Raw genomic sequence first — 90,710 nt, forward strand, 5'->3', positions numbered from 1 at the left:
GCCCGGATATTCCCAGTCTAAATCTACGCCATCAAATCCATATGCGCGAAGAAAAGCTACTGTAGATTCGGCAAATACTTTTCTTGTCTTTTCATCAGCGGCCATATCAGAAAAGCGGTTAGACCAAGTCCAGCCACCAACGGAAATTATTGTTTTTAAATGAGGATATTTAGCTTTTAATCGTTTTAGTTCTCCGAAATTTCCGCAACGGGCATATTTATCGCAATCTTCCCAAGTTGTACCTGAGCCAGGATACGATTTGGTAACATCAGCCCATGGTTCACCGAGTACGAGAGTACCATTAGGAACCTCTTTATTTTGCAATGGTACACCAGATTCTTTACAGTTCCACGTTTGTTTATTTGGATTATCCGGATGGGTAGAAGGATTTCCATGTTTTCCCTTCCAACAAATATCCGCGAAAGCATAGTTAAGGTGAGTAAGTTTTGATGCATCAATGTCAGCAACTTGATAATTACGTCCGTAAACGCCCCACGAAGGAAAGTACCCAACAATTTTTTGACTTTGCTTTGGTGAATCTGCTAATGCGAGATTTGGAGTAATAAAATTTGTGAGAAAAAGAGGTAAGAAAAGTAGTAGAGATAGTAATAGCAGTGTGAATTTTTGAGACCTCATAGCCATTTCTCCTTTCAAAATAAAAGATATATTTAAAGGCATACGCCAATAAATCAAAATGAATCTAGACGTATGAAACGTCTAGATAAAATGATCAGACATCACGAAGTCTATACAAGGGAGCTGGGGGTGATTAAATCGTAACAAATGTAAGATTTAGTGTAAACGCTTTATTAAGTTGAAAAAGACTTTCTCAATACAAAAAGGCTTGAATACAAACTATATATGAAAACGAAAGGTCGGTATGGGAGGAAATAGCTCATTATAAATAAATTTGAGAAAAAATTGTATGGAGCCAATTATTAAAGACGTAGAAAGATAAGGAAATATCATGTAAAATAATAGTAAAAATATGTAAAGGAGGGAATAGTGTGGATGTGTTTTTGAACATTGCTGAAGAAAAAATTCGCCAAGCAATACGGAATGGTGATCTTGATTATCTTCCGGGAAAAGGAAAACCACTACAATTAGAAGATTTTTCAATGGTACCTCCAGAACTTAGAATGAGTTATAAAATTTTAAAAAATGCGGGAATGATTCCACCAGAGATGGAACTACAAAAAGATATATTAAAAATAGAGGATCTAATTGCCTGCTGTTATGATGAAGAAGAGAGAAAGAAATTACGAGAAGAGTTAACAATAAAAACGTTACGTTTTCAGCAGGTAATGGAAAAGAGAAAGATTAAAGATAGTTCAGCTTTTCGTATGTATCAAGACAAAGTATTTCGTAAATTACGCTAAGAGGGATAAGATGACTACATTTAAAACGATAGAAGAAATAGCGACCTATATCGAAGAACAACAATTGGTACTTCTGTTTATTAAAACGGAAAATTGTGGTGTTTGTGATGTTATGCTAAGAAAAGTAAATTGCGTATTAGAGAATTATGATTACGTAGAGAAAATAGAGATATTACTACAAGACATGCAAGAGATTGCGGGGCGATATGCCGTATTTACAGGACCGACAATTTTATTATTTTATAATGGAAAAGAGATCCTTCGAGAATCGCGCTTCATTTCACTTGAAAATCTAGAGAGAACCATTCAATTATTCGAGGAATAAGGGAGGCTTTTATATGGAATTTATTATCGTCATACTATTATTTGTTGTAGTTGGAATAATCGTAACAGCAGTTCGATCGAACAAAAAGAAGGTAAATCTTACAAAACAAAATAACATTCATAATTCATCTAACAGCTCATCACCATTATTTTTCTTTGCTGGATCTGATAATGATAGCTCGCATGATGGCGGTTCACATGATTGTGGAGGGTCTTTTGGGGGAGATAGCGGGGGAAGCTGCGGTGGTGGTGATTGATGAAAATGCGCCTTATATAGGCGTATTTCTTTTTAAACAAACGTTTGATTAGTTGGCTTACATATGCATAAACACAGTTAAACAAACGTTTGATTAATATTTTTAACATACTAAGGGGAATGGAAATGAAAAGGGAACCGAGAGTGAAAAATAAGGGGAAAGTAGTGTTATTTTTATTAGCTGCGGGAGGCGTATTTCTTGTTAAATTAACATTTAAATTTGGAACAATACATATGATTCGAACTTGGTTTGAAAGTACATTTTCTTAAATAAGGAATATAGCCTCTTGCGATAGAGGTTTTTGATTTGTTATTATTAGACTGAACGGTCGGTTTAAAGAGGTGTGAATATGAGAAGAAGCGCAGAAGAGATAAAGAAAGAAATTGCATATAAAGCAGAAAGTCTATTTTCACAGAAGGGCTACGCAGCTACATCTATGGAAGAGATTTGTGAAATTACAGAGCGAAGTAAAGGAAGTATTTATTATCACTTTAAAAGTAAAGAAGAATTATTTTTATTTGTAGTGAAACAGCATACGTATGATTGGGTTGAAAAATGGAATGAAAAAGAGAAGTTGTATAGTACTAGTACTGAAAAACTATATGGTCTCGCGGAATATCATGTAGAGGACATACAGCAACCAATTTCAAATGCAATAGAGGAATTCTCTATGAGCCAAGTTGTAAGTAAAGAGATTCTGGATGAACTGTTAGCTTTAACTAGAGAATCATATGTTATGTTTGAGAAATTAATTGAAGCAGGTATACAGTCTGGAGAGTTCCGTGAAGATAATACTCGTGATCTTATGTATATTGTGAACGGATTATTATCAGGGCTTGGAGTACTTTACTACGAGTTAGATTATAAAGAGCTGAAACGTATTTATAAAAAGGCAATAGATGTATTGTTAAAAGGAATGGCAGCTGAATAATAAGTCAGTTGCTTTTCTTACAAAACAAATTAGACCGAACGGTCGGTTTATGGAAGGGGAATGAAAGTGAAAGCTTTATTTAAAAACCGAGCATTTATGCTCGTTATGGCATCTGATATTTTACAACAATTTGCAATTTGGATCAGAAATATGGCTCTTTTATATTTCATAATGGAGCGGACAAATAATGATCCAGTTTCAGTGTCTCTATTATCTGTCATGGAGTATGCACCTATCTTTATTTTCTCGTTCATTGGTGGTGCATTAGCAGATCGCTGGAATCCGAAAAGAACAATGGTCGCTGGAGATGTGTTGAGTGTACTGTCTATTATAGGAATTGTCCTGTTGTTAAAGCTGGATTATTGGCAGGCTATATTTTTTGCAACACTCATTTCCGCGATTGTAGGTCAGTTTTCTCAGCCCTCATCTTCGCGTATATTTAAGCGCTATGTAAAAGAAGAAGAGGTAGCAAATGCGATTGCATTTAACCAAACATTACAGTCATTATTTCTAATTTTTGGGCCAGTGGTAGGATCGCTTGTGTATACACAACTTGGTTTATTTACGTCACTATATAGCTTAATCATTTTATTTTTGTTATCTGCTATCGCCCTTTCATTTTTACCAAAATGGGTTGAAAAAGAGAAAGTGGCAAGAGATTCATTAAAAAATGATATAAAAGAAGGATGGAAATACGTTCTTCACACGAAAAATTTACGTATGATTACGATCACTTTTACTATTATGGGTTTAGCTGTTGGATTAACGAATCCATTAGAAGTATTCCTTGTAATTGAACGTTTAGGCATGGAAAAAGAAGCTGTTCAATATTTAGCAGCAGCTGATGGAATAGGTATGTTAATCGGTGGTATTGTTGCTGCAGTTTTCGCTTCAAAAGTGAATCCGAAAAAGATGTTCGTATTCGGTATGAGCATATTAGCGATGTCATTTTTAGTAGAAGGGCTATCTACATCATTTTGGATTACTAGTTTCATGAGATTTGGAACAGGTATTTGTTTAGCTTGTGTTAATATCGTTGTCGGTACGCTTATGATTCAACTTGTACCAGAAAATATGGTTGGAAGAGTAAACGGGACGATTTTACCACTGTTTATGGGGGCAATGCTAATTGGAACTTCACTAGCTGGAGGATTAAAGGAACTAACTTCACTAGTTATTGTGTTTTGTATAGCAATGGCACTTGTTTTATTAGCGATAGGGCCAGTTCTACGCATGCAAATAAAGAAAGAAGATGTCGTTAATAAAGAGAAACTAACAAATTCGTTAGCTTCGAAATAACTATTTTAAGGGAGCAAAATTGCTCCCTTTTTCTTTGAGGAACTTTTGACAACTATATGAGCCAATTATATACTGATGTTGTAAAAACGATTTTACAGGTTAGGAGCAATGGTGTGAAAAATCAAATCTATGAATTACGCACTGAAAATAATATTTCACAAGGCGCATTAGCTGATAAATGCAAGGTTTCTAGACAGACGATAAATGCAATTGAGAATAATAAATATGATCCAAGCTTAGCGTTAGCATTCCGTTTAGCTGAAGTATTAGGAACAACTGTTGATAAATTATTTTTGTACAAGCAGTAGAGTCGTTTATTATAAGGCGCACCGTTAAAAATAAAAAAGATCCTCTTCTCATGAGAAGAGGATCTTTTCTTATAGTGTTTTAGTCTTTGGACTAGTTGGTGTAACGGATGTATTATTTTCTGGAACTCTAGTTAATAAGAATCCACCGATAATAAACAGAACAATAATACTAAGAACACCAGCGTTTGTTTTTCCTGTTAATTGCGTTGTAACACCGACTAATACCGGGCCCATAATTGCGGCGAACTTACCAAAGATATTATAAAATCCGAAGAATTCATTAGCAGATTCTTTTGGTACTAGTTTTGCAAAGTATGAACGACTTAGTGCTTGAATACCACCTTGAGATGTAGCAACTAACATTGCTAAAATCCAAAAATCAAGTGTCGTTTTTAAGAAATAAGCATATATGCAAATGATGATATAAATAATGATACCGACATATAGCATTTTTTTACCTGTAAATGTTGCTGATAATTTTCCATATAATAAAGCAAATGGACAAGCGACAATTTGTGTTACAAATAATATGATTAATAGATTCGTTGCACTGATACCGAGATCTGTTCCGTAAGCGGTGGACATGGTAATAATTGTATCGACCCCATCAATATAGAAAAAGTAAGCGATTAGGAACATGAATACAGTTTTATATTCTTTAATATTTTTAAAAGTAGCAGCAAGGCGTTTGAAGCTCATTGTAATTGGTCTAGGGTGACGTTCAATATAGTGCTTTTGCTCTACGTTTTTTAGCATTGGAATCGTAAATAACCCCCACCAAAGAGCTGTTATCGCAAATGAAATTTGACTAGCAATACCAACAGATAAAGGGATAGTTCCTTTTTGAGAAAGAATAATAAGAGCGATACAACCGATGAAAGGAATAGTACTCCCAATATAGCCTAATGCGAAACCTCGCGTAGAAATTCGATCCATTCTATCTTCAGAAGTGACATCTACTAAAAATGCATCATAAAAAATGTTTGCTCCAGCAAAACCGACTAAGGCGAGCATATAGCATCCTAATAATAAGTACCACTGAGATGTTGGAACGACTGCTAACATACTTGTAAATACGATACCGAGTCCAAAGAAGAATGTGAAAAATCGTTTTTTAAATCCTTTATAATCAGCAACTGTGCCGAGAATAGGAGCAAGTATAGAAATTAAAAGTGTAGCGAACGAGTTTGCATATCCCCAATATGCTGTTGAAGTTGCCCCGGATAGTCCAGCTTCTTTTGCAGCTGCTTTAAAGTAAATTGGAAATAATGCAGTTGTAATGACGAGCGAATATACCGAGTTCGCCCAATCGTATAATATCCAGCTTTTTTCTTGTCTGGACATTTTTTTCATATAATGTTCCCCCTTAAATTTGTTTTACTAACAGTGTACAAAAATAAAAATTATAAAAAGAGAAACAGTGATGAATTTTACATAACTTTTACATATATACACAGTTCTTTACAATTGGAGTAAATCCTCTACAATTGCTCCGTCTGTTTCGCCTAAGTGTAAACCGAGTAGTCTAGCGATAGTTGGACCTTCATCAATAAGTCTCATATACGGGACGGTAACGCCGGTTTTTATTCCTTTTCCAGCAGCGATAAAAATTGTTTCATAGTTAGGTTTTGTTGGAGAGTATCCATGCGTACCAAATGTATATTTTTTACTAGGCGTAACATCTTTTTCAGTAATTTCTTTTATAAAATCTCCTGTATAGTTTTCAGTGAAATAATACCCCTCTTGCGCTTCTAACATAAATAAACAATTACCATCTGCACCGCAGTCTTTCGCAGCTTCATCATGAAGTATAAATTCAATTCCATTCTGTTTATTTTGCAGCAGTTCTTCAAGGAGTAGTTGTACTTCTCGAATTGTATCCGTATCATTTTTGTCTTTCACATATACATAGGCAGAGCCATCACAACTTTGGCAATAGGCTTTCCAGTCTACTAATTTGCCTTTTTTATTAAGAGATATAAGTCCTCTTTGATGGAATAGCACATTTAATTGGATGGATTTGTTTTCACTTAAAGCGCTATGATCACCAAGGGCAATAATTGTACTTTCTTCGTATAGATCACTGTCTTTTAAAGTTTGAATAATTTTCCCTAGCCGCTCATCATGTCTATGAATTGCAGCTATTGTTTCGTTAGATTCAAAGCCATGATAATGTCTTTGCGTGTCTAAATCAGTGAAATGTACGAACATAACATTAGGCTTTTTCGTCTGAATGGTGTGTACAGCAGAGGCGAGGACGAAATCATCCAGCTCTGGTTGTGATAAACCATTTCTTATATGGCCGAAACGACGATTTAAATCTAATTGGTATAGTGGGCTACCGCTAAATAAGGAAACTAACACTTGATTTTGCCACGGTCTATTGGGGAAAATTTCTGGTAAATTGTAATCAATGTTTGCTCTCCCAGTAACAGGCCATAGAAGGGCAGCTGTCGTTAAATTTGCTTTACGCGCTTCATCATACAATGTTGTTCCTTTTATCGATTTTCGGTACCAATGCCAATCAGGTGATTCACGTCCTGGTTGAAGTAACGTATTACTAACAACACCGTGCTTGTTAGGATAATTACCGGTTACGATTGTTGAGTGGCTTGGATATGTTACAGAAGGATAAATTGGTTCTACTTTTTCGACAACCGTGCCCTTTTTTATTAGAGATTGGAAATGAGGTAGTTTTTGTAGTATAGGAAAATCTAAAGCTGATAAACAGTCGAATGATAAAATAATGACACGATTCGTTAATGCTTTATCCATAAAGTAATCCTCCTAATTATATAAAACCTATTCTTATATATTACTATTAATACCTAGTAATAAAAATATGTTTTCGAATAAAATTTATTGTTTATTTTCAGAAAAATTAAACATATAATAAGTATAAGGGAATCTACGGACGGAGGGAATAGTATGGACTGGTTAGATGGATTCGGTATATTTTACATCATTGGTGGCATCACAATTCTCCTTGTATTTGCTATTTCATATTTACTAAAGAAACGTTTTCCAGACAAACAGTTTGATATTATATTTGCACTGATTGTAATACTTCTTTGCTTAGCATCATTTCCTGTTACCATGATGGTTATTGGTGGGTGGGAAGGAATGGGATATGGATTTATTGGTTTCTTCGTTCTACTAGGTACACTTATTGGTATGATTGCACATCAACTTGTAAAAATCTCTCGAAAAAGCTACATATAAAACTGTAAAAAACGAAAAGAATATATAATAATAAGAAAATTAGCTATTGTTTTAAAAAAGAATTTGTATTATGATAATCAACAAATTTATTTCATTATAACGATGAAAAAGGACTAGTACATGTTCAACCTTTTTAGCAGAGAGAGAATCCGCCAGGCTGAAAGATTCTTAAAAAGGCAATATGGAACCTGTCTTTGAGTTCTGCATATGCAGCGGGAATTTCCCGTTATCAAGAAGAGAGCATATACAATTTTTGTGTATGAATCAGGGTGGTAACGCCGGCAAAGCTCGGTCCCTATTTAGGGACGCGGGCTTTTTTGTATTTTCTGGAAGAAGGAGGAAGACTGACTATGGCAAAAGAACAAGTGCAAGCCATTACGAAGATGGAAGAGGACTTTGCGCAGTGGTATACCGATATTGTAAAAAAAGCCGAACTGGTTGATTATTCAAGTGTAAAAGGGTGCATGATTTTACGTCCATATGGTTATGCCTTATGGGAGAATATGCAGAAGGTGATGGATGAGAAGCTAAAAGAAACTGGCCATGAAAATGTATATATGCCAATGTTTATCCCAGAGAGTTTATTGCAAAAAGAGAAGGATCATGTTGAAGGGTTTGCTCCTGAAGTAGCATGGGTTACGCATGGCGGAGATGAAAAGTTAGCGGAAAGACTTTGTGTACGTCCTACATCTGAAACTTTATTCTGTGAGCATTTTTCAAAAATTGTGCAATCCTATAATGATTTGCCAAAATTATACAACCAGTGGTGTTCAGTAGTTCGTTGGGAGAAGACAACTAGGCCATTCCTTCGTACGACAGAATTTTTATGGCAAGAGGGTCATACAATCCATGAAACAGCAGAAGAATCGCAGGCTGAAACATTAAATATTTTAAACTTATATGCTTCTTTCTGTGAGGATTATTTAGCGATACCAGTTATTAAAGGACAAAAAACAGAAAAAGAGAAGTTTGCTGGAGCAAAGGCAACTTATACAATTGAAAGCTTAATGCATGATGGGAAAGCACTTCAAACAGGAACATCCCATAACTTTGGAACGAATTTCTCTGAAGCATTTGATATTAAATTTTTAGATCGTAACGGTAAGTGGCAATATGTACACCAAACATCTTGGGGTGTATCAACAAGAATGATAGGTGGGCTAATTATGGTTCATAGCGATAATAATGGACTTGTAATGCCACCAAAAGTTGCTCCAGTGCAAGTTGTTATCGTACCAATTGCTCAGCATAAAGAAGGAGTTTTAGCGAAAGCAACAGAGTTACAAGGACATATTCAAAAAGTTGCACGCGTGAAAATAGATGCTAGTAATAAAACACCGGGCTGGAAATTTAATGAGTATGAAATGAAGGGCATTCCAATTCGATTAGAAGTTGGGCCTAAAGATATTGAAAAGAATCAAGTTGTACTTGTAAGAAGAGATACGAAAGAAAAAGAATTTATATCAATGGATCAATTAGAAGAACGTATTCCAGCACTACTTGAGGAAATTCATGACTCTTTATTTAATAAGGCAAAAGTATTTCGCGATGAGAATACGTATAGTGCGACGAATTTTGAAGAGATGAAACAAGTAGCTGATGAAAAGCAAGGATTTATTAAGGCAATGTGGTGCGGAGAATTAGCTTGTGAAGAGAAACTAAAAGAAGAAGTTGGAGTATCTTCACGTTGTATGCCTTTTGAGCAAGAGCATTTAGCTGACGAATGTATTTGTTGTGGTAAAGAAGCTAAACAAATGGTGTATTGGGGAAAAGCGTATTAATAATCCTTCTGATAGGTGATAAAAAGGACTTTAGGCTGCATAATAAAATGCAACCTAAAGTCCTTTTAGTTTTTACAATTTATTTCATGTATTTTTTAGATGGAAGGATGTGTTTTATTTTGCGTTTTTACGGCGAATAAATAGTAACATACCAATTAGGAATGTTGAAAGCCCCATTAAAATAGATGCAGGATAATGTGTTGCCGTATTCGGTAACTTATCGCCTTGTTTTTTCGCATTATCTTTTACATTGCCACCTTGAGAGCCGTTTCCACTGCTATCGCCTTTAACACGGTTACCGCCCTGAGAGCCATTACCACCTTGAGAACTGCTATCGTCTTTAACACGATTACCGCCTTTAGAGCCATTGCCACCAGAGCCATTGCCACCAGAGCCATTGCCACCAGAACCATTGCCACCAGAGCCATTGCCACCAGAGCCATTGCCACCAGAACCATTGCCACCAGAACCGTTACCGCCGGAACCATTGCCGCCAGAGCCACTGCCACCAGAACCGTTACCGCCGGAACCATTGCCGCCAGAGCCGTTACCGCCGGAACCATTGTCGCCAGAGCCACTGCCACCAGAACCATTGCCGCCAGAACCGTTGTCACCAGAACCACTATCGTTCTGAGAACCGTTATTTCCTGGAGGTTTATTATTATCCTTTGAGTTTCCTTCTGCAAAATGATCACTATTTTGTACAATAGCGTTTGTTAATGGGCGGAAGTTTTCAGTTGCAGCATTACCAATATTTAAACCGCTAAAAAAAGATAAAGAGAGTGTTGATGCTAAAATGAAGATTTTCGTCATGGTTTTCCTCCTAAGAAATTAATATTCCATCTAAAATACATCCCTTTGTAATATTTCTTAGGAAAAAGAGTTTTATGCAAAAAAAACTATATATAGAAAAAGGTGGTGTATTTCTCAAAGCAGAAAAGAGTTAATGTAGATTTCCTACAAATAGTAGAGGCGGAGAATTTACATTCAGAACGGTAGAGGAAGTGGCAGTGGCAGTAGCAGTAGATGAAAGAGTATATAGCGTTTGATATTGGCGGTACGCAAATTAAGTATGGCATTGTTTCAGAAATAGGGAGAGTATTAAAGCGTAAAACAGTTGCAACAGAAATTCATTTAGGCGGAGAACAAACTATTCAAAAACTTATATATGTATCAAAAAAAATAATGAATGAACATACTATTGCAGGAATTGGTATTAGCACCACGGGGATTGTTGATATTAATAAAGGAATTGTGACGGGAGGTGCGGATCATATTCCGGGATATCGTACTATTCCTATTATTGATAGATTGCAAGAGATATTAAAAGTTCCAGTATCGATTGACAATGATGTGAATTGTGCAGCGTTTGGAGAAAAATGGAATGGTAGTGGAAGAGAGAAAGAGAACTTTATTATGCTCACCCTTGGAACAGGGATTGGGGGAGCGATTTTTATAGACGGAGAATTGTACCGAGGGCATTCATTTAGTGCTGGTGAATGGGGGAATATGTTAATAGAAGGAAAACCGTTTGAAGAGGTTGCCTCGATTTCAGGATTAATTCGTCTTGTCAGAAAATATAAAGGCAAAGGTGAGTGGAATGGGAGATTAATTTTCGAGTTGTATGATAAAGGAGATCGGGAAGTTGCTCAAGTAGTTAGGATCTTCTTTAAACATTTGGCAATCGGAATTAGTAATCTTGCTTATATTTTCAATCCAGAAAAGATTATTATTGGTGGAGGAATTACCGATAGAGGAAATGAGTTTTTAAAAGAAGTAAAAGAAGAGGTCAGTAAATACTTAAATCAAGAGATTTATAATAATTGTGAGATTGAACTTGCACAAAACGGTAATTGTGCAGGAATGATTGGTGCTATTTACCACTTCTTACATCATCATAAATAAATTATATGAATGTTTTCATATAACTGAGAATTTATCCTTTTTATCGCTAGGTAAATAATGCTACAATATAAGAGAAGAATACAATATTTTCCGATTTGGAAAATGCTTTGTAGAAAGGGAGAAACTTCATGCCTATTATTTTAGAAAAAGGTCAAAAGATCGATTTAACGAAAGGACAACCAAAAGTAGCAAAACTACAGGTTGGCTTAGGCTGGGATCCAATTGGGCAATCAGGTGGATTTCTGTCTTCATTATTTGGAAGTAAACCAAATGTAGATTGTGATGCATCTGTTGTTATGTTAGAAGGAGATCGTTTTTTAAACAAAAATGATTTAGTTTACTTCGGAAATAAACTTTCTACTTGTGGTAGTATTATTCATTCAGGAGATAATTTAACAGGTGAAGGCGCTGGTGATGACGAAACAATTTTCGTAGAATTACATAAAGTTCCGAGCCGTATTAATCGTTTAGTATTCGTTGTAAATATTTATGACTGTGTAAATCGTCGTCAAGATTTCGGGATGATTCGTAATGCATATATTCGTATTCAAAACCCGCAAACTGGTGAAGAATTAGCACGCTATAATTTATCGGATAATTATGCTGGCAAAACGACTCTAATTGCAGGTGAAATGTATCGTCACGGAAGTGAATGGAAGTTTTCAGCTGTTGGAGAAGGCACACAAGATAAAAACTTAAGTGAGATTGTATCACGTTATCAATAAAATAAACCGAGGAGGAATTGAATATGGCATCAATTTCATTGAAAAAAGGACAAAAGGTAGACTTAACAAAAACGAATCCGGGTCTTTCAAAAGTTCTTGTAGGACTAGGTTGGGATACGAATCGTTATGACGGACAAAACGATTTCGATTTAGATGTTAGTATTTTCTTAGTAGGCGCTAACGGTAAAGTTTCAGGTGCAGAGGATTTCGTCTTCTATAATAACCCAAAAGGTGCGAATGGTGCTGTCGAGCATTTAGGAGATAACCGAACTGGCGAAGGTGAAGGCGATGACGAATCGATCAAAGTAGATTTGAAAAATGTACCTGCACATATCGAACGTATTTGTTTCACAATTACAATCTATGATGGAGAAGGTCGTAGCCAAAACTTCGGACAAGTTTCTAACTCTTTCGTACGTATTTTAGATGAAGAAAAGAATGCAGAATTAATTCGTTACGATTTAGGAGAAGATTTCTCTATTGAAACAGCCGTAGTAGTAGGTGAATTATACCGTCATGCAGGTGACTGGAAATTCAATGCAATCGGAAGTGGATTCCAAGGTGGATTAGCGTCTCTATGTAATAACTTTGGTTTAGACGTAGAGTAATAGATTTAATTTATATATCCATCGGTGAAATGTATGTTTACCGATGGATATATTTTTAAAGATAAAAATATAGAGGTGAATATAGATGGTTATTCAATTACAAAAAGGACAGAAAATTGATTTGGGTAAGACAAGCCCTGGTTTAACAAAAGCAGTAATTGGTCTTGGATGGGATATTAAATCTTATGACGGTGGATCAGATTTCGATTTAGATGCATCTGCCTTTTTATTAGATGCAAACGGAAAATGTACGAAGGAAACTGATTTTATCTTCTATAATAATTTACAGTCTCCTTGTGGATCTGTTTTACATACAGGAGATAACCGTACAGGTGAAGGTGAAGGTGACGATGAGCAACTTGTTGTGGACTTAAAGAAAGTTCCAGCAGATGTGCACAGAATTGCTATTACAGTTACGATTTATGATGCAGAAGGCCGTAGTCAAAACTTTGGACAAGTAGGAAATGCGTTTGTTCGTTTAGCAAATGAAGAGACGAATGAAGAAGTTCTTCGTTTTGATTTAGGGGAAGATTTCTCCATTGAAACAGCAGTTGTCTTTTGTGAATTATACCGTCATAATGGACAGTGGAAGTTTAATGCAGTAGGAAGTGGATTCCAAGGTGGTTTAGGTGCGCTTGTAAGAGCGTATGGCTTGGATGCATAGAAAGGAAACGATATTCGTTTCCTTTTTTTGACCTTTCTATAAATCTAGCAAAGAATAGGGGATAAAGGTAAGATGAGTATTTTGCAAGGAATCCTTGATACGTATGCTCAGTTTTTCGACTTGGACATGTGGATTAAAGTGTTGCAAGATCCAGTATCTTGGGGATTAATAGGTACACTTGTTGTACTTGAAGGTTTGTTATCTGCCGATAACGCACTTGTGTTAGCAGTAATGGTAAAACACCTTCCGGAAGAAAAACGTAAAAAAGCATTATTCTATGGACTTATTGGAGCTTATGTGTTCCGCTTTATTGCGATTGGAATTGGAATGTTCTTAATTAAATTATGGTGGGTAAAACTTCTTGGTGCACTTTACCTTGCTTGGTTATCAGTAAAATACTTTATTGATAAGCGTAAAGGTGCAAGTGAAGAAGACGAAGCTCACGGTATGAATCAAAACAGTATTTTCTTTAGAATGTTCGGTGTCTTCTGGGGAACAGTTGCGATGGTTGAATTAATGGATATCGCGTTCTCTGTAGATAGCGTACTTGCTGCATTTGGTGTATCTAATGAAGTTTGGATTTTATTATTAGGCGGAATGCTAGGTATTTTAATGATGCGTGGTATCGCTGGTGTATTCTTAAAATTGTTAGAGCGTATTCCAGAGCTTGAAACGACAGCATATATTTTAATCTTAATTATCGCATCGAAGATGCTATTGTCTCTAATTGATATTCATATTAGTCATACACTGTTCTTCATTATTTTAGTTGTAGCATTTGGAGCAACATTTATAATTCACTACATGAAGAATTCTGGACAAGCTAAAGAAGAAGTTGCAGCTACTAAAGAAGACAATAAATAATTGAAATGGGTTTGCTCGTTTTACGAGCGCCCATTTTTTATAACCAAAAATAGTTTATAATAGAAGAAAGATTTAGAAAAAACGTAAATGTTTTTGGAGGTGAACTGTTGTGTTTTCACGTTTTACACTTCAACCATATGCATTAAAAGATGAATCAGATTTAAAGCAATTTGAAACACTTTTAGAAAAACGCCCACAATATGAGCTGACAGAGAATGAAATGAAATTTAGTTATATAGCATGTCGAATCCTTGGCGTTCCTAATGATGTAGATGAATATTTTAATGAACTGTTTGATTATAGTGAAGCGAAAGGAATCGAAGTTTTACACGAACAAAATTTAAACAAAGTGATTGATTCGGAAAAGCTTCGTCATATTCAAGAAGTGTTCGGATTACATCAAGAAGCACCAAATGGTCTGACAGTAAATAGGCTAGTTGCACATTTATCTGGGAAACAACTTTTACCGAAAGTAGACAATCCTGATTTACAGCATTACATACATGCGACGTTCATTTCAGTATTGAAATTATATGAGAAACAACATAATCAGTCGTTAAAGACAGAAGGTTTCCGTCGTTTCTTAATCGACATAATTAAACTAAGCGAAAATTACGTAGCGAAGTGGTTCTCTACGATTAATTATAAGAAACAAATGCCGCGTATCGTTTGGTATGGTGATGCACAGGAAAGCCGTATATATTTCTTATATTTTCTTATTATGCTCGGTTGTGATGTGCTTTATTATCACCCCGAAGGAAAAGATGGATTTGAAAATATTGATGAAGAGGGAAGAACTTTTGTTGTATCTCATCCGGGTCGCATTTCGCTTGAACCATTCCCTGATCGTCGACGTGAGCGTGTTGCAACAGTAGCGTATCAAGCTTCGAAAGAAATTGAACAAGTACTTCACCACGATAATTCACTATTATATAAACCGTGGCAATTTCGTTCGTATACACCTGTAGCACGTACGTTAAAAACGACATATGATGAACTCTTTTTAATTACGAAAGAAAAGGCATTTGTACGTCCAACATTCTTTGTTGAAAATAAACATATTTATATTCCTTCTTTATTTGCGAAAATATCAGGCGTTTCAAAGAATGATAAAGAATATTTTCAACGATTAAAGGTTGTTACATCATTTGATAACAGTTTATTAATTAATACATTCCCATTTACGAAAGAGCAAAAAGCAAATTTCCAATATCATTATCGAGATGCATTGGACCGAGCTGGGAAATTACATCCTGATCTAATTATGAATAGCCATTGGTGGCCGCATAAGCGTTTACCGGAAGGTTTACAACATGGGATTGCAGAGGCGATTATCCATACGTGCGAAAGTGAAATATGCAAACCAATTGCGAAAGAAACGAAACAAGATGTAGCACTGTATGTTTTCGCACAACTTTCTCAAATACCACCTAATATTTTAGAACAGCTTGAGAAATTTGATTATTCACAAGATGTACCGAAAATTGTTATATTTAATAATGAGAAGAGTGGAGAATTAACTCGTTCTGACGCTGTTTTATTACTATTTTTGAATCAAATTGGAGTAGATGTATTCCATTTCAATCCCACGGGCAGAAACGATATTGAACCGTATGTTGAAGCAGGAGCATTCGATTCCCATTGGCTTGAAGAAGTTAATTTCGATCTTGAGTTTCATGGCTCATCAGCCTATAAAAATTTATCACAAACAATAAAAGGACTATTTCGTCCATTTTTATAAGGAAAGGGAGAATACCATATGAATAACCCAGTCGTACTAGATTCGAAAACTGAATTGAATGAGCAAACCGCACAAGATGTTCGCTTGCAACTTAGACAAGATGCAGATGTGCAACGTATTTATAACGCAGTAGATATTAAAGATCAACTGGAATTAATTGAACTTGGAAAAGAACCTTCTATGGAAATTTCACGTTTCGCTGATCAAATTTTACATACAATGTCTCTATCAAAGATAGAAGATTCTGGTGAATTGTTAAAGCAACTTGGTAAAATTATGGACAGATTTGATAGTAAAGACTTTGCGGAAGAAAAAAGTGGTTTCTTCTCGCGCATGTTCAAAAAAGCGGATAAAATGATAGAACAAATCTTTAGTAAATATCAAACGATGGGCCGCGAAATTGATAAAGTTTATGTGGAAATTACGAAGTACCAAGATGAGATGAAAAAATCAATTGGTACGTTAGATGGCTTGTATGAGCAAAACTTAAAATATTATTTAGACTTAGAGAAGTATGTAGTAGCAGGAGAAATGTTATTAGAGCGTTTAAATACAGAATTAGTTCCGATGTATGAAGAGCGCGTGCGTAATAATGATCAATTAGCAGGTATTGAATTAGAGTCGCTTAAAAACTCGGTTGAAATTTTAGAGCAACGTATTGATGATTTAGAAAAAGCTCGTATGGTTGCGCTACTTACAGCACCACAAATTCGCATGATTCAACGTGGTAATAATAAATTAATTGGTAAAATCAATACAGCATTTATTACGACGATTCCTATCTTTAAAAATGGTATCATTCAAGCAGTAAATGCGAAACGTCAAAAGCTTGTTGCAGATTCTATGGCTGAACTTGATCGCCGTACAAATGAATTACTTAAGAAAAATGCACAAAATATCGCAACGCAAAGTGTAGAAGTAGCGAGATTATCAGGTTCTTCTAGTATTAAAATGGAAACACTTGAGGAAACTTGGAACATTATTTCAAGAGGTATGCAAGAAACACAACAAATTGAAGAACAAAATAAACGTGAGCGTGAAGAAAGTCGCAAGCGTATGGCTACATTAACAGAGAATATCAAAAAAGAATTACAAGGATAAATGAAAAGGCAATGAGGAATAGTCCTCATTGCCTTTTAGTTTCTCTTCACTAATTTAATAATTTCATTCACAACAAGTGGAATGATACTTAATAAGAGAACAAATCCCCAATCTCGCATCGTTAATGCATGTACACCGAATATATTTGCAAGGGGCGGGATGGAGATGATACAAACTTGCATAAGAACACCGATAAGAAGGGAGAAGACTAAATATTTATTTGTAAAGATCCCAATTGAAAAAATCGATTTCGTTCTTGAACGCAAGTTAAATGAATGAACAAGCTGAGAAAAACTAAGAACGACAAATGCCATCGTTTGGGCATGTAATAGAGCATCCTCATCAATTCGCTCTGGGAAAAGAGGGAATAAATTTGTATCTCCAGTATAGAATTTTGCTCCGGCGATAAAGGCTATTAACGTTAAAATCCCAATGACAGCCCCATTGAAAATAAGAAAAGGAACGCTACCACTAAATAGGCTTTCTTTCGCATGTCGTGGTTTTTCCTTCATCACATCTGGATCTTCAGGATCAACCCCAAGTGATAATGCAGGCAGTGTATCTGTAATTAAATTTACCCACAAAATATGAATAGGTCGTAGGGGTGTTGCCCAGCCAAGTAAAATCGCTAAAAATAAAGCGATAATTTCTCCAAAGTTACAAGAGAGTAGGAAGAGAATTGATTTTTTTATGTTACGATAAATATTTCTACCTTCCTCAACAGCTTTCACGATAGATGAGAAATTATCATCTGTTAACACGACATCAGCTGCTCCTTTTGCGACATCTGTTCCTGTAATGCCCATCGCTACGCCAACATCAGCTTGCTTTAAAGATGGTGCATCATTGACACCATCACCAGTCATAGAAACGATATTTCCTTTTGCGCGTAATGCCTTTACAAATTTCACTTTATGCTCTGGAGAGACTCTAGCGAATACATTTAAATGATTAATTTTGCTAGCTAGTTCTGTATCTGAAATGTTATCTAATTCAGTTCCAATCATAATTTCAGATATTTCTTCAGCAATGCCAAGTTCTTTGGCAATTGCAAAGGCGGTATCTTTATGGTCACCGGTAATCATAACTGTGCGAATACCGGCTTTTTTACATTCTGTAATTGAATCTTTCACTTCAGTTCGCGGTGGATCAATCATACCGACAAGACCGATAAAGATAAGATTTTCTTCAAGATGATTTATATCCACATCGTTTGAATTGTATTTTTTAAATGCGAATGAAAGTACTCTTAAAGCTTCTTGAGACATTGCTCCGGCAGATTCTAATATTTGATTTTTATCAGAATCAGTTAAAATCTCGATTTTCCCGTTTTTAAAAATATGGTTACATCGAGGTAAGAGCTTATCGATAGCACCTTTCGTCATGCTATAGCAGTTTTCATCGTATGTATGCACGGTTGACATCATTTTACGATCTGAGTCGAAAGGTAGCTCGTTAACACGTTCATGTATTTTTTCTAAATGATCTTTTTGCATGTTAAAAGTGCTTCCGGCCACCAGAAGGGCAATTTCAGTCGGGTCACCGGTTTGTGATTCGTTATTGTAAGACGCATCATTACATAGCACCATATTCTCTAACAATAGACGTTGCGTATCATTATTTACATTCAAATGTTCTAAGTGATCGTATGTGTTATCACTATAAAAGTGAGTAACAGTCATTTTGTTTTGCGTTAATGTGCCTGTTTTATCTGAACAAATAATTGTGACAGACCCGAGAGCTTCAACAGCAGGAAGTTTACGGATGATGACGTTTTGTTTAATCATACGCTGCACACCAATTGCAAGAACGATGGAAACGATAGCTGGCAAGCCTTCTGGGATAGCTGCAACGGCTAAACTAATAGCAGTCATAAACATTTCTAGTGTATCTCGTCCTTGTAAAAAGCCGATGAGAAACATCACGATACAAATAGCTACAGCAACAAAGCCTAAATACTTTCCGACTTGTGCTAAGCTTTTTTGAAGTGGTGTCATATCATCGTCTGCTTCATGTAACAGGGTAGCAATCTTACCAATTTGTGAGTTCATTCCAGTTTCAACAGCAACACCGACGCCTCTTCCGTATGTTACAAGAGTAGACATAAAGGCCATGTTTTTTTGGTCGCCGAGTGGTACTTGCTCATCACTTTGCATGGAAGGGTGGTAGATTGCATCTTTATCAACAGGGACAGATTCACCAGTTAGAGCAGATTCTTCAACTTTTAAATTTGCGGTTTCGATAAGGCGTAAATCGCATGGGATATATCGTCCGGCGTCGAGCATAACGATATCCCCTGGAACGACGTGCTCAGATGGAATTTCTTTTAGTTCACCATTTCTCTTGACGATAGCTTTAGGCGTCGCCATCTTTTTCAATGCCTCTAAAGCTTGTTCTGCTTTCGATTCTTGGACAACACCGATAACAGCATTTAAAACTACAACGAGCGCGATAATACTGGCATCCGCCCATTCACCTACAAAGGCAGAAATAAGGGCAGCAATAATAAGGACATATACGAGGACGTCATTAATTTGGGCGAAAATACGCTGCCATAAAGTGCGTTTTTGTTTTGTAGCTAATTCATTAGAACCGTATTGCTTTAAACGGTCACTTACAATCTCATCTGTTAAACCGTGTTGTTCGTTTGTTTCTAGGTCAATTAATGTTTGATCTTTCGTCTTACTGTACCAATTGCTCATAAGTAAGCACCTCCAGTAAAAACAGTTAGCAATGGTAGTGTTGCTATTATTTGTGAGTAGTATGTATGGAGAAAAAATCTAAGATGAGGTTCTACTTCTATTGTACAATATTTTACAGTTGGTTGAGGGAAAGAGAAGAGTTGTCATGAATTTGTTGGAAATAAAAAAGAGCCTCATATAAGAGAGGCTTTTTTACTTTTTAATTAATGTACCTAATTCTTCTGTAATAGCTTGCATTTCACTAATGCTGAAAGTTTCACGTTTCATAACATGATCATAAATGTCACGTAAATCTTCGTACATTTCTTCGTTAAAACTAGCAGCTCTCATCGCTCCAGCATTAACCATACGTAATTTTTCTTTAATAGCTTCGACCATATATTCAACGTTTTCTTCTGACTTTACGGATAAATCCACCGAAGTGTCCCCCTTTAAAATAACATAAGGCTATCTTAACATTTTTTATCATTTTCGTTAATGAATCTTTTCAATCCTATTAAATTAGTAGGGATTTCCTTTATATTTAATAATTGGTTGTTTATACTATAAGTATATATGAAGAAATGCACCAAGAAGGGAAGAAACAAAAACATGGTTCAAGTATTGTTTGTTTGTCTTGGGAACATTTGCCGTTCTCCAATGGCAGAAGCGATTTTTCGAGATCTTGTCGTAAAAGAGGGACTCGAAGAGAAAATTGTCATTGATTCTGCAGGAACTGGAGATTGGCATGTTGGCCATCCGCCACATAAAGGAACACAAAAAATTTTAAAAGAAAATGCAGTCACTTTTGAAGGAATTAAAGCAAGGCAAGTAGAAAAAGAAGACTTAACAAAGTTTGATTATATTATTGCCATGGACAACAAGAATATAGCAGATTTAAAAAGTTTAGGTAAAACTGGAGGCTATATTGGTAGACTGTCCGACTTTGTTCCAGACGGTGGCTGGACAGACGTTCCTGACCCTTACTATACAGGGAATTTCCAAGAAGTATATGACCTTGTAACAGAAGGGTGTGCAAAGCTATTAGCTTTCATTCGAAATGAACAAGGAATATGAGGAAGCTTAGAAAGAAATACTTTCTAACATAAGAAATGAAAGGGTGAAGGAATATGGCAAAGAAAAATAATATTGCTCGAAACATTGCGATTGGTGTAGCGGCAGGTGTAGCTGTATCCATGTTAAAGAAAGAAAACCGTGAAAAAGTAAAAAATACAGCAGAAAAAGCAAAAACAAAGATGATTGAAATTGGTGAAAATGCAAAGATCAAAGAAAAAGTGCAAACTGTTACAGATAAAGGACGCGAACTTGCTGATTTCAATGTGGTAAAAGCGAAAGTAGCAGAAATTAAAAAATTAACGCCATCTGTTGTAGAGACGTTAAAAGAAACGAAAGAAATTTTTAGTAAGAAAAAAGTTGAGCCAGAAGAAAAGCCAGAAACGATTGAAATTCAAGCTGTATCTCCAAAGGTAGATGAGCTGAAAGCAGAAGAAGAGCCAGTAGTTGCTGAAGATGGTGGTATGAAAGAAGCGCGTGAATTATTTATAAAAGACTCAAATGCAGTGGAAAAAAAAACTGAAGCGTACATTGAGTTAAAGCAAGATAAAGAAGAGAAGAAAAGCGTTTAAACATATATGAGAAAAATTTTAGAAAAGGTGAGAAGAAATCGTACTTATTCGTTTGGTAAAGATTTATATGACCGGACGATGCGCGATGATGTAGCGGGCTTGGCAGCACAGCTCGCTTATTTCTTCTTGCTTGCAATTTTTCCTGGGCTCGTTTTCTTAATTACGCTTCTTGGATTTATTCCCATTCAAACAGAGGATGTGCTTAGTTTATTAGAGGTTTATGTACCAGATGATGCAATGAACTTAATTGAGGTAAATGTAGATAAAGTTGTAAACCAGCAAAATGGTGGTTTATTATCATTTGGTTTATTATCCATGTTATGGTTTGCCTCAAATGGTGTTAATGCGGTTATGAATGCTTTTAACCGAGCTTATGACGTGAAGGAAACACGTTCTTTTATTACAACAAGAGCGTTATCAATTGTGTTTACATTAGCTATTATTTTTATGATTGTCTTTGCGTTAATTGTTCCGGTATTCGGACAAGTTATTGGAGCAGCAGTGTTTAAAGCACTCGGTTTATCAGATAGTTTTTCTTTCGTATGGAGCATTACACGATTAGTAGCGAGTTTCTTCGTACTATTTGCTTTGTTTAGTTTCTTATATACATTTGCACCAGATCGAAAGTTAAAAAGAAGAGAAGTTATTTCAGGGGCGTTATTTGCTACTGTAGGATGGATTGTGGTGTCTTACTCATTTGCTTATTATGTAGATAAGTTTGCGAATTACGCCAATACATATGGTGGTCTCGGTGGTATCATTATTTTAATGTTATGGTTTTATTTAACTGGATGGGTAATTTTACTTGGCGGTGAAATTAATGGTTTACTCCACCATTATAGAACCGGTGACAATAATTCCCGTAATGAATAATGAGCTCTTGTTCCATAATAAAAAGGAACAGGGGGGATATTTCATGAGTAATAATAAAAAGAACCATAATAATAAAAGTAATAATAAACAAAAGAGCAGTTCGCATCCAAAGCATAAAACGAGTAGCAGTGCGAACGGTCATAATAGCTATCATTAAAAAAAAACGGGTCCTCTATGAGGGACCCGTTTTATTTGCTTCCTTTTAGTAATCGTAAGCCATTCAAAATGACAAGAATCGTACTTCCTTCATGGCCAATAACACCGAATGGAAGAGCTAAAAATTGCAAGAAGTTTGAACAAATTAGCATGGCAATAACGGCTAGCGAAAAGATTACGTTTTGCTTCACAATACGGTTCATTCGTTTTGATAAACGAATTGCTTGGGAAAGGCGAGATAGTTCGTTCTTCATCAGTACAACATCTGCAGTTTCTAAAGCTACATCTGTTCCTTCTCCCATTGCGACACCAATGCTAGCAGTAGCTAGTGCAGGGGCATCATTTATACCGTCTCCGACCATTGCTACTGTACCGTATTTTTCTTTTAACTTTTTAATCGTTTCAACTTTTGTTTCTGGTAAGCATGATGCGTAATATTCCTTTATATTACTTTCAGAGGCAATTGCTTTTGCCGTTTCTTCATTATCTCCAGTAATCATAATTGCTTCGACACCAATGCTTTGTAAATCACGAATAGCAGCTATTGTTTCTTGGCGAAGCGTATCTTTTAAAGCGATAAGTCCAAGAATGCCTCCCTCATCACTAATATAAACGACAGTTTTACCTTCTTTTTCAAGTGAGGCAGAAATACCATTATGAAATGTCTTTGTTTCTTCACCGATAAAGTCAGCTTTACCTATTTTATAAGCGATGTTTTCCAATCTTCCTTTTAGACCAAAACCAGTTACATCTTCAACCTTTTCTGGTTTTTTTAATGTAATGTCGTACGCATGTTGTGCATATTTAACAATGGATTCAGCTAAAGGATGTGTAGAGTGACTTTCAATTGATGCTGTAATAGAAAGTACTTCTTTTTCTGTTATATTTTCTCGAACATATACATCTGTTACGGTAGGTTTACCTTCTGTTAATGTTCCTGTTTTATCAAACGCGATTGCTTTCACAGAAGCAAGGCGTTCTAAATGTATACCGCCTTTAAAGAGAATACCGTTTCTCGCTCCGTTAGAAATGGCTGATAACGTAGCTGGTGTAATGGCAGCTACGAGCGCACAAGGAGATGCGACTACAAGTAAGATCATAGCGCGATAAAACGTTTCATTCCAGCTCCAGTCAAGTAAGAAATGAGGAACGAACATCATAAGCGCAACAACGAGTAGTACACCTTTTACGTATGTTCCTTCAAACTTTTCGATGAATAGTTGTGATGGTGATTTTTCACTTTGTGCACTTTGGACGAGACGGATAATTTTTTGGAATAATGTTTGATCGCTCGGCTTCGTAATTTTAACTTCGATAGCACCACGTAAATTTACAGTACCGGCAAATACTTCATCGCCATGTCTTTTCTCATTTGGAATAGGTTCTCCTGTGATTGCTGCCTCATCGATATTTGTTTCACCGTTATGAATCGTACCGTCAGCAGGAACACGTTCACCAGGTTTAATTAAAATAATGTCGTTAATTTGTAACTCTCCAACAGGAACACGTTCTTCAGTTCCGTTGGAAATACGTAATGCTTCTTCAGGTTGTAAGTCAAGAAGAGCGGAAATTTCTTTTTGGCTTTTACTTAACGTATAAGATTCCATAGCACCGCTGAGCGCAAAGATAAAGATTAAGATAGCCCCTTCTGCCCAGTAGCCAATAATTGCAGCACCAATAGCTGCAAAGAGCATTAGCATTTCAACATTTAGCTCTTTTTCTTCAATCGTATCTTCAATGCCTTCTTTCGCTTTTGCATATCCACCAACTATATAAGCAAGGATATAGCAAGTAATACCTACATTCATTGCATCGTTCTTTGTGAATAACCAGCCAACTAAAATAAAAATACCAGATGCTACTGCAAATACAAGTTCATAATGTTTTTTTAATGTGTCCCATAAAGAGGGATGGGAAATTGCTTCTTTTGCCTGTAACGTTTTTACTTCTGAGTTCATTACTACTCGCTCCTTCCGAATTCTTATTGAGAAAAATAATCAAAATCGAAACCCCTATAAAACGACGAAAGCTGCCATCCATAATGGATAGCAGCATTTCTGTTGAATCTGTTTTTAATCGTTATTATATTGTAATTATTCTATAGTATATCATATGTTTTTATGAGATGGTACGGTTTTGTTTCAAGTATAAACGGAAAACTTGTGTTTTCGCAATTCCTCTGGTATATATGAATATTGTTCATAAAAGATCGGAAAGGAAGACAACAAGTGAAGACAGAGAAATTTTTTACCCATCCGATTGGCGTATTTATTGCTGCAATAGTAGCAACTTTTTTATGGGGAAGCGCATTTCCTTTTATTAAATTAAGTTATGTTGAACTTGGAATTCAACCACAAGAAGTTGGAGAGCAAATATTATTTGCTGGTTATCGTTTCTTGTTATCTGGGGTAATGCTTTTATTCTTTTTTAAAGTGTTAGGGAAAAATATGAGCTTCAAAAAAGGAACGGGGAAACAGTTAATACAAATTGGTTTATTCCAAACGTTTCTTCAATATATCTGTTTTTATATTGGAATGAGTTATAGTTCGGGGATTGAAGGAGCTATCATTTCAGGGACATCATCATTCTTTCAAATTTTACTCGCCCATTTTGTATATAAAGATGATGCTCTCAATATGAGAAAATTAATTGGGGTATCGATTGGTTTTTGTGGCGTCATTTTAGTAAATGTGCCGAGTGATGGTAGCTTATCATTTCATTTTGGAATCGGAAGCTTATTACTTCTTAGTGCAGCAATGCTGTATTCATATGGAAACATATTAGCAAAAGAAGGTAGTAAAACATTAGATGTTGGCTATATGACAGCATACCAAATGATTTTTGGTTCTATAGGATTATTATGTATAGGGGCTTTACAAGTTGGAGTAATGCCATTTACATTTAGTCTACACGCACTACTTATGCTGATTTATTTATCTTTCTTATCTGCAGCTGGTTTTTGCATTTGGAATACAATTATGAAATACAACAAGGTTGGAAAAGTATCTATGTATATGTTCTTTATACCCGTATTTAGTGTGTTATTATCGAGCATGATTTTAGGTGAAGCAATTCATTCATTTGTGCTACTTGGTTTAGCATGTGTAGCCGCGGGAATTATTGTGGTAAATCGGACGCCAGCTAAGCAAAAAATAGAGCAAGAAAAACAAGTGGCATAGAGAGCAGAAAAGCGATTACAATGGAAGAACAGTGCTGTTCTTCTTTTTTAGAAAAAGGATAATAGACTAAGTGTAACGAAAAAAGATACAAAAAGCATTTATTGAGGAGAACATATTATGAATCTACTTTACGTGGTGTTAATTGGGCAAATACTTCTTTTTTTTATTGGTGCAATTTATGCAATAGGGCAGACAAAAAGAACGAAAGTTAATATGCCGTTACCTTTAGCAATCCGTCTTATTCTTAGTTTTTCTTTAACAGGTAGTGCAATTTGGATATGGTTACAAGATCCATCTGTAGAGTATAGTACGTGGGTTGCACTTGGTATGACTTTATCGACTGTGGGAGATTTGTTTATGGCTGGGTTGATTCCAATTGGTCATCGATTAATTGGTGGGATGGTTACTTTCGCCCTTGCTCATTGTTTTTATGTAAAAGCATTTTTGCAAACAGGAATTTCATGGAATGGTTTTTGGATTGGCTTACTTGTATATGGGCTCTTTCTAATTGTAGGATGGTTCTTCTTTATCCGAAATGATAAACAGGATAAATTGTTTACGATAGGAGCTCTAATTTATGGATTGTGGGTTGGGGGAATGGCGTGCTTTGCATTCGCCTTATATTATGAAAATACAGGAATATGGTGGATACCAGCGTTTGGTGGTTTACTGTTTGTGATTTCTGATTTTATTATTGGCGTGACAGATATCGGAGGGCGCAAATTGAAGTATGAGCCACTTTGGATTTGGTTTACATATGTAGCTGCTCAAATGTGTATTGTATATGTGGGATTATAAAAAGATACTCTCAAAAATAGTGGATAGACTATTTTGAGAGTATCTTTTTTGCTTGTTTAATTTGATCAGTATTGTTATTTTGAAATTTCTAATATTATAATTTAATAATTCAGAATTTTGTAGAAGAATATCAGTCGTATTATTTATAATAAAAGTAAAAAGATGATGAGATGGTGAAATGATGCAAAGGAAAAAATGTTGGCGTGAATTTTTTGGAACGATTGCAATTGCATGTTTATTGGTGTTTTTGGCGAAAATTTTTGTGTTTTTCCCTACGACTGTAAAAGGAGCATCCATGAGGCCGACGTTGCAAGATGGAGATAAGGTGATTGTTAATAAGTTAGCAAAACAATTTGAAAGCTATGGGAGAGAAGACATTATTGTTGTGAAAACAGATAATTTTTATGTCAAAAGAGTGATTGGATTGCCAGGAGATATTATTGAGATGAGAAATGATCAATTATATGTAAATTCTGAAGTGAAAGATGAAGAGTATTTGGATAGTAATAAAAAACAAGCAGAAAAAAAACTTATGAATTTAACAGAGGACTTTGGACCGATTACAATTCCTAAAAATAAGATTTTTGTTATGGGAGATAATCGCCTAATAAGTAAAGATAGTAGAAATGGTTTAGGTTTTATTGATAGAGAAGATGTGTTAGGAAAGTTAGCAGGCATTTATTATCCGTTTGAACATATGAAAATAATAAAGTAAAAAAACCAAGCAAATTTTAGTTTGCTTGGTTTTTCTGTTAAACAGTAGGAGATTCGTTAGATACAAAGATATCTTCATGTTTCTTTGTAGTACTTAAAACGAATTTATGTTGTAGCAATTGTAGTTTAAATAACGCTAAAGGATCATGATATGTTTCTGGATTGCTTCTTAGCGTTGCTAATGTTTGTTCATCTTCCTGTATCTCAAGTTGAGCTGCATCCACATTTTGTTTCAATATGCTAAGTGGATCTTTAAAGAACATCATGATATCGCGTTCTAATGCCCCTTCAAATACTTCAAATTGTAGGAAGAATTGTTTTGAAATTGTGTGAGCAATTTCTGTATAGTCTTCTGTTTCAATATATTGTTTATATTTGTTGGCGAGCATAGATTGGTTTTTTTGCATATTACCAAATAATTTTCCGGCACTTTTTAAGAAAAACTGTGTCGGTGTAAAGCGTAATAAAATATTGATGTTTGTTACTGTAATTCGATTTGTCATTCGTACAACATCTCGATTCCAATCATCTAATAATTTGAAATCGCAAGGAAGTTTCATACGTTCTTCTTTATATAATTTATTAAATGTTTCACTCATTTCATCTAAATAAGCTTGAGCTTGAATAAATTCATTATGTGCTGTTTCAATCCATTCTTGAATAGACCCAGTAAATTTAGGAAGAAGTACCTGTTGTACATGCTTTTGAACTCGTTCATTCATTGCAGCATTTAATTCTTCATGAACTAGTTTGAAATCACTATCTTCTTGAACAAGATCAGAGCAGCTCTGTAATAATTCAGGAATTTGAGAATGTATATCTCGTGTAATTTCTTCTTTCGTTAAAAGATAGGATTCGGTAATAGAGCGAATTTTATCTTTTTCAAGAGCAGTAAGGTTATTAATAAATCCAGTAAGTTTCACTGAGATGTGTTTATTCCAGCGTACGGATTTTACTAATGTATTTTCTAATTCCACACGTTCGTTTATGAGATAAGCAATCGTCTTTTGCGTAAACCATATTAGCTTTTCTATACGTTCTTTTTCTATATCGCGTTTTGCAAGATTAGAGAGAATAGATTCTGTTACATCTCCAAGTTGCTGGCTACTCTCTTGCGAAGGAGAGTATGGGAAGAATTGTGCATCTGGAAAATGCACTTTAAGTTTACTAATTAGTTTTTCATTAGTAGTCGTATTATTTGTGTGTAATACGAAGTGAATTTGTAAGTTTGATACTTGTTCACGTAAATAAATTAACGTATCAATTTCTTCACTATGCAATGGTGAAGAAGAATTTAATACGTAAACAAGACTATCTGCTGCTTGTAAGTATTCAAAGTATGCATTGTTTTTATCCAATTGTCCTTGAATGGATGGTGTAATAAGAAATGTAAACTTATTTTTTCTTAAAAACCTACTTGGTAGCTTAATTTCTATACATCTTTTCTCAAGTTCCGACTGAGCAGATGTAGCCGTTATTTGATGGAATTCATTAAGGTTAGGGATACTTCGTATATCTAACGCGGTAAATTCTGTTATTTCAGTTTGACTAGCGTCTTTAAATAGAATAGGAGTTGTTAAAGTTTCATTTAAGATGTTCTCTCCTAATATTGAATTAACAAATGATGTTTTATCATGGTCACTAGTTCCAGCTATTAGTAGTGGCGTGACATTTAAATCGCATAGTTCATGGACGAGTAGCGTAAATTGATGACTTAAATCTACATCATTTTTCTCAGCCCACACAGCGATTGTTTCGAATAAATGAGAAACTGTTTCCATATTTACATCTGCTTCAGCAGATGTATTAGAAAGTAAGGATCCAGCACTTTTTACGAGTAATGATTCTAAAGTTGTAGGTGAGACTTCATTCCATGCTAACACTGCTGCAGAGACAACTAGAGAATCTTTTGCTTTCGTTAAACTGAACCAATTTGTTAATAAATTTGGTACAAGTCCGTTTAATTCATGCATAAAATGATTTCCGGTAATTAATGCAAAGTATGTTTCTTGATAGCGAGTAGAAATTTCATTCCAATCGTCATTATTGTCTGTTTCAATATGCAAGAATAAATGATTAATACTTTGAATCCAAGGAAGGTATAAGGATTCATGTTGATAGCTATTCCAAAGAGCAATAACAAGTTCTTTAAATTGAGCTTGATCAACAGCATATAGAGCTTTTAAAGACTCATAGAAATATTCAGGCTTAATATTTTTTGTAAATCCTTTATTTATGTAATTTATTAACGTATCAAACCAGTGTAAAGATTGTGTTCGAATACCTTCTTGAACAGCTAGTTCGATAGCGTTGTTCCAATCTTCTTGTTTTTCATAGAAAGAACGTGCAATTGCAGTAATATTTGGGTAATCCGGTTGGAATGCAACAGCTTCACTAATCGTCTTAAAAGCAAGTCCTAAACGATCTTGTTCGATATAAAGAGAAAGAAGTTGTAAGGAAACCTCCATCGTAAGAGTTGTATCTTCTGTTTGAATGGATTGATAAATTTCTTCTGCCTTTGGTAAAAATCCTAGTTCAAAATAAGCATCTGCAATATTTTTTGTTGCCCAAAGTGCAAGAGCATTATTTACTTTTTCCCATTTAAATATAGCTGCTTCAAAATCTTTATTTTGATAATAAAATTCACCTTGAGCAAATCGAATATTAGAAATGTTGGAGAATTCATTTTTAGATTCATTTATATATGCTTCACCGAGTACTTCCGATGCAGGAGTAGAAGTTTCTTCTGTTAAAAATGTTTTATAGTAAACTTTTTGAATAAATTGATTTTCAATGGTCATGTTCGTTCCCCCCTGTATAATTTAGAAAAATGATGTTGTATGTAAAAGGGTTCATGTTCTTTTAATAGGTAGAAGTTGCATTATATAGACCAAACTATGTTTTTGCTAGATATATCATTTTTCTTGAGAGTTAAACCGTTGCGAAAAGTAACTTTCCTTTATTGTAACAAAAAAACACGCATATGAATTTTTATTTTTTATCGGGTCATTTGCGGGCAGTAAGAATCTACTCTCAAAATTGGTGAATGTAAGTGAGTTATGTGGGAGTCGGGATGTCTGTAGAAGCAAGATTGGCGTAGATTAATAATTAGTAGAGGATGAAGAAAAGCCCCACTGATTAAAGTTTCACTTTATCTCTGTTAAAGGAAAGAATAGAAGTAGAGTTCATTATAAAAACAATGTATAGTGAATATGTATACCATGTTTGCCTTAAAGATAGAAAGGGTACAATGTGGAATAACGATCGTGCATAGGATGTGTCTTCCGAATGGAACAACATATTGGCGAGTTAATCGCGCATTATGGCTATTTTGGAATTGTTATAGCTTTGGCTGGTGGGATTGTCGGATTACCGATACCAGACGAGTTTTTATTGACCTTTATTGGTTATAATGTTTCAAAAGGAGTTATGTCAGGAACTGCTGCTTTTTTAAGTGGGATGGCTGGTGCGATGTTAGGGATTACGTTAAGCTACATATTAGGTTTAAAACTTGGGCTCCCTGTTTTAAAGAAATATGGGCCGAAAATTAGAATTAAAGAACATCACATTGAAAAAACACATATTTTATTTGAAAAATATGGGCCATTTCTTTTAATGATTGGTTATTTTATACCGGGAGTACGTCATTTAACGGCATATTTTGCTGGGGTATCAAATTTGACACTTTGGCGTTTTTGTTTGTACGCTTACGGTGGTGCGCTCATTTGGATAAGTGTTTTTATTGGGCTTGGCTGGAAGTTAGGCGAGAAGTGGCGCTTCGTTGAGTATAGTTTACATCATTATGGAATATGGATTTTATTAATTTCAGCAGTTGTTACATGTGTTGTATGGTTTTACATAAAGAAAAAGAAAAACCGCTAATAGCGTTTTTTTTAGCTGAAAGCAATAAATAATACACCAGCTGTAATAAAGACTACACCAACACCGGTCATAAAGTTTAACTTTTCACCGAGGATAATCATAGCGAGAATGATAGAAAATACGACGCTTAATTTATCGACAGGAGCTACTTGTGAAACCTTTCCTGTTTTGAGGGCAAGAAAATAAAATAGCCATGAAGAAGCACCTGCAATCCCACTTAATGTGATAAATAGCAGTGCTTTTTTATTTAGCAGTACGTCGCCGATATTTTGAAATTTACCTTGTATGATAATAACGCCTATCATAAATAATGCCATAATAATAGATCGAATTGTTGTTGCAACGTTTGCATCGATTCCGTCTAAACCAAACTTTCCAAAAATCGATACAAGGGCAGCAGCAATTGCTGATAATAGTGCAAATAAGAGCCACGAACTCATAGTAAAATCCCTCCAATCTTACAGTATTATACATGAAAATGATTCTCATGTATAAAGTTGAAGTAATTAAGGTTTATAGGAAGCATGACTCCAACTTAACTTCTTGCTCCACTTGAATTTTAAGGTGGGAGTTTTACTGCCCGCAAATAGTGGGCTAAATAACGAAATAATCCCCACCTTATATTTTTAATAAGGTGGGGATTATTATGCTACTCTGCAATTTCCTCATATAAAAAGTACGTTACATTATAAATATGCTCTACTTCATCGTCTGTCATAAACAGTAATTCGTCACGCTCAATCCCTTTCTTCTTTTCAATAAACTCAATCATATTTTTGCGTTCTTCTCTCTTCATCAATTTTATTTCTCCTCTCAATCTGTTTTAATACAGTTTATTTAAGTTACTGCTATTATATAACAGAATCTTTAGAAAGTTCCACCTATTTTATTGTTTTTTTCAAAAGAACTTTTCGACAAAACAAGCCCACCTAAAGGGGGCTTGTTTTATTTTATAGTCGTAAAAACTCAGGCTCCGTCGTACCGGCACCATCGATGTAATAAATTGTGTCGGGATTGATTTTTATCAATACGTAATTAGGGTCTTCAGGACCGAGTAACCAACGTTTTAAGCTATTATTCCAAAACTTGTTTTTTAATGTTGAGTCTTCCTCGATTGAAGCTAATCCTTCAACTTCAATATAATCTTCATCTAATTTTTTTCCTTCTCGTCCGAGTAGTACATGGACATTAGGATTTTGTTCAATATCTGTTATCTTTTTTGATTGTCGATCTGTTGCAACATATAGTACAAAATCTTCATGGAAAAACATCATAAAGGCACTATGCGGTTTCTCGTTACGTACTGTGGATAATACACCGGTACGTTGTCCTTGGATAATAGTTGCAATTTTCTCTTTTAAGTGCATATTCTTTACCTCTTTTCCTAATTTATATTTTCTCTGTTTAAACAAGATAATTTAAATATCTTTCATACTGTTTTCTTCAAGTCGATTTTTTAAACGTAATTGTGATGAAATCGGACAAGTTAGGAGAAGAATAATAATAATATTGAGGAGAAATACATACGATGGAAGGGTGAAAAGCATGTTTAATAAAATATTTCTTATAGTAGCACTTATAGGTGTACCACTATCTGTACTTGGAAAAACACTTCATTGGCCAGAAACAATTATGTTCGCTGTGTATTGTATTACGATTATCGCGTTAGCTGGTTTTATGGGGAGAGCAACAGAGAGTTTAGCAATTGTATCTGGTCCTAGAATAGGCGGATTATTAAATGCTACTTTCGGTAATGCTGTTGAACTTATCATTTCAATTTTTGCACTTCAAGCAGGGTTAATTGAAGTGGTGTTAGCTTCTTTAACGGGTTCTGTACTTGGAAATTTATTATTAGTAGGAGGACTATCCTTCTTTGTAGGTGGACTTAAATATAAAAGGCAAAGCTTTAACGTTTACGATGCAAGGCATAATTCAGCTTTATTAATATTTGCTGTTGTCGTGGCCTTTGTTATTCCAGAGATTTTTTCAATGAAGATGGACGCTGGCAAGACGTATCAATTAAGTATAGGTGTTTCTATTATTATGATTATCATGTACATTGCTGCATTACTATTTAAGTTAGTTACGCACCGTGGTGTATATCAACATAAAAGTGACGAAGTAGCGCATGAAGAAGAGCCAGAGTGGTCGAAAGGGAAGGCACTCCTTATTTTAGCGATAGCAACACTGGCGGTAGCTTATGTATCAGAGGCGCTCGTGCATACTTTTGAAACTGTTGCAAAATCATTTGGTTGGTCAGAATTATTTATAGGGGTTATTATCGTTGCAATTGTTGGAAATGCAGCGGAACATGCATCTGCAATTATTATGGCTTATAAAAATAAAGTAAATATTGCAGTCGAAATTGCAATAGGTTCTACATTACAAATCGCCATGTTTGTTGCTCCTGTACTAGTATTGCTATCTATGTTCTTCGCGCAGAGGATGCCTTTAGTATTTACCATACCAGAACTTGTATCTATGATTACAGCCGTTTTCTTAACGATTGCGATTTCAAATGATGGAGATACAAACTGGTTTGAAGGCGGCACTTTACTAGCGGCGTATGTCATTATGGGAATTGGTTTTTATTTATTATGAAAAATAGGCATAACAATTGTGCTCAGAGAAAACAATAAACAAAGTAGTATATATACCTTTACATAGGAAGGAGCCAGACAGGTGAAACGAGTATACAGCATATGTCTTTCAACTATGGTCTCGTTTATTTTATTATTTCCTAACATGAGTTTTGCAAAGACAACAGTAGGAACAAAAATGCCTTCATCTGTTTTAAATATTTCAAAAGACAATACATTTCCAAATGATGCGCAAGATTTGCCACGTTTACAGCCAAGTAAGTTTGCTCAAGAACTATTGAAAACAGCTAATATTAAAATTGAAAATCCAGACTTAATTCGGATGTTTAATGAAACGACAATTTCAAATGCGCCGCTTGCAGTAGGGTACCGGGCAAAAATTTATTTAGGTCAATGGGCTTTACATTATGAATCAGTAGACACATCGATTAATTGGGAATATAAACAAGTGAATCGAAATGTGTATGATAATCGCGGAGGAGACCGTTTATATCCACTTCGCTATAAGCAAGAAACACAAAAGACGGTTGAAGGCGATTTAACAGCAGATATGAAAGATGCTGCAGATGTGAAAAAAATGATGCTTCTCAAAGCGCTTGAAAAAGTACAATTGCCCCTTTCGTTTAAAACAACTATTGGTTATGGTACTGGACATGAGCGTGTGTATAATATTAGTCCGAGTCAACTCGGATATTTATACGCTTATACACCAGCAGTAAATGAAAAGGGAAAAGTAACATTTGGAGAAGTGTATCTTGTATTAAAGGGAAATCAAAAAAGACTTGTTGTGAAAAATATTACTTCTCAAGGAATTGGAGCGGCGATTCCAATTCATGATCATTTATTTTTTAAATTCATTTCTTCTTCCCACTCGCAATAACATAAAAAAACGTCAGCTTATAAGCTGACGTTTTTTTATAATGTAATGTTTGCTGTTTTTGATAAGAAATCTTCTGTCGGATAGTAGCTGTTTTTTACAAGAACATTTGGTCCAAGACATTTTACTGCAGGACAGTGACAGCTTAATGATTTTGCTGTTTTTGAAGCACTCCATTTGTCATATGCTTCTTGTAATGTGTTTGTTTGTATGTTTCCTAGAAGTGGAACATCACCAAAGTCCGTCACAATAATATTTCCATCGAAAATATTTACATTTAAACGAGAACGGCCATCTGGATCGTTACGAACGGTTACATTTTTGCTCTCTTGTAATTTTTTAAATGTGGCAATGTCTCGCTCGTCATCGCTACAAGCATAGAAAGGTAAAGTTCCAAATAACATCCATACATTTTCATCGCGAATTTCTAGTAAATGCTCAATCGCATCACGAATTTCAGCTTTTGTTAAAATCTCTAGATTACTCGCGAAGTCACTTGGATACATTGGGTGAACTTCATGACGTTTACAGCCCATCTCTTCGACGATTTGGCGGTGAATATGTTCAATATGTGGTAGAGTTCTTTTGTTTAACATTGTTTCGGCAGATACAAGTACACCTGCATCTGATAGAGCCTTACTATTTGTAATCATTCTTTCGAATAATTTTGCACGTTGTTCGTAAGTAGGTTTACGCTCCATCATTGCAAATCCGCCTTCAACGAAGTCATCAATTGTTCCCCAGTTATGAGAGATATGCAACACGTCTAAATAAGGAATAATTTGTTCGTAACGTGCTAAATCTATAGTTAAGTTAGAGTTGATTTGAGTGCGAACGCCTCGTTCATGGGCGTATTTTAAGAGTGGTGTTACATAGTTGTCGACGGATTTTTTTGAAAGCATAGGTTCTCCGCCAGTAATACTTAAAGAACGTAAATGAGGAATCTCATCTAATCGTTTTAATAAAAGATCCATCGGAAGCGGATTTGGGTCTTTCGGCTGTAACGTGTAACCAACAGCGCAATGCTCACAGCGCATATTGCATAACGTCGTCGTTGTAAATTCAACATTTGTTAATAGTAGTTTGCCGTACTCTTCAAGGTCCATATACGCTTCCCATGGATCGTAAGAAGGAGTAATCGGCTTCATTTTTTGTGATATCGTCATATGAAATACTCCTTTGACTATTGAAATAACAATTTGTCCATTCTCTATAATAGAAGAATATGTGCTTTTTATAAAGTGAAACTTTTTAGCATGAAAAGAGAGAGGGCTTACATTATAGTGGATGACTGTGACAAAATTGGTGAAATTTCATGCCCATAGTAATCATTTTTGCGGTATAATAAAAGCAACTCGAATTAAAAGGAGAGTGCCTTCATGGGAAAAGCAATTCAAGATAAAGATACACAATTAGTATATTTAAAAGAGCGTTTAAATATGTTCATTGAAGTAATTGATACAATTGAACCTGAAGAAGTAGAATTAGAAGATGTAGATCGTCTTCTTGCAATGTTAGATGAATTAGAATTAAAATGTGAGCAATTTAAAAAAGACGAATAATATATTAAAAAGGCTGCCAATTCCAATTTGGTAGCCTTTTTCTGTGCGGATAATAGAAGGACGATAGAAAAAGAGGTATAATCAAGTTGTGAAAAATTTCATTTATGCTTTAATAGCGTGAAACAAATAAAAAGCTAAAGAGCATAACAATGGAATTTTCAGCTCATAACGTTTTGGTAGCGTTCACAATTGAGGGGGAAGTAACAATGGAAAAGCTTCAAGAAAGCATGTATCAACTAATTGTTGAAACGTCAACGAACTTACCGAAAGATGTTCGTCGTGCGATTCAACAAGCGAAAGAGCGAGAAAATGTAGGGACTCGTTCTGCGATGGCACTTGGCACAATTACAAATAATATTAAAATGGCTGATGATAACATCTCACCGATTTGCCAAGATACAGGGATGCCAACGTTTAAAATTTATACACCAGTTGGTGTGAATCAATTAAAGTTGAAGGAAGCTATCTATAATGCGCTTGAGCGGGCGACAAAAGATGGTAAACTTCGTCCAAATTCTGTTGACTCTCTTTTTGGAGACAATAGTGGAAATAATTTAGGACCAGGTACACCGGTTATTAAGTTTGAACAATGGGAAAAAGATTATATTGATGCACGTTTAATCCTAAAAGGTGGTGGCTGTGAGAATAAAAATATTCAATATAGCTTACCGTGTGAACTAGAAGGACTTGGACGAGCTGGCCGTGATTTAGAAGGAATTCGTAAATGCCTTCTTCATGCAGTATACCAAGCACAAGGTCAAGGATGTAGTGCTGGTGTAATTGGTGTTGGTATCGGGGGAGACCGCACATCAGGTTATGAATTAGCAAAAAATCAATTATTCCGTACATTAGATGATGTCAATCCAGTACCAGAGTTACAACAACTTGAAGAGTACGTATTAGAAAATGCGAATAAGCTTGGCATTGGTACGATGGGATTTGGTGGAGAAACAACTTTACTGGGCTGTAAAATTGGCGTGTATAACCGCCTGCCAGCTAGCTTCTACGTATCTGTGGCGTATAATTGCTGGGCATATCGCCGCCTAGGTGTAACAATCCATCCTGAAACAGGTGAAATTATGGATTGGTTATATCAAGAAGGTGAAGATACACTTCAGCATGAAGCACAAGAAAAAACAGAGCAACGTGAGATTGTATTACAAGCACCAATTACAGAAGAGCAAATTCGTGGACTTCGCGTTGGTGATGTTGTAACAATTAATGGCATGATGTATACAGGTCGTGACGCAATCCATAAGCATTTAATGGATAATGATTGTCCAGTAGATTTAAACGGACAAATTATTTACCACTGTGGTCCAGTTGTTGTGAAAGATGACAATGACAATTGGCAAATTAAAGCGGCAGGTCCAACGACAAGTATTCGTGAAGAACCGTACCAAGGCGATATTATGAAGAAATTTGGTATTCGCGCTGTTATTGGAAAAGGCGGTATGGGTGCGAAAACATTAGCGGCTTTAGAAGAACACGGTGGCGTGTACTTAAACGCAATCGGCGGTGCCGCGCAATATTATGCTGAATGTATTAAAGAAGTGGAAGATGTTGATTTCTTACAATTTGGTATTCCAGAAGCAATGTGGCATTTACGCATTGAAGGTTTTAAAGCAGTTGTAACGATGGACTCTCATGGTAATAGTTTACATGCAGATGTTGATAAAACATCACTTGAAAAATTAGCGAGCTTTAAAGAGCCGGTATTTAAATAAACAAAAATGCATCTCGAATCTTTCGAGATGCATTTTTTGGTATATATAGAAAAACATGCAAAGCATGAAAGTAAGTAAGGAAACAGAAACTACAGGTACGATTATATATGGAAAGGAGACTATTTATGAAATATAAATGGTTATATATCGGTCTCATTTTTTCAATTATGATGGCACTTGTTCCAGTTTCAACATTGGCTTATACAAATACTCCACATAACTGGGGAATCCCGCGTCCTAAAAATGAAACAGTACCAGATGCAGGAAAGTTATATACGGATTTACTGCAAAAAAATGGCGGGTTTTATTTAGGAGATACGAAGAAAAAAGATATTTATTTAACATTTGATAATGGATATGAGAATGGATACACAGAGAAAATCTTAGATGTATTAAAAGAGAAAAAAGTACCAGCAACTTTCTTTGTAACGGGGCATTACATTAAAACACAAAAAGATTTATTGTTAAGAATGAAGGATGAAGGACACATTATTGGAAATCATTCTTGGAGTCATCCTGATTTTACAGCGGTAAATGATGAGAAGCTTCGTGAAGAATTAACGAGTGTAACGGAAGAAATTAAAAAAGTAACTGGGCAAAAAGAAGTGAAATATGTACGTCCTCCGCGCGGCGTATTTAGTGAAAGAACGTTAGCTCTTACGAAAGAAATGGGCTACTATAATGTATTTTGGTCACTTGCATTTTTGGATTGGAAAGTGGATCAGCAAAGAGGATGGCAATATGCGCATAATAATGTTATGACGATGATTCACCCAGGATCTATTTTATTACTTCATGCAATATCAAAAGATAATGCAGAAGCACTTGCGAAAATCATTGATGATTTGCGCGAGAAAGGGTATCATTTTAAAAGTCTAGATGACTTAGTAAAAAGCAATCAACCGTAAGCATGTATGCTTACGGTTTTCTCATGCTATAATGATGTGTAAAAAGGATGGGGAAACGTATGTGGAGCGAACATGTTACGTTAGAGTATCCGTATCATTTTGAAGAAGTATTAAAACGTTTATCTTTTGATCCTCTTAACGTCATTCAATTAGATGAGAAAGTCATTTATATCCCGCTTTGCATAGAAGAGGAACAGGTTGTTGTTCGCTTACAAGGGATTGGTACTGTTCAAAATCCACAGTTTTGGATTTCTAGTCAGACAGGAGATCCGGAGAAAGTCATGAAACGAATGAGGGCCATTTTTCATTGGAATGAACCGTTTCAAGATATACAAAATCATTTTTTAAACACATCATTACGTCCACTATTTGAAACATATGCTTATACTCCAATTATTTTAGAATTTGATTATTTTGCTTGTCTTCTTCGCTGTATCATTCACCAACAAATAAATTTGAAATTTGCTACTGTGTTAACAGAACAATTTGTGAAACGGTATGGAACAGAGAAGAACGGTGTATTCTTTTTCCCCACTCCGGAAATAGTAGCAAATATTTCAATAGAAGAATTGAGAGAGCAGAAGTTTAGTCAGCGAAAGGCTGAATATATAGTAGGATTAGGTCGAAGTATTGTCAGTGGTACATTAAATTTAGCGAGTATAGAAACTGGGACGGAAGAAGAAGTTTCAGCACAATTGTTGCCAATTAGGGGAATTGGTGCATGGACAGTGCAAAACTTTTTAATGTTTGGGATTGGACGGAAAAATATGTTTCCGAAAGCGGACATTGGGATTCAGCGTGCAGTGCAAGGTATATTTCAATTAGATGATAAACCTGATGATGCATTTTTAGAAAAAGTGAAACAAGAGTGTGAACCATACTGCAGTTATGCAGCGTTATATTTATGGAAAAGTATAGAGTAGAGGTGTAATAATGATACAAAAGCAACATGAGAGTAAGTTGGAAGTTGGTCAAACGTTTCCTGTGACAATTAAACGTCTTGGGATTAACGGAGAAGGCGTTGGTTATTTTAAGAGACAAGTTGTTTTCATTCCAGGGGCATTACCAGGAGAAGAAGTTGTTGCAGAAACAACGAAAATTCAGCGTGGCTTCGCTGAAGCGAAAGTGAAAAAAGTTCGTAAAGCTTCACCGCATCGTGTGAAAGCACCGTGTCCAGTATATGAGGAGTGTGGCGGTTGTCAGCTGCAACATTTAGATTATAAAGAACAATTGAATCAAAAGCGTGATATCGTTGTACAAGCATTTGAGAAGTACATGAAAAACAGTATGGAAGAGAAAATTCGTCCAACGCTTGGCATGGAAAATCCATGGCATTACCGTAATAAGAGTCAATTACAAGTGGGGCGTAAAGACGAAAAGGTTATTACAGGGCTATATAAACAAAACTCACATCAGTTAATTGATATTGCTCACTGTATGATTCAACATAAAGCAACGAATGAAGCGACAAAAGTTGTAAGACGTATTTTAGAAAAATTAAATGTTTCTATTTACAATGAGAAAAAACAAAAAGGTTTAGTACGCACAATTGTAACACGTACTGCAGTTCAAACAGGGGAAGTACAAGTTACACTTATTACAACAAAAGAAGAATTACCAAATAAAGAACAATTTGTTGCAGAAGTACAAAAACAGATACCAGCGGTTAAATCAATTATGCAAAATGTAAACTGGCGTAAAACATCTGTTATTTTTGGAGATAAAACATTTAAATTAGCTGGAAAAGAAGTAATTCAAGAAACACTTGGCGATTTATCATTTGAATTATCAGCACGTGCATTCTTCCAGTTAAATCCAGAACAAACAATTGTTTTATATGATGAAGCGAAAAAAGCAGCTGCGTTAACAGGCGATGAGAAAATTGTAGATGCGTATTGTGGTGTTGGTACAATCGGACTTTGGCTTGCGAACGATGCAGCGGAAGTACGTGGTATGGATGTAATTCCAGAAGCGATTGCAGATGCAAGAAAAAATGCGAAGCGTCACGGATTTACAAATACGAAATATGAAGCAGGTAAAGCTGAACAATGGTTACCGAAATGGGTAAAAGAAGGATGGCGTCCAGATGTAATTGTTGTCGATCCACCACGTACAGGTTGCGATGATAAATTACTGGAAACGATTTTAAAGGTGAAACCGAAACAAGTTGTGTACGTGTCTTGTAATCCTTCTTCATTAGCACGTGATGTACAAGCATTAATGAAGAGTTATGAAGTGGAGTATGTGCAACCAGTTGATATGTTCCCGCATACTGCGCATGTAGAAAATGTAGTTAGATTAAAGTTGAAATAAGAAGGATTAAAAATGTTGATGTAGTTAACTACATCAACATTTTTTGTTATGCTGGCAGCTAAATCACGTTACGTAATCAATATACATACTTTCTGTATGAAGTATATGAAATTATTTTCTGCATTTGAAAAGAATTTGTAAAAATATACAGTATTCAGATTGTATAGACCACTTTGTATTAATAAATTACAATATGGATGTAACATAGCAATTTTGCTATAGAAAATAAGCTGAAAGGGAGAAGATTTATGAAAAAATGGTTGGCATTGTTTGTTTTTGGGATGGTTTCTTTATTTGCAACTTCTGCACATGCGGAATCATATGAAACAACAAAAACATTAAAAGTATATGAAAGTCGTAGTTTTAATTCGCCTGTGAAAAAAGAACTGCAGCCAGGAGAAAGGGTTTATGTTACAAATCAACATCCTAGTGGATGGTGGAAGATAAGTGGTGGATTTATCGCACCAGAGGGCGCTAAAGTAGAAATTAATCGAACTTTTGAAGCTTTTGATTGGATTAATATGGACAGTGCGAAGTACGTATTTGGTCCTCAAACTGTTATTGCACGTGATGGTACACTAAGAGGTGAAATTTTGATTGATACATATTTGGGGCAGAAGTGGACAAGTGTAAATGGAATGCCACAAATAATGAAGCAGAATTTTGCAGCATACAGTAGCCCTGAAGCTAAAAATCCAGATGCTTGGTTCGCTCCACAAACGGTTAATATTTTGCAGACAAAAGAAAACGGTTGGTCTTTAATTAACACGTATTTAGGGCCAAAGTGGATTGTTCGTTATCCACACGTGGAACATATTAATCGTGATTTTTATGCATACAATGAACCTAAGTACATGCATCACGGTGTGAAATTCTCAGCCCAATCTGTAAGAGTACTTCAACAAGGAGAAAATGGTTGGAAGAAAATTAAGGTTGAGGTTGGAGAAAAATGGATTGCACCACAAGGATCTTATTACCATGTCCCAAATGTATTTACGGCATTTGATCAACCTTTCGGTAGAGCAATCGGTACTTTTGCACCACAAACTGTATTTGTAGTTGAAGAATCTACAACATCATTTGGTTGGTTAAAAATTAGAACATACTTAGGAGATTCCTGGATTCGAACGAATCGTAATTAGTAAATAGATTACTTTATTCCTTTTAGAATGAAGTAACAATATGTTATAGTTCCCTCATATGGAAAAGCTGTATGAGGGATTATATTTTTAGCCCATTAAGACAAGGAGAATACGATGAATAATTATAAATTAACGATTCAGTACGATGGTGCACGTTTTAAAGGATGGCAACGTCTTGGTAATAACGATAATACGATTCAAGGAAAAATCGAAAGTGTCATATCTGAAATGATCGGAAAAGAAATTGAAATTATCGGTTGTAGTAGAACAGACGCTGGTGTACATGCTTTGAATCAAGTTGCTAACTTTCAAAGTGATGAGAAGTTAGTGGAACATAAAGTGAAAAAATATTTAAATCAATATTTACCTAATGATATTAGCATTACGAATGTGGAAGAAGTACATGATCGTTTCCATGCTCGTTACAATTCTAAAGCAAAAACATATCTGTATAAAATTTGGAATGAAGAGCATACAAATCCATTTATGCGTAAATACAGCATGCATGTGAATAAAAAATTAAATGTGAAAAGCATGAAAGCAGCTGCAAAACATTTAGTTGGTTCACATGACTTTACTGCTTTTTCAAATGCGAAATCAAAGAAAAAATCTATGGTTCGAGAAGTATATACACTTGATGTGATGGAAGAGGCAGGATTTGTACAAATTAGAGTAAGTGGGAACGGATTCCTTCATAACATGGTAAGAAAAATTGTTGGGGCATTAATTGAAGTTGGATTAGGACAATTAGATGCTGAAGCAATTCCAAACATTTTAGAAGAAAAGCAGCGCAATCAAATTAATTGTCTTGCTGAGGCAAGTGGGTTGTATTTAGAGAATGTTGAGTTTTAATGGCAAATAAAAAAATCGGGCTAAGTAGCTCGATTTTTTTAGTATTACGAAGATTTCTCGTTTTTTATATGTAGCTTCAAATTCCAAAAAGCAGCAAGCATAATAGCTGCAAAGGAGCCCGAAATTGTTCCTAATAGCTTTGCATAAGGAGAGCTGCTTACATCGGAATTAATGAATAACATCATACAGAGCATGGCAGGGAAAAAGTATAAGTATTGTAATAACTTTAATTTTTTATCATTACTCATATATATAACCCCTTTCTAGCATGTTATATGTTCATTGTAACATGTTTTACCAAATTATTTTTTGCATTTGGAGAAATGTTCATTTCATATGTGTAAATGCAGTTTTTTAATTCGATATTGTAAATTTTGTCTACTTAATCCTAAAAATTTTGCAGCTTGTGAGATGTTACCGTGATTCTCTTTAAGAATTTGATTGATGTAGTTTTTTTCCATTTTTTCTATTGTGTGTTTTAAAGTTTTAGGTGCATCAGTATTGTGATTAGTTAGTGTATGCTGCATGTTGAATTCTTTTTTTATTTGTTCGCGAAAGCGAGTAGGAAGATGAAAAGCTGTAATGATGGTTTCATCTTCTATCAAGTTCATGGAACCTTCAATTATATGTTCCAATTCCCGTACGTTTCCAGGCCAATCGTATGCATAGAAAAATTCACTTACATTTACATCTACATCGGTTACGTTGAGCACGAATTGAGTATTATATTTTTTAATAAAGTGCTGAACAAGAGCTGGAATATCTTCTTTTCTTTCCCGTAAAGGCGGAAGACATAAAGTAACGACGCTTAATCGGTAATATAAGTCTTCTCTTAATCGATCATGTGCGATGGCTTCGAAGGGATCTTCATTAATAGTTGCTATAATACGAACATCAATTTCTTTTTCGTGTGTACCTCCGATTCTTCTTATTGTTTTTTCTTGTATAGCCCGTAGCAACTTAGCTTGAAGAATTGGGCTTAATGAATTGATTTCATCTAATAACAAAGTTCCTCCGTTTGATTCTTCGAATAAACCTGGTTTATCTATTGCTCCTGTAAAGGCACCTCGATTTGTACCAAATAATAGGCTTTCCATTAAGGTATCAGGTATAGCGGCACAGTTTTGTGAAATAAAAGGTTTTGTTGAACGCTGACTTTCATTATGGATGCTTTGTGCAAATAGTTCCTTACCAGTACCTGTTTCTCCTACGAGAAGTATGGAGGAAGATGTACGAATTACTCTTTTTCCTTCTGTAATGATGGATTGAATTGCTTCAGAATCACCAATTATGTGATCAAAGGTAAATTTAGTGCTTTGTTTTCGAGAAGGGCCTATTCTTATTGTTTGCTTTAAGTGACTGATCTCTTTTGATATTTCAATGGCACCTTTAATTTTTCCATTTTCTATTATAGGGAAAGTATCGTTAATCGTTGTAATTTCTTGTCCTTTATTGTTAAAATACGTTTGTTTTATATTTTTCTTTGTTTTTCCAAATTTTAATGCCTCTATAAGAGTACTATTTTTATTTTCTTCAAATGCAAATACCTCTAAAGGACTTTTATATAGCACATCTAAGCGATCCATTGATTCAATTTCCATCATTTTGCGGTTATAGACAATCGTTTTACTTTCCTCATTAATAATATGAATCCCGATATCGAGTTCATTGAGTAAAGTTTCATATAGCATATTCATTTCAATGATCTGTTTAAAATTAATGTCTTCTGTACGCATAGATTATCTTCTCCTCATTTCACCCTATGAAGACTGACTTTTTATAATTTTATTAAAATTCTTATAAAACCGCAAAATTTTTTTGCTATTTTCCTTTTAAAACTTCTCAAATGATAGAAAAATTTTGCGGTTGTGCACGCTTTTTTGTGTGAAACTCTCATTTAATATATGAATCAGAGACTTGGTACGTATTTTGCATAAATAATATTCGAAATCTCTAGAGGGGAGAATATGAATTTTTATAGGATATACAACGTTGCGGTGTCAATTAATAAGAGGGGGAATTTATAAAGTGAAGACAGTTATAGAAGGTGTGTATAGTCCTTGTTATGGAAAAGTAGAGAAGTTATTTGTTACGGAAAGTTCTTACGTATACGAGTGGGAGAAATTAGCGTTAATTGAAACAATAGATAAACAGAAAGTAGAAATTAAGATAGGGATCAGTGGTTATATTGAATCATTAGAAGTAGTAGAAGGACAAGCTATTGCTGATCAAAAGTTATTAATAACAGTAAGGGATGACCTTTTAGTAACAGGCAGTGATTAATGTAAGTGACGTGTAATTTTGCTCTTTTAACTCATTATTTTTACGGTGAATAATTTTAAAAACGCTTACATTAAATGGGTTGGCAAAGTGAAAAGGGGGATTTATATGATGGATCAAAACCAAGGATTAAAAAGAGAATTGAAAAGCAGGCACATATTTATGATTGCACTCGGTGGAGTTATTGGTACAGGACTTTTTTTAGGGTCAGGTTATACGATTCATGAAGCTGGACCTGGAGGAGCAATTGTAGCGTATCTTGTCGGTGGATTTGTAATGTATTTAACGATGCTCTGTTTAGGAGAATTAGCTGTTGCGATGCCTGACGCAGGGTCTTATCAAACGTATGCGACAAAGCACATTTCCCCTGCAGCGGGTTATGTAGTGGGATGGATGTCGTGGTTAAACTGGTCTGCTACGATAGGCATTGAATTAATTGCAGTTAGTATTTTGATGAAACGCTGGTTTCCCGATGTACCGTCATGGATTTGGTGTGTAGTGTTCGCAGTACTGCTCTTTGCTATTAATGCGTTATCTTCAAGAAGTTTTGCGGAAGTGGAATTTTGGTTTGCAAGTATTAAAGTAATTACAATTATTGCATTTATTATTTTGGGCGGGGCAGCAATGTTTGGTTTTCTAGATATGAAAGGAAATGAACCAGCGCCAATGTTCTCTAGCTTTACTGATTATGGTGGATTGTTTCCAAATGGATTATCAGCCATTTTAATTACAATGATTGCAGTTAATTTTTCTTTCCAAGGAACAGAATTAGTTGGTATTGCAGCAGGTGAGAGTGAAAATCCAGAGAAAACGATCCCGAAGGCAATTAACAATACAGTTTGGCGTATACTTGTTTTCTTTGTACTATCTATTTTTATTCTTGCTGGACTATTCCCTTGGCAGCAAGCAGGAGTAATAGAAAGTCCATTCGTAGTTGTATTTGATAAAATTGGTATTCCTTATGCAGCAGATATTATAAATTTCGTTATTATTACAGCAGTACTATCCGTTGCGAATTCAGGATTATATGCAACTTCGCGTATGCTATGGTCTATGTCTAATCAAGGAATGATTAGTCCAATTTTTGGCAAGTTATCTAAAAACGGTGTTCCTATTTATGCATTAATCGTAAGCACAATTGTAGGGTGTCTCTCACTACTATCAGGTATTTATGCGGAAGATACAGTTTATTTATGGCTGCTTTCTATCGCTGGGTTCGGAGCGATACTAGTTTGGGCATCTATTGCTTTATCAAATTTATTAGCTAGAAGGTCATACATGAAGCGGGGCGGGGATGTTAAGGACTTGAAATTTAAAACACCATTGTATCCATTTGTACCACTTCTTGCGTTAGTATTAAATTTAACAGTAATCGTTGGCATGGCCTTTATTCCAGAACAAAGAATGGCATTGTATTGTGGTATTCCATTTATGATTGTTTGTTTACTGTTTTATCGTGCTACAAGAAATAAGGGAAGTAATGTGGAGCATATTGAAAAGACAAATACAACGGAAGTAGAGAATTTATAATAGTGATTAATTAGGAGACTGTAAAATTGTAAACAGTCTCTTTTTTTGTGAAAATAAAGCTGGAAACATACTATGTATGCAAAGGGGAATTAGCGATGAATCCAGAAGTTTTGCAGTTGTTAAAACAAATAGATTCAAGGAAAGAGGAATTACTAGAACTTACAAAAACTTTAATTCGTTTTGAAACACCAGCACCACCAGCGAGAAATACAAATGAAGCGCAAGAATTTATTGCAGAGTTTTTAAGAAAACGAAATTTTAGTATTGATAAATGGGATGTATATCGGAATGATCCGAACGTTGTTGGAGTAAAAAAAGGAATAAAAAGTGACTCATATAAAAGTCTTATTATTAATGGGCATATGGATGTAGCTGAAGTTTCAGCAGATGAGGCGTGGGAAACAAATCCATTTAATCCATTTATAAAAGATGGCTGGTTAGTTGGACGTGGCGCAGCAGATATGAAAGGTGGGTTGGCTGGAGCGCTATTTGCCATTCAACTTTTACAAGAAGCTGGTATTGAATTACCTGGAGATTTAACTTTTCAATCAGTAATTGGAGAAGAAGTTGGAGAAGCAGGTACACTTCAATGCTGCAAAAGGGGTTACGATGCTGATTTTGCAGTCGTAGTGGATACGAGTGATTTACATATGCAAGGGCAAGGCGGTGTCATTACTGGATGGATTACAGTGAAAAGTCCGCAAACGTTTCATGATGCAACGCGTAGACAAATGATCCATGCTGGAGGACGTTTATTTGGAGCGAGTGCGATTGAAAAAATGATGAAAATTGTGCAAAGCTTACAAGAATTAGAGCGCCACTGGGCAGTCATGAAAACATATGAAGGCTATCCATCTGGAACAACAACAATTAATCCAGCTGTTATTGAGGGAGGAAGGCATGCGGCGTTCATTGCGGATGAGTGCCGATTGTGGATAACAGTGCACTTCTATCCGAATGAAACACATGAACAAATAATAAACGAAATTGAAGAGTATATTGGAAAGGTGGCAGCTGCCGATCCATGGTTAAGTGAAAATCCGCCACAATTTAAGTGGGGCGGAGAATCAATGATTGTAGATCGTGGTGAAATTTTTCCTTCTTTAGAAATAGATAGTGAACATACAGCTGTAAAAACGCTTAGCTCAGTACATGAATCAATTCTTTCTAAAAACGCAATTTTAGATATGTCTGCAACGGTAACGGATGGTGGTTGGTTTAGTGAATTTCATATTCCGGCTGTTATTTACGGACCAGGCACATTAGAGGAAGCTCATTCAATAAATGAGAAAGTAGAAGTAGAGCAGTTAATTGAATTTACAAAAGTAATAACAGCATTTATATATGAATGGTGTCATATGAAAAAATAGATTAGTATGTTGAAATAGTACAGGTATGTATACTTGTACTATTTTTTAGTGAACTATTTCAGAGTTAAATAGAAACAACTGAAATAGTTCTTTATTTTGCTATGTCTTTCGTTTCATTTCAAGTAATTTCTCTTTTGCTAATTCAACGGCAATCGCATCATCTAAATAGCCAATTGGAAAGAGATAGTCGGGAATAATATCTGTCGATAAAATGAAATAAAGTAATGCGCTCCCAAGAACTGCACGTTCTTCTTTTGAAATGGTTTCATTGCAAAATTGTTGATACATATCTGTTAATTGTTCAATAAAAGGACCAGCACTATCAATTTGCTCTAATTTGCTTGCGAAACTGTCACGAATACGATTTTCGCCTTCTGTTGTCTGGGCATAGCGTTCGTAATTTTCGAGTTCTTGTTTTACGCGAGTTGTAGTGTAATCGAAATCGAATAAGTTAGAGGATTGTAAAGTTTGCTGAATGGTATCAAGAGATGTGTACATATCCGTTTTTTCTTTATTTATGTGAGGAGAATCAGGGTACATTTCATCAAATAACAATTGGGGTGGAACTTGAAGACATTCTGCAAATTTTTGTAGATGTTTTTGTTTCGGCGGTTGTTTGCCATTAATAATTCTTGAGACCGTTGCAGGATCAATATTTGTAAGTATTCCTAGTTGGCGCATAGATAGGGCGCGTTCTTTTAAAAGTTTTTTTATTAATTTACCAAGCCGATCATTCGGGTTTTCATTAGCCATAGTGTAGGCACTCCTTTTTTAGTGTTGAAAAAATGTTGAGCATTTATTACAAGTATATGAAACAGACAGGCACAGTTGCTCAACATTTTCATAATATGCATTGAAAAGTGAGAAAAAGGGGTGACTATTTATGAGTACGGCAGGCTTATTTTCAATTTTTTTAATCGGGATCGCTTCTAATTTAGATAATGCAGGTGTTGGAATTGCGTATGGCATTCGTAAAATTCGTATTTCGTGGTTTAACAATTTTATCATCGCATTCTTTGGATTTTTATTTACTTTATTAGCGGGATTTTTTGGGAACTGGATTGCGTTATTTATTTCAGAGTTTACAGCAAACTTGATTGGAGCAATCGTTTTAGGGATAATCGGGGTGTTTATTTTATGCCAGCCTTTCTTGAGTCAAAAAAATACAGCAGGTTCTAAAGATGATAATGTACTTATGGGAATTTTACGTGATCCAGAAAAAGCAGATTTCGATGGATCTAAAACAATTAGTTTTTCTGAAGCACTTGTTTTAGGGGTTGCATTGTCTATTAATAATATCGCAGGTGGGTTCGATGCTGGAGTAACAAATTTAAACCTTTGGCTTACAGCGACTATTTCTGGGGTGTTTAGTTTTATTTGCATAAGTGGTTTTGGGTATGTAGGAAAACGATATTTAGCAGAATACTTAGGGAAATGGGCGACGGTTATTGCAGGAGTGTTATTAATTCTTATTGGGATCGATCAGTTGTTGTAAGGAGAGTAGAAAACAAGGTTCGAGTATTTCCTTGGAAATACAGCAAGGGATTGCATATATCGACGTACTTTTCTCCATACTAATACGGATTTCTTTTAAGAAAGGGGGATTTGTATGGGACGCGGGAAAGCATTTGATCATAAGAAAAAAGGGCATGATCATCAACCACCTAAAGGTGCGTTCATTCATAAAGATGTAAATGAACATACTTTGGAAGAGGAAGAGCTACCAGTAAATATTGAGGCGTATAAAAATAGTTTAAAAAAACATTAAAAGCACCTACATAGGTGCTTTTTTTACCGTATATCTTCAATTAATTGTTCGGATTCTTCATGCATACTGTACTCACTTAATACTTGAATGCAAAGCCACTTTAATTCTTCGATCGTATGCTCAAGTTCTTCAGGAAGCACATGGTGAATGTCTTCAAGTCCCATTCCGAAATGAATAAGTTCAAGTACTTGATCATCGATGTTCCGGTCCATTAATAGTTCAAGTACTTCTAAATTGAATATGTATCGGTGAGCTTCGTCGAGTGAAACAACTTTTAGCTTTAAGCTTTCTACAATACTCAATATAAAAAGAAGAATTGTTTTTTCAAGAACAGGTTGTTTTCCCATTTGAAATATTAGTTTCATCTTTCACACCTCCACATATAGCGCTAGGTTGTACTATATTATTCGGGAGGGGGGAGCAAATATGCATAATAAAGAGAAACTTTCAATACCGTTTTTGTATGGATATTGATAACAGATCAAATAAAAAAATCCCGCTATACTAGCAGGATAACTTTCCATTAAAAAATACTCCAGCCTTCTTGAGCAGAAAGAAGTTCAAGAATTTTAAAACCAGCGATACTATTTCCGTTTGCATCTAAAGCTGGCCCGAAAATACCGATTCCCATTTCACCTTTTACGCAGCCGAAAATGCCACCGGCTACACCACTTTTTGCAGGGATACCAACACGGATTGCAAATTCACCAGATTCGTTATACATACCACATGTGACCATAAATGTTTTGCAAATTTTTGTAATATGTTTAGGGATAATCTGTTTCTTTTTATATGGATCATATCCATCCATTGCAAAAATTAAGCCAATACGTGCTAAATCAATACAGTTTACTTCAACTGCACATTGACGAGTGTATAAATCCATAAGTTCTTCGATGTCACAATCGATAATTCCGTTTTGTTTCATATAGTAACAAAGTGAACGATTTAAGTAAGCTGTCTCTAATTCTGAATTGGCAACTTTAGAAGAATAATTAATAGTAGGATTATCTGTTATTTCACGTACAAAATGAAGGATACGCTCCGTTTTTTCCTCGTTATCTTTTCCTGCTAACATGCTTGTAATAGCTAATGCTCCTGCATTAATCATTGGATTAAGGGGTTTGGACGGACTTGTCGTTTCTAACTTAATAATAGAATTAAATGGGTCACCCGTTGGTTCCATTCCAACTTTAGAAAATACATATTCTTCGCCACGGTCTAAAAGGGCAAGGGCAAGTGTAATTACTTTGGAAATACTTTGAAGAGTAAATAGTGTTTGTGAGTTGCCTGCATGGATATATTCTGATTCTTTATGGAAAATGGCAATCCCTAAATCGTCTGGATTTGCATTTCCTAGTTCGGGGATATAAGTAGCAAGTTTTCCTTTTTTTGTATATGGTTTTACTTGTTCTAACAACTGTTGTAAGTTGTTTGTTTCAATGCACTGCATAGTACCAACGCTCCTATTTCGAATTAACTAAGTTTACTTTTCCCGATATGCTCGGAAATAAATAATAACATGAAAAAGTGGAATGATAAAACGAAAGTTACATGTTCTATAGCAGGTCGTTCGTTTCGCGTCCTCTGTATTAAAAAAGGAGAATTTCCCTTTTATATAACAGTTTGGAAATAGGAGATTTATCCATAAAAAATCCAAAAATAAAAACTACACATCTATACAACTATATGTTATTATGGTTATGTAAATAGAAAGCGTTTTCTAAGGCGTACTTATAATGATAACGATTTCATAAATTGAATTAGGGGGAATTAAAATGTTGCAGTTTTTACAACGTATTGGTAAAGCTTTAATGCTTCCGATCGCAGTACTACCAGCAGCAGGATTATTGCTTCGTCTAGGACAAGAAGACGTATTAAACATTCCTGTTATGGCACAGGCCGGTGCAGCAATTTTTGATAATTTAGCACTTATTTTTGCAATTGGTGTTGCAATCGGCTTATCTGTTGACGGTAGTGGTGCAGCTGGTCTTGCAGGTGCAATTGGTTATTTAGTTATGAAGAATACAACTAATGCTTTAAGTGTTACTTACTCAACAGCAGAATTAAATGATAAATTAAAAAGTGTTCAAGATTTAGTCGGTTCAGTAGATCCAACTAAATTAGCAGATACGATGAATAAAGTTTCTAAAGCAGCAGCTTTGACACCAAAAATAAATATGGCTATACTCGGTGGTATTATTGCCGGGGTTATCGCTGGATTACTATACAACAAATTCCATAAGATTAAACTACCAGAATGGTTAGGATTCTTCGCTGGAAAACGTTTCGTACCGATCATTACGTCTATTGTAATGCTTCTTTTAGGATTATTATTTGGTCAAATTTGGCCAACAATCCAAACTGGTATTGATGCAGTGTCACACGGTATTGTAAACCTAGGTTCAATCGGTGCAGGGTTATTCGGATTATTAAACCGTTTATTAATTCCAATCGGTTTACATCACGTAATGAACACTTATTTCTGGTTTGTACTTGGTGACTTTACAAATGCAGCTGGTGATCTTGTTCATGGTGATATTGCTCGTTTCTTTGCAAAAGATCGATCAGCAGGTATGTTTATGACTGGTTTCTTCCCAGTTATGATGTTTGGTTTACCAGCAGCGTGTTTCGCAATGATTGCGGCTGCTAAACCAGAAAAACGCAAAGCAGTTACTGGTATGTTAGCTGGTTTAGCATTAACTTCATTCTTAACTGGTATTACAGAGCCAATCGAATTCTCATTCATGTTCTTATCACCAGTATTATATGGTGTGCATGCAGTATTAACAGGTCTTTCTTTATTCATAACAACATCACTTGGCATTCGTGATGGTTTCACATTTAGCGCAGGTGCTATTGATTATGTTATTAACTTTGGTATTGCAACAAAACCTGTATTATTAGCAGGTATCGGTTTAATTTATGCAGCAATTTACTTTGCAGTATTCTACTTCTTAATTAAGAAGTTCAACTTAAAAACTCCAGGTCGTGAAGATGACGATGAGTTAGTTGAAGATGTGGATGCACCAGTTGCAGGTTCAATTGGTGAAACTTACGTAGCAGCTCTAGGTGGAAAAGAAAACTTAACAGTTATTGATAACTGTGCAACACGTCTACGCTTACAAGTAAAAGATGCTAGTCAAGTAAACGAAGCAGCATTAAAACGTGCCGGTGCAAAAGGCGTTATGAAATTAAGTGACACAAGTGTACAAGTTATCGTAGGTACAAATGTTGAATCTGTTGCCGATGATATGAAAAAACACGTATAAATAATGAGATAAGAGGATGTCCAAAAAGATTGATAACATCAATTTTTTACAGGATATCCTCTTTTTTTTTTTATAATTTAAAGGGAATCTTACTTTTGTAAATTTTCTTTTTCTTTTTTGTACATATGGGTTGGTAATATCTGCAGTGCGTGATAAAGTAGGGATGATATAGAATGGATTATCCATAATCTACTAAAATAAATCTTTAGTAGAGGAATTAAATTATTGGTGAGTAAGGGGAAAAAAGCAATTATGGATCAGGAAAAAAATAATGCGAATGGGAAAGCACATCGGCCGATTGTATACATAAAAAGGACAATCATTCTCGTCTTACTATTATCACTTGTATATTTCATGTATACAAAAATTGTTGAGCATAATAAGAAAGAAGAAACTTTAAAAGCGGCAGCAGAAATGAAGAAACAAGAAGAGCTAAAAAAGAAAGAAGAAGAAAAAAAGAAGCAAGAAGAACAAAAACAAAAAGAGCAGGAAGAACAAGTGAAGCAAGCGCAAGCTGCGGAACAGCCTACTGAAGGACCACCTCAAGAAATTAATGAAAACGCTCAATTGGACCAGTATTTACAAAACGCAGGATTTAGCGGGACAGCTGTTATTGTGAAGAACGGAAAAGTTCTTCTGAATAAAGGGTACGGTATGGCAAATAAAGAGCAGCAAGTACCCAATAATTCAGAGACGACTTTTTATATTGGTTCTATTTCAAAGGCGTTTGTAGCAACCGCTATTATGCAGTTGAAAGATCAAAAAAAATTACAAGTAGAAGATACTGTTGCGAAGTATATTCCAGATTTTCCACAAGGTAATAGTATTCAGCTAAAACATCTATTAACACATACATCAGGGATTCCAGAATATGAGCAGGGAAAAGAAGATATTTCTCATGAAGAACTGATAAAGCGAATAGGAAATCAAAAGCGTATTGGTGGTCCAGGAGAGAAGTGGAAGTATTCCGATTCGAACTACTCTATACTTGCATACATTGCCGAGAAGGTAAGTGGACAGCCGCTCGAAGAATATATTAAACAACATATTTTTGCTACTGTGGGTATGAAACATTCTGGTTTTGGCACAGAATTAGAACAAACAAGATTCCCATCAACGGGTTATAAAATAGTAAATAACAATATGACAACACCTAATATTCCGAGCATGTCACAACTATATGGTTGTGGTGATATATATACGAGTGCACATGATTTATATTTATTTAACGAAGCACTCTTCTCTGGAAAGTTAATTTCAAAAGAGAGCTATGATCAAATGTTTACAGGCGGAAAAAAAGATTACGGATTTGGATGGTACGTAGACCCAGGAAGTTATTCGAATCACGGTGTAATGCCAGGATGGAATTGCTTAAATGGATTTAGTAAAAGCGGAAGTGTGTATGTCGTTTTATTATCTAACATCCAAAACAACATTAAATCGTTTGGTAAAGTGAATAACGACATTTATACAATGTTGCGGAATATTGAAGTGTAAGAAACTATCCTTTTGGATAGTTTTTTTTATGCCCTTAAACAAATATTTCTTTTAGAAAATGTATGTCTTACCTATCACAAAAATATCTGTTTTGTATACATTAAGATGTATGGATGTAAAATTTTGTAATCTAAAAATAATAGGAGGAGAAGTGTATGTGTCTGTTCGGAAAATATTGGCATAAGTTATCAAGATTATTTAATAGACAATTAGGCTATTTTTTAGATGACAAATTATTGCCTGCTGTGGAACGACTTTTATTTTCGCAAAACTTTGCAAGGTTTATTCAAAGAAACTCTAAGCAAGCTACGGAAGAATTTATAAAATCAAGTCAATTTCAATCTATTATTTGTAATATTTTAAAAGAATGCAATACATCACCTTTTAAAGAAATTGCAAAGCAGTATTTAGGTAAAAACGTAGAAATTACGGTGACGGTTGGACAATTAACAGGCGTTATTGTAGCAGTTGGTGATGATTTCTTAACATTGCAAGAAGGAATAGGAACTGAAGTTTTATTACCATTTACAAGCATTATATCAATTAAAGAAGTGTAAGAAAGGAGAGTTATATATGTTATTTACTGATGAATTACGTAACCATGTTGGTGAGCTAGTGCAAGTTGTGACAGCTGTAGAAATTGTTACAGGCATTCTTTTATCTGTGACAGATGGGGCGATAATTGTGCGTACTTCTCCTTCTTATGGACCACCGGAAGATGTAATTGTGCGTACTCCTATTATTGCTTATGTTCGATTGGAAGGGTAAGCGTGATACAAGTATGAGAGTATCAGTTGTTATTCCAGCGCACAATGAAGCGAGTACTTTATCGCAAGTTTTAGTAGAAGTGGAGAAGCTCGAGCCTTACGAAATTATCGTGGTAGATAATGGGTCAACAGATGGGACGAAAGAAATAGCGTTACAACATCATTGTCACATGATTTATTATAAACATTCTCTTGGCAATGATGTTGGACGGGCTATTGGAGCTAGAGAAGCAAAAGGTGAAATTGTCTTGTTTTTAGATGGTGATATTGTTATTGATAGTAAAGAGTTACAACGTTTCGTGAAAGGGATTCAACAAGGGCATCAAATTGTTGTGAATAATTTAACATGGTCGGTTTATTTAAAGATGAGACCACATTATACGACAGTTGGAAAGTTCATGTTGAATCGTTATTTGAATAAAAAGGAGCTTGTTGTTGGATCTTTAATCGCAATTCCACATGCGATGAACAGGAAAGTTATCGAGAAACTTGGGTGGTGGAATTTAGCAGATCCAGCACTATTTCAAGCGATGGCGATGTCTAGAGGAGTAGATATTGTTGATACGGCTTCGGTCGATGTAATTCACACAAATAAGGTTCGTCCTGTGCATACGGGAACATCACCTGGTTCTCCTTATCCGAAAGCGACTAGCCGTATTATGGGTGATCATTTACGTGCTTTACAATACGTAATCGAAACATATGGTAAACGCGGCGGTTTTTCGGAGGGAAACAGGGATAGAGAGTTTATAGGGAACTATAAACCCGTTGTATTAAAGAAGGAAAAAGCGAAATATAGTGCGATTATACCAGTGTCAGAAGAAAAAATGACGATAAGATCTGTTATACAAGAAGTGAAAAAAGCAGGGGTAGATGAAATTATTGTTGTCGCGAATGGCGCAGATTTTGAGACTGTTAAACACGCAAAGCTAGAAAATGTTATTGTTGTTGAATTTACGAAGGCGCTTGGACATAATGTAGCACGAGCGATAGGTGCCATGCATGCTACGGCAGATATTTGTTTATTCGTTGATGGTGATTTTGTTATTCCAGCAAAAAAACTCACTCCATTTTTGCAAGCTGTTGAAGATGGAAGTGACGTGGTTTTAAATGATTTACAATGCTTATTAGATATGTTTCATCCTGCAGATCCAATTAGTATGGGGAAATATTTTGTGAATTTAGTAGCGAAAAGACCGGATTTATGGAATAACTCATTAACGGCAGTACCACATGCTATGCATAAAAGGGTAATAGAGAAAATAGGATATGACTCGCTTGTTATTCCGCCATTAGCCCAAATGAAAGCTATTTTGGAGGTTTTTTCTATTACAGCAGTAGAATTTGTAGATGTTATAAAAACCAATCGGGTACGCCCGGAGCAACATGGGTTTGTAAATGGACGTATTCCGGCATTTGACCGTATTTTCGGTGATCAACTTGAGGCGATTGCTTATCTATTACAATATACAGACGAACGTGGGAGTTTTACGGATGGAGATCGCGATAGAGACATTATTCAACAATTGAGAAAGGAAGAAAAGAATACAGATGAATGCTAGTAGTAAAGTAGCTATTATTGGATTAGGGTATGTTGGTCTTCCTTTAGCAGTCCATTTTGCAGAAAGAGGATATACCGTACTAGGATTAGATAAAGATACTAGAAAAATAGAATCGATTATAAAAGGAGAAAGTTATATTCCAGATGTTTCTTCTAAAGTGTTACAAAGTTTATTGACTAAAAATAAATTAATAGTAAATACACCAGATAAAGGTATTACTGATTTCCAAAATAGTGATTATGTTATTGTTACTGTTCCAACTCCAATTAATGAACGAAGAGAACCAGATTTAAGTGCCCTCATTTCAGCTTCGCATTATATACAACAAAATCTCCAAAAAGGACAAACCTTCATTTTTGAAAGTTCCACATACCCAGGCACACTTGAGGAAGTTATTATTCCTATTATTTCTCAAGCCGGCAAAAAGGTAGGAGAAGATTTCTATATTGGATATTCTCCTGAGAGAATTGATCCAGCAAATAGTCAATATTCAGTTCAAGCTATTCCAAAAGTTATTAGTGGACAAACAGAAAAGTGCAAACAAAAAGTACAGGATTTATATAGTAGCATTTTTGACTTAGTTGTACCTGTTAGCTCTCCGAAAGTAGCAGAGATGTGTAAGCTATTTGAAAATATTCAGCGCTTAGTTAACATTTCTTTAGTAAATGAGTTAAACACACTATGTGAAAGTTTAGGGATTGATTTTTATGAGGTTATTGAAGCGGCATCTACAAAACCGTTTGGATTTACTCCGTATTGGCCAGGACCAGGGATAGGGGGGCACTGTATTCCCGTAGATCCTTTATATTTTCAATGGAGAATAAAAAAGAATGGGGCAATTAGTCAATTAATTGAGGCGGCACATGTAATTAATGAAGAAATGCCAGAGAAAATTGTCCGGAAAGTAAAGGGCATGGTGCAATCACCCGGACTAGTTTTAATTGTAGGAATCGCGTATAAGAAAGATGTAAATGATTTGAGGGAATCACCGGCTTTGCCAATTATTCAATTACTAATAAAAGAAGGATACAAGATAAAATACCATGATTCATATATTTCTTCTGCAGAAATTGGAGATAAGGTGTATCAATCCGTTGCCTTGGATGAACAAACAGTTAAAGAGGCAGGTTGTATTTTAATTTTAACTGATCATTCTAATATCGATTGGAAGCTTTTTAAAGGAATGAACCGAGTAATAGATACAAGGGGAATTATAAAGAAGGTGAGTGTATGAGTAAGAAATGTTTAATTACAGGTGGGGCCGGATTTATTGGATCTCATTTAGCTGAAGAGTTGGTGAGAAGGGGTTATGAAGTCACGATTGTGGATAACTTCTATAAAGGGAAAAATAAGTATCATAATGAGCTAATGAGAGAGATGCGGGTTATTCCAATAAGTGTTTTAGACAAAAATTCTATTTATGAGTTAGTAAATCAACATGATGTAGTGTTTCATTTAGCAGCAATTTTAGGTGTTAAAACGACAATGGAAAAAAGTATAGAGCTCATTGAAACGAATTTTGATGGAACGAGAAACATTTTACAAGCAGCATTAAAAGGAAAGAAGAAAGTAGTTTTTGCATCTACTTCCGAAGTATATGGCAAGGGCAAACCGCCTTTCTCAGAAGAAGGGGACCGATTGTACGGGGCAACTTCTAAAATACGTTGGAGTTATGCAGTGTGTAAAACATTAGAAGAAACATTATGTTTAGGCTACGCATTAGAAGGTTTACCGGTAACAATTGTTCGTTATTTTAATATTTATGGTCCAAGAGCGAAAGATGGTCCGTATGCAGGGGTAATCCCGCGATTTATCAGTGCGGCCCTGCAAGGAGAAGATATTCTCGTATATGGAGATGGAAAGCAGACACGTTGCTTTACGTATGTAAGTGATGCGGTAGAGGCAACGATTCGAGCAATGGATGAGAAGGTAAATGGTGAGATTATTAATATAGGTTCCGAGAACGAAAAGAGTATAAAAGAAGTAGCAGAAACAATTAAAAAACTAACGAAATCTTCTTCAAAAATTATACAAGTTCCTTTTGAGGAAGTATATCCACATGGCTTTGAAGAAATTCCAAATAGAAGGCCGAACGTAACGAAGTTAAGAGAGCTTGTTCAATTTCAAGCGACAGTAACGTGGGAACAAGGATTGAAAGAAACTATTAAGTGGTTTCATGAAGAAAACAATGGCTAAGTCGCTATCAGTTATTATTCCTGCAAGTAATGAAGTGGATACAATTTCAGACGTTATTCAATCGGTAAAACCGTTAAATCCAGTAGAGATTATTGTAATAGCAAATGGTTGTAATGATGGTACAGAAGAGGTTGCTAATCGGTTAGGATGTAAAGTAATCAGGCATACAGAACTATTAGGAAACGATGTTGGACGTGCAGTTGGCGCAAAATATGCGATAGGTGATGTATTACTATTTATAGATGGGGACTTTGCTATTCCAACTTCAAAATTACAATTGTTTCTTAATCCGATTTTACATGATCAGACTGACATCGTTTTAAATAATTTGGACGCATTGTTTTTAAAGAAACAAAAACCCCATTCTGTTACAGTGTGGCGTCAAATATTAAATGCAATGTTAGAGCGTGAAGAATTAAAAATAGATTCTTTATTATCTGTACCTCATGCGTTGACGAAAGAAGTCGTCCAGAGTATTGGATACGAATGTTTAGTTAATCCTATTGTAGCTCATTTACGTATAGCACAAAGTAAATGGAGAATTAGCCGTCATTGTGCTATTGATGTTATTACGCCGAATAAATTTCGACCGGTTGAACATGCTGCATATGGCACGAGCCTTTCTCAATCTGAAAGAAGAATGATAGGTGATCATATAGAAGCTGTTGCGGAACGGATAGTAAGCAGTGATACACGCGGGGGATATTATGATGGAAATAGGAAAAGGAATAGCGTCTATCATACTTTAAATTTCGAAGATTTTTATCAAGGATGGGGCGTTACATCCAATTTGTATAAAGGAAAGCAACTATCGGTTGTTATTCCTGTACAAGATGAAGAGAAAACAATTGGAAACGTTATAGAAGAGCTTCGTAAAATTGAACCTTTTGAAATCATCGTCGTCGTAAATGGTTCGTCAGATAAAACAGCAACGATTGCAAAAGACAAGGGCGCAACGACAATTGTATATAAAGAAGCCCTTGGAAACGATGTAGGGCGTTCACTTGGAACTTATTTTGCAAAAGGAGAAATTGTGTTATTTATAGATGGTGATTTTGTTATTCCAGCTAGGGAGCTATATCCTTTTGCAAAAGCTATTGCAGATGGAAAGGACGTCGCATTAAATGATTTAAATCATTATTTAGATCTAAGAGTACCACTTCATCTTGTAACTGCGTTTAAGTATGCACTAAATTTAGCTTGTGATAGAAAGGATTTAGGGGTAGGATCACTTATTGCGGTACCTAATGCATTTAGCCACAAGTGTTTGAAAGCAATTGGGTATAAATCTTTATTGTCACCTTGTGTAGCACAAGTGAAGGCTCTTCTTTCTGGATTTGAAATTGCGTGTGTATATCGTGTTGAGGTTGATAAGATGAACCGTATTCGTCCCAGTGAACATTTTGCAAAAATAGGTCATCCTCCAGCTGTACTTCGAATTATAGGTGATCATATAGAGGGACTAGAGCAAATAATTGCATTAACAGAAAATCGTGGCGGATTCTATGATGGCAATAGAAAAAGAGATGTTTTATAGAAGTAACAAAAAAGTGTACAACATGTGTACACTTTTTTGTTCTGTTATAAAAACTATAACAGATTAGGAGATAAGAGTATTACAGCTCTACAATGGGTATTGTTCTTATATTACAAAATAGGACTCGTATATAAGAATACCAAAAAAATACAATTAAGGAAAGGGTTAATTTTAAAGACTTTTAAATGAAGTTACCACTATATATATAGTGGTTTGCTCAACTTTTCACAAACATGTCACAACTATTTCGTTCACTTTCTTAAAAAAGTAGTATTCTAAGTGTGTAAGCTGTTATATAAAAAATCTTAGTCCTGTACTAATCAAAAATGGAGGAGATTAGGATGACTCAAGTATTAGAAAATGTTAAAAACGCATGGGAAAACTTTAAAGGTGAAAAATGGAAAGCAGAGATTGATGTTCGCGATTTCATTTTAAATAATGTAAACGTTTTCGAAGGAGACGAATCTTTCTTAGCAGAAGCAACTGAAGCAACGAAACAACTTTGGGATCAAGTAATGGATTTAACAACAAAAGAACGTGAAAACGGTGGCGTTCTTGATATGGATACAAAAATTGTTTCTTCTATTACATCACATGACCCAGGATACTTAAATAAAGATATTGAAAAGGTAGTCGGTTTCCAAACTGATAAACCATTTAAACGTTCTTTACAACCATATGGTGGTATTCGTATGGCGGAGCAAGCTTGTGAATCTTATGGATACGAAATGGACAAAGAACTTAGTCGTATTTTTAGAGATTGGAGAAAAACTCATAACCAAGGTGTATTCGATGTCTATACACCAGAAATGAGAAATGCACGTAAATCAGGCGTTATTACTGGTCTTCCAGATGCATACGGTCGTGGACGCATTATCGGTGACTATCGACGCGTAGCATTATATGGTATTGATCATTTAATTGAAGCGAAAAAAGCTGATTTAAATTTAACTGGCGGTGTAATGAGCGAAGATACAATGCGTTTACGCGAAGAATTATCTGAGCAAATGCGTGCACTTCAAGAACTAAAACAAATGGCTGCTTCTCATGGTTTCGATATTTCTAAACCAGCAACAAATGCACAAGAAGCGTTCCAATGGTTATACTTCGCATATCTTGCGGCGATTAAAGAGCAAAACGGAGCTGCAATGAGTCTTGGACGTACTTCTACATTCTTAGATATTTACATTGAAAGAGATTTAGCAAATGGTACTTTAACAGAAGAAGAAGTACAAGAAATTGTAGATCACTTCATTATGAAATTACGTCTTGTGAAATTCGCAAGAACACCTGATTATAATGAATTATTCTCTGGTGACCCAACTTGGGTAACTGAATCTATCGGTGGTATTGCATTAGATGGTCGTCCATTAGTAACAAAGAACTCATTCCGTTTCTTGCATACATTAGATAATTTAGGACCAGCTCCAGAACCGAATTTAACAGTTCTTTGGTCTAAACAATTACCAGAGAACTTTAAAAACTACTGTGCGAAAATGTCCATCAAAACATCAGCAATTCAATATGAAAATGATGACATTATGCGTGCTGATTACGGCGATGATTACGGAATTGCTTGTTGTGTATCTGCAATGAGAATCGGTAAGCAAATGCAGTTCTTCGGAGCTCGTGCAAACTTAGCGAAAGCATTATTATATGCGATTAACGGTGGTAAAGATGAAAAATCAAAAGCACAAGTTGGTCCTGAGTACGCACCAATTACTTCTGAAGTATTAAATTACGAAGAAGTTATGCATAAGTTTGATATGACAATGGAATGGTTAGCGGGTCTATATTTAAACACACTAAATGTTATCCATTACATGCATGATAAATATAGCTATGAACGTATTGAAATGGCACTTCATGATACGAATGTTCTTCGTACAATGGCAACAGGTATCGCGGGTCTATCTGTAGTAGCAGACTCATTAAGTGCAATTAAATACGCACAAGTAAAACCAATCCGTGATGAAAACGGTATTGCAGTGGACTTCGAAATTGAAGGAGACTTCCCTAAATACGGTAACAATGATGATCGTGTAGATGAAATCGCTGTAAATCTCGTGAAAACATTTATGAATAAACTTCGTAAACATAAAACATATCGTAATTCCGTTCATACAATGTCAATTTTAACTATTACATCTAACGTTGTATACGGTAAGAAAACTGGTAACACTCCAGATGGACGCCGTACTGGAGAACCATTTGCACCAGGTGCAAATCCAATGCACGGACGTGATACAAAAGGTGCATTAGCTTCATTATTATCTGTAGCTAAATTACCATATGAAGATGCACAAGATGGTATTTCTAATACATTCTCTATTATTCCAAAAGCACTTGGTAAAGAAGATGATGTACAAGTACGTAACTTAGTATCTATGCTTGATGGCTATGCAGTAAAAGAAGGCCATCACTTAAATATTAACGTATTTAATCGTGAAACATTAATGGATGCAATGGAACATCCTGAGAAATATCCACAATTAACAATTCGCGTATCTGGTTACGCTGTAAACTTTATTAAATTAACTCGTGAACAACAAATTGATGTAATTAACCGTACAATGCATGAAAGCATGTAAATGAAAAAAGTGTCCCTTCGCTCTTAATATATAGCGAAGGGAGGCTGTTTCAATAAAGGAGGAAGTAACATGGTAAAAGGAAGAATACATTCTGTAGAGTCTTGTGGTACTGTTGATGGCCCAGGGATTCGTTATGTCATATTTACACAAGGGTGTTTATTACGTTGTCAATATTGTCATAATGCTGATACTTGGGAAATCGGTAAAGGTAAAGAAATAACAGTTGAAGAAGTGATGCAGGATGTGACATGTTACCTTCCATTTATTGAAGCCTCCGGAGGCGGTATAACAGTTAGCGGTGGAGAGCCATTATTACAGCTAGACTTTTTAATTGAGTTGTTTAAAAAGTGTAAAGAGGCTGGTATCCATACAACAATCGACTCTTCTGGTGGTTGTTATTCTGAGGAACCAGAATTCCAAAGTAAGCTAGATATTTTAATGGATTATACAGATTTAGTTTTATTGGATTTGAAACATATCGATTCCAAAAAGCATCGTAAATTAACAGGGAAACCAAATGAACATATTTTACAATTCGCTCGTTATTTATCGAATAAGGATAAACCGATTTGGGTACGACACGTATTAGTTCCTGGTGTTACGGATAATGAAGAGGATCTACAAAAACTATCTAGCTTTATTCAAAGTCTGTCTAATGTTCAAAAAGTTGAAGTGTTACCATATCACAAGCTTGGTGTATATAAATGGGAGGCGCTTGGACATAAGTATCCACTCGCAAATGTAGAACCACCTACTGAGAAAAATGTAGAACATGCTAAACATATTTTACAAGCGGTCTAATCCAAATATTGGATTAGGCTTTTTGCTTTCTTTACAATAAAATCTAGAGTATATATTGATAAAAGAGTATACTGAAAGTAGAATATCCATAATTTTGTACGGAATAAGTGGAGAAATTTACATAATTGTAAAGGGAAATCAAAATAGTAAAAAGAATTAAGAAGTAAAAGAGTGAGTATCATGGAATAGAGAACATTTGTAAGTTATTGCGAAAGCTCTTATAGGAAAGTATAATGTAAAGATATGAGCACAGATAGGATTAAGGGGTCAATCTTATATGCTTTGCATATCCACGACAGGTACATAGCTGAAAAGGGAATTATTAGAATCTGTTTATGTAATTTTTAAGGAAAATGTTTTTCCTATTGTCGTATATGCAATATGGAGAAACAAAAAGCTAGGAGTGGATTTGTTTGATAAAAAACCCCAAGGTTTTAATATTAACTGCACATTACGGTAATGGTCATGTGCAAGTAGCAAAAACATTAGAACAAACATTTCGCCAAAAAGGAATTGAAGATGTTATTGTATGCGACTTGTTTGGAGAATCACATCCATTTATAACTGACATTACAAAATATTTATATTTAAAAAGTTATACAATAGGAAAAGAATTATATCGTTTGTTTTATTACGGGGTAGAAAAAATTTATGATAAGAAAATAGCATCTTGGTATGCGAACTTTGGAAGAAAACGTTTGAAAACACTGTTACAGGTGGAGAAACCAGATATTGTAATTAATACATTTCCAATTATCGCTGTACCAGAATTGAAGAAACAAACAGGGATTTCAATTCCTGTCTATAACGTATTAACTGATTTTTGCGTGCACAAAATATGGATTCATCGAGAAGTAGATCGTTATTTTGTTGCAACGGATCACGTGAAAGAATTGATGGTTGATATCGGTGTACCTGCGGAACAAATTGTTGAAACAGGAATTCCAATTCGGAGTAGTTTTGAGTTAAAGGTAAATCCAGACATCATATATAATAAATATCAGTTATGTAAGAATAAAAAGATTTTACTAATTGTAGCAGGTGCTCATGGGGTATTAGGAAATGTAAAAGAACTATGCCAATCATTTATGTCAGTGCCTAATTTACAAGTAGTTGTCGTTTGTGGGAAAAATGAAGCTTTAAAACAGGATTTATTAAGTTTACAGAATCAAAATTCCGATGCATTAAAAGTGTTTGGGTATGTTGAAAATATTGATGAATTATTCCGAGTTACTTCGTGTATGATTACGAAGCCAGGCGGAATAACATTAAGTGAAGCAGCAGCGTTGCAAGTACCTGTCATTTTATATAAACCTGTTCCAGGACAAGAAAATGAAAATGCGATGTACTTTGAAAAAAAAGGAGCAGCAGTTGTCATTCGCGATGATAGTGAGGTTTTTGCAAAAACAGAGGCATTATTACAAGATGATGTGAAGCTTCTTCAAATGAAAGAAGCAATGAAAAGCATCTATCTTCCAGAGCCAGCTGGTCATATTGTAGATGCAATTTTGGCAGAAAATCATGCAGAACCGCGGCATATACCTATTAAATCACCTGCTCTTGCACAATCTTTTACTTAATATGAAACCCTCTTTGTATATGTAAAGAGGGTTCTTTATTATTTTCAAAGAAAATTCAGCTAGTTATCCACAAAAGGATTGCGCTTTCATTAAACAGTAAAGTCGGAATATTAACAACTATATCCACATTGTCCACAATTTTTAGAAAAATATCCACAATTAAAACAGCTGATATATACTTTAATATAGAAAAATATTAAATGTTTTTGAAAATTACTAACAATTTCGTTGGTTTTGTGGATAAAGTTGTCCACAGCAAAAAGGACCCTTATGTATAAGGGTCCTTTTTGCTTACTTCTATCAGTCGAGAAAATTATGTAATGAAAATGAATAATTAGGGGGGAAACTTCTAATTATTCATTTTCACTTTAAATGCTTTTCGAGCGATATCCTGCTGCACGATCTGCTTTTTGAAATTCTCGTTGATAGAGAACTTCTTGTGTACTAGATAATGTATTTTTTGCTTTATCACGTTTCTTTTTATCCATTACAAATCACCTCGTGTCTTAAAGTTACTATTTATCGTTTCCAAAGACATGAGGGGATATACGCATATGGAAAATGTTAATGATTGATTATCATTTCAGAAAATTTAGATTATGCTTCTTTTAATTGATGAGCATCTTGGAAGGTTGTATCTCGCATTGTAGCAAGTGTGTATTGATCTTTTGGAATTTCATATAAGTTATATACTTCTTCGTTTGCGTTAATTTCATCATATACGACTTTTCTTGTTTCGTTTGCTAGATTTACATATTGCAGTTTTTCTGCAGCTTTAATAGAACGAATATTTATTTTACGAATACGCATGAAGATTGTTTCAATATCTAATTCATAGAAAAGTTCACTAAAAAATGAATCTTTTGCTAATTTATTATAGCCTTTTCCATGATATGGTTTGCCGAGCCATGTCCCGAGAAACCCAGCTTTTTCTTGCACATCAAATAAAGTAATTGTTCCGATGGGGTTACCCCATTCATCTAAAATTGTGCGTGAAATTAATTCACCACGCTCTTCAGCTTCAATTGTTTGTTTCGTTAAGAATAAATATTCTTCATAAGAATAAGCCTTTTGACGCACAAAAGGGAAGACAGCTGGATCCACCATTAACTCGTATAGAACGTGGCTGTCGTGTAAGTCGCGTTTTTTCAACATACTAACTCCTCCTCACACGAGGGTAGCATGACGAAAAAACACCCCACCCTCGAAATTTTTATATCAATCTTTAAAAAATTTCGGGGTGGGAATCGAACCCACTAGAACCAGTTTCTAACGCTGGTGGCGCACCATTTGCCTTCCCCATTCATCAATTTGAAAATGATAATCACGACACAAATTGATTATGGTTTCATTCAGTTTATAATCGTATAATACTTTATCTAGTCAAAAAAATAAACTAGTTTTTTTTATTTTTTTTGTAAATTATTTTTCCATCAATCATAGTTAGTACAGGCTTGGCTAAATAATGAAAAGGATGATGAGTCCATAACACGAGATCGGCGTCTTTTCCAACCTCGATACTTCCAATTCTATCCTCTAAACGCAAATTTCGCGCTGGGAATATGGTGATTCCTTCTAGTGCTGTTTTCTCATCTAACCCTTCTCTTACTGCAACAGCAGCACAAATATTTAAATATTGAATGGGTGTATAAGGATGGTCTGTCGTTATAGAAACTTCCACACCATTTTTGGATAATATATGGTAAGTATCCCATGTCTTGTTTTTTAGTTCGATTTTAGAACGGCGTGTCAGAGTGGGACCAACTGAAACCTTCAAATTGTGTTTCGAAAGCTCTTCAACAAGAAAGTGTCCTTCTGTACAATGTTCAATACGTAGATCGAGGTTGAATTCCGTTGCAAAGCGTAGCGCAGAACTAATATCATCTGCTCGGTGAGCGTGGATACGTACGGGTATTTCACGACGTAATGCTTTTAAAATAGGAAGCATTCGAAAATCAGCTTCGTGCCCGTAGTGTTGTGCTTCATAGAATGATTCCCGTAGTAACCCCATAATCCCCATACGTGTTATGGATTCTTTCGTTCCATTACTATGGACCTTTTTAGGATTTTCTCCAAAGGCAATCTTTAAACCAGCAGGTTCTTGAATAATCATATGATCAATACAAGTTCCAGCTGTTTTTATTACACAAGTAGTACCCCCGATAATATTTTGACTACCAGGCATAACGTGAACGGTTGTAATTCCATTTTGCACAGCGTCTTGAAAGGCAATATCGAAAGGGTGGATACCATCTAAAGAACGAATATGTGGTGTTGAAACTTCAGATGTTTCATTGGCATCATTTCCAGCCCAACCAGTACCTTCATCATAGAGACCAAGGTGAGTATGGACATCAATAAAGCCAGGTAAGAGATGGAGTGCCCGTGCATCTATAACGGTCATATCTTGAGTAGGTTGAATAAAAGGTTTGACCTCGGTAATTCGCTCTTCTGTAACGAGTACATCGCCTTGAAACTTTGGAGATGTAATAGGGTATACAATGGCTTGTTTGAGCAATATTTTCATAGGTACCTCATTTCTGTTACTTTATAATGCTAATGGAAGTTAAGGGAAAGTAACTGAAAGTAACTGAAAGGTTATTTGTATGGTAATGCTTCGGATCCTAGAAAATGAAAGTTTTAAAAGGGCCCATGTAAAATTTTGTTTTAGAAGTACTACATTGTATGCGAAAGTATATTTTGTAATGCATGGTCTATTGCCGGAAATGTGTATTGGTATCCATGTTTAATTGCTTTAATAGGTAATACATGTTGCCCTTCTAGTACAAGTATGCTCATCTCACCTAATAAGGCGTGAAGCATAAATGAAGGGACAGGCAGCCAATGTGGTTTTCTCGTTGCGACAGCGATGGTTTTTCCAAATTCCTTCATTCTTATAGGTGCTGGTGCTGTCATATTAAGAGGGCCATCAATTTCTTTTTTGTGTATGATGAAATCCATCATACGAACGACATCGTCTATATGAATCCATGATAACCATTGCTTCCCAGAACCAATGGTGCCGCCGATATAGAATTGATAGGGAAGTAACATCTTTGGCAAGGCTCCGCCATCTGCACCTAATACAACGCCAAATCTTGTGTAAATTGTTCTTATTCCGAGAGAACATGCTTTAGCTGCTTCTTGCTCCCATAAAAATACTGTTTCTGCTAAAAAATCATTTCCGGGAGTTTCTTGTTGCTCAGTAAAAGACTCTATTTCAGATGTTCCGTAGTATCCAATAGCACTTGCATTAATAAATGTATGTGGTTTTGTTTCCATTACTTGTAGTTGTTGAATAAGTCCTTTTGTTGTTTGAATTCTACTGTTTAATATTGTTTCTTTTTGTTTTTTTGTCCATCTACTATTGATAGATTCTCCAGCTAGATTAATGACTACATCGATAGAGGAGAGTGGAAAGGTAGATAAATCTGGTGTCCAGTGTACGTATTGAAGGTTATGGTTTGAGGTTCTAGTAGTTTTCTTTCGAGTAAGAATGTAGACCATATATCCTTTTTGAATAAAAAAAGTAGAGAGGTATTTACCAATAAAACCAGTGCCACCAGAAATTGCGATTTTCATAATCATTTCCTCCTCATTATATATATTCTTGAAAAGAAAAAATGTTCCTCGACTATGTTAAAATAATAGGGAGGTGAGAGTATGGCTGTCATTACAAAAATAGAAGTACAAAAGCGATCGAAAGAACGATTTAATATTTATATTGATAAAGGCCAAGGTGAAGAGTACGGGTTTAGTGTGGATCAAGTAATCTTAATGAAACATGGATTACAAAAAGGCTTAGAAATTGATGAAATAGAGTTAGGAAATATTTTGTACAATGAAGAGGTACAAAAAGCATATTTACAAGCAATCTCCTATTTATCCTATCAAATGAGAACAAAACAAGAAATAGAAGATTTTTTACGAAAAAAAGAAGTGGGACAGGCCATCATCTCTGAAGTCGTTTCGAAATTATTACATGACCGATATATTAATGATAAAGAGTACGCGGTTTTATATACGCGAACGCAAAGTAATGTGAATCGAAAAGGTCCAACTGTTATTAAAAGAGAGTTGTTAAATAAAGGTGTTCAGGATTTAATTATTATGCATAGTTTACAAGAATATCCGAAGGAAAAGCAAATTGAGAATGCCTTGTTTCTCATAGAAAAGAAAAAAAAATCTTATCAAAAGCATTCTTTTTTACAAATGAAGCTAAAGTTGGATGAGATGCTTGTTCGAAAAGGGTATTCTAGAGAAGTAATTCAAATTTGTTTGGAAGAATTGAAAGACGAAAGAGATGACGAAAAGCAACAAGAAGCGTTACACTATCATGGGAATAAGTATTATGAGAAATATAAGAAGTATGATGGATGGACATTTGAAAACAAGATGAAACAAGCGTTATATCGAAAAGGATTCTCTATTGATGAGATAGAGATATTTTTACAAATGAAACGTGAAGAGGGATGAGGGGAATAATGAGATGAATATGCCAAAACGCTACAGTGAAATGACACCACATGAGCTTAGAGAAGAAATTGGGGATTTGAAGGAGCAAGCAATAAAGGCTGAACAGCTTGGAATTGTAAATGAGTTCGATGTATTAATGAGAAAGATGGCAATGGCTCGCGCTTATATGACTGATATAAACAAATTCCATATTGGTGAAACATATGAATTAATAGAAGAACCTGGTATATTATTTAAAATTACTTACTTCAATGGGGTATTCGCTTGGGGTTATAAACAAAATGATAATGAAGAGATTGGAATACCAATTTCCTTATTGCAAGAAAAATAAAAACCAGAGAGCAAATATCTCTCTGGTTTTCATCTTTGGTAGGCGTTAAAGGAGATAGGAGATTCTAAAATTGGCGTTTTTTACATTCGTTGGCCAATATAATGAGAGACTGGGTTTGCTGCGTCTGTCCGTTAACTTGCGCTTTCGCATGTTTCGGACGAGTCCACGTATGGTTAAATAATTCAGAACGACTATCTAAACGATCACGGTAGCTCATCTTTATCACCTCGTGTAGGAAGTTAATTTTTTAGGTTGTAACTGTATTACTCTTCCTGCTGATTTGCAGCACGCATACGTTCTTGTGGGTGCGTGTTAATTGTGCCGTTAGGTCGCTTCGAAGCGAAGCGTGATTTCGCTTTCGGCTGACCGTCGATTTTGCTGTTGTTTTTTGACTCAGACCAAAATTCGGCTTGTTTACCCATTGCGAACGCCCTCCTCATCATCAGTTGATACCTCTTTAAGAAGTATCACTTATAGAATGTGCAAAACAGAAGAAACTATCCTTTAGAAATGAAGGGATAAATAGGGAAAAGGAGATTAGAACATGAATGATATTTATGAAGCATTAACGAAAGAATTATTAGATAAGAATGACAAGCTTTCTTACGGACAAGCACGTGCGTGGGTTGAATTACTTTGGGAAGATTTTCAAACAACTTATGCAAAATCAGGGCGTTATCAAGGTGAGGAAATGACTGAGCAAGTGGTACGATCATGGATTAATAATCATGGTGTACGCCTTCATGAAATGCGTACAAATAATCCGAAGTATAGCCATTTAATTAATCAAGAAGATCATTTGAAACATTAAAAAAAGCGACTTAAGTCGCTTTTTTTAATGTGGAAGTAATTCCAGCTTTTTTCGAAGTTTTTCTTCACTAAAAATCCATCCTGTATAGGAACTAATAATATTTAAATTATGGTCGAGCTGAACAATCGCGACAAATGGATAATAATCTTTACTGCGATACCGTAAATCAATGAATCGTACTTCATAATAATGATCATGATCAAAAATATCCCAGCGATATACAGGAGAGAAAGATAGGAAGGCCGAGATGTTTTCATCTTGTTTAGCTGCTCGCATAATATCATTTTCTGGGAACGGTACCCGATCGAATTTGTCATATATCATGATGTTACCACGGTGCCATCTCGCAACGTAGTAATAATCAGCTGTAACGACTGCTAAATGATAATGATAAAATCGGTAAGAAGGAGAAATGATAATCTTTTCGACATTTTTGAAACGTTTGTGTACAACGCTTCTTATATTTCGGTGCATCATAACCCGTCCGATATAGTAAATAATCATTAATATATATGCTGCTAAGGCTGTGTATCCTTTATGAGAACCGACGAGCATGCAAGCAATTGCAAGTATATGGATAAAGAAAATTACGGTATCAAATGTATTAATCACGCCGAGTGCGACCCATTTTTTTGTGAAAGGCCGTAATGCTTGTGTACCATAGGCGTTAAAAATATCGACAAACACGTGAAGGAAGACTGCAATAAATGACCAAAGTAGTAGATGAAGATATGGAGCGTCTGAAAAGAAGGCGAAAGAGATGCCACTTATAAGAAATGACCAAAGAATTACCGCGGGAATGGAATGAGTAACTCCGCGATGATTTCTTATATATTTAGCGTTATTACGCAATTTTAAAACTGTGTCAATGTCAGGAATGTTGGAACCAGCAATTGTAGCAAGCATAACAGCTTGTGGGCCAATATCACTTTGTGCTATGGCTGGATCTAATGTTGCTAAGCTACCTAAAGTGATACCCATAACAAGGTGAGTGGCTGTGTCCATAAAAATCCACCTCCGTTTTTTATTAATGTAACTCTTTTTATTCGATACCTCAAGTCCTTTGCCTTCAATTTCCTATGTCATCTTACTTAAATTTTTTCCTAAAATCTTTATAATAGTACTTATATGCAAAAAAATGAGGGGGATCAAGTTTGACACTTGAAATACTAAAAAAATTTAATATAGAGCAGTTTCAAAATGATTTAATTGGTTGGTTTGAAGAGGAGCAGCGCGACTTACCATGGAGAAAAAATAAAGATCCATACCGCGTTTGGGTTTCTGAGATTATGTTACAGCAAACAAGAGTAGAAGCCGTAAAACCATATTACGCAAATTTTATGGGGAAGTTTCCTACACTTGAAGCGTTAGCGAACGCAGATGATGAAGAAGTATTAAAAGCATGGGAAGGTTTAGGATATTATTCTAGAGCACGTAATTTACATGCGGCAGTAAAAGAGGTAAAAGAAGTATACGGCGGGGTTGTACCAAGTGATGTAAAGAAAATTGAAAAGTTAAAAGGAGTCGGACCATATACAAAAGGTGCTATTTTAAGTATTGCATATGGTATACCAGAGCCGGCAGTTGATGGAAATGTTATGCGTGTATTATCTCGCATTTTATCAGTATGGGATGATATTGCAAAACCGAAGACTCGAAAAGTTTTTGAAGAGATTGTGCGTGAAATTATTTCAGTAGAAAACCCATCTTATTTTAATCAGGGATTGATGGAATTAGGTGCACTGATTTGTATTCCTAAAAATCCATCGTGCTTACTTTGTCCTGTACGTGAGCATTGCAGAGGATATGCTGAAGGTGTTCAAAAAGAATTACCAGTAAAAAGTAAAGCGAAAGCTCCTAAAATGGTACCTATTGTTGCAGGAGTACTTCAAACTGAAGACGGTCGTTACGTTATTAATAAACGTCCAAGTACAGGTTTGTTAGCTAATATGTGGGAGTTTCCTAATGCTGAACTTGGAGAAGGTATTCGAAATCAGAAGGAACAGCTTATAGATTATATGAAAGAAAAATTTGAACTCGCGGTTTCTATTGATGAATATGCAATGAATGTACAACATACGTTTACACATCGTACTTGGGATATATTTGTATTTTATGGAAAGGTAACTGGCAATATTGTTGATACAGATACATTGAAATTTGTATCGAAAGAAGCATTTGAGCAATTACCTTTTTCGAAATCGCATCGTACTATTTACGAAAATTGCGTGGAGAAAATTACAATACAATAAATAAAAAAGTGTTCCCAATCTAGGGAACACTTTTTTAGTCGTAAGAAATTTTTGTCCCATGAGTCCAACTAGCTTCACCTTCTTGTAAGCCGCCTCTTGATTCAATTTCTACTACAATTTCTTTGTAAATACTTTGACCTTCTGCATTTAAATAAGGCAGAATCTGTTGTAGTGAGTGATGAAAATAAGCTAATTCATCTTCTTTCCATTCATGTTTTGAAACCATTGTTAGTTCAGTCATATCGCGTCCTATATACATATTTCCACCTCCATTTCTTATAGTTTGAATAAGTAACAAAAGATATATGCGGAAATTATTCAAAATAAAATTACGGATAGCCTCTAAGTGAATTGGTTACATTATTGGTTGTGGAGGTGAGAAAGATGAGTAAAAAACAACAAGGTTATAACAAGGCAACTTCTGGTGCTAGCATTCAAAGTACAAATGCTAGTTATGGTACAGAGTTTGCGACTGAAACAAATGTACAAGCAGTAAAACAAGCAAACGCACAATCAGAAGCAAAGAAAGCACAAGCTTCTGGTGCACAAAGTGCAAACGCTAGCTATGGTACAGAATTTGCAACTGAAACAGACGTGCATGCTGTGAAAAAACAAAATGCTAAGTCAGCTGCAAAACAATCACAATCTTCTAGTTCAAACGAGTAATGAAAGAAAAACACTTCTCCAATTCGAGAGAAGTGTTTTCTTTGTGTGTGGATCTTTGTAATGAAAAGAAAATGAACGACATAACTTCTAATAAGTCAACAAATGTAGTCAAAGGAAAAGGAAGTTAACAATTAGAAATATGTAATTAGGAATAATAACTGATGAATAAGTCCAAAGGGGGTAAGTAATGAACGATTTTGATAAGTTGGTAGGGGAGCAATTAGAAACGATGGATGAGTTGTTAAAGTTACAAGCACATCTAGAGAAGTATCAACAAATTGAAATGAATGAAAAAGATATGTGCGATAAAAAGGAACTGCATTTTATCCGTCAGGAAATATATAGAACAGAAGTAGCGTTGAAGATGTTACATGAGAAATTTGAAGAACAAACAAATAGTGTAATCCAATCTTTTGCAACTGAAAAAATGATTTCAAATTTAGGATAAGATATATCATTGTCTCAGGTGAAAAGTCCTTCAAATAGAGAAGGGCTTTTTTTATTACATGTCCTCGTTTATCCCGCTATTTGCCGGGCAGTAAGACCCCCACCTCAAAATTCAGCGAAAGCAAAGAAGTTAGGTGAGGGCTGATTAAAGTTTCACTTTATAAATAATACAATACAATCCTTGTTCCCTGAGAAGATTGGGGATTATTGTATTCAACGATAAACCTCCTGCATATTCAGTGTGGAAAATAGAGTCTTATCCCTTTAGTTTTAAAATTTTGACAAAAAAGTTATAATAGAAAAAAAGTGAATGCCGTTCAAAGGGCATTTGCAGTTGAAAGAAGGGAGCATATATGGGATTTCCCAAAGAAGGAGAAAAAGTACAAATACATAGTTATAAACATAATGGCTCCATTCATAGAATGTGGGAAGAAACAACAATTTTAAAAGGAACACAGAGTCTTGTGATCGGAGCGAATGATCGTACAGTAGTTACAGAATCAGATGGTCGAACATGGATTACGCGCGAACCAGCAATTTGTTATTTTCATGCTAACTATTGGTTTAATGTGATTGGGATGCTTAGGGAGGATGGCGTATATTATTATTGCAATTTAAGCTCACCTTTTGCGTATGATTCTGAAGCATTAAAGTATATTGATTATGATTTAGATATTAAAGTGTATCCAGATATGACATATACGCTTCTAGATGAAGATGAGTATGAAAAACATAGTCAAATTATGCAGTATCCACCTGTTATAGATACAATTTTAAAACGAAATGTAGCACATTTAACACAGTGGATTCATCAAAGAAAAGGTCCATTCGCACCAGATTTCGTAGATATGTGGTATGAACGATATTTAATGTACAGAAATTAAAACAAACCTGCAGGGAATTTCCCGGCAGGTTTGTCCTATTAGAGGGGGGATTATGTGCAGGGCATAAAAAGATATTTACAATTTGTTAAACCATATCGATGGCTTATTGCTATTACAATTATTATTGGACTAGTTAAGTTCGGTATTCCACTTATTATGCCGTGGTTATTAAAGTATATTATCGATGATGTAATTCAAGGGGCGGGTTCACTTCAAGATAAAACATCTCAATTAATAACAGCGATTGGAATTGCTTTTTTTATTTTTGCGGTATTAAGACCACCGATTGAATATTATCGTCAATATTTCGCGCAACGTATCGCAAATACAATACTGTATGATTTGCGGAAGCATATTTTCGGTCACTTACAAAAGTTAAGCTTACGTTATTATTCGAATACGAAAACAGGGGAGATTATTTCACGGGTCATCCATGATGTAGAACAAACGAAAGATTTTGTAATTACAGGTTTGATGAACGTCTGGTTAGATACTGCAACAATTGCTATCGCTATCATTGTTATGTTTTCTATGAATATAAAATTAACATTTGTTGCGTTATTGATTTTACCTATTTATGTAATAGCAGTGAAATATTTTTTCGGACGTCTTCGGAAATTGACGAAAGAGCGTTCACAAGCGTTAGCGACGATGCAAGGGTATTTGCATGAACGTATTCAAGGAATGCAAGTGACACGTAGCTTTGCGTTAGAAGAGTATGAGGGGAAGCAGTTTGAAAAAAGAAATAATGAATTTTTAACGAAAGCATTAAACCATACAAGTTGGACGGCGAGAACATTTTCGGCAGTAAATACGTTAACCGATTTAGGTCCGTTACTTGTGATTGGTTTTGCAGCATATGAAGTAATTCAGGGGCAGTTAACGCTAGGGACGATGGTAGCCTTTGTTGGATATATGGATAGTTTATATAGTCCGCTTCGCCGCCTTGTTAATTCATCTACAACATTGACACAATCTTTTGCATCGATGGATCGTGTGTTTGAACTGTTAGATGAAAAATACGATATTGTTAATGTGCCAAATGCGATACAAACGGAAAAATTAAATGGAGAAATTGTATTTGATAATGTTTCTTTTCGTTATAATGCAGATGAAAAAGAGATATTACACAACTTGTCATTAACTATGCAGTCTGGAGAGAAAGTAGCGCTTGTAGGAGCGAGTGGAGGAGGGAAGTCATCTCTTGCTAGTTTGATCCCGCGTTTCTATGATGTTTCTGAAGGCACGGTTTATGTAGATGGCATAGATGTAAGGAAGTATAATATGAGAAATTTACGTAGTAATATTGGAATTGTACTGCAAGATAATTTATTGTTTAGCGATACAATTGAAGCTAATATTTTATATGGAAATCCGAAAGCTACAGAGAAAGAAGTGATTGCAGCTGCCAAAGCTGCGCAAATTCATGATTTTATTATAGATTTACCAGATGGTTATAATACTGTCGTTGGAGAACGTGGTGTGAAGCTATCGGGTGGGCAAAGGCAACGCGTGGCAATTGCACGCGTATTTCTAAAGAATCCGTCGGTACTTATATTGGATGAAGCAACTTCGGCTTTAGATTTAGAAAATGAAAGGTATATTCAAGAGGCGCTTCAGACGTTAGCTGCTGACCGGACAACGATTATAATTGCACATCGATTAGCGACAATTACGCATGTTGATACGATCATTTACATTGAAGACGGTCAGATTAAAGAAACCGGTTCTCATGAAGAGTTAATGCGAAAAAGAGGATTTTATTATAATTTATATCAACTTCAACATATAACAGAAACAGCTCCTTTAGCATAAAAGGAGCTGCTTTTTTATTCGTCTTCTTTTTTATCATCGATTTGGAGTTCTTTTTCTGGTTTATGGTATGTGTAGAAGCTATCTACAAGTAAATCTAAATGCTCTACTTCTTCACTATAGTTAATGATGGAAGAAATAAGAGGGAAGAGATGTAACCATGTTTTATATGCTTCTTCATCGTCCTTGTTTTGATATTCCATAAAGATATCAATTAATTCTTGTTTACCTGTTTCAACTTCATCAAGCATTTCAACTGATTGTTGTTTTTTTGCTTTACCAATGAATTTTAATAAAACTTGTTCATGATAATGCGTTAATGAATCAAGTTCGTTTTGGATAGATTCCTGAAATTCTTCCGGCATGTAGCGTAGTTCATTTTCAGTACGGTGTAATGATTTTAACGTACTTAAAGCACGGCTTGTTGTCGCTAACATTTGTCTGAATAAAACGAGCTTACGAATTTTTGCGAACTTTACTTTTTTCGTGTAGCTTCTTTCTTCTTTATACAGCAAATAGTAATGATTTAGTTTGATCATTTTTTCTTTCATACGATCAATATCAGTTTTTAGCGTTGTAAAATCAGAAGCCTGCCTGCTATTCATTCGAATCCATTTTACAATTTCTTCTGTATTATCAACGATACGATGATAAAGTTTTGTTTCATATTTCGGCGGCATAAATACTAAATTTACAAGTGAAGCCGCAATAATACCAATCATAATTGTCGCAAATCGAAGTAAGGCAAAACTAAAGAAGTCTTCGCCTTGATACTCCATAATGGCGATAACTGTTACTAAAGCAATTGATATTGTGTTTTCTAATCGTAATTGCAGTGTAAGAGCAATTACTAATATACATGTTAATCCAATAATAAAAGGATTATGTCCAAAAGCAGTAGCAAATGCGATAGCAAATATCGCACCGATTACATTTGCTTGAATCTGTTCAAGTGCGGTTAAATAAGAACGGTATACAGACGGTTGAACAGCAAAGATAGCTGAAATTCCCGCAAATACCGGACTCGGTAATTGAAGTAAAATACAAGCAAATAAAGCTAACGTGATGGCAATACCCGTTTTTAAAATGCGAGCACCAAGTTTCATACCCTTAATAAGATCCTTTCTCTTGTCATAATGAATGTACAACATGATACTATACATTCATTACAATATGTTAGCAAGTGATATTTTAGTGACGTTAAAAGAAATTAGTATTCATTTTATCCGGCTAATTGTGAACAGTAAGATTCCCGCCTCTAAATTCAGTAGCTGGATGCCGGTAAACGCTCAATTGCTGTAGGCTAATTAAAGTTTCACTTTATAATTTTTCCTAATTTCTTTTAAACATCAGTTTTTAGTAAAAAGACCTGCTGAATTTCAGCAGGTCTCAAATTGTTACTATAGATTACTATGAGAAGTGTACTTCGTCAATTTTTTCTTAATAATGAAAATTACTCATGTTACTCTGTTGAGATAGATGGATCTGCCTGTTCTTTTTTTGGGATAATTTCAAAAAACTGGTTCTGTATATCATCTAATAATGGGGTTAACAAAGCAACTTCCTCATATTGCTCATGCTCGTTTAGTACACGAATATAGTCTAGCAATAATTCAGTTACATCTTTCAAACCATTTTTCCTAATTGATTGTAATGTAACATTTGCCCCTTTTGCAATTCTTCTTTTTAAGGCCTGTTCTGTTAAGCCTAAGTTTGAATCATGACGCAAATAAACAACACCGCCAGTCATGCCAGCGCAAATCCATGGACCAGGGTCACCTAAAACAAGCGCTCGCCCATTTGTCATATATTCAAAAGCAAAACCTTTAATATTGGAGTATGCACCTATATTTCCTTGCTCTTTTTCACGGAGTGGTTTTGTTATTCTACCTCCAATGATCATGTCTGCCCCAGAAAGGCGAATGCCAGCACGAGCATCAGCGTTCCCTTGCACGTATAGTGCCCCTTTTTGTGCCCCATATCCAAATCCTTTTCCGACAGAACCGTTATAATATACTCCGTCTTTTCCTTTTGATTTCGTTATATAAATACCACCACCAAAGGAAGTTTTACCAATGCCATCTTGTGCGCCGCCATTTACGTGTATAAATAAATTTTCACTATTGTAAGCACCTAACCCATTTCCAGGGATAGAACCATTCGTATACTTTAATGTAAGTGGTTCAAGTTGAGTAGCTTCATATAGTTTACTGCGAACGCGATAACATGATTCTAGACCGCCCATAACGCGTTGCTCTACACCAACGCCTACTAATTCTTTTGAGTCAGCGGAATGAACTGTTTTAAATTGTTTTTCTGGTACGTCTTTTGTTGTTGTAACAGATGGATGTTCTATTATTTGTAGTAAATTACATAAGTTTAATAAATTTTCGCCCCGAACTTGCTCTAATAAATCAGAACGCCCGACAATTGCTTGTAAATTTGTATACCCAAGCTGTCCTGTTAATCGTTTTAGTTCTACACCGAAAGAGGTGAATAAATTTAGCAGGCCAGCAACTGCGCTTTCTAATTCGCGTGGGACGAAGCGGCGTAATCCATGTTCTTTTGCCTGTGCTTCAGACTCAATTTGTGTCGCAATTCCAACATGGCAAGTATCTAGATGGCACCCACGGCAAGTAGTACAGCCGATTGCAATCATTGACAGTGTGCCAAATCCAATACGGTTTGCTCCGAGGAGCATGATTTTCAAGGCATCATTTACACTTCGAATACCACCATCTGCCCAAATCTCTACTTTATGTCTCATGCTCGCTTCTAATAAAGCGTTGTGAGCGGCTTTAACACCAATTTCTACAGGAAGACCTACATGTTGCAAGGCGTGAATACGTGCAGCACCTGTTCCACCATCGAATCCGCTAATGTTAATAAAATCAGCACCAGCTTTGGCGATACCGACAGCAATTGTTCCGATATTAGGAACAACAGGGACTTTCACGGCTACTTTGGCAAGTTGATTAGCTGTTTTAATTTCCGTAATCATTTGAGCTAAATCTTCAATTGAATAAATATCATGGTTGTTAGAAGGTGAAATTAAATCTGAGCCGATTGTCGCATTACGTGCTTCAGCGATTTTGGCTGTCACTTTTGAACCAGGTAAATGCCCACCTTCACCAGGCTTTGCGCCTTGACCGATTTTGATTTCAATTAAATTCGATGAGTTTAGTAGTTCGGCATTTACTCCAAATCGCCCAGATGCCACTTGTTGTCCGCGTGTATGTGGGTATTTCCCGATCATATCTTTAATTTCGCCGCCTTCACCGTTCAAGCTAATCATATTTAGCTGATCGGCCGCTTCTGCATATGCGCGAAAGGCAATTTCGTTTTGAGAACCAAATGACATAGAACTAATAATAAATGGTAAATTATGATTTTGAATGCCGATAGATACTTCTTCAGTTGGAACGACATGTTTTGTTTGTTTCGTTTGAACAAGGTGTCTGATTGCGATTGGATTATTCTCTTCTAGTTCACTTAACTTGTCACGGTAGTCATCATAAGGATTTCCTTTTGCAACATCGCCGATTGCTTTCCAAATTCGCGGGAATATATGAAATGATTTTCGCATTCTAATTTTAGGATTGTTATAATCCTCTGCTCGTATTTTTGCATCTTCAGCAAGTGATTCAAGTGAAAAAGCTAAATCATTTGAACCGAAGAAATTTGTGATTTGTAATATATTTGCAATTTCCTCATGTAACCCAATAGATGAATAGAGACGTCCGTAACCACGTAACTCATGAATTCCAATTGTTGAAATGACTTTTTCTAATCCTTTATTAAGTGCATTATACAGATTCGTAATTGGTGTTTTTGTACCATCACTTACAGTCGCGAATAATAAATATGGATTAATACTATCTGCTCCTAATCCATATAGCGTGACAATGTCATGTAAGGAGCGAAGGGCACCAGAACGTATAACGAGAGAACAATTGCGGCGTAATTTATTTTCACTTAATTCTTGATGTACTTTCGCGGTAACTAAATGTGRATCAATCCACAAGCGTTCATTTAGATGGGCTTTTGCGTCATCTAATACTAGTAGGGAAGCACCATTGTTAACAGCAGCTATCGCTTCAGAACTAATGCGGCTTAATGCACATTGCAGGGTTTCTGACGAGCTGAATGTAGCAGAGATTGTGGCAATAGAGTTATGAGTCCTAAATAACGCTGTGAGTTGTTCGTACGTAATTGTGTGTAATTCCTCTGCAATAGGTTGTGCCACGCTGCCTTCTAAAATAATTGGTGAAAGCATTTCAACTACAAATGGCCGTTTTGCGCCGCTTAATAAACTTGGACGCTCTCCAAGTACAGTACGTGTAGAGAAGTGTTCAATTTCACGGTCACGGTCAATTGCTGGGTTTGTAACAACAGCTACACTTTCTTTAATAAAGTCAGCGATATTTCGTCTATCAGTATCAAGTGCGGCAAGTGGTGAGTCATGCCCAAGTGAGCGTATTGGTTCAACACCTTTTGTTGCCATCTGTTCAAGAAGCTGAATATGTTCTCGGTCCCATCCGAAAGCGACGTATTGTTTCGTTTCAACTTGAACAAAATCACATAGCCCTTGGATTTTTTGCGTTTCAGGGATAGATAAATTTAAATGATAATTGGTAGTATCAATTCGCTTTTTAAAACGGTTATATACTTGGATTTGATATTTGTCATATTCATAAAGAACAAGTTCATCTTGTTCATTCCATTTTAATCCGACCTTTTCTCCAGGGGCGAGTGGCTTTGGTTCTGCTACATATTTAGTTGGTGATACAACTCCAGGTTCAGAAGAGAAAATATAAGAGCTTTCTGTCTCTACTTTCCATACTGGGCGTAATCCAAGGGAATCAACGCTGAAAACAGCTTCATCTTTAAAACGGGAAATGATGCCAGCTGGTCCTTGTGCAAAATGTCCCCATGCTTCACGTATATACGTATATAAATCTTGTAAAGGTGTTTCATAAAGTTTAATTTCATTAATAATTGGTGGAAATAGTATTTCCATTGCTTCAAATAAACTGTAGTCGTATTGAACAAGTAGGGTTTCTAAGGTGCGGTTTAAATCTTGAGAGTCACTGCCTCCAGCAGTAAGTGGTACATCAATCATTTCAGCTTGATCGCGTAATTTTGCGATTGTGTTAATTTCACCATTATGTCCGAGAATACTAAATGGTTGTACACGAAAAAAATTAGATAATGTATTAGTAGAGTAGCGGTTATGTCCTAATGTCATAGTTGAAGCGATAAGTGGATGTTGTAAATCATTATAGTAGGCAACAAGTGTATCACCAGCACCTAGAACTTTATATACAACATGATCACGACTTAATGAAGCAACATGAATTGCTTCGTTTTCCTCTATTTTTATTGTGACAGAAAATAATGTTTGCTCAATATTTGTAATTTCATTTTCTGCGATAAGGGCAACTTGCCAAAATAAAGGTTCTTCTTGTTTACCGAGTGGACCGAGCGCATCTGAGTTTGTTGCATCATCACTTTCGAAAATGATAGTAAAGTTTTTGTTGTTTAATTGCGTACGAATATAATCTTTTAAGGCAGTAATGTTTTCTTTTTTATTTAGAAAAAAATGTCCAACGATAAAGTGGGGATGATCCACAATCGTTGGATTATATCCACTACTTTTTAGTTTTTCATTCCAAAGCGTTTTTGGTACATCAATGTGAATGCCGATGCCATCGCCCTCGCCATTAATGAAACCAGCTCTATGATTCATTTTGACGAGTGATTGTATGCAAAGGTCAATGTTTTCTTTTGTAGGAATTTTTCGTTTCTCCATAACGGAAACGATTCCACACGCATCATGTTCTGCATTTCTATAATCTCGAAATAAAGACGGTGTCCATGTATTTGTTTTATTGAGCATCCGTCAATCCCCCCTCTTGTAAAAGTTAGAATAATCTTACTATTTAAGGTGTGAATCACCTTGTACACAGAGATAGTAATGATGTAAAAGAATATAAAACAGATAATTATGAATAATTATACTATTAATGTGGGATTTATGAAATAGAAAAAAGGAAAAAAGAAAGATGTGCTTTCTTTTTTCCTTTTAATGACGAGATTATTTGCTATCTGCTAAAGCAGCAAATGCTCTGCCTACAGCTTCAATTGTATATTCAATATCTTCTTTTGTATGTTCTGTCGTTAAGAACCATGCCTCGTATTTTGAAGGTGCTAAGTTAACTCCTTCTTGAAGCATTAGCTTGAAGAATTTACCGAACATTTCACCGTCTGTATCTTGTGCTGCATCGTAATCTTCAATTGTATTTGTTGTGAAGTATACAGTTAAAGCGCCTTTTAGGCGGTTTAATGTAATATCGATATTATGTTTTGCAGCTTGCTCTAAAATTCCTTTTTCAAGCATGGCACCAAGTTCATCTAATTTCTCATAAAGTCCTTCTTGTTGAAGAACTTCTAGACAAGCAATACCAGATGCCATAGAAGCAGGATTTCCTGCCATTGTACCTGCTTGATATGCAGGGCCAAGCGGAGCAACTTGTTCCATAATTTCTTTCTTACCACCGTAAGCACCGATTGGAAGTCCGCCGCCAATAACTTTACCAAGAGCTGTTAAGTCTGGTGTTACGCCAAGTAAATCTTGAGCACCACCGTACATGAAGCGGAAAGCGGTAATAACTTCATCATAAATTACTAGTGCGCCAGCTTCATGAACAAGTTCATTCACTTTCTCAAGGAATCCAGGTTTTGGCTCTACAATACCGAAGTTTCCAACAATCGGTTCTACAAGAATAGCCGCTACTTCATGTCCCCATTTATCTAACGCTTCTTTTAAAGTTTCTACATTATTAAATGGAACAGTAATAACTTCTTGAGCGATACTTTGTGGTACGCCGGCTGAGTCAGGTGTTCCTAGTGTAGAAGGACCAGATCCAGCTGCTACAAGTACTAAATCAGAATGACCGTGGTAACAACCAGCAAATTTCATGATTTTTGTGCGGCCTGTGTAAGCACGAGCAACACGAATTGTCGTCATTACTGCTTCAGTACCAGAGTTTACAAAGCGTACTTTATCTAAAGCAGGCATTGCCTCTTTTAACATTTTTGCAAATTTTACTTCTAGCGCTGTTGGTGTTCCGTAAAGTACACCATTTTCAGCAGCTGTTGTAATTGCTTTTGTGATGTGCGGGTGAGCATGTCCAGTAATAATAGGACCGTATGCTGCTAAATAATCAATATATTTATTTCCGTCTACATCCCAGAAATAAGCACCTTTTCCACGTTCCATAGCAACAGGAGCGCCACCGCCAACTGCTTTAAAAGAACGAGAAGGACTATTAACGCCGCCAACGATATGTTCTAAAGCTTCTTTATGTAATGCTTCTGATTTTGTGAATTTCACTACCATTCATCTCCTTACAAAAATCTATGTATTATTCTAACATGTTTTTCGAAAAGACGTATTGTTTGTGATAGAGAAGGCAGTTGGGTAAACTATTCGTTGTGACATTTAGGAGGGGGGTCCGATTATGAAATCGGTAATTGAGGTACAAGGGTTACGTAAAGAATTTACAGCCTATTCAAGTCGTCCGGGTTTAAAGGGTGCATTTCGCGATTTATTAAATCGTAATTATAAAATAGTACCAGCAGTAAATGATGTATCTTTTACTGTAAAACAAGGTGAGATGGTTGGTTATATCGGTGAGAACGGTGCTGGTAAATCAACAACAATTAAAATGCTTACGGGGATTTTGACTCCGACATCAGGAGAGATTTTAGTAAATGGGATGAACCCACATAAGCAGAGAGAAGAATTTGTAAGAACCATTGGTGTTGTTTTCGGTCAACGTTCACAACTTTGGTGGGATATTGCTGTACAAGAATCTTTTCGTTTATTAAAAAAAGTGTACGGTGTATCAGACGCTCAGTATAAAGAGCATATGGAACACGTGATTGAAACGTTAGATATTGGTCCTTTATTAGATAAGCCAGTTCGAAAGTTATCTCTAGGTCAAAGAATGCGTTGTGAATTAGCGGCAGCATTAATTCATAACCCACCGTTATTATTTTTAGATGAACCAACAATTGGGCTAGATGTACTTGTGAAATTGAAAATACGTGAATTTTTAAAAGAAATGAATGAACGTTATAAAACAACAATTTTATTAACAACCCATGATATTACTGATATTGAAGCATTATGTGAGCGTGTTATCATGCTGGATGAAGGAAATATTATGTATGACGGTTCTTTAAATAATCTTCGTACGCAGTGGGGAGCAGAGAAGGAAATACATTTTCAGTTTATTGCACCAGTTTCCTATCAGGCTTTATCAATGGTTATGCCAGATAGTCATGTCGTTTGGTCGAAAGCGAAAGAGGAAAACGCGTGGGTTGCAAAAATACCGAATGAAGAAGTTATTATTTCAATGCTTATTTCTAAAGTAGTACAAGCCTTTCAAATTAAAGATTTAAAAATTAATGAAGTGTCTACAGAGGAAATTATTCGTAACATTTATGAAGAAGGTATTAAACATGGGTAAGTATATTGAAATGATTCGAATTCGCTTTTTAATGATGCTTGCGTATCGCACAAATTATTATAGCGGGATTTTAATTTATACGATTAATATCGGTGCGTATTATTTTTTATGGCAAGCAATTTATAGCGGAAAAGAGAACATTGAAAGTTTATCTATTTCGCAAATGACTACGTATATCGCAATTGCGTGGATGGCACGTGCCTTTTATTTTAATAATATAGATAGGGAAATTGCGATGGAGATTCAAGAAGGACGTGTAGCGGTAGAACTGATTCGTCCATATAATTATTTAGGGATGAAAGTGATGCAAGGTCTTGGGGAAGGGATATTTCGTTTTGCATTTTTTTCAATTCCAGGTATGGTTATCGTTACGTTATTATTTTCATTGCAAATTACAACGAATTTTCAAACGTGGTTATATTTCTTCTTGTCTCTAATATTTAGTTTTATTATTAATACACAAATTAATTTAATGACGGGAATGCTCACGTTCTTCCTATTTAATAATAGTGGAATTATGTATGCAAAACGCGTTGTTATTGATTTATTTTCTGGTCTATTATTACCGATTAGTTTTTATCCGTTATGGGCCCAAAAGGCAATGATGTTTTTACCGTTTCAAGCCATTAGTTATATTCCGAGTATGATTTTTTCAGAAGGTATACAAGGAAATAAATTGTATGAGGCATTATTATTCCAAGTAATTTGGGCGATTGTCCTTATTATTCCAATTGTACTTATGTGGAGAACGGCGAGAAAACGTCTAATTGTACAAGGGGGATGATGAGATGATATATATAAAACTATTTTTGCAATATGCAAGCCAATATATAAAAACAAAATTGGAGTATCGGGGCGATTTTATCGTTGGATTACTTTCTGATTTATCACTACAGGCTGTTAATTTAATCTTTATTCTCGTTGTGTTTGGGCATACACAAGCATTAAAAGGCTGGAGTAGAGAAGAAGTAATCTTTATTTATGGTTTCTTTTTAGTGCCGTTTGCCATTTTCTCAGCTTTCTTTAACATATGGGACTTTAATGATCGTTACATTATTAAAGGGGAGATGGATCGTATATTAACGAGACCGATTCATAGCTTGTTTCAAATTATATTAGAAAGAATGGAACTTGAGTCTTTAATTGGGGCCATTACAGGAATGATTGTAATGGGATATGCAGCTGTAGAGTTACAATTATCTTTTTACTGGTATGATTTCTTCTTATTTATATTGATGGTAGGAGGAGGCGCACTTGTATATGGAGGGATATTTGTTACGCTTGCGAGCCTTGGTTTTTGGTCAGATGCGAAAAGTTCAATTATGCCCCTTATGTATAACATAGGTAATTACGGGCGCTATCCTGTTAATATTTATAATCGTGTAATTCGTTTCATTTTAACGTTTGTTTTACCGTTTGCGTTTGTTGGAGTATATCCAGCAGCATACTTTTTAAGAAAAACAGAATGGAATAGTTATGCATTCGCGACGCCAATTGTTGGTGTTATCTGTTTTACGATTGCAATCACTCTTTGGAATCAAGGGGTAAAAAGGTACCGTGGTGCTGGGAATTAATTATAGAAGCTTGTTTGTTTCTAAGGGATAAATCCAATGGTCGTCTCATACATATAAAATGAGGTGGAGGACATGTTATGGGGATTTATTCTATTACTTGCAGCAATCGCTATTTTGAAAAGTGTCCAATTATTATGGAGTTCCTATTCAGATTCAACGCGTTTTTTTTCGCTGTATAATTTGGCCACATTATTTTTAATCTATACAACAGTACTGATCGCGTTTGGATTAAGTTACGTTGTATTAGAGGAAATGGGTTTCGCAGTTTTGAAAGAGGACGGAGAAAGTTTGAACGCTCATTCTTTTCAACTCGTTGAAGTTTGTTTATATTTTAGCGCAGTTACTTTATTGTCTGTTGGATATGGTGACATATCTCCGATTGGAATTGGGCGATGGATTGCAATTGCAGAAGCGCTAATTGGATATACACTCCCTTTTGCTTTTGTGATGAGGTCTGTAATAGACAATGAAAAATAAGGAAGCATTTGTTATAGTAAAGGAAAAGAGTAGGAGTGATAACTATGATTACAGTAGGAGAAATGGCACCAGAATTCACATTAGAGGGAAGTAACGGAGAAGAAGTTAGCCTAGCTGATTTCCGCGGTAAAAATGTAGTTCTCTATTTTTACCCGAAAGATATGACGCCAGGATGTACAACTGAAGCATGTGATTTTCGTGATGCGTATGGAGTATTTCAAGAGAAGGATACGGTTATTCTTGGAGTAAGTCCTGATTCAGCGAATAGACATTTGAAATTCATTGAGAAACATGAATTGCCATTTACACTTTTAGTAGATGAAGATCATAAAGTAGCAGAGTTATATGATGTTTGGAAGCTGAAAAAGAACTTTGGGAAAGAGTATATGGGAATCGAGCGTTCTACATTCCTTATTAATAAAGACGGTGAACTTGTAAAAGAGTGGCGTAAAGTGAAAGTGAAAGGACATGTTGAGGATGTTCTTTCTTATATAAAATAAATCTATAGTGGAGATAAAATATGCAGAAACAAGGCAAGTGTCTATACATATTTTACTGCCTTACATAAAGTGGAAGTGTAGGGCATACCTCCTCAGATGATAGTATTCCAAGTGCGATTATGTCGCACTTTTTTCTATGTAATATATGAAGAAAAAGGGAAAGATACATAAAAACAAGCTCTGAATATAAAAATAAACCACATACTTATAGTAGAAATATTGACGATTTATAAGAAAAGGAGTACACTCTTTATAAGAATTATAAAATAATAATCCGTATAGAATCGGGGTGCATGACGGTGGTCAAAGAAGAATTAAAAGAAGCGCTAGAAATGCTGAAAAATACGGGTGTACGCATTACTCCACAGCGTCATGCTATTTTAGAGTACCTTGTGGAATCAATGACGCACCCAACAGCGGATGACATTTATAAAGCATTAGAAGGTAAGTTTCCAAATATGAGTGTTGCAACTGTCTATAATAACTTACGTGTATTTAAAGAGGTTGGACTTGTAAAGGAATTAACTTATGGAGACGCTTCAAGTAGATTTGATTATGTTACAAGTCAACATTATCATGTGATTTGTGAAAAATGTGGTAAGATTGTTGATTTTCCTTATGGAGGTTTGGAACAACTTGAAGAGGAAGCTGCAAAAACGACAGGCTTCGTTATTAATAGTCATCGCTTAGAAATTTATGGCGTTTGTCCAGAGTGTCATAAGGCGTAATATATAATAAAGAAAGAGGCTGACGGCTATACGTCAGCCTCTTTCTTTATTATATAAGGATTAGCGTGAGGTTAATCGGGATTTACAGTGCTAAGTTAGTAAGAAGGGTTAGATAAAAGTTTGTCGAATTTACTTTGTATTGGTGGAAATGAATTCTTGGAGGGGACATTTTGAAGAAATATGAGATTAAAAGTGACATTCCAACATTGGAAGAATATAAATATTTATGTGATTCTGTGGGATGGACTAATTATATGAACTTTGAGGTGGCGGAAATATCACTTCAAAATTCGATTTACTGTATAACAGTCAAGGATAATAATCAAATCATTGGCATGGGGAGAATTGTTGGTGATGGGGCTATCTATTTCTATATTCAAGATATAGTGGTTCATCCAGAGTATCAAAAGAATGGTATTGGAAAGAAAATAATGAATACTTTAGTAGAATACTTAAATCAGAATGCTCCAGATAAAGCATTCATTGGTTTGTTTGCGTCGCAAGGTAAAACGTCATTCTACGAAAAATATGATTTTAAAGATTATTCGCCTAACATGACAGGGATGTTTACTGTTATTTCGAAAAAATAGGTGTAATAAATTTAATAAAACAATTAAAAAGTTGATTTCTTAAGAAATCAACTTTTTAATGAGTTGAAACGTTTGTAGTGTTGCAAACTCGTATTTCCCTTGATACTTATGATTTATAACTCTTCTTATTATACTTTTCATCAAATTCTTTTCCTTCTAGATCTCGATCTAGTGTTAAAGGTTGATTGCAGTGCATACATGCATCGACACGGCCGAGCATTTTTGTTGGCTTATCACAGCTTGGACAAATAATTTGGATAGTCTTAGTAGATAACATACCAATCCAAAAGTAAACGACAGTGCTAGCGATAACAGCTAAAAAGCCAACCATCATAAACGTTGTCATAACAATAATGTTTTCGCGGAAAAAGACACCTAAGTATGCAATGAAGAGGCCGATAAATACTAAACTTAATGCAAAGGTCCGGATTTTATTGATTTTATTTGAATACTTAATGCTCATTCTCACCACACTCCTATAATAATAATATAACATAAAATTTAGAATTTTCACTCTCGTGTAAATTGATAAAAGGATAAGATATGAAATGGATAGGAGGGGAGCCATGAAGAATGAATGGGTGCTATAATGATTTTTACAGCGATTTTTAAGTTTTTAACGGGATGTGAAATTTTTTTGTAAAAAGTATTGACCCTGTATATACTGCATGATATATTAATAACCGTCGCTGATGCGGAAACGCAGAAAACGACAAAAAAGAAATTGAAAAACTTAGTTGACATTGAAAAATGAAGATGTTAACATAAGGAAGTCGCAAATGAGCGACCAAGTAGTTCTTTGAAAACTGAACGAAACAAACAACGTGAAACGTCAATTTTTATTTTTAGATGCTA

Annotated in this window: 93 protein-coding genes, 1 pseudogene and 1 other annotated feature (1 of these 95 only partly in view); of the genes and pseudogenes, 65 read left to right on the plus strand and 29 right to left on the minus strand. The window is 35.4% G+C overall.

Annotated features, from left to right (window positions below):
- Window positions 1-636: the beginning of a glycosyl hydrolase family 18 protein gene (locus ASE54_RS14150; protein ID WP_001257475.1), read on the minus strand. The gene continues 1,389 nt to the left of window position 1, outside the view; 636 of the gene's 2,025 nt are visible here — the first part of the coding sequence; the start codon lies at window positions 634-636; the stop codon falls past the left edge of the window.
- Window positions 637-1,007: 371 nt separating this feature from the next.
- On the opposite strand from ASE54_RS14150, the gene ASE54_RS14155 reads away from it, so the two are divergent.
- The 7 genes from ASE54_RS14155 (at window position 1,008) to ASE54_RS14185 (ending at window position 4,498) form a co-directional block, all read left to right on the plus strand.
- Window positions 1,008-1,379 carry a DUF1992 domain-containing protein gene (locus tag ASE54_RS14155; protein WP_000382370.1) on the plus strand — a complete coding sequence of 124 codons (372 nt, stop codon included), beginning with the start codon at window positions 1,008-1,010 and terminating at the stop codon, window positions 1,377-1,379.
- 10 nt (window positions 1,380-1,389) lie between these two features.
- Window positions 1,390-1,704 carry a thioredoxin family protein gene (locus tag ASE54_RS14160; protein WP_000206513.1) on the plus strand — a complete coding sequence of 105 codons (315 nt, stop codon included), beginning with the start codon at window positions 1,390-1,392 and terminating at the stop codon, window positions 1,702-1,704.
- A gap of 13 nt (window positions 1,705-1,717) precedes the next feature.
- A complete protein-coding gene (locus ASE54_RS14165) occupies window positions 1,718-1,960 on the plus strand; it encodes a hypothetical protein (RefSeq protein WP_000394363.1) in 243 nt (80 codons plus the stop codon).
- A 125-nt stretch (window positions 1,961-2,085) separates the two neighbouring features.
- The gene (locus tag ASE54_RS14170; protein ID WP_000817987.1) at window positions 2,086-2,229 is read left to right on the plus strand and encodes a hypothetical protein; all 144 of its coding nucleotides are present in this window, start codon (window positions 2,086-2,088) and stop codon (window positions 2,227-2,229) included.
- 80 nt (window positions 2,230-2,309) lie between these two features.
- Window positions 2,310-2,891, plus strand: coding sequence for a TetR/AcrR family transcriptional regulator (locus tag ASE54_RS14175; RefSeq protein ID WP_001254448.1), 582 nt, complete (start codon window positions 2,310-2,312; stop codon window positions 2,889-2,891).
- Window positions 2,892-2,957: 66 nt separating this feature from the next.
- Window positions 2,958-4,190 carry an MFS transporter gene (locus ASE54_RS14180; protein ID WP_000645357.1) on the plus strand — a complete coding sequence of 411 codons (1,233 nt, stop codon included), beginning with the start codon at window positions 2,958-2,960 and terminating at the stop codon, window positions 4,188-4,190.
- 56 nt (window positions 4,191-4,246) lie between these two features.
- Window positions 4,247-4,498 (plus strand): helix-turn-helix transcriptional regulator, encoded by a 252-nt coding sequence (locus ASE54_RS14185; RefSeq protein ID WP_002023181.1) that lies wholly within the window; start codon window positions 4,247-4,249, stop codon window positions 4,496-4,498.
- A 69-nt stretch (window positions 4,499-4,567) separates the two neighbouring features.
- On the opposite strand, the gene ASE54_RS14190 is transcribed toward ASE54_RS14185, so the two are convergent.
- Together ASE54_RS14190 and ASE54_RS14195 are read right to left on the minus strand one after the other, a co-directional pair.
- Window positions 4,568-5,851, minus strand: a complete 1,284-nt coding sequence (locus ASE54_RS14190; protein ID WP_000738826.1) for an MFS transporter — start codon at window positions 5,849-5,851, stop codon at window positions 4,568-4,570.
- A gap of 108 nt (window positions 5,852-5,959) precedes the next feature.
- On the minus strand, window positions 5,960-7,273 hold the full coding sequence (locus tag ASE54_RS14195; protein ID WP_000356443.1) for an ectonucleotide pyrophosphatase/phosphodiesterase: 1,314 nt from the start codon (window positions 7,271-7,273) through the stop codon (window positions 5,960-5,962).
- Between the two features lie 153 nt (window positions 7,274-7,426).
- Here ASE54_RS14195 and ASE54_RS14200 point away from each other — a divergent pair, with 153 nt between their 5' ends.
- Together ASE54_RS14200 and proS are read left to right on the plus strand one after the other, a co-directional pair.
- Complete coding sequence (locus tag ASE54_RS14200) at window positions 7,427-7,720, plus strand: YesK-like family protein (RefSeq protein WP_000383859.1); 294 nt, start codon at window positions 7,427-7,429, stop codon at window positions 7,718-7,720.
- Window positions 7,721-7,813: 93 nt separating this feature from the next.
- Window positions 7,814-8,020 (plus strand) — a binding site (T-box leader).
- A gap of 50 nt (window positions 8,021-8,070) precedes the next feature.
- Window positions 8,071-9,501, plus strand: a complete 1,431-nt coding sequence (gene proS / locus ASE54_RS14205) for a proline--tRNA ligase (protein ID WP_001040982.1) — start codon at window positions 8,071-8,073, stop codon at window positions 9,499-9,501.
- A 114-nt stretch (window positions 9,502-9,615) separates the two neighbouring features.
- On the opposite strand, the gene ASE54_RS14210 is transcribed toward proS, so the two are convergent.
- Window positions 9,616-10,314 (minus strand): LPXTG cell wall anchor domain-containing protein, encoded by a 699-nt coding sequence (locus ASE54_RS14210; RefSeq protein ID WP_000161154.1) that lies wholly within the window; start codon window positions 10,312-10,314, stop codon window positions 9,616-9,618.
- A gap of 213 nt (window positions 10,315-10,527) precedes the next feature.
- Here ASE54_RS14210 and ASE54_RS14215 point away from each other — a divergent pair, with 213 nt between their 5' ends.
- From ASE54_RS14215 to ASE54_RS14245, 7 genes are all read left to right on the plus strand, one after another.
- A complete protein-coding gene (locus ASE54_RS14215; protein ID WP_000666113.1) occupies window positions 10,528-11,406 on the plus strand; it encodes an ROK family protein in 879 nt (292 codons plus the stop codon).
- Between the two features lie 128 nt (window positions 11,407-11,534).
- On the plus strand, window positions 11,535-12,131 hold the full coding sequence (locus tag ASE54_RS14220; RefSeq protein ID WP_001121586.1) for a TerD family protein: 597 nt from the start codon (window positions 11,535-11,537) through the stop codon (window positions 12,129-12,131).
- 23 nt (window positions 12,132-12,154) lie between these two features.
- Window positions 12,155-12,739, plus strand: coding sequence for a TerD family protein (locus tag ASE54_RS14225; RefSeq protein WP_000146729.1), 585 nt, complete (start codon window positions 12,155-12,157; stop codon window positions 12,737-12,739).
- Window positions 12,740-12,824: 85 nt separating this feature from the next.
- Window positions 12,825-13,403 carry a TerD family protein gene (locus ASE54_RS14230; RefSeq protein WP_000236653.1) on the plus strand — a complete coding sequence of 193 codons (579 nt, stop codon included), beginning with the start codon at window positions 12,825-12,827 and terminating at the stop codon, window positions 13,401-13,403.
- 72 nt (window positions 13,404-13,475) lie between these two features.
- Window positions 13,476-14,267: a TerC family protein gene (locus ASE54_RS14235; protein ID WP_000025702.1), complete on the plus strand. Its 792-nt coding sequence runs from the start codon at window positions 13,476-13,478 to the stop codon at window positions 14,265-14,267.
- 109 nt (window positions 14,268-14,376) lie between these two features.
- Window positions 14,377-16,008, plus strand: coding sequence for a YceG family protein (locus tag ASE54_RS14240; RefSeq protein ID WP_000492853.1), 1,632 nt, complete (start codon window positions 14,377-14,379; stop codon window positions 16,006-16,008).
- Window positions 16,009-16,026: 18 nt separating this feature from the next.
- Window positions 16,027-17,109, plus strand: coding sequence for a toxic anion resistance protein (locus ASE54_RS14245; RefSeq protein ID WP_001064413.1), 1,083 nt, complete (start codon window positions 16,027-16,029; stop codon window positions 17,107-17,109).
- Between the two features lie 35 nt (window positions 17,110-17,144).
- Here the strand turns inward: ASE54_RS14245 and ASE54_RS14250 are convergent, their stop codons facing one another.
- Both ASE54_RS14250 and ASE54_RS14255 read right to left on the minus strand, forming a co-directional pair.
- A complete protein-coding gene (locus tag ASE54_RS14250; RefSeq protein ID WP_000073681.1) occupies window positions 17,145-19,811 on the minus strand; it encodes a cation-translocating P-type ATPase in 2,667 nt (888 codons plus the stop codon).
- 192 nt (window positions 19,812-20,003) lie between these two features.
- Window positions 20,004-20,228, minus strand: coding sequence for a DUF1128 domain-containing protein (locus tag ASE54_RS14255; protein ID WP_000366196.1), 225 nt, complete (start codon window positions 20,226-20,228; stop codon window positions 20,004-20,006).
- Between the two features lie 174 nt (window positions 20,229-20,402).
- Between ASE54_RS14255 and ASE54_RS14260 the strand changes: the two genes are divergently transcribed.
- Genes ASE54_RS14260 through ASE54_RS14270 form a run of 3 tightly spaced genes read left to right on the plus strand, consistent with a single transcriptional unit; the run spans window position 20,403 to window position 22,309 of the window.
- Window positions 20,403-20,867, plus strand: a complete 465-nt coding sequence (locus ASE54_RS14260) for a low molecular weight protein-tyrosine-phosphatase (protein ID WP_000250910.1) — start codon at window positions 20,403-20,405, stop codon at window positions 20,865-20,867.
- 53 nt (window positions 20,868-20,920) lie between these two features.
- A complete protein-coding gene (locus tag ASE54_RS14265) occupies window positions 20,921-21,436 on the plus strand; it encodes a DUF4075 domain-containing protein (RefSeq protein WP_001085387.1) in 516 nt (171 codons plus the stop codon).
- A gap of 6 nt (window positions 21,437-21,442) precedes the next feature.
- The gene (locus ASE54_RS14270) at window positions 21,443-22,309 is read left to right on the plus strand and encodes a YihY/virulence factor BrkB family protein (protein ID WP_001226536.1); all 867 of its coding nucleotides are present in this window, start codon (window positions 21,443-21,445) and stop codon (window positions 22,307-22,309) included.
- 188 nt (window positions 22,310-22,497) lie between these two features.
- Here ASE54_RS14270 and ASE54_RS14275 read toward each other — a convergent pair whose 3' ends face one another.
- Window positions 22,498-24,423, minus strand: coding sequence for a heavy metal translocating P-type ATPase (locus tag ASE54_RS14275; protein ID WP_001083768.1), 1,926 nt, complete (start codon window positions 24,421-24,423; stop codon window positions 22,498-22,500).
- A gap of 270 nt (window positions 24,424-24,693) precedes the next feature.
- On the opposite strand from ASE54_RS14275, the gene ASE54_RS14280 reads away from it, so the two are divergent.
- The 3 genes from ASE54_RS14280 (at window position 24,694) to lepB (ending at window position 27,157) form a co-directional block, all read left to right on the plus strand.
- Window positions 24,694-25,644 carry a DMT family transporter gene (locus tag ASE54_RS14280; RefSeq protein WP_000845711.1) on the plus strand — a complete coding sequence of 317 codons (951 nt, stop codon included), beginning with the start codon at window positions 24,694-24,696 and terminating at the stop codon, window positions 25,642-25,644.
- Between the two features lie 117 nt (window positions 25,645-25,761).
- Window positions 25,762-26,442, plus strand: a complete 681-nt coding sequence (locus ASE54_RS14285) for a lysoplasmalogenase (protein ID WP_001051075.1) — start codon at window positions 25,762-25,764, stop codon at window positions 26,440-26,442.
- A 178-nt stretch (window positions 26,443-26,620) separates the two neighbouring features.
- The gene (lepB, locus tag ASE54_RS14290) at window positions 26,621-27,157 is read left to right on the plus strand and encodes a signal peptidase I (protein ID WP_000983696.1); all 537 of its coding nucleotides are present in this window, start codon (window positions 26,621-26,623) and stop codon (window positions 27,155-27,157) included.
- A gap of 37 nt (window positions 27,158-27,194) precedes the next feature.
- On the opposite strand, the gene ASE54_RS14295 is transcribed toward lepB, so the two are convergent.
- Entirely contained in the window at window positions 27,195-29,957 is a 2,763-nt protein-coding gene (locus ASE54_RS14295; RefSeq protein WP_000151407.1) for a GTP-binding protein, read from the minus strand.
- 487 nt (window positions 29,958-30,444) lie between these two features.
- On the opposite strand from ASE54_RS14295, the gene ASE54_RS14300 reads away from it, so the two are divergent.
- The gene (locus ASE54_RS14300; RefSeq protein ID WP_000434870.1) at window positions 30,445-31,038 is read left to right on the plus strand and encodes a DedA family protein; all 594 of its coding nucleotides are present in this window, start codon (window positions 30,445-30,447) and stop codon (window positions 31,036-31,038) included.
- Window positions 31,039-31,049: 11 nt separating this feature from the next.
- Here the strand turns inward: ASE54_RS14300 and ASE54_RS14305 are convergent, their stop codons facing one another.
- The 3 genes from ASE54_RS14305 to ASE54_RS14315 form a co-directional block, all read right to left on the minus strand.
- Entirely contained in the window at window positions 31,050-31,478 is a 429-nt protein-coding gene (locus tag ASE54_RS14305) for an EamA family transporter (protein WP_000100295.1), read from the minus strand.
- A 209-nt stretch (window positions 31,479-31,687) separates the two neighbouring features.
- Complete coding sequence (locus ASE54_RS14310) at window positions 31,688-31,834, minus strand: BH0509 family protein (RefSeq protein WP_000817786.1); 147 nt, start codon at window positions 31,832-31,834, stop codon at window positions 31,688-31,690.
- Between the two features lie 154 nt (window positions 31,835-31,988).
- On the minus strand, window positions 31,989-32,405 hold the full coding sequence (locus ASE54_RS14315; protein WP_000550220.1) for a pyridoxamine 5'-phosphate oxidase family protein: 417 nt from the start codon (window positions 32,403-32,405) through the stop codon (window positions 31,989-31,991).
- A gap of 178 nt (window positions 32,406-32,583) precedes the next feature.
- Between ASE54_RS14315 and cax the strand changes: the two genes are divergently transcribed.
- Together cax and ASE54_RS14325 are read left to right on the plus strand one after the other, a co-directional pair.
- A complete protein-coding gene (gene cax / locus ASE54_RS14320; RefSeq protein ID WP_000482131.1) occupies window positions 32,584-33,639 on the plus strand; it encodes a calcium/proton exchanger in 1,056 nt (351 codons plus the stop codon).
- An 81-nt stretch (window positions 33,640-33,720) separates the two neighbouring features.
- On the plus strand, window positions 33,721-34,518 hold the full coding sequence (locus ASE54_RS14325; protein ID WP_002083605.1) for a YfkD famly protein: 798 nt from the start codon (window positions 33,721-33,723) through the stop codon (window positions 34,516-34,518).
- A 35-nt stretch (window positions 34,519-34,553) separates the two neighbouring features.
- On the opposite strand, the gene yfkAB is transcribed toward ASE54_RS14325, so the two are convergent.
- Window positions 34,554-35,681, minus strand: a complete 1,128-nt coding sequence (gene yfkAB, locus ASE54_RS14330; protein ID WP_000156022.1) for a radical SAM/CxCxxxxC motif protein YfkAB — start codon at window positions 35,679-35,681, stop codon at window positions 34,554-34,556.
- Between the two features lie 213 nt (window positions 35,682-35,894).
- Here yfkAB and ASE54_RS14335 point away from each other — a divergent pair, with 213 nt between their 5' ends.
- From ASE54_RS14335 to truA, 7 genes are all read left to right on the plus strand, one after another.
- Window positions 35,895-36,077, plus strand: coding sequence for an SE1561 family protein (locus ASE54_RS14335; RefSeq protein WP_000513558.1), 183 nt, complete (start codon window positions 35,895-35,897; stop codon window positions 36,075-36,077).
- Between the two features lie 206 nt (window positions 36,078-36,283).
- On the plus strand, window positions 36,284-37,804 hold the full coding sequence (gene fumA, locus ASE54_RS14340) for a class I fumarate hydratase (RefSeq protein ID WP_000413535.1): 1,521 nt from the start codon (window positions 36,284-36,286) through the stop codon (window positions 37,802-37,804).
- A 125-nt stretch (window positions 37,805-37,929) separates the two neighbouring features.
- Window positions 37,930-38,712, plus strand: a complete 783-nt coding sequence (gene pdaA, locus ASE54_RS14345) for a delta-lactam-biosynthetic de-N-acetylase (protein ID WP_000875968.1) — start codon at window positions 37,930-37,932, stop codon at window positions 38,710-38,712.
- A gap of 59 nt (window positions 38,713-38,771) precedes the next feature.
- The gene (locus ASE54_RS14350; protein WP_000269427.1) at window positions 38,772-39,635 is read left to right on the plus strand and encodes a DNA-3-methyladenine glycosylase; all 864 of its coding nucleotides are present in this window, start codon (window positions 38,772-38,774) and stop codon (window positions 39,633-39,635) included.
- Between the two features lie 10 nt (window positions 39,636-39,645).
- The gene (gene rlmD, locus ASE54_RS14355; protein WP_000615209.1) at window positions 39,646-41,025 is read left to right on the plus strand and encodes a 23S rRNA (uracil(1939)-C(5))-methyltransferase RlmD; all 1,380 of its coding nucleotides are present in this window, start codon (window positions 39,646-39,648) and stop codon (window positions 41,023-41,025) included.
- Between the two features lie 248 nt (window positions 41,026-41,273).
- Window positions 41,274-42,167, plus strand: a complete 894-nt coding sequence (locus tag ASE54_RS14360) for a hypothetical protein (protein ID WP_000758929.1) — start codon at window positions 41,274-41,276, stop codon at window positions 42,165-42,167.
- Window positions 42,168-42,281: 114 nt separating this feature from the next.
- On the plus strand, window positions 42,282-43,019 hold the full coding sequence (gene truA, locus ASE54_RS14365) for a tRNA pseudouridine(38-40) synthase TruA (RefSeq protein ID WP_001067298.1): 738 nt from the start codon (window positions 42,282-42,284) through the stop codon (window positions 43,017-43,019).
- A 44-nt stretch (window positions 43,020-43,063) separates the two neighbouring features.
- Here the strand turns inward: truA and ASE54_RS14370 are convergent, their stop codons facing one another.
- Window positions 43,064-43,267 carry a hypothetical protein gene (locus tag ASE54_RS14370; RefSeq protein WP_000063865.1) on the minus strand — a complete coding sequence of 68 codons (204 nt, stop codon included), beginning with the start codon at window positions 43,265-43,267 and terminating at the stop codon, window positions 43,064-43,066.
- Window positions 43,268-43,351: 84 nt separating this feature from the next.
- The gene (locus ASE54_RS14375; RefSeq protein ID WP_001258425.1) at window positions 43,352-44,755 is read right to left on the minus strand and encodes a sigma 54-interacting transcriptional regulator; all 1,404 of its coding nucleotides are present in this window, start codon (window positions 44,753-44,755) and stop codon (window positions 43,352-43,354) included.
- 292 nt (window positions 44,756-45,047) lie between these two features.
- On the opposite strand from ASE54_RS14375, the gene ASE54_RS14380 reads away from it, so the two are divergent.
- The 3 genes from ASE54_RS14380 to ASE54_RS14390 all read left to right on the plus strand — a co-directional run bounded on the left by ASE54_RS14380 (window position 45,048) and on the right by ASE54_RS14390 (window position 48,199).
- Window positions 45,048-45,302, plus strand: coding sequence for a biotin/lipoyl-containing protein (locus ASE54_RS14380; protein WP_000859489.1), 255 nt, complete (start codon window positions 45,048-45,050; stop codon window positions 45,300-45,302).
- A gap of 105 nt (window positions 45,303-45,407) precedes the next feature.
- Entirely contained in the window at window positions 45,408-46,829 is a 1,422-nt protein-coding gene (locus tag ASE54_RS14385) for an amino acid permease (RefSeq protein ID WP_000969252.1), read from the plus strand.
- A 95-nt stretch (window positions 46,830-46,924) separates the two neighbouring features.
- Window positions 46,925-48,199, plus strand: coding sequence for an acetylornithine deacetylase (locus ASE54_RS14390; RefSeq protein ID WP_001067744.1), 1,275 nt, complete (start codon window positions 46,925-46,927; stop codon window positions 48,197-48,199).
- A gap of 99 nt (window positions 48,200-48,298) precedes the next feature.
- On the opposite strand, the gene ASE54_RS14395 is transcribed toward ASE54_RS14390, so the two are convergent.
- Window positions 48,299-48,952: a DUF1232 domain-containing protein gene (locus ASE54_RS14395; protein WP_001262777.1), complete on the minus strand. Its 654-nt coding sequence runs from the start codon at window positions 48,950-48,952 to the stop codon at window positions 48,299-48,301.
- A gap of 130 nt (window positions 48,953-49,082) precedes the next feature.
- Here ASE54_RS14395 and ytaF point away from each other — a divergent pair, with 130 nt between their 5' ends.
- Window positions 49,083-49,694, plus strand: coding sequence for a sporulation membrane protein YtaF (gene ytaF, locus ASE54_RS14400; RefSeq protein ID WP_000100730.1), 612 nt, complete (start codon window positions 49,083-49,085; stop codon window positions 49,692-49,694).
- 114 nt (window positions 49,695-49,808) lie between these two features.
- Complete coding sequence (locus tag ASE54_RS36355) at window positions 49,809-49,967, plus strand: hypothetical protein (RefSeq protein WP_000532409.1); 159 nt, start codon at window positions 49,809-49,811, stop codon at window positions 49,965-49,967.
- Window positions 49,968-49,990: 23 nt separating this feature from the next.
- On the opposite strand, the gene ASE54_RS14405 is transcribed toward ASE54_RS36355, so the two are convergent.
- Together ASE54_RS14405 and glsA are read right to left on the minus strand one after the other, a co-directional pair.
- Window positions 49,991-50,332, minus strand: coding sequence for a DUF3969 family protein (locus ASE54_RS14405; protein WP_000766603.1), 342 nt, complete (start codon window positions 50,330-50,332; stop codon window positions 49,991-49,993).
- Window positions 50,333-50,490: 158 nt separating this feature from the next.
- Window positions 50,491-51,420, minus strand: coding sequence for a glutaminase A (glsA, locus tag ASE54_RS14410; protein WP_001149847.1), 930 nt, complete (start codon window positions 51,418-51,420; stop codon window positions 50,491-50,493).
- Between the two features lie 69 nt (window positions 51,421-51,489).
- Between glsA and ASE54_RS37555 the strand changes: the two genes are divergently transcribed.
- The 13 genes and pseudogenes from ASE54_RS37555 (at window position 51,490) to ASE54_RS14465 (ending at window position 65,770) form a co-directional block, all read left to right on the plus strand.
- Window positions 51,490-51,603, plus strand: coding sequence for a transcriptional regulator (locus tag ASE54_RS37555; RefSeq protein ID WP_079245029.1), 114 nt, complete (start codon window positions 51,490-51,492; stop codon window positions 51,601-51,603).
- Window positions 51,604-51,745: 142 nt separating this feature from the next.
- Window positions 51,746-53,239, plus strand: a complete 1,494-nt coding sequence (nagE, locus tag ASE54_RS14415; protein ID WP_000938889.1) for an N-acetylglucosamine-specific PTS transporter subunit IIBC — start codon at window positions 51,746-51,748, stop codon at window positions 53,237-53,239.
- Window positions 53,240-53,491: 252 nt separating this feature from the next.
- Complete coding sequence (locus tag ASE54_RS14420) at window positions 53,492-54,736, plus strand: serine hydrolase domain-containing protein (protein WP_000371815.1); 1,245 nt, start codon at window positions 53,492-53,494, stop codon at window positions 54,734-54,736.
- Between the two features lie 155 nt (window positions 54,737-54,891).
- A complete protein-coding gene (locus tag ASE54_RS14425; protein ID WP_000335512.1) occupies window positions 54,892-55,293 on the plus strand; it encodes a hypothetical protein in 402 nt (133 codons plus the stop codon).
- A gap of 16 nt (window positions 55,294-55,309) precedes the next feature.
- Window positions 55,310-55,504 carry a hypothetical protein gene (locus ASE54_RS14430; RefSeq protein ID WP_000899475.1) on the plus strand — a complete coding sequence of 65 codons (195 nt, stop codon included), beginning with the start codon at window positions 55,310-55,312 and terminating at the stop codon, window positions 55,502-55,504.
- 13 nt (window positions 55,505-55,517) lie between these two features.
- Window positions 55,518-57,065 (plus strand): glycosyltransferase family 2 protein, encoded by a 1,548-nt coding sequence (locus ASE54_RS14435; protein ID WP_003309053.1) that lies wholly within the window; start codon window positions 55,518-55,520, stop codon window positions 57,063-57,065.
- Window positions 57,055-58,299 carry a nucleotide sugar dehydrogenase gene (locus ASE54_RS14440; RefSeq protein ID WP_000994265.1) on the plus strand — a complete coding sequence of 415 codons (1,245 nt, stop codon included), beginning with the start codon at window positions 57,055-57,057 and terminating at the stop codon, window positions 58,297-58,299. Before ASE54_RS14435 ends, ASE54_RS14440 begins: the two co-directional genes overlap by 11 nt.
- A complete protein-coding gene (locus tag ASE54_RS14445; protein WP_000037052.1) occupies window positions 58,296-59,261 on the plus strand; it encodes an NAD-dependent epimerase/dehydratase family protein in 966 nt (321 codons plus the stop codon). Before ASE54_RS14440 ends, ASE54_RS14445 begins: the two co-directional genes overlap by 4 nt.
- Window positions 59,254-60,798 (plus strand): glycosyltransferase, encoded by a 1,545-nt coding sequence (locus tag ASE54_RS14450; protein ID WP_014895176.1) that lies wholly within the window; start codon window positions 59,254-59,256, stop codon window positions 60,796-60,798. Before ASE54_RS14445 ends, ASE54_RS14450 begins: the two co-directional genes overlap by 8 nt.
- A pseudogene (locus ASE54_RS34295) lies at window positions 60,767-60,987 on the plus strand (hypothetical protein). Before ASE54_RS14450 ends, ASE54_RS34295 begins: the two are co-directional and overlap by 32 nt.
- A 152-nt stretch (window positions 60,988-61,139) precedes the next feature.
- On the plus strand, window positions 61,140-63,389 hold the full coding sequence (gene pflB / locus ASE54_RS14455; RefSeq protein ID WP_000195470.1) for a formate C-acetyltransferase: 2,250 nt from the start codon (window positions 61,140-61,142) through the stop codon (window positions 63,387-63,389).
- Window positions 63,390-63,458: 69 nt separating this feature from the next.
- Entirely contained in the window at window positions 63,459-64,190 is a 732-nt protein-coding gene (gene pflA / locus ASE54_RS14460) for a pyruvate formate-lyase-activating protein (RefSeq protein WP_000238468.1), read from the plus strand.
- A 413-nt stretch (window positions 64,191-64,603) separates the two neighbouring features.
- Entirely contained in the window at window positions 64,604-65,770 is a 1,167-nt protein-coding gene (locus ASE54_RS14465; RefSeq protein ID WP_000594686.1) for a diglucosyl diacylglycerol synthase, read from the plus strand.
- 368 nt (window positions 65,771-66,138) lie between these two features.
- On the opposite strand, the gene ASE54_RS34300 is transcribed toward ASE54_RS14465, so the two are convergent.
- The 4 genes from ASE54_RS34300 to ASE54_RS14480 all read right to left on the minus strand — a co-directional run bounded on the left by ASE54_RS34300 (window position 66,139) and on the right by ASE54_RS14480 (window position 69,352).
- Window positions 66,139-66,258: a YfhE family protein gene (locus ASE54_RS34300; protein ID WP_000358482.1), complete on the minus strand. Its 120-nt coding sequence runs from the start codon at window positions 66,256-66,258 to the stop codon at window positions 66,139-66,141.
- A 109-nt stretch (window positions 66,259-66,367) separates the two neighbouring features.
- Entirely contained in the window at window positions 66,368-66,925 is a 558-nt protein-coding gene (locus ASE54_RS14470) for a GNAT family N-acetyltransferase (protein WP_000914742.1), read from the minus strand.
- 241 nt (window positions 66,926-67,166) lie between these two features.
- On the minus strand, window positions 67,167-68,297 hold the full coding sequence (locus ASE54_RS14475; RefSeq protein WP_000698293.1) for an amidohydrolase: 1,131 nt from the start codon (window positions 68,295-68,297) through the stop codon (window positions 67,167-67,169).
- 149 nt (window positions 68,298-68,446) lie between these two features.
- Window positions 68,447-69,352 carry a TIGR01777 family oxidoreductase gene (locus ASE54_RS14480; protein WP_000684385.1) on the minus strand — a complete coding sequence of 302 codons (906 nt, stop codon included), beginning with the start codon at window positions 69,350-69,352 and terminating at the stop codon, window positions 68,447-68,449.
- 81 nt (window positions 69,353-69,433) lie between these two features.
- Between ASE54_RS14480 and recX the strand changes: the two genes are divergently transcribed.
- Both recX and ASE54_RS14490 read left to right on the plus strand, forming a co-directional pair.
- On the plus strand, window positions 69,434-70,246 hold the full coding sequence (gene recX / locus ASE54_RS14485; protein WP_000268512.1) for a recombination regulator RecX: 813 nt from the start codon (window positions 69,434-69,436) through the stop codon (window positions 70,244-70,246).
- A 13-nt stretch (window positions 70,247-70,259) separates the two neighbouring features.
- The gene (locus tag ASE54_RS14490; RefSeq protein WP_001057028.1) at window positions 70,260-70,577 is read left to right on the plus strand and encodes a YfhH family protein; all 318 of its coding nucleotides are present in this window, start codon (window positions 70,260-70,262) and stop codon (window positions 70,575-70,577) included.
- Window positions 70,578-70,641: 64 nt separating this feature from the next.
- Here the strand turns inward: ASE54_RS14490 and ASE54_RS34305 are convergent, their stop codons facing one another.
- Both ASE54_RS34305 and ASE54_RS14495 read right to left on the minus strand, forming a co-directional pair.
- Window positions 70,642-70,794, minus strand: coding sequence for a YpzG family protein (locus ASE54_RS34305; RefSeq protein ID WP_000122093.1), 153 nt, complete (start codon window positions 70,792-70,794; stop codon window positions 70,642-70,644).
- Window positions 70,795-70,840: 46 nt separating this feature from the next.
- Window positions 70,841-70,999 (minus strand): small, acid-soluble spore protein K, encoded by a 159-nt coding sequence (locus ASE54_RS14495; protein ID WP_000517891.1) that lies wholly within the window; start codon window positions 70,997-70,999, stop codon window positions 70,841-70,843.
- A 122-nt stretch (window positions 71,000-71,121) separates the two neighbouring features.
- On the opposite strand from ASE54_RS14495, the gene ASE54_RS14500 reads away from it, so the two are divergent.
- The gene (locus ASE54_RS14500; protein WP_000998159.1) at window positions 71,122-71,388 is read left to right on the plus strand and encodes a YfhJ family protein; all 267 of its coding nucleotides are present in this window, start codon (window positions 71,122-71,124) and stop codon (window positions 71,386-71,388) included.
- A 24-nt stretch (window positions 71,389-71,412) separates the two neighbouring features.
- On the opposite strand, the gene ASE54_RS14505 is transcribed toward ASE54_RS14500, so the two are convergent.
- On the minus strand, window positions 71,413-72,393 hold the full coding sequence (locus tag ASE54_RS14505) for a metal-dependent hydrolase (RefSeq protein WP_000379114.1): 981 nt from the start codon (window positions 72,391-72,393) through the stop codon (window positions 71,413-71,415).
- Window positions 72,394-72,542: 149 nt separating this feature from the next.
- Here ASE54_RS14505 and mutY point away from each other — a divergent pair, with 149 nt between their 5' ends.
- Complete coding sequence (mutY, locus tag ASE54_RS14510) at window positions 72,543-73,640, plus strand: A/G-specific adenine glycosylase (RefSeq protein WP_000171380.1); 1,098 nt, start codon at window positions 72,543-72,545, stop codon at window positions 73,638-73,640.
- Between the two features lie 34 nt (window positions 73,641-73,674).
- On the opposite strand, the gene ASE54_RS14515 is transcribed toward mutY, so the two are convergent.
- Window positions 73,675-73,899: a hypothetical protein gene (locus ASE54_RS14515; protein WP_000275441.1), complete on the minus strand. Its 225-nt coding sequence runs from the start codon at window positions 73,897-73,899 to the stop codon at window positions 73,675-73,677.
- A gap of 125 nt (window positions 73,900-74,024) precedes the next feature.
- On the opposite strand from ASE54_RS14515, the gene ASE54_RS14520 reads away from it, so the two are divergent.
- The 4 genes from ASE54_RS14520 (at window position 74,025) to ASE54_RS14535 (ending at window position 77,452) form a co-directional block, all read left to right on the plus strand.
- A complete protein-coding gene (locus ASE54_RS14520) occupies window positions 74,025-74,306 on the plus strand; it encodes a gamma-type small acid-soluble spore protein (RefSeq protein ID WP_000039034.1) in 282 nt (93 codons plus the stop codon).
- Between the two features lie 187 nt (window positions 74,307-74,493).
- Complete coding sequence (locus ASE54_RS14525) at window positions 74,494-74,754, plus strand: YgaB family protein (RefSeq protein WP_000997574.1); 261 nt, start codon at window positions 74,494-74,496, stop codon at window positions 74,752-74,754.
- A gap of 352 nt (window positions 74,755-75,106) precedes the next feature.
- Window positions 75,107-75,637, plus strand: a complete 531-nt coding sequence (locus tag ASE54_RS14530; RefSeq protein ID WP_000506625.1) for a DUF402 domain-containing protein — start codon at window positions 75,107-75,109, stop codon at window positions 75,635-75,637.
- A 54-nt stretch (window positions 75,638-75,691) separates the two neighbouring features.
- Entirely contained in the window at window positions 75,692-77,452 is a 1,761-nt protein-coding gene (locus tag ASE54_RS14535; protein ID WP_001161591.1) for an ABC transporter ATP-binding protein, read from the plus strand.
- A gap of 14 nt (window positions 77,453-77,466) precedes the next feature.
- On the opposite strand, the gene ASE54_RS14540 is transcribed toward ASE54_RS14535, so the two are convergent.
- The 3 genes from ASE54_RS14540 to hemL form a co-directional block, all read right to left on the minus strand.
- A complete protein-coding gene (locus ASE54_RS14540) occupies window positions 77,467-78,555 on the minus strand; it encodes an aromatic acid exporter family protein (RefSeq protein ID WP_000765787.1) in 1,089 nt (362 codons plus the stop codon).
- 356 nt (window positions 78,556-78,911) lie between these two features.
- Window positions 78,912-83,348 carry a glutamate synthase-related protein gene (locus ASE54_RS14545; RefSeq protein ID WP_057272986.1) on the minus strand — a complete coding sequence of 1,479 codons (4,437 nt, stop codon included), beginning with the start codon at window positions 83,346-83,348 and terminating at the stop codon, window positions 78,912-78,914.
- Window positions 83,349-83,546: 198 nt separating this feature from the next.
- Complete coding sequence (gene hemL, locus ASE54_RS14550) at window positions 83,547-84,851, minus strand: glutamate-1-semialdehyde-2,1-aminomutase (protein WP_000260533.1); 1,305 nt, start codon at window positions 84,849-84,851, stop codon at window positions 83,547-83,549.
- Window positions 84,852-84,972: 121 nt separating this feature from the next.
- Between hemL and ASE54_RS14555 the strand changes: the two genes are divergently transcribed.
- The 7 genes from ASE54_RS14555 (at window position 84,973) to ASE54_RS14585 (ending at window position 89,855) form a co-directional block, all read left to right on the plus strand.
- Window positions 84,973-85,986, plus strand: coding sequence for an ATP-binding cassette domain-containing protein (locus ASE54_RS14555; RefSeq protein ID WP_000843649.1), 1,014 nt, complete (start codon window positions 84,973-84,975; stop codon window positions 85,984-85,986).
- Complete coding sequence (locus ASE54_RS14560; protein WP_000521515.1) at window positions 85,979-86,770, plus strand: ABC-2 family transporter protein; 792 nt, start codon at window positions 85,979-85,981, stop codon at window positions 86,768-86,770. The genes ASE54_RS14555 and ASE54_RS14560 overlap by 8 nt, the downstream gene beginning before the upstream one ends.
- A 4-nt stretch (window positions 86,771-86,774) precedes the next feature.
- Window positions 86,775-87,560, plus strand: coding sequence for an ABC-2 family transporter protein (locus tag ASE54_RS14565; RefSeq protein WP_000639350.1), 786 nt, complete (start codon window positions 86,775-86,777; stop codon window positions 87,558-87,560).
- A 72-nt stretch (window positions 87,561-87,632) separates the two neighbouring features.
- On the plus strand, window positions 87,633-88,037 hold the full coding sequence (locus ASE54_RS14570; protein ID WP_000964360.1) for a potassium channel family protein: 405 nt from the start codon (window positions 87,633-87,635) through the stop codon (window positions 88,035-88,037).
- Window positions 88,038-88,081: 44 nt separating this feature from the next.
- Window positions 88,082-88,537 carry a thioredoxin-dependent thiol peroxidase gene (bcp, locus tag ASE54_RS14575; protein ID WP_000633712.1) on the plus strand — a complete coding sequence of 152 codons (456 nt, stop codon included), beginning with the start codon at window positions 88,082-88,084 and terminating at the stop codon, window positions 88,535-88,537.
- A 299-nt stretch (window positions 88,538-88,836) separates the two neighbouring features.
- Complete coding sequence (perR, locus tag ASE54_RS14580; protein ID WP_000237831.1) at window positions 88,837-89,265, plus strand: peroxide-responsive transcriptional repressor PerR; 429 nt, start codon at window positions 88,837-88,839, stop codon at window positions 89,263-89,265.
- A gap of 170 nt (window positions 89,266-89,435) precedes the next feature.
- The gene (locus ASE54_RS14585) at window positions 89,436-89,855 is read left to right on the plus strand and encodes a GNAT family N-acetyltransferase (RefSeq protein ID WP_000759743.1); all 420 of its coding nucleotides are present in this window, start codon (window positions 89,436-89,438) and stop codon (window positions 89,853-89,855) included.
- 106 nt (window positions 89,856-89,961) lie between these two features.
- Here ASE54_RS14585 and ASE54_RS14590 read toward each other — a convergent pair whose 3' ends face one another.
- Window positions 89,962-90,318: a YgzB family protein gene (locus ASE54_RS14590; protein ID WP_000025067.1), complete on the minus strand. Its 357-nt coding sequence runs from the start codon at window positions 90,316-90,318 to the stop codon at window positions 89,962-89,964.
- Window positions 90,319-90,710: the final 392 nt, after the last annotated feature.

The organism is Bacillus sp. Root131, from assembly GCF_001429475.1.
Taxonomy (GTDB): Bacteria; Bacillota; Bacilli; order Bacillales; family Bacillaceae_G; genus Bacillus_A; species Bacillus_A thuringiensis_S.

What these genes read in the sequence shown, in the direction of transcription:
- ASE54_RS14160 (WP_000206513.1), top strand. Translation starts at nt 1,390, where the DNA reads ATGACTACATTTAAAACGATAGAAGAAATAGCGACCTATATCGAAGAA.
- ASE54_RS14165 (WP_000394363.1), top strand. Translation starts at nt 1,718, where the DNA reads ATGGAATTTATTATCGTCATACTATTATTTGTTGTAGTTGGAATAATC.
- ASE54_RS14170 (WP_000817987.1), top strand. Translation starts at nt 2,086, where the DNA reads ATGAAAAGGGAACCGAGAGTGAAAAATAAGGGGAAAGTAGTGTTATTT.
- ASE54_RS14175 (WP_001254448.1), top strand. Translation starts at nt 2,310, where the DNA reads ATGAGAAGAAGCGCAGAAGAGATAAAGAAAGAAATTGCATATAAAGCA.
- ASE54_RS14185 (WP_002023181.1), top strand. Translation starts at nt 4,247, where the DNA reads ATGAGCCAATTATATACTGATGTTGTAAAAACGATTTTACAGGTTAGG.
- ASE54_RS14190 (WP_000738826.1), bottom strand. Translation starts at nt 5,851, where the DNA reads ATGAAAAAAATGTCCAGACAAGAAAAAAGCTGGATATTATACGATTGG.
- ASE54_RS14195 (WP_000356443.1), bottom strand. Translation starts at nt 7,273, where the DNA reads ATGGATAAAGCATTAACGAATCGTGTCATTATTTTATCATTCGACTGT.
- ASE54_RS14200 (WP_000383859.1), top strand. Translation starts at nt 7,427, where the DNA reads ATGGACTGGTTAGATGGATTCGGTATATTTTACATCATTGGTGGCATC.
- proS (WP_001040982.1), top strand. Translation starts at nt 8,071, where the DNA reads ATGGCAAAAGAACAAGTGCAAGCCATTACGAAGATGGAAGAGGACTTT.
- ASE54_RS14210 (WP_000161154.1), bottom strand. Translation starts at nt 10,314, where the DNA reads ATGACGAAAATCTTCATTTTAGCATCAACACTCTCTTTATCTTTTTTT.
- ASE54_RS14215 (WP_000666113.1), top strand. Translation starts at nt 10,528, where the DNA reads ATGAAAGAGTATATAGCGTTTGATATTGGCGGTACGCAAATTAAGTAT.
- ASE54_RS14220 (WP_001121586.1), top strand. Translation starts at nt 11,535, where the DNA reads ATGCCTATTATTTTAGAAAAAGGTCAAAAGATCGATTTAACGAAAGGA.
- ASE54_RS14225 (WP_000146729.1), top strand. Translation starts at nt 12,155, where the DNA reads ATGGCATCAATTTCATTGAAAAAAGGACAAAAGGTAGACTTAACAAAA.
- ASE54_RS14230 (WP_000236653.1), top strand. Translation starts at nt 12,825, where the DNA reads ATGGTTATTCAATTACAAAAAGGACAGAAAATTGATTTGGGTAAGACA.
- ASE54_RS14235 (WP_000025702.1), top strand. Translation starts at nt 13,476, where the DNA reads ATGAGTATTTTGCAAGGAATCCTTGATACGTATGCTCAGTTTTTCGAC.
- ASE54_RS14245 (WP_001064413.1), top strand. Translation starts at nt 16,027, where the DNA reads ATGAATAACCCAGTCGTACTAGATTCGAAAACTGAATTGAATGAGCAA.
- ASE54_RS14250 (WP_000073681.1), bottom strand. Translation starts at nt 19,811, where the DNA reads ATGAGCAATTGGTACAGTAAGACGAAAGATCAAACATTAATTGACCTA.
- ASE54_RS14260 (WP_000250910.1), top strand. Translation starts at nt 20,403, where the DNA reads ATGGTTCAAGTATTGTTTGTTTGTCTTGGGAACATTTGCCGTTCTCCA.
- ASE54_RS14265 (WP_001085387.1), top strand. Translation starts at nt 20,921, where the DNA reads ATGGCAAAGAAAAATAATATTGCTCGAAACATTGCGATTGGTGTAGCG.
- ASE54_RS14270 (WP_001226536.1), top strand. Translation starts at nt 21,443, where the DNA reads ATGAGAAAAATTTTAGAAAAGGTGAGAAGAAATCGTACTTATTCGTTT.
- ASE54_RS14275 (WP_001083768.1), bottom strand. Translation starts at nt 24,423, where the DNA reads ATGAACTCAGAAGTAAAAACGTTACAGGCAAAAGAAGCAATTTCCCAT.
- ASE54_RS14285 (WP_001051075.1), top strand. Translation starts at nt 25,762, where the DNA reads ATGAATCTACTTTACGTGGTGTTAATTGGGCAAATACTTCTTTTTTTT.
- lepB (WP_000983696.1), top strand. Translation starts at nt 26,621, where the DNA reads ATGATGCAAAGGAAAAAATGTTGGCGTGAATTTTTTGGAACGATTGCA.
- ASE54_RS14295 (WP_000151407.1), bottom strand. Translation starts at nt 29,957, where the DNA reads ATGACCATTGAAAATCAATTTATTCAAAAAGTTTACTATAAAACATTT.
- ASE54_RS14300 (WP_000434870.1), top strand. Translation starts at nt 30,445, where the DNA reads ATGGAACAACATATTGGCGAGTTAATCGCGCATTATGGCTATTTTGGA.
- ASE54_RS14305 (WP_000100295.1), bottom strand. Translation starts at nt 31,478, where the DNA reads ATGAGTTCGTGGCTCTTATTTGCACTATTATCAGCAATTGCTGCTGCC.
- ASE54_RS14310 (WP_000817786.1), bottom strand. Translation starts at nt 31,834, where the DNA reads ATGAAGAGAGAAGAACGCAAAAATATGATTGAGTTTATTGAAAAGAAG.
- ASE54_RS14315 (WP_000550220.1), bottom strand. Translation starts at nt 32,405, where the DNA reads ATGCACTTAAAAGAGAAAATTGCAACTATTATCCAAGGACAACGTACC.
- cax (WP_000482131.1), top strand. Translation starts at nt 32,584, where the DNA reads ATGTTTAATAAAATATTTCTTATAGTAGCACTTATAGGTGTACCACTA.
- yfkAB (WP_000156022.1), bottom strand. Translation starts at nt 35,681, where the DNA reads ATGACGATATCACAAAAAATGAAGCCGATTACTCCTTCTTACGATCCA.
- ASE54_RS14335 (WP_000513558.1), top strand. Translation starts at nt 35,895, where the DNA reads ATGGGAAAAGCAATTCAAGATAAAGATACACAATTAGTATATTTAAAA.
- fumA (WP_000413535.1), top strand. Translation starts at nt 36,284, where the DNA reads ATGGAAAAGCTTCAAGAAAGCATGTATCAACTAATTGTTGAAACGTCA.
- pdaA (WP_000875968.1), top strand. Translation starts at nt 37,930, where the DNA reads ATGAAATATAAATGGTTATATATCGGTCTCATTTTTTCAATTATGATG.
- ASE54_RS14350 (WP_000269427.1), top strand. Translation starts at nt 38,772, where the DNA reads ATGTGGAGCGAACATGTTACGTTAGAGTATCCGTATCATTTTGAAGAA.
- rlmD (WP_000615209.1), top strand. Translation starts at nt 39,646, where the DNA reads ATGATACAAAAGCAACATGAGAGTAAGTTGGAAGTTGGTCAAACGTTT.
- ASE54_RS14360 (WP_000758929.1), top strand. Translation starts at nt 41,274, where the DNA reads ATGAAAAAATGGTTGGCATTGTTTGTTTTTGGGATGGTTTCTTTATTT.
- truA (WP_001067298.1), top strand. Translation starts at nt 42,282, where the DNA reads ATGAATAATTATAAATTAACGATTCAGTACGATGGTGCACGTTTTAAA.
- ASE54_RS14370 (WP_000063865.1), bottom strand. Translation starts at nt 43,267, where the DNA reads ATGAGTAATGATAAAAAATTAAAGTTATTACAATACTTATACTTTTTC.
- ASE54_RS14375 (WP_001258425.1), bottom strand. Translation starts at nt 44,755, where the DNA reads ATGCGTACAGAAGACATTAATTTTAAACAGATCATTGAAATGAATATG.
- ASE54_RS14385 (WP_000969252.1), top strand. Translation starts at nt 45,408, where the DNA reads ATGATGGATCAAAACCAAGGATTAAAAAGAGAATTGAAAAGCAGGCAC.
- ASE54_RS14390 (WP_001067744.1), top strand. Translation starts at nt 46,925, where the DNA reads ATGAATCCAGAAGTTTTGCAGTTGTTAAAACAAATAGATTCAAGGAAA.
- ASE54_RS14395 (WP_001262777.1), bottom strand. Translation starts at nt 48,952, where the DNA reads ATGGCTAATGAAAACCCGAATGATCGGCTTGGTAAATTAATAAAAAAA.
- ytaF (WP_000100730.1), top strand. Translation starts at nt 49,083, where the DNA reads ATGAGTACGGCAGGCTTATTTTCAATTTTTTTAATCGGGATCGCTTCT.
- ASE54_RS36355 (WP_000532409.1), top strand. Translation starts at nt 49,809, where the DNA reads ATGGGACGCGGGAAAGCATTTGATCATAAGAAAAAAGGGCATGATCAT.
- ASE54_RS14405 (WP_000766603.1), bottom strand. Translation starts at nt 50,332, where the DNA reads ATGAAACTAATATTTCAAATGGGAAAACAACCTGTTCTTGAAAAAACA.
- glsA (WP_001149847.1), bottom strand. Translation starts at nt 51,420, where the DNA reads ATGCAGTGCATTGAAACAAACAACTTACAACAGTTGTTAGAACAAGTA.
- ASE54_RS37555 (WP_079245029.1), top strand. Translation starts at nt 51,490, where the DNA reads ATGAAAAAGTGGAATGATAAAACGAAAGTTACATGTTCTATAGCAGGT.
- nagE (WP_000938889.1), top strand. Translation starts at nt 51,746, where the DNA reads ATGTTGCAGTTTTTACAACGTATTGGTAAAGCTTTAATGCTTCCGATC.
- ASE54_RS14420 (WP_000371815.1), top strand. Translation starts at nt 53,492, where the DNA reads ATGGATCAGGAAAAAAATAATGCGAATGGGAAAGCACATCGGCCGATT.
- ASE54_RS14425 (WP_000335512.1), top strand. Translation starts at nt 54,892, where the DNA reads ATGTGTCTGTTCGGAAAATATTGGCATAAGTTATCAAGATTATTTAAT.
- ASE54_RS14430 (WP_000899475.1), top strand. Translation starts at nt 55,310, where the DNA reads ATGTTATTTACTGATGAATTACGTAACCATGTTGGTGAGCTAGTGCAA.
- ASE54_RS14435 (WP_003309053.1), top strand. Translation starts at nt 55,518, where the DNA reads ATGAGAGTATCAGTTGTTATTCCAGCGCACAATGAAGCGAGTACTTTA.
- ASE54_RS14440 (WP_000994265.1), top strand. Translation starts at nt 57,055, where the DNA reads ATGAATGCTAGTAGTAAAGTAGCTATTATTGGATTAGGGTATGTTGGT.
- ASE54_RS14445 (WP_000037052.1), top strand. Translation starts at nt 58,296, where the DNA reads ATGAGTAAGAAATGTTTAATTACAGGTGGGGCCGGATTTATTGGATCT.
- ASE54_RS14450 (WP_014895176.1), top strand. Translation starts at nt 59,254, where the DNA reads ATGGCTAAGTCGCTATCAGTTATTATTCCTGCAAGTAATGAAGTGGAT.
- pflB (WP_000195470.1), top strand. Translation starts at nt 61,140, where the DNA reads ATGACTCAAGTATTAGAAAATGTTAAAAACGCATGGGAAAACTTTAAA.
- pflA (WP_000238468.1), top strand. Translation starts at nt 63,459, where the DNA reads ATGGTAAAAGGAAGAATACATTCTGTAGAGTCTTGTGGTACTGTTGAT.
- ASE54_RS34300 (WP_000358482.1), bottom strand. Translation starts at nt 66,258, where the DNA reads ATGGATAAAAAGAAACGTGATAAAGCAAAAAATACATTATCTAGTACA.
- ASE54_RS14470 (WP_000914742.1), bottom strand. Translation starts at nt 66,925, where the DNA reads ATGTTGAAAAAACGCGACTTACACGACAGCCACGTTCTATACGAGTTA.
- ASE54_RS14475 (WP_000698293.1), bottom strand. Translation starts at nt 68,297, where the DNA reads ATGAAAATATTGCTCAAACAAGCCATTGTATACCCTATTACATCTCCA.
- ASE54_RS14480 (WP_000684385.1), bottom strand. Translation starts at nt 69,352, where the DNA reads ATGAAAATCGCAATTTCTGGTGGCACTGGTTTTATTGGTAAATACCTC.
- recX (WP_000268512.1), top strand. Translation starts at nt 69,434, where the DNA reads ATGGCTGTCATTACAAAAATAGAAGTACAAAAGCGATCGAAAGAACGA.
- ASE54_RS14490 (WP_001057028.1), top strand. Translation starts at nt 70,260, where the DNA reads ATGAATATGCCAAAACGCTACAGTGAAATGACACCACATGAGCTTAGA.
- ASE54_RS34305 (WP_000122093.1), bottom strand. Translation starts at nt 70,794, where the DNA reads ATGAGCTACCGTGATCGTTTAGATAGTCGTTCTGAATTATTTAACCAT.
- ASE54_RS14495 (WP_000517891.1), bottom strand. Translation starts at nt 70,999, where the DNA reads ATGGGTAAACAAGCCGAATTTTGGTCTGAGTCAAAAAACAACAGCAAA.
- ASE54_RS14500 (WP_000998159.1), top strand. Translation starts at nt 71,122, where the DNA reads ATGAATGATATTTATGAAGCATTAACGAAAGAATTATTAGATAAGAAT.
- ASE54_RS14505 (WP_000379114.1), bottom strand. Translation starts at nt 72,393, where the DNA reads ATGGACACAGCCACTCACCTTGTTATGGGTATCACTTTAGGTAGCTTA.
- ASE54_RS14515 (WP_000275441.1), bottom strand. Translation starts at nt 73,899, where the DNA reads ATGTATATAGGACGCGATATGACTGAACTAACAATGGTTTCAAAACAT.
- ASE54_RS14520 (WP_000039034.1), top strand. Translation starts at nt 74,025, where the DNA reads ATGAGTAAAAAACAACAAGGTTATAACAAGGCAACTTCTGGTGCTAGC.
- ASE54_RS14525 (WP_000997574.1), top strand. Translation starts at nt 74,494, where the DNA reads ATGAACGATTTTGATAAGTTGGTAGGGGAGCAATTAGAAACGATGGAT.
- ASE54_RS14530 (WP_000506625.1), top strand. Translation starts at nt 75,107, where the DNA reads ATGGGATTTCCCAAAGAAGGAGAAAAAGTACAAATACATAGTTATAAA.
- ASE54_RS14540 (WP_000765787.1), bottom strand. Translation starts at nt 78,555, where the DNA reads ATGAAACTTGGTGCTCGCATTTTAAAAACGGGTATTGCCATCACGTTA.
- hemL (WP_000260533.1), bottom strand. Translation starts at nt 84,851, where the DNA reads ATGGTAGTGAAATTCACAAAATCAGAAGCATTACATAAAGAAGCTTTA.
- ASE54_RS14555 (WP_000843649.1), top strand. Translation starts at nt 84,973, where the DNA reads ATGAAATCGGTAATTGAGGTACAAGGGTTACGTAAAGAATTTACAGCC.
- ASE54_RS14560 (WP_000521515.1), top strand. Translation starts at nt 85,979, where the DNA reads ATGGGTAAGTATATTGAAATGATTCGAATTCGCTTTTTAATGATGCTT.
- ASE54_RS14565 (WP_000639350.1), top strand. Translation starts at nt 86,775, where the DNA reads ATGATATATATAAAACTATTTTTGCAATATGCAAGCCAATATATAAAA.
- ASE54_RS14570 (WP_000964360.1), top strand. Translation starts at nt 87,633, where the DNA reads ATGTTATGGGGATTTATTCTATTACTTGCAGCAATCGCTATTTTGAAA.
- bcp (WP_000633712.1), top strand. Translation starts at nt 88,082, where the DNA reads ATGATTACAGTAGGAGAAATGGCACCAGAATTCACATTAGAGGGAAGT.
- ASE54_RS14590 (WP_000025067.1), bottom strand. Translation starts at nt 90,318, where the DNA reads ATGAGCATTAAGTATTCAAATAAAATCAATAAAATCCGGACCTTTGCA.